The sequence below is a fragment of the Streptomyces sp. BR1 genome, assembly GCF_052373795.1.
Lineage (GTDB): Bacteria > Actinomycetota > Actinomycetes > Streptomycetales > Streptomycetaceae > Streptomyces.
The window spans coordinates 1,594,998-1,710,340 of the sequence record NZ_CM126252.1 but is presented as its reverse complement, the minus strand read 5'-3'; the positions used below and the strand labels follow the sequence as shown (position 1 = coordinate 1,710,340).

Sequence of the window (115,343 nt, the reverse complement as noted above, 5' to 3'; positions counted from 1 at the left end):
CGCCGAGATGTGCGGCAACGGGGTGCGGGTCTTCGCCGGCTACCTCCAGCGCGCCGGGCTCGTCGAGCAGGGCGACCTGGCCATCGCCACCCGGGGCGGGGTCAAGAAGGCGCACATCGCCAAGAACGGCGACGTCACCGTCTCCATGGGCAAGGCCGTGCTGCCGGCGGACGGCGTCACCGTCACGGTCGACGGCCGCAGCTGGCCCGCGCGCAACGTCAACATGGGCAACCCGCACGCGGTCGCCTTCGTGGCGGACCTGGCCCACGCGGGCGAGCTGCGCTCGGTGCCCCCCTTCAGCCCCGCCGAGGTCTATCCCGACGGCGTGAACGTCGAGTTCGTCGTCGACCGGGGCCCCGGCCATGTGGCGATGCGGGTGCATGAGCGGGGCTCGGGCGAGACGTTCTCGTGCGGCACGGGCGCGTGCGCGGTCGCGGTCGCCGCGGCACGCAGGGACGGCGTGGACCCCGGCGTCACCGGCGCCCCCGTGACGTACACGGTGGACCTGCCGGGCGGCACGCTGGTGATCACCGAGTACCCGGACGGGGAGATCGAGATGACCGGGCCCGCCGTGATCGTCGCCGAGGGCGTGATCGACCCGGCGCTCATTGAAACGGCTGTGGCCTGAACCTTCGCTCGAATGGGTGATCCGGTTCACGCTGAGCGAGAGCCGGACTGCGCCACGTGGTGGGGTCGGTAGCATCAAGCACCGGCCCGGAGGGCACGCCTGCCTTTCCACCGCCGGTCGATGCTGCCGGAGGTGCCCCATGAGTGCAGAGGCCACGAATCCTGACGCGCAGAGTCGCCGACGCGGCCTTCCCAGGATCGACCTCCGCAGGCTGGGCCGGGCCGCGCTGCTCGGCCCCACTTCCCGCGACCGGCTGCCCGACGCCATCGGCCATGTCGCCGAGGCGCACCGGGCCCACCACCCCGACGCCGACCTGGCGGTGCTGCGCCGGGCCTACGTCCTCGCGGAAACGTCCCACCGGGGCCAGTTCCGCAAGAGCGGCGAGCCGTTCATCACGCATCCCCTGGCGGTCACGCTGATCCTCGCCGAACTGGGCGCCGAGACCACCACGTTGACCGCCTCGCTGCTGCACGACACCGTCGAGGACACCGAGGTGACGCTCGATCAGGTACGGGTGGAGTTCGGCGAGGAAGTCACCTATCTGGTGGACGGCGTCACCAAGTTGGAGAAGGTCGACTACGGCGCGGCGGCCGAGCCCGAGACCTTCCGCAAGATGCTGGTGGCCACCGGCAACGACGTACGCGTGATGTCGATCAAACTGGCCGACCGGCTGCACAACATGCGCACCCTGGGCGTGATGCGCCCGGAGAAACAGGCGAGGATCGCCAAAGTCACCCGTGATGTGCTCATTCCCCTCGCGGAACGGCTGGGGGTGCAGGCGATCAAGACCGAGCTGGAGGATCTGGTTTTCGCCATCCTGCACCCGGAGGAGTACGAGCACACCCGCGCCCTCATCGCGGCCAACTCGGGCACCGAGGACCCGCTCACGGCCATCGCCGACGGGGTGCGGGGCGTGCTGCGCGAGGCGGGCATCAGCGCCGAAGTCCTCATCAGGCCACGGCACTTCGTCTCCGTCCACCGCGTCCAGCTCAAACGCGGCGAGCTGCGCGGCACCGACTTCGGGCGCCTGCTCGTCCTGGTCGCCGAGGACGCCGACTGCTACGCGGTCCTGGGCGAGCTGCACACCTGCTTCACGCCGGTGATCTCCGAGTTCAAGGACTTCATCGCCGCCCCCAAGTTCAACCTCTACCAGTCGCTGCACACAGCCGTGGCGAGCCCCGACGGCGCGGTCGCCGAAGTCCTCATCCGCACCCACCAGATGCACAACGTCGCCGAGGCCGGGGTCGTCGCGCTGGGCAACCCGTACGCGGGGGGCGGCCCCGGCGACGGCGCCGACGCACCGGCCGGCGAGCGCGAGGACCCCACCCGGCCCGGCTGGCTCTCGCGCCTGTTGGACTGGCAGCAGAGCGCGCCCGACCCCGACACCTTCTGGTCCTCCCTACGGGAGGAGTTGGCGCAGGACCGCGAGATCACCGTGTTCCGCGCCGACGGCCGCACCCTGGGTCTGCCGGCCGGCGCCAGCTGTGTGGACGCCGCGTACGCGCAGTACGGCGAGGACGCCCACCGCTGCATCGGCGCCCGCGTCAACGGCCGTCTGGCGACGCTCAGTACGGTCCTGGGCGACGGCGACACCGTGCAGCTGCTGCTCGCCCAGGACGCGGCGTCCGGGCCCTCGCCGGAGTGGCTGGAGCACGCCAGGACCCCGGCCGCGCGGATCGCCATCACCGGCTGGCTCGCCGAGCACCCCGAAGGCGTCAAGGTCCCGGCGGCCGCGCCCCGGCCGCAGATCTCGGTGGCCACCGACCGGCGCAGCGCCGCCAACGCGGTCACCGATCTGCCGGAGGCGACCGTCCGGCTCGCGGGCTGTTGTACGCCGGTGCCGCCGGACGCGGTCACCGGCTTCGCGGTACGCGGCGGCGCGGTCACCGTGCACCGCGAGGAGTGCCCGGCGGTGGCCCGGATGACGGCGCTTGGACGGGCCCGGATCGGGGTGCGCTGGGGCGACACCGCCGCCTGCCGGGTCACCCTGGTCGCCGAGGCGTTCGGGCGGCCGAGGCTCCTGGCCGACCTCACCGAGGCCATCGCCACGGCGGGCGCCGCGATCGTGTCGGCCACTGTGGAGCCGCCCAGCGAGCAGCGGGTGCGGCACACGTACACCCTGCAACTGGCGGACGCCGCCGAACTGCCCGCTCTGATGCGGGTGATGCGCGATGTGCCGGGCGTCTACGACGTGACCCGCGCCCAGCACCCGGCCGCCGCGGGCTGAACCGACGGGCCGACGCTCGTTCGGGTGGGAGTGACGCGCGTCGGAGCCGCGGCCGTGGTCCGTGCTGGTAGCGGTAGGGCATGCTGCTCTCCTCCCGTCCGCCGTCCTCCCGTCCGCGCCCGTCCCGTCGGCTGCGTGCCGCCCTGCTGGCCACCGCCGCGGCCTGTGTCCTCGCCGCGGCCCCGCCTCCCGCGGTCCCGCTGGGCATCGGCGATCCGCTCTTCCCGCATCTGGGCAACCCGGGCTACGACGTCCTCTCGTACGACATCGGATTCACCTATCAGGGCGACAACAGAAAGCCGATGGAGGCCGTCACCACCATCGACGCGCTGGCCACCGACTGGCTGGAGCGGATCAACCTCGACTTCGCGCGCGGCACCGTCCACAGCGTCGAGGTGAACGGGCGGCCGGCGGAGTTCGCGAGCGCCGACGAGGACCTGGTGATCACTCCCGGGCACGCGGTGTACGCGGGTCAGCAGATGAGGATCACCGTCCGGCACACCAGCGACCCCGGCACCCAGGACGGCGGCTGGGTGCGCACCTCCGACGGTCTGGTGATGGCCAATCAGGCCGACGCCGCGCACCGGGTGTTCCCGTGCAACGACCACCCCTCCGACAAGGCCATGTTCACCTTCCACGTGGACGCGCCGAAGGACTACACGGTCGTCGCCAACGGGCTGCCGGTCGGCCGCGAGCGGGCCGGCAACCGCGTCCTGTCCACCTACCGCACCGAACACCCCATGGCGACCGAGCTCGCCCAGGTGTCCATCGGCCACTCGGCGGTGCTGCACCGCGAGGGGCCGCACGGGCTGCCGGTGCGCGATGTGGTCCCGGCGGCGGACAAGGCGAGGCTGGAGCCCTGGCTGAAGAAGACGCCGGATGAGATCGCGTGGATGGAGCGGCTCGTCGGGCCCTACCCCTTCGAGACGTACGGCGTCCTCATCGCGGGCGCGGACACCGGCTTCGAGCTGGAGACGCAGACCCTGTCGCTCTTCGAGCGCTCGCTGTTCGTCCGGCCCGGCTTCCCCGAGTGGTACGTCGACTCGGTGATGGTGCACGAGCTGGCGCACCACTGGTTCGGCGACAGCGTCTCCCCGCGCGCGTGGTCCGACCTCTGGCTCAACGAGGGGCACGCGACCTGGTACGAGGCGCTGTACGCGCAGGAGCACGGCAAGCACCCCATGGAGGCGCGGATGCGCGCGGCGTACCGCCAGTCCGACGCGTGGCGCGCGCAGGGCGGCCCGCCCGCCGCTCCCAAGCCGCCCGCCCCCGGCCAGAAGATCAGCATCTTCCGGCCGGTCGTCTACGACGGCAGCGCGCTGGCGCTGTACGCGCTGCGGCAGGAGATCGGGGCGCCGAAGTTCGAGGAGCTGGAGCGGCGCTGGGTGAGCGAGCACCGGGACGGGACGGCCACCACCGCCGACTTCGTGCAGCTCGCGTCCGACGTCGCCGGACGCGATCTCTCGACGTTCCTGAAGGCCTGGCTGTACGGGGCGAAGACACCGCCGATGCCGGGGCACCCGGACTGGCGCGCCGCCGCGCCCGTGGCGGGACGCGTCGCCGCACCCCGCCACGCCTGACCGATACCGTCGGTCATCCCGTACGACCCGGGAAAACCGGGGTGACGGCCCCGGCGGCACCGTGCGACCATCGAGCGGTCGGCGGCGCTGCCGGGGCCGGATTCCGTACGGGAATCTTTCGGAGCCATTACGCGTTGTGACCGACGTAACCCGAAATTCCAACGACGTAAGGATCCAATGACCTCCTCTTCATCCCCTTCCCAGGACGAGCAGAGCTTCGCGGAGAAGAACCGCACCGAGAGCCTTCGGGCCGATGCCCTGATGGAAGAGGACGTCGCCTGGAGCCACGAGATCGACGGCGCGCGGGACGGCGCCCAGCTCGACCGCTCCGAGCGCGCGGCCCTGCGGCGCGTGGCGGGCCTCTCCACCGAGCTGGAAGACGTCACCGAGGTCGAGTACCGGCAGCTGCGCCTGGAGCGCGTGGTGCTGGTCGGCGTCTGGACCACGGGCACGCTGCAGGACGCGGAGAACTCACTGGCGGAGCTGGCGGCGCTGGCCGAGACGGCAGGCGCCATGGTGCTCGACGGCGTCTACCAGCGCCGTGACAAGCCCGACCCGGCCACCTACATCGGCTCCGGCAAGGCGCAGGAGCTGCGGGACATCGTCCTGGAGTCCGGCGCCGACACCGTGGTCTGCGACGGTGAGCTCAGCCCGGGCCAGCTCATCCACCTCGAAGACGTCGTCAAGGTGAAGGTGGTCGACCGGACCGCGCTGATCCTCGACATCTTCGCCCAGCACGCCAAGTCCCGAGAGGGCAAGGCGCAGGTCTCGCTCGCGCAGATGCAGTACATGCTGCCGAGGCTGCGCGGCTGGGGCCAGTCGCTGTCGCGACAGATGGGTGGTGGTGGCTCCGGCTCGTCCGGCGGCGGCATGGCCACCCGTGGTCCCGGTGAGACCAAGATCGAGACGGACCGGCGGCGGATCCGCGAGAAGATGGCGAAGATGCGCCGGGAGATCGCGGAGATGAAGACCGGCCGCGAGATCAAGCGCCAGGAGCGCCGTCGGAACAAGGTTCCGTCGGTCGCCATCGCGGGCTACACCAACGCCGGCAAGTCCTCGCTGCTCAACCGCCTCACGGGCGCGGGCGTGCTGGTGGAGAACGCGCTGTTCGCCACCCTCGACCCGACCGTGCGCCGGGCCGAGACGCCCAGCGGGCGGCTCTACACGCTGGCCGACACCGTCGGGTTCGTCCGGCATCTGCCGCACCACCTGGTCGAGGCGTTCCGCTCCACCATGGAGGAGGTCGGCGACTCCGACCTGATCCTGCACGTGGTGGACGGCTCGCACCCGGCTCCGGAGGAGCAGCTGGCCGCCGTGCGCGAGGTGATCCGCGAGGTGGGCGCCGTCGACGTGCCCGAGATCGTGGTGATCAACAAGGCGGACGCGGCGGACCCGCTGGTCCTCCAGCGCCTGCTGCGGATCGAGAAGCACTCCATCGCGGTCTCTGCCCGTACGGGCATGGGCATCGAGCAGCTGCTCGGCATCATCGACGCCGAGCTGCCGCGCCCCCAGGTCGAGATCGAGGCGCTCGTGCCGTACACGCACGGACAGCTGGTCTCGCGCGCGCACGCCGAGGGCGAGGTGATCTCCGAGGAGCACACCCCGGAGGGCACGCTGCTCAAGGCGCGGGTGCACGAGGTGCTGGCGGCGGAGCTCGCTCCGTACGTACCGGCCAAGCACTGACCGTACGCGGTACATAAGCGACGAGGCCCGCCCTCTCCATCCGGAGGGGGCGGGCCTCGTCGCTCGCGTTTTGACCAACGGCCTTACTGGCCGCCGTACTTCTGGCTCATCTGGGTGAGGAGCTGCTCGGCTCCGGCGCCCAGCTGCGGGCCGGCCAGCCAGCCCGAGGTGACCGGGCCGATCGAGGTGTTGGAGACGAGCTCCGCCTTGCCGTCGGCGCCGGTGATGAACCAGCCGCCGCCGGAGGAGCCGCCCGTCATCGTGCAGCCGATGCGGTACATCGGGGCCGTGCCCGGGGCGACCGTGAGCCGGCCGGGACGGTCGATGCACTTGAACATCTTCACGCCGTCGTACGGCGGGGCCGCCGGGTAACCCCAGGCGCCCATCGCCGAGATGGAGCTCACGGGGGGCGTCGAGAAGTTGACAGTCAGGGCGTTGCCGACCGTCTCCTCAAGGGACTTGGTGCCGTTCTCCGGCTTCACGTGCAGCACGGCGTAGTCGTTCGCGGCGCCGGCGCCACCGGTCGGACCGCCGCCGGAGATCCACTCGTTGGAGGTGGAGACCCAGTCGGCCCAGTACGCGCCGTACGGGGCGACTTCCTGCGGCTGCGCGTTCTGCAGCTGCGCCGGCGACTTGCCCTGGTCGTTGTAGGCCGGGACGAAGGCGATGTTGCGGTACCAGCCGCCCTGGGCGCCCTGGTGGACGCAGTGGCCGGCGGTCCACACGAGGTTGGACTTGCCGGGGTGCGCCGGGTCCTTCACGACGGTGCCCGAGCAGACCATGGGGCCCTTGGGGGAGTCGAAGAAGACCTTGCCGACCGGGGCCGCGTAGTTGTGGTACGGCAGGCTCTCGGCCTTGGCCTGCACCGGGCGCGGCTCCGGGTCGGTGACGCCCTGGCCGCCGCTGATGTCACTGGCGTCCATGGTCTTCTGCGGGTCCTTGGCGGACTTCATCCGCTCGGGCTTCCACAGACCGGCGATGACCGGGTTGACGAAGTCCTTGGCGTCGCGCAGCCACTTGGACTTGTCCCAGTTCTTCCAGTCGCCGTTCTTCCACTTGTCGAGGTCGACACCGTGCTTCTTGAGGGTGTCGGCGACGTCGGCGGGAAGACCCGAACCGCCCTTGCCCTGGGCCGTACTGGACGCGGACGGCTTGCTGTCCGCGTTGTCGCCGCCGGGGCCGCACGCGGTGGCCGTCAGCGCGAGAGCCGCGGCGAGGCCGGTGGAGGCCAGCAGCGGACGTATGGATCGCATGGAAACGATTCCCCCTGAGGATTTGCTCTTACCTTGATCACTCGCCAGGCGGTACGGCCGTTGTCGCTCCGCCGTACCGGCGTGCCGTGACAGCGAGTATTGCCATGGGCACGTCATGTTGAGAGACGGGGTCTTCCGGGACCGCCGTGTCGCAGCCCCCCACTATGCCGGTAGTTCGTGAGGGTTTCGGACAGGGGTCCCGGAGCTCTCGTGGAGAGTGCCGGGACCCCTGGCTTCGCCTACTGACCCGCGTACTTGCCGCTCACCGAGTCGTACACGCCCTTGGCCTCCTTGCCCAGGCGCGGACCCGCCAGCCAGCCGGACGTGACCGGGCCGATGGAGGTGTTGGAGACCAGCGCGGGCTTGCCGTCGGCGCCCGCCGCGAACCAGCCGCCGCCGGAGGAACCGCCGGTCATCGTGCACCCCAGGCGGTACATCGTCGGCAGGCTCGCGTCCAGCGAGAGCCGGCCCGGCTTGTCCTTGCACTGGTACAGCTTCTGGCCGTCGTACGGCGGCGCGGCCGGGTAGCCGTTCGCCGTCATGCTCGCGATCTTCGGCACAGCGGGAGCGTTGAAGTCGACCGGCATCGCCGAACCGACCGTCTCCTCAAGGGACTTGCCGCCCTTGCCCTTCTCGGGCGTGACGTGCAGCACCGCGAAGTCGTACGGGGCGCCCTGGCCGCCGGTCGGGCCGCCGCCCTCGATCCACTGCTGCGAGGTCTGCGCCCAGTCGGCCCAGAAGACGCCGTAGGGGGCGATCTGCTCCCGGGTGGCCTTCTTCAGCTGCGCGAGCGGCAGGTCGGCGTTGTTGTACGAGGGGACGAAGGCGATGTTGCGGTACCAGCCGCCCTTGGCGCCCGCGTGCACACAGTGGCCCGCCGTCCAGACCATGTTGGACTTGCCGGGGTGCGCCGGGTCCTTCACGACGGTCGCGGAGCAGACCATCGAGCCCTCGGGGCCGTCGAAGAAGAGCTTGCCGAGCTCCGGCAGGCTCTGGTGGTACGGGGCCTGCTGCGCCCGCGCCTTCACCGGCGCCGGGGTCGGGTCCGTGACGCCCTTGTCGCCGGAGATGTCGTTGGGGACGGGCGTCTGCGGGGGCTTGTCGGCCTTACGCATCCGGTCCGGGTCCCACAGTCCGGCGATGATCGGGTTGACGAAGTCCTTCGCCTCACGCAGCCACTTGGCCTTGTCCCAGTTCTTCCACTCGCCGTTCTTCCACTTGTCCGGGTCGATCCCGTGCTTCTTGAGCTGGTCCGCGATGTCGCTCGGGATCTGCAGGCTGTCGCCGCCCGCCGTCGCCGACGAGGTCGGCTTGGCGTCGGCCTTGTCGTCGCCGCCCGGGCCGCAGGCGGTGGCGGTCATGGCCAGCGCGGCGGTGAGGCCGAGCGCGGCCAGCGCGGGGGCGGTCCGGCGAGCTGCGCGCCGCTCACCCCGTGCGGCGAAGGTCGGACGTGTCGGTCGCATGTTCTTGATCCCCCTGGGACTTCGGTGTGACGCTGCTTCGGTACTGCTCGGGTACTGCTTCGGTACTGCCTCGCACGGACGCTGCTGATGCGCGGCGCAGCCACAGTTGCTGCACCGCTCATTGGTTACTGAAGCGAACTCCCGGCCCGTGCGAAGCCGGTGGCCCACTCGACCCGGCCGAAAAGTACCGGCCGAAGTGCGGCCCCCACTATGCCGGTGCCGATGGGGACGGTACGCGGCAGGGCCCTGGTTCCGCTCCCCAAGGATCTTGACGCTTGCCCGTGATCCTCCGGCCCCGGCGTCGTTGGTACGTACGGGGGACAACACATCAGCGTTCAGCCCCACCGTTCGCACCGGGCAACGGGTGTGCCACGGAACCGTCACAGCGGACCTGGCGCGACGGGCACAGCGGACACATGGCGACACAACAGGCACAGCACAGCGGGGCGCACACCGTGGGAGGACCAACAGCCGTGGCCGTGACCGAATCCGCTCCGGCGCCGTCGAGGGACGCGACCGCGACCGCGACCGTACCGCCGCAGGCGGCGCCCGCCGCGCACGAGGGCATCCTGCGGCGGCAGTCGCTGCGCGAGTCGGCGGCGCGGACATACGCGCGGTCGCTGCCCATCGTGCCCGTGCGGGCGCGCGGGCTGACGATCGAGGGGGCCGACGGGCGGCGCTACCTCGACTGCCTCGCGGGCGCGGGCACCCTGGCGCTCGGCCACAACCACCCGGTGGTCCTTGAGGCGATCAGAAAGGTCATCGACTCGGGTGCGCCGCTGCACGCGCTGGATCTCGCCACCCCGGTCAAGGACGCCTTCACCACGGAGCTGTTCGCGACCCTGCCGCGCCGACTCGTCGAGCGCGCCCGGATCCAGTTCTGCAGCCCGGCCGGTACGGACGCGGTCGAGGCGGCCCTGAAGCTGGTCCGCACGGCCACCGGCCGCAACGGTCTGCTCGCCTTCACCGGGGCGTACCACGGTATGACGGCGGGCGCCCTGGAAGCCTCCGGCGGCGCCCGCGACGCGCGCGTGACCCGGCTGCCCTACCCGCTGAACTACCGCTGTCCGTACGGGGTCGGCGGCGAGCGGGGCGCCGAGCTCGCGGCCCGCTGGACCGAGAGCCTGCTCGACGACCCCAAGGGCGGGGTGCCCGAACCGGGCGCGATGATCCTCGAACCGGTGCAGGGCGAGGGCGGGGTGAACCCGGCGCCCGACTCCTGGATGCGCCGGATGCGCGAGATCACGGCGGCCCGGTCGATCCCGCTGATCGCCGACGAGGTGCAGACCGGCGTCGGGCGCACCGGGGTCTTCTGGGCAGTCGAGCACAGCGGAATCGTCCCGGACGTGATGGTCCTGTCGAAGGCCATCGGCGGCTCGCTGCCGCTTGCCGTGATCGTCTACCGCGACGACCTCGACGTCTGGCAGCCCGGCGCCCACGCCGGCACCTTCCGGGGCAACCAGCTCGCGATGGCGGCGGGCGCGGCCACCCTCGCGTACGTCCGCGAGAACCGGCTCGCCGAACGCGCCGCGCTGCTCGGCGCGCGGATCCTCGCCCGGCTCCAGGACCTCGCGGTGGACCACCCCTGCGTCGGCGACGTACGGGGCCGGGGGCTGATGATCGGCGTCGAACTCGTGGACCCCGAGCGGCTGGACGCGGCCAGCGGGGTGCCGGTGGCCGCGCCCGCGCTCGCCACCGCCGTCCAGCAGGAGTGCCTGCGGCGCGGTCTCATCGTCGAGATCGGCGGCCGCCACTCCAGCGTCGTGAGGCTGCTGCCGCCGCTCACCCTCACCGACGAACAGGCCGACGCCGTCCTCGACCGGCTGGCCGACGCGCTGGCCGCCGCCGAGCGCGCCCCGCACCACCGGACCGATCCCGGGCCGTCCCGCTGACCCGGACCACCACACAAGGAAGCCCACCGTGAACCGCATCCCCGCGCCCGAAGCGCCCGACGGCTCCGGCCGTCCCACCGCCCCCTGCGGTCCCCTTGTGGCAGAGGCGGCGACGGTGCCGCGCCAGAAGGCGGGGATCCACGGCGAACGGCTCACGCCTCCCGACGAACCGCGCAGCCCCGACCTCCTGGACGACCCGGACCCGGCGCTGGCCGCCGAAGCCGCCGCCGTGGAGAACCTGCTGCGCTGCTGGGTACGGGAGAACGACCTGGCCGCGCCCGCCGGGGCCGTGCTGCGCATCCCGCTCGACGCCAGCGGCACCGCGCTGCTCGTCCCCGTCCGGTACTGGTCGGCCACCGGATGGCACCGGTTCGGGATGCCGGAGCTGGAGGGCGCCCCGGCGGACGCCCCGGCCGTCGACGCCGTCACCGTCGCCGCCCTCATCGGGCGCGAGGCCGGACTGCGCGAGAGCGCCGACCTGGTGGGCCGGGTCGCCGACTCGGTCCGCCGCACCGCCCACTTCATCGCCGAGCGGCGCCGCCACCCCGGCCCCGCCGACGCGGCCGACCTCTTCCTCTCCGCCGAGCAGTCCCTCCTCCTCGGCCACCCCCTGCACCCGACCCCGAAGAGCCGCGAGGGACTTTCCGAGGCCGAAGTGCGCTGCTACTCACCGGAGTTGCACGGCGCGTTCCCGCTGCACTGGATGGCCGTCGACCGTTCCGTCCTCGCCGCCGACTCGGCCTGGACCGACGGCGGCCGCGAGGTCGCCGCCGACGACATCGCCACCCGGCTCGCCGACGGGCTCAGCGTCCCGGCGGGCACCGTCCCGCTGCCGCTGCACCCCTGGCAGGCCCGGGAGCTCGCCCATCAGCCGGCCGTCGCCGAGCTCCTGGACGCCGGTTTCCTGCGCGACCTCGGCCCGCACGGCAGCCCCTGGTACCCCACCTCCTCCGTGCGTACGGTGCACCGGCCCGGCACCGACATGATGCTCAAGCTCTCCCTCGGCCTGCGCATCACCAACTCCCGCCGGGAGAACCTGCGCAAGGAGCTCCACCGGGGCGTGGAGGTGCACCGGCTGCTGCGCGCCGGGCTCGCCGAGCGGTGGCAGGCCGCGCACCCCGGCTTCGACATCGTCCGCGACCCCGCCTGGCTCGCCGTCGACGCCCTGGACGGCCGGCCGGTGCGCGGGCTCGACGTGATGATCCGGCACAACCCGTTCGGCCCCAGCGACGACGCCGTCTGCATCGCGGCGCTCACCGCACCGCGCCCCCTGCCCGGCCGCCCGGGGCCCGCGATGCACTCGCGCCTCGCCGACATCGTGGCCCGGCTCGCCGCCCGCACCGGCCGCCCGACCCCGGCCGTGGCCGCCGAGTGGTTCCTGCGCTACCTCGACCACGTCGTACGCCCCGTGCTCTGGCTCGACGCCACGGCGGGCATCGCGCTCGAAGCCCACCAGCAGAACACCCTGGTGCTGCTCGACCCCGACGGCTGGCCGGTCGGCGGCCGCTACCGCGACAACCAGGGCTACTACTTCCGCGAGTCCCACCGCACCGCCCTGGAACGCCTGTTGCCCACAGTCGGCGCCGACAGCGACACGTTCGTCTCCGACGCCGTCACCGACGAGCGCTTCGCGTACTACCTCGGCATCAACAACGTCCTCGGCCTGGTCGGCGCGTTCGGCGCCCAGCGCCTGGCCGACGAGCGCGTACTCCTCGCCGCCCTGCGGCAGTTCCTCACCCGGGCGACGGCGCTCGGCTCGCCGCTGCCCGCCCAGCTCCTGGAGAGCCCGACCCTGCGCTGCAAGGCGAACCTCATGACCCGGCTGCACGGCCTCGACGAACTCGTCGGCCCGGTCGACACCCAGTCCGTGTACGTCACGATCGCCAACCCCCTGCACACCAGCGGAACGTGACCTCACGGCCCACAGACGAGAGGAGCGTCGGCGTGCCTTCCACCGATGCCAGCACCGAGGCCGGAACCGGTCCCGTCCCGGAGACCGACGGCGCCGAGGACACCCTGGACCTGCATCTGCCCGATGAACTCGTCTGCGCGCCCGAGCCCGTACGGGCGGCGGGGAGCGCCGCGCAGCCGTTGTCGGACGCGTACGGAGCGATCGGCGAGGACTTGCTGGATTCCCCCGGCGCCTGGGATCAAGTGGCCACCTCTGCGGGTGACTTCAGGCTCGTGCCCGTACGTGTGGAGCGCGACCTGACTCTGCTGAGCGGCTGGATGAACGATCCCGCCGTCGCCGCCTTCTGGGAGCTGGCCGGGCCCGACGCGGTCACCGCGGCCCATCTGCGCCCCCAGCTCGACGGCGACGGGCGCAGCGTCCCCTGCCTCGGCCTCCTGAACGGCGTCCCGATGAGCTACTGGGAGATCTACCGCGCCGACCTCGACCCGCTGGCCCGCCACTATCCGGCCCGCCCGCACGACACCGGGATCCACCTCCTCATCGGCGCCGTCGCCGACCGGGGGCGCGGCGTCGGCACCACGCTGCTGAGGGCCGTCGCCGATCTGGTCCTCGACAACCGGCCGCTGTGCTCCCGGGTCGTCGCCGAGCCCGATCTGCGCAACACCCCTTCCGTATCCGCCTTCTTGAGCGCCGGGTTCCGGTTCGCCGCGGAAGTCGAACTCCCCGACAAGCGGGCCGCCTTGATGGTCCGCGACCGCGCGCTCAGGAACCTGCTGTGAACACACCGCCGCTCTCGATGCACCGCGTACACCGCATACACCGCCCGAACCGCTTCGGTTCCACCCCGAGGAGTCGCCTTGCCGAATCCGCTTGTCCCCGATGATCTCGACGAACGGGAGGAACAGGCTCCGCTGCTCGCGCCGCCCGAGCTGAACCGCGAGACGTGGGAGCGCGCCGCCCGCCGACTGCTGGCCAAGATGCTCGCGTCCTTCGCGTACGAGGGAATCATCGAGCCGGTCGCGCGGCCGGACGTCGACGGTGAGGACCAGCTCTACACCCAGCCCCTCGACGACGGCTCCGCGCTCACCTTCCGCGCCCGGCGCGGCGCGTACGACGACTGGCGCGTCGACGAGGAATCGATCGGCCACCACGGACAGCCCTTCGACGATCCCCTCCGCTTCCTCGTCCTCGCCCGCCGCACGCTCGGGCTCGACGGCGCCACCTTCGGCCACCTGGTGCGCGAACTGTCCGCCACCCTCGCCGCCGACACCCGCCTCGACCACACCGCGCTGTCCGCCGCCCGCCTCGCCGACGTGGGGTACGAGGAGCTGGAGGGCCACCAGACCGGGCACCCCTGGCTGGTGCTGAACAAGGGCCGGCTCGGGTTCTCGGCCGCCGAGACCGAGCAGTGGGCCCCCGAGGCGCGCCGGGCCGCCCCGCTGCCGTGGCTCGCGGTCCGCTCCGACCTCGCCAGCTACCGGGGCGTGCCGGGACTCGCCGCCCCCGAGCAGCTCTACCGCCGCGAGCTCGACCCGGCGGTCCGCGAGAGCTTCGCCGCCACGCTCCAGGGCCGTGGCCTGGACCCGGACGACTATCTCTATCTGCCCGTCCACCCCTGGCAGTGGGACGAGGTGGTGCTTCCGCTGTTCGCCCCGGCCGTGGCCGACGAGGCGATCGTGCCGCTGCCCGGCGACACGGATCTGCGCCTTCCCCAGCAGTCCATCCGGACCTTCGTGAACACCTCGCGGCCCGAGCGGCACACGGTGAAGCTCCCGCTGTCGATCCTCAACACGCTCGTCTGGCGCGGTCTGCCCACCGAGCGCACCCTCGCCGCCCCCGCCGTCACCGCCTGGGTGCACTCCCTGCGCGACCGGGACCCCTTCCTGCGCGACGAGTGCGGGGTGATCCTGCTCGGCGAGGTCGCCTCGGTGGCGGTCGAGCACCCGGTGTACGACCACGTTGCCGAGGTTCCGTACCAGTACAAAGAGCTTCTCGGGGCGATCTGGCGGGAGCCGCTGCAGAGCCGGCTCGCGCCCGGGGAGCGCGCGCGTACGCTCGCCTCGCTGCTCCACACCGATCCGCGCGGGCGCGCCTTCACCGCCGAGCTCGTCGCCCGCTCGGGCCTGACCCCGCACGTCTGGCTGCGCCGGCTGTTCGGCGCGCTGCTGCCGCCGCTGCTGCGCTTCCTCTACCGCTACGGGACCGTCTTCTCCCCGCACGGCGAGAACGCCATCGTCGTCTTCGACGACCGGGACGTCCCCGTACGGCTGGCGATCAAGGACTTCGTCGACGACGTGAACATCAGCGCGGAGCCGCTGCCCGAGCACGACGCGATGCCCGGTGACGTACGGGAGGTGCTGCTCACCGAGCCGCCCTCCTTCCTCACCCAGTTCATCCATTCCGGGCTCTTCGTCGGCGTCTTCCGCTTCCTGGCGCCGCTGTGCGAGGCGCAACTGGACGTCGCGGAGGACGAGTTCTGGGCATTGGTACGGGACGAGATCGTGCGCCACCAGGCCAGGTTCCCCGAGCTCAAGGACCGCTACGAGACGTTCGACCTGCTCACCCCGCGTATCGAGCGGCTGTGCCTGAACCGGAACCGGCTGCACCTGGACGGCTACCGGGACCGCTCCGAGCGCCCGCACGCGGCCGTCGAGGGCACCGTCCCGAACCCGCTCGCACCTCCGGCGTGATCGGATTGTCAGTGGCGCGCCATAGAGTGGACGGGCTATGACGAAGCCATCTCTCCCCGAGCTCCTGCACGCCGCCGTATCCGCCGTCGGCGGTGTGGAGCGGCCCGGCCAGGTCACGATGGCCACGGCCGTCGCCGACGCCATCGACGACAGCTCCCACCTGCTCGTCCAGGCCGGCACCGGCACCGGAAAGTCCCTGGGCTATCTGGTGCCCGCGCTCGCGCACGGCGAGCGCGTGGTGGTGGCCACGGCGACGCTCGCGCTCCAGCGCCAGCTCGTGGAGCGTGACCTTCCGCGTACGGTCGAGGCGCTGCACCCGCAGCTGCGCCGGCGCCCGCAGTTCGCCATGCTCAAGGGCCGCTCCAACTACCTCTGTCTGCACCGCCTGCACGAAGGTGTGCCGCAGGAAGAGGAGGAGGGTCTCTTCGACCAGTTCGAGGCGGCCGCGCCCAGCAGCAAGCTCGGCCAGGACCTGCTGCGGATGCGGGACTGGGCGGACGAGACCGAGACCGGGGACCGCGACGACCTGACGCCGGGCGTCTCCGACAAGGCCTGGGCCCAGGTGTCCGTGTCGTCCCGAGAGTGCCTGGGCGCCACTAAGTGCGCGTACGGGGCGGAGTGCTTCGCGGAGTCGGCCCGTGAGCGCGCCAAGCTCGCCGACGTCGTGGTCACCAACCACGCGCTGCTCGCGATCGACGCCATCGAGGGCGCCCCGGTCCTGCCGCAGCACGAGGTGCTGATCGTCGACGAGGCCCATGAGCTGGTCTCCCGGGTCACCGGCGTCGCCACCGGCGAGCTCACTCCCGGGCAGGTCAACCGGGCCGTGCGGCGCGCCGCCAAGCTCGTCAACGAGAAGGCGGCCGACCAGCTCCAGACGGCCGCCGAGGGCTTCGAGCGGCTGATGGAGCTCGCGCTGCCCGGCCGTCTGGAGGAGATCCCGGAGGATCTCGGGTACGCGCTGATGGCTCTGCGTGACGCGGCCCGCACGGTGATCTCGGCGATCGGCTCGACCCGCGACAAGTCGGTCCAGGACGAGGACGCCGTACGCAAGCAGGCGCTCGCGGCGGTCGAGACGGTCCATGATGTCGCCGAGCGGATCACCAACGGCTCCGAGTGGGACGTCGTCTGGTACGAGCGGCACGACCGGTTCGGCGCGTCCCTGCGGGTCGCTCCGCTCTCGGTCTCCGGGCTGCTGCGCGAGAAGCTGTTCGCCGAGCGCTCGGTGGTGCTCACCTCGGCCACGCTCAAGCTCGGCGGCGACTTCAACGGGGTGGGCGCATCGCTCGGCCTGGCCCCGGAGGGCACCGAGGGGGAGGACGTCCCGCAGTGGAAGGGCCTGGATGTCGGCTCGCCCTTCGACTACCCGAAGCAGGGCATTCTCTATGTCGCGCGCCATCTGGCCACGCCGGGCCGGGAGGGCTCGCGGGGCGACATGATGGACGAGCTGGCGGAGCTGGTCGAGGCGGCCGGGGGCCGGACGCTCGGCCTCTTCTCCTCGATGCGGGCGGCCCAGGCGGCGGCCGAGGAGCTGCGCGGGCGGCTCGACAAGCCGATCCTGCTCCAGGGCGAGGACACGCTCGGCGAGCTGATCAAGACGTTCGCGGGCGATCCGGAGACCTGTCTGTTCGGCACGCTGTCGCTGTGGCAGGGCGTGGACGTGCCGGGCGCCAGCTGCCAGCTGGTGGTCATGGACCGGATTCCGTTCCCGCGCCCGGACGACCCGCTGATGAGCGCACGGCAGAAGGCGGTGGAGGAGGGCGGCGGCAATGGCTTCATGGCGGTCGCCGCGACCCATGCCGCGCTGCTGATGGCGCAGGGCGCGGGCCGTCTGGTGCGGGCGACCGGGGACCGGGGCGTCGTCGCCGTCCTCGACCCGAGGCTGGCCAACGCGCGCTACGGCAGCTATCTGCGGGCCTCGCTGCCCGACTTCTGGTACACCACGGACCGCAACCAGGTACGCCGCTCGCTGGCGGCGATCGACGCGGTGGCGAAGGCGGACGGGAAGTAGCCCCCCGGACACAACGGACACAACAGGGCCCCGGGACCGGCGCAGTGGGTCCCGGGGCCGGTCCTTGGCGGCCGGTCGGTCAGACCCGCCGCAGCACCGCCACCACCTTGCCGAGGATCGTCGCCTCGTCGCCGGGGATCGGCTGGTAGGCGGCGTTGTGCGGGAGCAGCCAGATGTGGTTGTCCTCGCGCTTGAAGCGCTTCACGGTGGCCTCGCCGTCGAGCATGGCGGCCACGATGTCACCGTTCTCGGCGACCGGCTGGCGGCGCACCGTGACCCAGTCGCCGTCGCAGATCGCGGCCTCGATCATCGAGTCGCCGACGACCTTCAGGACGAAGAGCTCGCCGTCGCCGACCAGCTGGCGGGGGAGCGGGAACACGTCCTCCACCGACTCCTCGGCGAGGATCGGGCCACCGGCGGCGATACGGCCGACCAGCGGGACATAGGACGCGGCCGGTTTGCCGGTGGTGTCCGTCGGCTGGGTGCTGGGCTGGTCCGAGCCGCGCACCTCGTACGCGCGCGGCCGGTGCGGGTCGCGGCGCAGGAAGCCCTTGCGCTCCAGGGCCATCAGCTGGTGGGCGACGGAGGACGTGCTGGAGAGACCCACCGCCTGACCGATCTCCCGCATCGACGGCGGGTAGCCCCGGCGCTGGACGGAGTCGCGGATGACCTCGATGACCCGCCGCTGGCGGTCCGTGAGACCGGAGCTGTCGGCCCTGATGCCTGGAGGTCGGCCGGGCAGCGAGCGCGCGGGCCGCGCGGGGTCGCCGCCCTCCTGGTTCGTGACTACGTCATTCATGGCATGCACCGGCTCAAGTCGGGTCTGGGAGCGGTTCTGGGCAGTGATGGTGGCACTGTCTGCGGTGGTGGTCACGTCGGCCCCTCTCGAAATGGTCTCCCTAGCTGGACAACGGTAGTTGCTTTCGAAAGGTTGCGCCAAACACACGTTCGAGTGAAAAATCGCAGAAAGCGTGACGCGATTATGGGGCGGGGTGTATGCGAGCCCCCTTTACGGGGGTCGACCGGCAGGCAATTCGGTCGATTAGGTACCCTTCACCACGGGAACCACATCCGGAGCCGAACGCCGGGGCGACGCCCCCGAAGGCTCCGCCGACGACCGCCGCACCCTGCGTACGTACGACGTACGTACGACGTACGTACGACGGCGGCGCGGTGGTCGATACCGGTCACCCAGTTTGCCATCCGGACTGGAGGAAACCCCGGCGGGGCGCGCCCGTTCCTCATTCGCGTCGCCCTGCGGCGACATTTCGTCGCCCTGTGGCGGCGGCGGGCGAACACGGCCCGGAATCAAGCCGGTACGAGGTGTTCCGTATGCGGCCGCGCCGCGACACGCGGTAGTGGGGTGATGACGGCGAAACCCCAGATGTAGTGGTTGGATGGACGCAGTCACCCAGAAGTTGTGGTCTTGGTCCTTCGGGGTCGCGGCCATCGCCTATGCTTGTGGCTGCTTCGCGGGGCCCAACGGGCCTGGCGGGGCTATTCAGTCGTGCTGTGAAGGAGGGTTGGGATTTATGCACTGCCCCTTCTGCAGGCACCCCGACAGCCGTGTCGTCGACAGCCGGACCACCGACGACGGCACGTCGATCCGCAGGCGCCGTCAGTGCCCCGACTGCTCCCGTCGCTTCACGACGGTGGAGACGGCCTCGCTGATGGTGATCAAGAGGTCGGGCGTCACTGAACCCTTCTCGCGCACCAAGGTCATCTCTGGCGTCCGCAAGGCGTGCCAGGGGCGGCCGGTCACCGAGGACGCCCTCGCCAAGCTCGGCCAGCGGGTCGAGGAGGCGGTGCGCGCCACCGGCAGCGCCGAGCTGACCACCCACGACGTGGGGCTGGCCATACTCGGCCCGTTGCAGGAGCTCGACCTCGTCGCGTACCTGCGCTTCGCGTCCGTGTACCGGGCATTCGACACCCTTGAAGACTTCGAGGCCGCCATCGCGGAACTCCGCGAACAACGGCCTCCCGCGAACCTCGCGGACGCGCGCGTGGCCGGAGTGACCCCCGAGGTCCCCGTGCCCGCCACCGCCGCCGACTGACCGGCGGCCCGGCCGCCCACCGGCGGCAATCCAGGACCTGCAACGGGCGCTCTGCGCGGCGCCCGGGGCACAAGACAGACACCGTGCCACGGGAACATTCGGGCACTTCTGGGCGTTTTCGCCCGCGTATGGGAGGCGGCATGACAGAGACGGCGAGCGGCCCGGCACGAGGATCCCGCACCAAGGGATCCAAGGCGAGCAAGGGTCTGCGCATCGAGCGCATCCACACCACTCCGGGCGTGCATCCGTACGACGAGGTGGCCTGGGAGCGCCGTGACGTCGTCATGACCAACTGGCGCGACGGCTCGATCAACTTCGAGCAGCGTGGCGTCGAGTTCCCCGACTTCTGGTCGGTGAACGCGGTCAACATCGTCACCAGCAAGTACTTCCGCGGAGCCGTCGGCACCCCGCAGCGCGAGACCGGTCTCAAGCAGCTCATCGACCGGATCGTGAAGACGTACCGCAAGGCCGGTGAGGACCACGGCTACTTCTCCTCGCCCGCCGACGCGGAGATCTTCGAGCACGAGCTGGCGTACGCCCTCCTGCACCAGATCTTCAGCTTCAACTCGCCGGTGTGGTTCAACGTCGGCACGCCCCAGCCGCAGCAGGTCTCGGCCTGCTTCATCCTGTCCGTCGACGACTCCATGGAGTCGATCCTCGACTGGTACAAGGAAGAGGGCATGATCTTCAAGGGCGGCTCCGGCGCCGGCCTGAACCTCTCCCGTATCCGCTCCTCCAAGGAACTGCTGTCCTCCGGCGGCAACGCCTCGGGTCCGGTCTCCTTCATGCGCGGCGCGGACGCCTCCGCCGGCACCATCAAGTCCGGTGGTGCCACCCGCCGCGCGGCCAAGATGGTCATCCTCGACGTCGACCACCCCGACATCGAGAACTTCATCGAGACCAAGGTGAAGGAGGAGGAGAAGATCCGCGCGCTGCGCGACGCGGGCTTCGACATGGACCTGGGCGGCGACGACATCACGTCCGTCCAGTACCAGAACGCCAACAACTCGGTCCGCGTGAACGACGAGTTCATGAAGGCGGTCGAGACCGGCGGCAAGTTCGGGCTGCGCGCCCGGATGACCGGTGACGTCATCGAAGAGGTCGACGCCAAGTCCCTCTTCCGCAAGATGGCCGAGGCGGCCTGGGCCTGCGCCGACCCGGGCATCCAGTACGACGACACCATCAACCACTGGCACACCTGCCCGGAGTCCGGCCGGATCAACGGCTCGAACCCGTGCAGCGAGTACATGCACCTGGACAACACGTCCTGCAACCTCGCCTCGCTGAACCTCATGAAGTTCCTCAAGGACGACGGCGAGGGCCACCAGTCCTTCGAGGTCGAGCGGTTCGCCAAGGTCGTCGAGCTGGTCATCACCGCGATGGACATCTCCATCTGCTTCGCGGACTTCCCGACCCAGAAGATCGGCGAGAACACCCGCGCCTTCCGCCAGCTCGGCATCGGCTACGCCAACCTCGGCGCCCTGCTGATGGCGACCGGCCACGCGTACGACTCGGACGGCGGCCGCGCGCTCGCCGGCGCCATCACCTCGCTGATGACCGGCACCTCGTACAAGCGCTCCGCGGAGCTCGCCGCGGTCGTCGGCCCGTACGACGGCTACGCCCGCAACGCCGCGCCGCACCAGCGCGTCATGAAGCAGCACGCCGACGAGAACACCAAGGCCGTCCGCATGGACGACCTGGACTCGCCGATCTGGGCCGCCGCCACGGAGGCCTGGCAGGACGTCGTCCGCCTCGGCGAGAAGAACGGCTTCCGCAACGCCCAGGCGTCGGTCATCGCCCCGACCGGCACCATCGGTCTGGCGATGTCCTGCGACACCACCGGCCTTGAGCCCGACCTCGCGCTGGTCAAGTTCAAGAAGCTGGTCGGCGGCGGCTCGATGCAGATCGTCAACGGCACGGTCCCGCAGGCGCTGCGCCGCCTGGGCTACCAGCCGGAGCAGATCGAGGCGATCGTCGCCCACATCGCCGAGCACGGCAATGTGATCGACGCCCCCGGTCTCAGGACCGAGCACTACGAGGTCTTCGACTGCGCGATGGGCGAGCGCTCCATCTCCGCGATGGGCCACGTCCGCATGATGGCGGCCATCCAGCCGTGGATCTCGGGCGCGCTCTCCAAGACGGTCAACCTGCCGGAGACGGCGACCGTCGAGGACGTCGAGGAGGTCTACTTCGAGGCGTGGAAGATGGGCGTCAAGGCGCTCGCGATCTACCGCGACAACTGCAAGGTCGGCCAGCCCCTCTCCGCCAAGACCAAGGAGAAGGAGAAGGCGGAGGTCACCGAGAAGGCCGAGGCGGAGATCCGCAAGGCCGTCGAGAAGGTCGTCGAGTACCGCCCGGTCCGCAAGCGTCTGCCCAAGGGCCGCCCGGGCATCACCACCTCCTTCACGGTCGGTGGCGCCGAGGGCTACATGACGGCCAACTCCTACCCGGACGACGGTCTGGGCGAGGTCTTCCTGAAGATGTCCAAGCAGGGCTCGACCCTCGCGGGCATGATGGACGCCTTCTCGATCGCCGTCTCGGTCGGTCTGCAGTACGGCGTGCCGCTGGAGACGTACGTCTCGAAGTTCACCAACATGCGCTTCGAGCCGGCCGGTATGACGGACGACCCGGACGTGCGGATGGCGCAGTCGATCGTCGACTACATCTTCCGCCGCCTGGCGCTGGACTTCCTGCCGTTCGAGACGCGCTCCGCCCTCGGTATCCACTCCGCCGAGGAGCGCCAGCGTCACCTGGACACCGGTTCGTACGAGCCGGCCCTGGAGGACGAGGAGGTGGACGTCGAGGGCCTGGCCCAGTCCGCCCCGCGTCACACCGAGACGCTGAAGGCCGTGGCCGCGCCCAAGCCGGCGGTCGTCGAGGCCCCCAAGGTCGTGCACAACTCGGCCGAGCTCGTCGAGATGCAGCTCGGTGTCAGCGCCGACGCGCCGCTCTGCTTCTCCTGCGGTACGAAGATGCAGCGGGCCGGTTCCTGCTACATCTGCGAGGGCTGCGGCTCGACCAGTGGTTGCAGCTGACACGGCGAGTGTCATTGAGGGCTGAAAGGCCCTGAAGGAGCGGGGACCGGTCAACTGCCGGTCCCCGCTTCGGCGTTACGCGGCCGAGCCCATCGCGACCGTGAACGCGTCCGGGTCCAGGTCGAAGCCCCGCAGGCACGGGTGGAACTCCCAGGCGCCGGACTCGGCGCGCACGAACTCGGCCACCACCGCTGCCGTACTTCCCGCCACCGCCGAGAAGTCGTGCTCGGCGAGCAGGGTGTAGCCCTCGCGGATCCGTACGCCCGGGGCGGCGATGTCGGCGAAGACGAGTCTGCCCGCGTGCTGCTGGATCACCACGCCCACCACCACGCGCGCGTGGGCCTCGGGCTGGCGGGCGAACTCGATGGTCATGACCTCGTCGTCGCCGAAGCCCTGGCCGGTCGTGCTGTCGCGGCTGAGATACACCGTTCCGTCCGGGGAGCGGCTGTCGAAGTGCACCAGATAGGCGGGCGGCCCGTACGGCGCCCCGGCCGGGTAGACGGCGGCGATCACATCGAGGTCGTGGTCCGGCGCCCCCACGGGACTGGGGTCCCAGCGCAGTGCCACCTCGACCTTGTCGAGCCCCTTGCTGATGCTCATCTCCCCATGCTGCCACGCTCTTCGCGCGCGTGGCACGATCATTGTGGTGGGCGGGGGCCACGAAGGCCCCTGGATATCCAGGAGGTTGGAGATGTGGAACGGTGAAGAGATCGACCTGGACGCGTACTTCGCGCGGACCGGGTACGAGGGCGGTACGGCGCCGACGCTGAGCACGCTGCGTGCCCTGCACCGGGCGCACACGGTCGGCATACCCTTCGAGAACCTCGACGTGGCGCTCGGCAGACCCGTGCCGCTGGACGTCAAGAGCATCCAGCGCAAGCTGGTGGAGCAGTCGCGCGGGGGCTACTGCTATGAGCACAACACGCTCTTCGCCGCCGTCGTGGAGCGCCTCGGCTTCGAGGTGGTGGCGCGCGGGGCGCGCAACCGGACGCGCGGTGCCGTACTGCCGCCGGTCACGCACGCGTTGCTGGTCGTCACCGTCGACGGAGAGCAGTGGCTGTGCGACACCGGCTTCGGCAGCCAGGGCCCGCTGGAGCCGGTGCCGCTGCGCGACGGCGCGGTGGTCGAGCAGGGCGGCTGGACGTTCGGGATCACCGCCGAGGACGACGGCATCCATGTGCTGAGCTCGCTGCGGCCCGAGGGGTGGGTGGGGCTGTACGCCTTCGCCCCGCAGCGGCTCTACCCCGCCGACTTCGCGGTCATGAACCACTACAGCTCCTCGCATCCGGCGTCCAAGTTCGTCGGCCAGGTGGTGGCGCAGCGCAGGGCGCCCGACGTTCGTCGCGCGCTGGTGCGTGATGAGCTCACCACCACCCGTACGGACGGTTCGGTCGAGCAAGTGACCGTGCCCGCCGGTGAGTTGGGGCGGGTCCTGACCGACGTGTTCGGGATCGTGCTGACGGACGACGAGGTCGTACGTCTCGCCGAGCTCGGGCCGGGCGGGTCCGCCGGAGCGTGACCGGGGCCGGGCTCCGCGCCGTACGATGGCGCGGTGCTGGTCAAGTGGATTCGCTGCACCGTCGTCGACCGTCCCGGTTTCGACCGGGGCCAGCGGAAGTGGGCGGGGCTGCTGGGGGAGCCGGGGTTCCGGGGCCAGGGCGGCGGGTGGAGCCGGGGGCGGCCGGATGTCGCCCATGTGTTCACGTTCTGGGAGAGCCGGCCGTTCTACGACTCGTTCATGGCGCGGGCGCACGACCGGCTCGCGGCCGCCCAGTCCGGCACCTACCGGGACGCCCGGGCCGTGCTCTTCGCCCACCGCTTCGACGTGAAGACCGGCTTCGAGCCGCGCTTCACGGACGCCGACGTGGTGCGGGTCGCGCACTGCCGGGTGTACGAGGACCGGGTCGAGCACTTCGCGCTGGCGCAGGAGAAGATCTGGAACCCGGCGATGGCCGGGTCGCCGGGAATGCTGCGCGGGGTGTTCGCCGAGGCGCCGGGGAACGAGTTCCTGGTGCTCTCCATGTGGCAGTCCGCCGCCGAGCACGGAAAATACCGGGCCGACCGGGTCGAGCGGCTGTCGCTGCGCGCCCAGACGGAGGCCGATGTGGCGGCGCTCACGGGCGACGTCGTCGACCTCAATCCCACCTGGACGGTCTGACCGGACATGCACCGGAGGCCCCGGTACGCCGTACGGGCCCGGACGAGTGCTCGAACGCGCGCGCGGCGATCTAGGGTTTGTGCATGGCAAGACCGCGTCGCATCGTCCTCGTCCGGCACGGCGAGTCGGAGGGGAACACCGATGACACCGTGTACGAGCGCGAGCCGGACCACGCGCTGCGGCTCACCGAGACCGGGCGGCGCCAGGCCCGGGCGAGCGGGGAGCGGCTGCGCGAGATATTCGGGCGCGAGCGCGTCAGTGTGTACGTCTCGCCGTACCGCCGCACCCATGAGACGTTCCGGGAGTTCGGGCTCGACCCGGACCTGGTGCGCATCCGCGAGGAGCCGAGGCTGCGCGAGCAGGACTGGGGGAACTGGCAGGACCGCGACGACGTACGCCTGCAGAAGGCCTACCGGGACGCGTACGGGCACTTCTTCTACCGCTTCGCGCAAGGCGAGTCGGGGGCGGATGTGTACGACCGGGTGGGGTCGTTCCTGGAGAGTCTGTACCGCAGCTTCGAGGCGCCGGACCATCCGCCGAACGTCCTGCTCGTCACCCACGGGCTGACCATGCGGCTGTTCTGCATGCGCTGGTTCCACTGGACGGTGGCCGACTTCGAGTCGCTGTCCAACCCCGGGAACGCGGAGACGCGCACGCTCCTTCTCGGTACGGACGGGCGCTACACCCTGGACCGGCCGTTCGCCCGCTGGCGCGTCCCCGAGCCGTATGGGATCTCCGGTTAGAGTGGGTGTGCGATGACCGCTGACTCCACACTCGAAGTGCGCTTCGAACGCGCGCTGGCCAGCCTGCGCGGACTGGCCGTGGGAGACGCCCTGGGCTCCCAGTTCTTCGTTCCCGCCAACTATCCGCTGCTCAAGCGCCGCGAGCTGCCCGCCGGCCGCTGGCAGTGGACCGACGACACCGAGATGGCCTGCTCGGTCGTGGCCGTCCTGGCCGCGAGCGGCCGGATCGACCAGGACCTCCTGGCCCGCTCCTTCGCCGAGCACCATGACTTCGACCGGGGGTACGGCCCGGCCGTGAACCGGATGCTGCGGCTGATCCGGGAGGGCGGCGACTGGCGCGAGCTGGCCGCCGGGCTCTTCAACGGCCAGGGGTCCTGGGGCAACGGTTCCGCGATGCGGATCGCGCCGCTCGGTGCCTGGTACGCCGACGACCCGGAGCAGGCCACGCATCAGGCCGAGATCTCCTCGTACACCACCCACCAGCACCGCGAGGCCGTGGTGGGCGCGATGGCGGTGGCCGCGGCCGCCGCTCTCGTGGCCGCTCCGGCGGGCCCGCCGAGTCCGGGTGACCTCCTGGACGGCGTGGTCGCGCTGGTGCCGCGCAGTGCGGTCGGCGCGGGGCTGCGGCGGGCGCGGGACATGCTCGACTACGGGGACGCGACCACGGTCGCCGCCGTGCTCGGCTGCGGGCGGCGCACCAGCGCGCACGACACCGTGCCGTTCGCGCTGTGGTCCGCGGCGCGCGGGCTCGGGGCGTACGAGAAGGCGTTCTGGACGACCGCGCAGGCGGGCGGCGACATCGACACGACCTGCGCGATCGTCGGCGGTGTGGTCGCCGCGGCCTCCGCCGGGGCGCCCCCGGCCGCGTGGCTGGAGCGGACCGAGGAGCTGCCCGACTGGGTACCGGCGACCGCGCCGCGCTGAGCTCTACCCGGCCGGAGCCCCGGTCCGGCCGCTCAGGGCTTCGAGGTCGCTCTTGCGTACCTGGATGACGAACAGGGCGACCACGGCGGCGACCGCGACCAGCGCCACGGCGGCGATGAAGGCCGTGCCGATGCCATGGGCGAGGACCTCGTCGCTCCAAGGGGCGGGCAGCTGATGCGACTTGGCGAAGGCCGCCTTCTGCTCGGGTGAGCCGTGTGCGAGGAAGTCCTTGACCTGGGTCTTGCCCTCGTTGCGGCTCGCGGTGCCGAAGACCGTGGTCAGGATGGACAGGCCGAGCGCGCCGCCGACCTGCTGGGTGGTGTTGAGCAGCCCGGACGCGGCGCCCGACTCGTGCTCGGCGATGCCGGAGACCGCGGTCAGGGTGAGGGTGACGAAGTTGAGGCCCATGCCGAAGCCGAACAGGAGCAGCGGGCCGATGATCCCGCCCGCGTAGGTGCTGTCCGGCTTGATCAGCGTCAGCCAGGCCATCGCGCCCCCGGTGATCAGCGAGCCGCCGACCACGATCGGCTTGGGGCCGATGCGGGGCAGGAACGTCGTCGCGAGACCCGCCGCCAGGACGATGGCCAGCGTCGACGGGAAGAACGCGACACCCGCCTTGACCGGGCTGTAGTGCAGCACGTTCTGCACGAAGAGCACGATGAAGAAGAACATCCCGAACATGGCCGCCGCCAGGCTCAGCATGATCACGTACGTGCCGGAGCGGTTGCGGTCGGCGAACATCCGCAATGGCGTGATCGGCTGCGCCGAGCGGCGCTCCACGGCGACGAAGGCGAGCAGCAGGACCACGGCCGCGCCGAAGGAAGCGAGCGTTCCGCCGTCGCGCCAGCCGTCGTTCGCGGCGCGGATGAACCCGTACACCAGCGCGGCCATGCCACCCGTCGAGGTGAAGGCGCCGGCGAGGTCGAAGGAGCCGGAGTGGCGCTGCGACTCCCTGATGTAGCGGGGCGCGAGGGCGGCGATGACCAGGCCGATGGGGACGTTGACGAAGAGCACCCAGCGCCAGTTGAGCCAGTCCGTGAGCATGCCGCCCGCGATCAGGCCGATGGCGCCGCCGCCCGCCGAGACGGCGGAGAAGACGCCGAACGCCCGGTTGCGCTCGGGCCCTTCGGGGAACGTCGTCGCGATCAGGGCGAGCGAGGTGGGGGAGGCGATGGCGCCGCCGACGCCTTGGAGGGCGCGGGCGGCGAGCAGCTGCCAGGGCTCCTGGGCGAAGCCGCCGAGCAGCGAGGCGAGGGTGAAGAGCAGGATGCCGGTGATGAACATCCGGCGCCGGCCGAGCAGGTCGCCGGCCCGCCCGCCGAGCAGCAGCAGCCCGCCGAAGGTCAGCGCGTACGCGTTGATGACCCAGGTCAGGTCGCTGGTGGAGAAGCCGAGGGAGGTCTGGATGTGGGGGAGCGCGATGTTCACGATCGTCGCGTCGAGCACCACCATCAGCTGGCACATCGCGATGACGGCGAGGGCTATGCCTTTGTGGTCCGCGCGTGGGGGGCCGGGTTCGGGGGCCGGGGAGTGGGGCTGTGCGTCTATCTGTTCCGACGTCATATGTCGTCCCCTTGAGGGGTGTTAGGAAACGCCACCGTTCACTATCGACGACTGTAACGAGCGGAAAACAAGGAACGCAATCGTTCTCTAAGGGGAGTTGGGGCCGTCCTGGTCAAACGATCGGGAGACGACCACCATGAGGGCATACCGTCCCCCATGACGCCCGTCATGACGTCCCCCAACGGAGAGAAGACGATGGCTACTTCGCGACCGCCCGCGGCCGACGAGGCCCCGCCGGTCTCGCCGCGCCGCCGGGGGCCCGTCCTGGAGCGGGCGATCCTGGATGCGACCCTGGAGCAGCTGAGCACGGTCGGCTGGAACGCCCTGACGATGGAGGGTGTGGCGGCCCGTGCGCAGACCGGGAAGGCCGCCCTGTACCGGCGCTGGTCGTCCAAGGAGGAGCTGGTCGTCGACGCCCTGCGCTCCGGGCTGCCCGACCTGGATCACGCCGACGACCACGGATCGGTGCGCGAGGACCTCTACCGGCTCTGTCTGCGGCTGCGGGACGCGATGTACTCACGCTCCGGATTCGCGCTCCGCTCGGTGCTTTACGAATGCGACGCCGCCAGCGCCGAACGGTTCCACGGCATGGTGCTGCAACGTATGGTCGCGCCCGCTCAGCGGCTCTTCGCGCAGGCCATACGGCAGGGAACCGAGCGGGGCGACGTACGGCCCGACGCCATCGCCGAGGTGATCTTCGACGTGATTCCGGGGCTGATGATGTTCCGCTCGAAGGTGCGCGGCAGCGAATGGCCCGACGAGGCGGTCGCCGAGATGGTCGACCGGGTGCTGGTCCCGCTGCTGCGGCCGGTCACGCGCTGACCGGCCCGATCGCGCGGGGCGGGCGGGCCGGGGTGTCATCGGCGGCCGCGGCGGCGTAACCTTGCTGGCGCCATGCCGTACGAACCACCCACCCACAGCGTCGAGCGCTCGATCCGCGCCACCACCGGCTACAAGATCATCGCCGGTGTCGACGAAGTCGGACGCGGGGCGTGGGCCGGTCCCGTCACGGTGTGCGCCGCCATCACGGGGCTGCGCCGACCGCCCGAGGGCCTGACCGACTCCAAGCTGATCAGCCCCAAGCGCCGCCTCGAACTGGCCGGGGAGCTGGAATCCTGGGTGAGTGCGTACGCACTGGGGCACTCCTCGCCCGAGGAGATCGACGAGCTCGGAATGACCGCCGCGCTCCGTCTCGCCGCCGTACGCGCGCTCGATCAGCTTCCGGTACGGCCGGAGGCGGTGATCCTCGACGGCAAGCACGACTATCTCGGCGACCCGTGGTGGGTCCGTACCGTCATCAAGGGGGACCAGTCCTGCATCGCGGTCGCGGCCGCCTCGGTGATCGCCAAGGTGCGCCGGGACGCGATGATGGCCGAACTGGGGGGAGAAGCAGGGGAGTACGCGGCGTTCGGCTTCGCCGACAACGCGGGTTACCCCTCGCCCACGCACAAGACGGCCCTGGTGGAGTGGGGTCCCACCCCGTACCACCGGCTGTCCTGGTCGTATCTCGACGCGCTGCCCCAGTGGCGGCACTTGAAGAAGGTCCGGGTCTCCGCGGCGGCGGCCGCACTGGAAAGCGGGGGCCAGCTCGGCTTCGACTTCTGAAATCCCTGGACTTTCCCCGCCCTTTACGGGGAGACTCCGCCCCGATCGCACTTTTGTGCCCACCCGGTGGTGTTCCCTTCACCGGCGTTTGATAGACATTCACTCATGCCTCTCATCCCCGAGGAGCCTCAGATTCACGAGAGCGCCCAGGGTCCCCGCGTCACTCCGGCCGCCGGCCGCACCGCGCCGACCCCCCGTCCCGTTCCTGGTCCGCGTACCGCGGCCGCACCGCGTCCCGGACACCCGGGTCCCGGTCCCGCCCGGCCCACGCCCCCCGCGCAGCGCACCCACAGTGCCGCGCAGCCCCAGGCAACCCGCTCGGAGAACACCTCCGGCCCGCAGATCCAGCTGATCCCCGCCCCCGCCGACGGTGCGCTCGACGCCGCCGGTGAGGCCGTGGACCTGCTGCTCGACACCGGTCGCGCACCGGGCGACATCCTGGTCCTCACCACCGGTGAGCAGCACCCGTGGGCGGCGCACGAGCTGTCCTTCGGGGAGGCGTCGTACTGGGCCCAGCACGACGCCCGCGACGACGTGTTCTACGCGTCCGCTTCCTCGGTCGCCCGGGCCTCGGCCCGGCCCGTGGTGATCGTCGCCGTCAACGGCGGGGACGACGTGGCGGTCGCGCTGCCTCTCGCCCGCGAGCGGGCGGGCGCGCTGCTGATCGTCTGCGGCGACCCGCAGCGGATCAACTCGGCGTTGGGCTCGGGCGTATAGGGGTTGTCCGTCAACGGGCGCCCCACTTGTGGATGGTCGATGCGGTTCCGCGCTCGCTTTTAGGGGCGCGGGGAACTGCGCGACCAGCCACGCACGGTCCGCAGACGAATATCCGCACCACCACGCGGAGCGCTCAGCGTGCTGCCACCTTGCGCAGTGGCTCCGGTGCTCCGCCCGCCGTGCGCAGCGGGAACGGGGTCGGGTCCGTGACGGCTTCCGCCAGGGAGGTCGCGGGACTCGTGGAGCTGGGGCGGCGGCCGCCGCGGCCCTCGCCCAGTACCTGCCAGCCCGCGCGCGTCAGCGTGATGTACGCGCCGCAGCGCAGCCCGTGCAGAGTGCAGGCATCCCGCAGGCCCCACATCCACGCGCCGTCCTCCTCCGTCCAACGCTCGTCGCCGTCACGGCAGTAGAGCAGTACGGCGGTGCGTACGGGGGTGCGGCGGCGCAGGTCGTGCGGGATCACCCGGCGCAGATGCGCGAGCAGCGCGTTGCGCAGCTCCCAGCCGTCGGCGGGTATCGCGCGCCGCGCGAACGACGCGCTGGCGGCGAGCCGTTCCTCGTGGTCGAGGACGGCGACGACGGCGGTCGACGGGGTCGGATGGTGCCGGGCGTGCAGTCCGCTCACCACCTCGCGCGGGTTGCGCAGCAGCGGGATCCCTGCCGAGGCCCACTCGGCGGGTTCCAGGGTGCGGCCCAGGCGGTTGGCGGAGCCGGCGGAGGCGAGCGACGACGAGGCCGCCGAGGCTGCGGACGGAGCGAATCCGAAGGTCACGGTCCTCCCTTCCGGATACGCGCCCACAGTGCGGGCAGGGTCGGGTGAGGGCGCAGCACGGCAGGGCCCGTGAACACCGGGCGAAGCGTGAAGGCGCGGCTCCAATTCTCGCTGGCGCGCTGGCGCGCGGCAACGAGCAAATGGCGCCGCTGACTGGAATCGGAGGGTATGACGCTCATATCCCTGCCCAGCCGCACCCGCGGTCACGCCATCGGCGCCACACCTGTCCCCTCCGTACGGCAGGGACCAGCGGAAACACGCCCAGGCCCGATCCTCGCGGCGGGGGATTGGGCCGTTGTCAGTGGTGTGCGGTTGCATGGGGGGCATGAGCAACCAGGAGCTGCGTGCCGAAGCCGACGCCATCCTCGCCGAGCTGGTCGGCGACCCGGGGGGTTCCGCGCGGCTGCGCGAGGACCAGTGGCAGGCGGTGGCGGCTCTGGTCCAGGAGCGCCGGCGGGCCCTGGTGGTGCAGCGCACCGGCTGGGGCAAGTCGGCGGTGTACTTCGTGGCCACCGCTCTGCTGCGCCGGCGCGGCGCCGGACCGACGGTGATCATCTCCCCGCTGCTCGCGCTGATGCGCAACCAGGTCGAGTCGGCGGCGCGGGCCGGTATCCGCGCGCACACCATCAACTCGGCCAACCCCGAGGAGTGGGACGCCATTTACGGGGAGGTCGAGCGCGGCGAGACCGATGTTCTCCTGGTGAGTCCGGAACGGCTCAACTCCGTCGATTTCCGCGATCAGGTGCTGCCCAAGCTCGCGGCCACGACCGGTCTGCTCGTGGTGGACGAGGCGCACTGCATCTCCGACTGGGGGCACGACTTCCGGCCGGACTACCGGCGGCTGCGGGCGATGCTGACCGAGCTGCCCGTCGGTGTGCCGGTGCTCGCCACCACCGCGACCGCGAACGCCCGGGTCACCGCCGATGTGGCCGAGCAGCTGGGCACCGGTGCCGGTGAGGCGCTGGTGCTGCGCGGCCCGCTGGAGCGCGAAAGCCTGCGCCTGGGCGTGGTCCGGCTGCCGGACGCCCCGCACCGCCTGGCCTGGCTCGCCGAGCACCTCGACGAGCTCCAGGGCTCCGGGATCATCTACACCCTCACCGTCGCCGCGGCCGAGGAGGCGACCGCCTTCCTGCGCCAGCGCGGCTTCAAGGTGGCCTCGTACACGGGTCGTACGGAGAACGCCGACCGTCTTCAGGCCGAGGTCGACCTCCAGGAGAACCGTGTCAAGGCGCTGGTCGCGACCTCGGCGCTCGGCATGGGCTTCGACAAGCCGGACCTGGGCTTCGTGATCCACCTCGGCTCGCCGTCCTCGCCGATCGCGTACTACCAGCAGGTCGGACGTGCCGGTCGCGGCGTCGAGCACGCCGATGTCCTGCTGCTGCCGGGCAAGGAGGACGAAGCCATCTGGCGCTACTTCGCCGACACCGCCTTCCCGCCCGAGGTCCAGGTCCGCCAGACCCTGTCGGCGCTGGCGGGCGCGGGACGGCCGCTGTCCGTACCGGCCCTGGAGGCGGCGGTGGACCTCCGTCGCAGCCGGCTGGAGACGATGCTGAAGGTGCTGGACGTCGACGGCGCCGTGAAGCGGGTGAAGGGCGGCTGGACGGCCACGGGGGCGGACTGGGTGTACGACGCCGAGCGCTACGCCTGGGTGGCGCGGCAGCGGGCGGCCGAGCAGCAGGCCATGCGCGACTACGTGAGCACGACCGAGTGCCGGATGGAGTTCCTGCGCCGGCAGCTGGACGACGAGGGGGCGGCCCCGTGCGGCCGCTGCGACAACTGCGCCGGTGCCTGGGCCGATTCCGCCGTGTCGGTGGAGACGGTGACCGGGGCGGCGAAGGAGCTGGACCGGCCGGGCGTGGAGGTCGAGCCGCGCCGGATGTGGCCGACGGGGATGCCCGCGCTCGGCATCGAGCTCAAGGGGCGTATCCCGGCCAAGGAGCAGTGCTCCACCGGACGCGCCCTGGGGCGCCTCTCCGACATCGGCTGGGGCAACCGGCTGCGCCCGCTGCTGGCCGACAACGCGCCGGACGGGCCGGTCCCCGACGACGTCCTGCGGGCCGCGGTGGCGGTCCTCGCCGACTGGGCGCGCTCGGCGGGCGGCTGGGCACCTGACGTCCCGGACGCCATCGCCCGGCCGGTGGGAGTCGTCGCGATGCCGTCCCTGGCCCGCCCGCACCTGGTGAGCTCCCTCGCCCAGGGGATCGCGACGGTCGGCCGCCTGCCCTTCCTCGGCACCCTGACGTACACGGGCCCGGGCGATGCGGTGCACACGGCGCGCCGCAGCAACTCCGCGCAACGCCTGCGGGCGCTGTCGGGTGCCTTCACCGTCTCCGAGGAACTGGCCGCCGCGCTGGCCGCGTCCCCCGGCCCGGTCCTGCTGGTGGACGACTACACCGACTCCGGCTGGACCCTCGCGGTCGCCGCGCGGCTGCTGCGGCGTTCGGGCAGTGAGGAGGTTCTGCCGCTGGTGCTCGCGGCGGCGGGGTGAGCTTCCCCCTGAGCTTCACCGTTCCGGCGCGACCGTCGTCTAGGATCACGGAACTCGGCCCGCGGGCGGGCCACTTAGCAGAGGAACACGCGTGCCGAGCCACATACGCTCCTTCTGGGTCACCTCCCCGGGACAGGGTGAGATCGTGACCTCGGCCCGCCTGCCCGCCTGCCCGCCTGCCCGCCTGCCCGCCTGCTAATGACGAAGCCGTAGTCCGGACGCTGTATTCCGGCGTGAGCCGTGGCACGGAGTCGCTCGTTTTCCACGGCCGGGTGCCCGCGAGTCAGTACATGGCGATGCGTGCCCCGTTTCAGGAAGGCGACTTCCCCGGGCCCGTCAAGTACGGGTATCTCAATGTCGGCCTGGTGGAGCAGGGACCGGCTCGGCTCGTGGGCCGGGCCGTGTTCAGCCTGTATCCGCATCAGACCCGGTTCCGGGTCCCTGTCGACGCCCTGGCGCCGGTGCCCGACAGGGTGCCGCCGGAGCGGGCCGTGCTGGCCGGGACCGTCGAGACCGCGCTCAACGCGCTGTGGGACGCGCCGCCCCGGATCGGTGACCGCATCGCCGTGGTGGGTGCGGGCATGGTCGGCTGCTGTGTGGCCGCGCTGCTCGCCCGGTTCCCCGGGGTGCGGGTGCAGCTCGTCGACGTCGATCCGGCCCGCGCGGAGGTCGCCGAGGCGCTCGGTGTCGCCTTCGCCCATCCGGCACGCGCGACCGGCGACCGCGATCTCGTCTTCCACGCCAGCGCCACCGAGGCAGGGCTGCGGCGCTCCCTGGAACTGCTCGCTCCCGAGGGCTGCGTGGTCGACCTGAGCTGGTACGGCGATCAGCCGGTGACGCTGCCGCTGGGGGAGTTCTTCCACTCCCGGCGGCTGTCGCTGCGCAGCAGCCAGGTCGGCGCCATCGCGCCGGACCGGCGCGCACGCCGCACGACCGCCGACCGGCTCACCCTCGCGCTCGACCTCCTCCGGGACCCGGTCTTCGACTCACTGATCACCGGCGAGTCCCACTTCGACGACCTCCCGCAGGTCATGGCCGAGATCGCCAACGGCGCGCTGCCCGGCCTCTGCCACCGCATCCGCTACGGCCCCCGCTGACCCGCGCCCGCCGTCAGCCGCCGTCAACGCCCTTCCGGAGAGGTCATGTTCACCGTCACCGTCCGCGATCACCTCATGATCGCCCACAGCTTCAGCGGCGAGGTCTTCGGGCCCGCGCAGCGCCTGCACGGCGCGACGTATCTGGTCGACGCGACCTTCCAGCGACCGGAGCTGGACGACGACAACATCGTCATAGACATGGGCTTGGCGGCCAGGGAAGTGCGCGGGATCGTCGGCGCCCTGTCCTACCGCAACCTCGACGAGGACCCCGACTTCGCCGGAACCAACACCACCACCGAGTTCCTGGCCAAGGTCATCGCCGACCGGATCGCCACCCGCGTACACGACGGCTCCCTCGGCCCCGGCGCCCGTGGCCTGACCGGACTCACCGTCCGGCTCCATGAGTCGCACATCGCGTGGGCCGACTACCACCGCACGCTCTGACCCGCCCCGGTCATGGCCATACGCCCGTACGTACTGCTGTCAGCGGCCGTCTCCCTGGACGGCCGCCTGGACGACACCTCGCGTGACCGGCTCGTGCTCTCCAACCGGCGCGACCTCGACCGTGTCGACCAGGAACGCGCCGCGGCGGACGCCATCCTCGTCGGCGCCACCACCCTGCGCCGGGACAACCCGCGCCTGCTGGTGGCGAGCGCCGGGCGGCGCGCCCGGCGGATCGCGCTCGGCAAGCCGGAGCATCCGCTGAAGGTCACGGTCACCGGGTCCGCCGAGCTCGACGCGTCGTACGCGTTCTGGCACTGCGGCGGCGAGAAGCTGGTCTTCACGGTGGACAGCGCACTCGCCCGGGCCCGTCGTACCCTCGGCGCCTTCGCCGACGTCGTCAGTACCGGCCCGGCTCTCCACTGGCCCCGCCTCCTCGACGAACTCGGCCGACGTGGGGTGGAACGGCTTCTGGTCGAAGGCGGCGGTACCGTCCACACCCAGCTCCTGGCGCAGGACCTGGCCGATGAACTCCACCTCGTCGTCGCCCCGTTGCTGGTGGGCGAGGCCGCTGCACCGGCGTTCCTGGGCCCGGCACCGTACCCCGGTGGCCCCACGGCCCGTATGAAACTCCTTGAGGCGCGCCCCGTCGACGACGTCGTGCTGCTGCGCTACGCCCCGAAACTCCGCTCCTGAGCCGGTACGGGCGCGTAAGTCGGCCAGTGCCGGGGCCGAGTTGACGATCCGTCGGTATGCTCCTCGGGCGCGTGGCCGGACGGTGGCGGACGAGACGGGGACGACAGTGGACGACGCGGTGGAACTGGCGGAGATGATCGGCCAGTTGCGGAGCGAGCTGAGCCGGGCCATGGCGGACGGGGCGGGTGAAGGGCTGCGGTTCCAGGCGGAGAAGCTGGAGCTCGAACTCACGGTGGGAGTGGAGCGCAGTCGCGAGCCGGGAGCGAAGGTGCGGTTCTGGGTGCTCGACGTCCACGGCTCCGCCCGTTCCGCGCACACGGCCACCCAACGGATCAAGCTCACCCTTCAGCCGGTGCTCGGCGACGCACCCGACAGCCCCGCGCTGATCTCGGGCGCGGAGCTGCCCGATGAGAGCTGAACCTCCGTCCGACGGGCTCGACCCGCACCGGATCGCCGAGATCATCGTCGAGAGCGGCGACGGCAGACGGCGTGGTTCCGGCTACCGGATCTCCACCGGCAGGGTCCTCACCGCCGCCCATGTGGTCGCCGACGCGACCTCGACGCTCGTACGGTGCGACGCCGATCAGCCGGGCGAGTGGTCGGCTCCGGCGGTCGTGACCTGGGCGGATGCCGACAGTGATCTGGCCGTGCTCGCCATCGAGGCACCCGCGACCACCCCCGTGGTCACCGGACCTGCCCGCTTCGGGCGTATCGCCGACGACCGGCACAGCATGGTCGGTGTACACGCCGCCGGGTTTCCACTGTGGAAGCGGCGCCGCCGGGACGGTGCCTCCTTCCGTGAACTGCACGTGGCGGACGGGACGGTGGCGGCGCTCTCCAATCTGCGGACCGGCACGCTGGAGATGACCGTGGCACCGGCCGGTACCGATCCCGACCCGGCCGCGTCGCCGTGGGCGGGGATGTCGGGCGCGGCGGTGTGGGCCGGGAGCCGCATCATCGGCGTGGTCGCCGAACACCATCGCTTCGAGGGCCCGGGACGGCTCACCGCCGTCCGTCTCGACCACGCGCTGCGCGGGCTCGACGCCGTGGAGCGCGCTGAGTTGGCCCGGTTGCTCGCGCTCCCCGACACGGCGGCCCTGCCCCTCGCCGTCCCCGGGGAATCACCCGGCGTACGAGTGGTCGGTGTCCCCGTCGCGCACGGCATCGAGCTGTTCAAGAACCGCACCCGCGAAAGCGACGTCATCGCACGGCACTTGAGCGATCCGGCCATCCGTATGGTGACCGTCGTCGGGCGGCGCGGCATCGGCAAGAGCGCGCTCGCCGCCAAGGTCATGGACCTCCTCGACCGGGGCCAATGGCCGGGTACTGCCGCAGGACCCCTCCCGTCCGGCCTGGTCAACCTCTCCACCCGGACCTCGGGCATCTCCCTGGAGCGGCTCTACTTCGACTGCGCCCGGCTGCTCGGCCCCGAGCGGGAGGAGCAGCTGCGCGGGGTCTGGGCGGGCGGCGGCACCGCGCAGGACCGGCTCGCCGCGCTGTTCGACGCGATGGGCGAGCGGCTGATCGTCATCCTCATGGACAACGTGGAGGAACTGCTCGGCGACGACGGCAGCATCGAGGACGAGGAGCTGGCCCTCTTCCTGGACTGGCTGTTCCGGGCCCGCACCACCCCGCGTCTGCTGGTCACCAGCCAGGTGCCGGTGCGTCTGGCGCCCGAACTTCGCCGCTTCGCCGCCGAGGTGCCGCCCTCCGAGGGACTGCGCCCCGCCGAGGCCGCGGCCCTGCTGCGCGAACTCGACCGCGACGGCAGCCTCGGGATCGCCGACCTCTCCGACGACGAACTCCTCGACGCGGCGGTACGGGTCCACGGCGTCCCGCGCGCCCTTGAACTCCTCGTCGGCGCGGTGGCCGAGGAAACGGTGCTGCTGCCCAGCCTCAAAGACGTGTTGCAGGACTTCACCCGCCGCCACGACGTCGTCGCGGACCTCGCGCAGGACCGCTACCGTCGCCTCGACGAGCCGGCGCGTGCCGTCCTCGGTGTCCTCGCCGCGCTGCGCACCCCCGTGGAACAGAGCGCGGTGGCACACATCGTGGGCGGACTCGATCCGGAGCTGCGGGTGGTCCCGGTCCTCACGGCGCTCGTCCGGGTACGCCTGGTGTCCGTGGACCGGGCGAGCCGGACCGTCGCCCTGCACCCGTTGGACGCGGACATCGCCCGCGACCAGATGCCGTGGGACGGACCGTTCGGGAGGCAAGCGGTGGAACGGCAGATCGCATCCTGGTACGCGCTGCGGGCGAAGCCGCGCGGCGCCTGGCGGACGCTGGAGGACGTCGAGCCGCACCGTCGGCAGTTCGGCCACCTGGTCGGTGCGGGCGACCACGACGGCGCCGCGCGGGTGCTGGGCGAGATCAGCGAATGGCTCGTCTGGCACGGCTCGGTGCTCGCCGCGATCACGATGCACCTGGCCGTCGACGGACACATCGGCGACGAGCGGGTACGCCTCGCCCATACCGTCGCGTACGGGCACGCCCGGCTCAGCGCCGGTCCGATGGAGCAGGCGGTCGAGCTGTTCAGCGAAGCGGCGGCCCTCGCCGAACGCCTCGGGGACCGGCCCGCGTTGCAGAACGCGTTGTTCGGCCTGGGTGACGCCCACCGCCAGCTCGGGGATCAGGGCGCCACCGTCGAACCGCTCGCCCGCGCCGCAGAGTTGGCCCATGAACTCGGCGACGCCGAGCGCGAGGCGCACGCGCTGCTCTCGCTCAGCCTCGCCCACAGCTACCTCGGCGACGGCGAGCGCGCGCTGGACGGCGCCGACCGGCTGGCCGTGCTGGCCCGGGCGAGCGGCGACCTGCTCGCCATCGCCCGCGCGGGCAACGCGCGCACCATCGCCCTGCTCACCCTGGGCCGCTGGCAGGAGACGGCCGACGCGGGCGCCGAGACGGCCCGCGCCTACCGCGCCGCCGACAGCCAGGAAGCGGTCGCGTACGCGCTGAACGCGCGGGGCCTGGCCCTGTTGGCTCTCGACGACCCTGCGCCTGCGGCCATGGTCCTCGAAGAGGCCCGCCACGAGGGTTCGCTGATGGAGAGCCCCCGGGCCGAGGGCGTCTGTCTGCTCAACCTCTCCTGGGCGTACTGGTGCGACGGCCGCCCGGAGGAGTGTGCCGCCACGGCCGACCGCGCCTCGACCGCCCTCCAGATCGCCGGAGCGGCGCAGGAGGCGGCGGCCCGCTTCCTCGCCGAGGCCGCCCGCGCCCTGCCCGACGACCCCCGGGCCGCCGCCGACGCCCTGATCCGCGCGGCGGCGGCCCTCGACGGCAACGCCGAGGTCATCACCCCCGCCTGGCTCACCGCCGAGGCGCGCCGACTGACGGACTGAGCTTCTACGACGTGACGTGCGCCGAGCGCAGACCGTCGAGGACGATGTCGATATAGCGCCGCCAGTCGCCGCTGCGCCGATGCACGATCGAGGTGAGACCGCAGGTCAGCGCGAGGATGTCGGCGCCCGCGATATCGGTGCGGATGGAGCCCGCCGCCTGGCCCTTGCCGACCAGGTCCACCAGCTCGGCCTCCAGATCGGCGCGCATGGTGCTGGGCGGCCCCTCGGAGCCGAGCGTGCCGCCGACGACGCTGGCGAAACCCCGGTCGCGCGCCTCCACCTCGCCGACCCGGGTGAGCAGCATCTGCAGTGCTTCCAGCGGCTCCGCCGACTCGCGGCAGACCGTGCGGTAGTACGTGAGGATCTCGCCGAAGCGCTGCTGGGAGGCCGCCACGACCATGGCTTCCTTGGTGGGGAAGTGCCGGTAGAGCGTTCCCACGCCGACCTCGGCGCGGCGGGCCACCTCGTCCATGGACACGTTGGCGCCGCGTTCCGCGAAGAGTTCCCGGGCCGCGTTCAGCACCCTGGCCCGGTTGCGCTCCGCGTCGGCCCGGAGCCGGCGGGGACCGTTCTCGGTGACTGGCGTTGACGTTGGCATACGGAACCTCCCTCCGTTTGACTCTACTATGCCCTGCCGTTACCTACTGAACCAGCCCTGACTTTGCGCCAGTTGGGGTATGCGGTTCGCAGTTGCCCAGTCGGTTACGCAGTGCGGCCCGGGGTGTTGACAATGGCCTGGTCGCACAGTGAAACGGAAGGACGAACACGATGTCGTTGCCCCTGGGGCGTACGAGTGCGCCGGAGGTGTCGGCGTCGGTGGAGGCATTCCTGTCGGAGCCGCACATCGGCGTGCTGACCACGATCCGGCCCGACGGGTCCCCGCATGTGGCGCCGGTGCGGTTCACCTGGGACGCGCAGGCGGGTCTGGCCCGGGTGATGACGGTGTCCACCTCCCGCAAGGCGCGCAATCTGATCGCCGCGCCCGGCAGCCGGGTCGCGATATGCCAGGTGGCCGGGTTCGCCTGGGTCACCCTCGAAGGCTCGGCCGTGGTGGCCGACGACCCGGTGCGGGTCACCGAGGGCGCGCGCCGCTACACCCGGCGCTACCGGTCCGGCCCGCCCAACCCGCCCGGCCGCGTGGTCGTGGAGATCGCGGTCGACCGGGTCATGACCCTCAACGTCTGAGCCGGTTCCGTACACAGCAGAGCGCGGCGGTACGGGGAGCGTCTTCCCCGTACCGCCGCGCTCTTGTCGTCGGCGTCAGCCCTTGCGGGGCGGGGTGCCGGTCACCCAGATCATGCGCAGCGACAGCAGGCTGAGCCGCCAGCCGTCCGGGGTGCGGCGGGCCTCGGCGCTCACCAGGCTTCCGTTGGCGAATATCGGATCGCGGTCGGCGTCCTCCGGATGGTCGGACGGGTGGTGCACATGGGTCGAGACGATGTTGCACCGCAAAGAGGCCCGGTCACCGTCGATTTCCACGACGGCGGGCGAGTTGATGTGCTGGGTCAGTGCGAAGGCCGCGAGCGCCGTGCTGTGGTACTCGGCGAGTCCGGTGATCCCCTCGTGCCGGCTCATCGGGAACTCGACGACCGCGTCCTCGGTGAACAGGCCCTTGGCCCAGGCGTCATCGAGCTTGTCGTCGTCCAGATTGATCAGGTAGCGGTTCAGCAGTCCCGCGACATCGGCGGTGGATTGGCTTGAGGTCATGGTTGAGGATGGCTCCGGAACAAGCCTGTGACCAAGACTCCTTGTCGCAGACTTGACGTACTTGTCAGAGGTCTGTACTAGCGGCTATTTACGCCCGCCGGACCCCTCGGGATACTGGTGAAACGCCAGTCGGAAGAGGGTAGATGGATAACTTTGACGCGGACGTAATTATCGCGGGAGCCGGCCCCACTGGACTCATGCTCGCAGGCGAACTGCGCCTGAACGGCGTGTCCGTGATTGTCGTCGATCGCCTTGCCGAGCCCATTCAGCAGTCCCGTGCGCTGGGATTCTCGGCACGTACCATCGAGGAATTCGGCCAGCGTGGCCTGCTGTCCCGTTTCGGTGAAGTCGACGTCATTCCGGTCGGTCATTTCGGCGGAGTGTCCATCGATTACCGTTTGGTCGAGGGCGGTTCGTACGGAGCGCGGGGCATCCCCCAGTCGCGCACCGAGGGCGTCCTGGCCGGCTGGGCCGGACAGCTCGGCGCCGAGGTGCGGCGCGGGGTCGAGGTCACGGGCCTGGACAACGGTACCGACGGCGTGAGTGTGGAGGTCAGCACCCCGGAGGGTCCCGCCACGCTGCGCGGCCGCTACCTGGTGGGCGCGGACGGCGCCCGCAGCGCGGTGCGCAAGCTCGCGGGCATCGACTTCCCGGGCACCGACCCGGCCATCGAGCTCCGGTTCGCCGACATCAGCGGGGTGCCGCTGCGCCCGCGCTTCAGCGGCGAACGGGTGCCCGGCGGCATGGTCATGGTGCTGCCGCTCGGCCCGGAGCGCTGCCGGATCGTCTACTTCGACCGCAGCGAGCCGCTGCGCAAGAGCCCGGACCCGATCACCTTCGACGAGGTGGCCGAGGCGTTCAAGCGCCTGTCCGGCGAGGACATCAGCGGCGCCACCGTGCACTGGGTCTCCACCACCAGCGATGTGAGCCGGCAGGCCGCCGAGTACCGCAGGGGCCGGGTCTTCCTGGCCGGCGACGCGGCCCACATCCATCTGCCCATCGGCGCCCAGGGTATGAGCGCCGGCGTGCAGGACGCGGTGAACCTCGGCTGGAAGCTCGCCCTGGAGATCAAGGGTCAGGCTCCCGAGGGCCTGCTCGACACGTACCACTCCGAGCGGCACCCGGTCGGCGCGCGGGTCCTCACCAACACGCTCGCCCAGCGGATCCTCTACCTCGGCGGCGACGAGATCACCCCGCTGCTCGATGTGTTCACCGAGCTCACCGCCTTCGAGGACGTCCAGAAGACGCTGATCGGCATGGTCACCGGCCTGGACATCCGCCACGACGTCGGCGCGGGCGACCACCCGCTGCTCGGCCGTCGTCTCAAGGACGAGGAGCAGGTGGTCGACGGCAAGAAGACCACCAACTTCGAGCTCCTTGCGGCCGGCAAGGCCATTCTGTTCGACCTCACCGATGACTCCCACCTGCGGGAGCTCGCCGCAGGCTGGGCCGACCGTGTCACCACGGTCACCGCCGAGCAGCACGACTGCGACAACGGGCTGGACGCCTTCCTGGTCCGTCCCGATGGCTATGTCGCATGGGTCGCCCCTGCCGCGTCGCGCACGGAGGGGCTCGCCGAAGCGCTCAACCGATGGTTCGGCCGGCCCAACTGAGCTGGGCCTGACTCCCTTTCACATCCGTAGAGACCACGAAGGAAGCGAAGAACATGCCCAAGATTTCCTCCGATGACAAGCACCTGACCGTCCTCAACCTCTTCTCCACGGACGCCGCGGAGAAGCAGGAGGGTCTGCTCGGCGCGATGCGCGAGATCGTCGACGCGGCGGCCTACCCGGGCTGGATGTCCTCCACCGTGCACGCCGGTGTGGACAAGCCGGGCACGGCCAACTTCATCCAGTGGCGCAGCCGCGCGGACCTTGAGGACCGTTACGACGGCGAGGAGTTCAAGCACCGCACGCTGCCGCTCTTCGGCGAGCTGACCACCTCGATCCGCCTGCTGCAGAACGAGGTCGCGTACTCGCAGAGCAAGTCGGGCGACGGCGTCGAGATCTCCCCGGCCCGCACGGACTACACCGTCATCGCGGTCTTCGGTGTCGAGGAGAAGAACCAGGACGACCTGGTGGACGCGCTCGGCCCGTCGATGAAGTTCCTCAGCGACGTTCCCGGCTATGTCTCGCACACCATCCTCAAGGGCATCGCTGCCCGTGGCCTTGAGGGCTCCTTCGTGGTCTCCTACTCGCAGTGGGAGAGCAAGGAGGCCTTCGACGCGTACCAGGCCACCGCGCAGGGTGACAAGCCCGCCGCCCGCCAGGACGCGGAGAAGCGCACCGGTTCGCTCCTGACGTCGGTCGACTCCAACACCTACCGCGTGGTCCACACCCGCGCGGCCGGCGAGTAACGAAACACCTCGTTCCGCTAAGGCGGAATGCACACATCCGGACGCCCGACTCCCTTTGCGGAGCCGGGCGTTCCGGCGTTTTGGGGCCTGCCGGGCGGTTTTCCGGTGCCAAGACGGTCCGGTTCGCGACCTGACGGCACCTGACGCCGACGTGACAATTCCGCACGGGTCAGCTGCTGATTACTGCGGGTTCTCTGACATGGCTGCGGGACATTTGCGGAACCTGACCGAACCGGACGTAGACCTGAACCGGGGCGCCTTGAAAGGACATGCCCGCTCAGCGGACCCTTGAATGCATGATCCGGGGCGTGGTTCGCCACCGCTGATCCTCTCGCTCAACTCCCGTTCATGGCTCTCGCATTCGGGCGCGTCCGACGTCGTACGCGCTGGAAACGGGGCCAGTGCCGGATCAACCGCAACCGCTGAGGAGCGAATACGTATGCACAGCACGCTCATCGTCGCCCGCATGGAACCCGGTTCGAGCACCGACGTCGCCAAGCTCTTCGCCGAGTTCGACGCGACGGAGATGCCGCACCGGATGGGAACGCTGCGCCGCCAGCTGTTCTCCTACCGGGGCCTCTACTTCCACCTGCAGGACTTCGACGCGGACAACGGCGGTGAGCTGATCGAGGCCGCGAAGAACGACCCGCGGTTCATCGGGATCAGCAACGACCTCAAGCCGTTCATCCAGGCGTACGACCCGGCCACCTGGCGCTCGCCCGCCGACGCCATGGCCACGCGCTTCTACAACTGGGAGGGGCGCGCGTGAGTACGCCTCGCAGGGTCGTCATCACCGGGATGGAGGTTCTCGCTCCCGGTGGTATCGGCACCAAGAACTTCTGGAGCCTGCTGAGCGAGGGCCGCACGGCGACCCGGGGGATCACGTTCTTCGACCCCACGCCGTTCCGCTCGCGGGTGGCCGCGGAGATCGACTTCGACCCGTACGAGCACGGTCTGAGCCCGCAGGAGGTCCGGCGCATGGACCGCGCCGGCCAGTTCGCGGTCGTCGCCTCGCGGGGCGCGCTCGCGGACAGCGGTCTGGAGCTCGGCGCCCTCGACCCGTACCGGGTCGGTGTCACGGTCGGCAGCGCGGTCGGCGCCACCATGGGCCTGGACGAGGAGTACCGGGTCGTCAGCGACGGCGGCCGGCTCGACCTCGTGGACCACCAGTACGCGGCTCCGCACCTCTACAACCACCTGGTGCCGAGCTCGTTCGCGGCCGAGGTGGCCTGGGCGGTCGGCGCCGAGGGCCCCAGCACCGTGGTCTCCACGGGTTGCACCTCCGGCATCGACTCGGTCGGCTACGCCGTCGAGCTGATCCGCGAGGGCTCCGCCGACGTCATGATCGCCGGTTCCTCGGACGCGCCGATCTCGCCGATCACCATGGCGTGCTTCGACGCGATCAAGGCCACGACGAATCGTTACGACGAGCCGGAGACGGCCTCGCGGCCCTTCGACAACTCGCGCAACGGCTTCGTCCTCGGCGAGGGCACCGCGTTCTTCGTGCTCGAAGAGCTGGAGAGCGCGCAGAAGCGCGGCGCCCACATCTACGCCGAGATCGCGGGCTACGCCACGCGCTCCAACGCGTACCACATGACCGGACTGCGCCCCGACGGCGCGGAGATGGCCGAGGCGATCCGCGTGGCGCTCGACGAGGCGCGGATGAACGGCGACGAGATCGACTACATCAACGCCCACGGCTCCGGCACCAAGCAGAACGACCGCCACGAGACGGCGGCCGTCAAGCGGATCCTGGGCGACCACGCCTACCGGACGCCGATGAGCTCCATCAAGTCGATGGTGGGGCACTCGCTCGGCGCGATCGGCTCCATCGAGATCGCCGCGTCCGCGCTCGCCATGGAGTACAACGTCGTACCGCCCACGGCCAATCTGCACACGCCCGACCCCGAGTGCGACCTGGACTACGTCCCGCTGACCGCCCGCGACCGCAGGACCGACGCGGTCCTCTCGGTCGGCAGCGGCTTCGGTGGATTCCAGAGCGCCGTGGTGCTCGCCCGTCCCGAGAGGAAGCTCGCATGACGTCGTCCGTGGTGGTCACCGGTCTGGGGGTGGCGTCCCCCAACGGGCTCGGCATCGAGGACTTCTGGGCGGCGACCGTCGGTGGCAAGAGCGGCATCGGCCGTATCACCCGCTTCGACCCGTCGTCCTACCCGGCCAAGCTGGCCGGCGAGGTCCCCGGCTTCGTCGCCGAGGAGCTGCTGCCCAGCCGTCTGCTCCCGCAGACCGACCGGGTCACCCGGCTCGCGCTCGTCGCCGCCGACTGGGCGCTCGCCGACGCGGGCATCACCCCCTCCGAACTCGGCGAGTTCGACATGGGCGTGGTGACCGCGAGCGCGGCCGGCGGCTTCGAGTTCGGCCAGGGCGAGCTCCAGGCGCTGTGGTCCAAGGGCAGCCAGTACGTCTCGGCGTACCAGTCCTTCGCCTGGTTCTACGCGGTCAACAGCGGCCAGATCTCCATCCGCAACGGGATGAAGGGCCCCAGCGGCGTGGTCGTCAGCGACCAGGCCGGCGGGCTCGACGCGGTGGCGCAGGCCCGGCGGCAGATCCGCAAGGGCACCAGCGTGATCGTGTCCGGCGCCATCGACGCCTCGGTCTGCCCGTGGGGCTGGGTGGCGCAGCTGGCCAGCGACCGGCTCTCCACCAGCGAGGAGCCGACCCGCGCCTACCTCCCCTTCGACCGCGAGGCCGCGGGGTACGTGCCCGGCGAGGGCGGCGCGATCCTGATCATGGAGGACGCCGAGTCGGCGCGCGCCCGTGGCGCCCACGTCTATGGCGAGATCTCCGGCTACGGCTCGACCATCGACCCCAAGGCCGGCTCCGGCCGTCCGCCGGGGCTGCGCAAGGCCATCGAACTCGCCCTGGCGGACGCGGGGGTCGCCCCGGGTGACGTGGACGTGGTCTTCGCCGACGCGGCCGCCGACCCCGAGCTCGACCGGCAGGAGGCCGAGGCCATCAACGCCGTGTTCGGCGTGCGCGGCGTGCCGGTCACCGCTCCCAAGACGATGACCGGACGGCTCTACTCGGGCGCCGCCCCGCTGGACCTGGCCGCCGCGTTCCTCGCCATGAAGGACGGTCTGATCCCGCCGACCGTGCACATCGATCCGGCCGCCGAGTACGACCTGGATCTGGTCACCGGCCAGCCGCGCACCGCCGAGGTGCGCACCGCGCTGGTCCTGGCCCGCGGCTACGGGGGCTTCAACTCGGCCGTCGTCGTGCGCGCCGCGTAAGCGCTCCGCTGGGGAGCGCGGATGTTCGGCCGCAGACCGTGCGTGGCTGGTCGCGCCCACGCGGCGGAGCCGCATATGTCACAGCCCCGCGCCCCTTTGGGGCGCCGCACCACCCCAAGACAACTGGCAATGCCGTACCTATGAAAGGGAACTTCCCATGGCCACCACGTTCACCCTCGAAGACCTGAAGCGCATTCTGCTGGAGGCAGCGGGCGCCGACGAGGGCGTCGACCTGGACGGCGACATTCTGGACACCGAGTTCGAGGTCCTGGGATACGAGTCGCTCGCCCTGCTGGAGACCGGCGGCCGCATCGAGCGCGAGTACGGCATCTCGCTGGACGACGACGCGCTGACCGACGCGGTCACCCCGCGCGCCCTCATCGAGGTCGTCAACGCCCAGCTGTCCTCCGCGTCCGCCGCCTGAGCCGCTCGAAAAGGAAGAGGAATCATGACCGAGAACACCGCACGGGTCGCGCTGGTCACGGGTGCCACGAGCGGCATCGGGCTGTCCGTCGCCCGGCTGCTCGGCTCGCAGGGCCACAAGGTCTTCATCGGCGCGCGCAACGCCGACAACGTCACCGAGACGGTCAAGCAGCTCCAGGGCGAGGGCCTGGAGGCCGACGGCTCGGCGCTCGACGTCACCGACGCCGACAGCGTCAAGGCCTTCGTCCAGGCGGCCGTCGACCGCTTCGGCACCGTCGACGTGCTGGTGAACAACGCCGGCCGCTCCGGTGGCGGCGTCACCGCCGACATCGAGGACGAGCTGTGGGACGCCGTCATCGACACCAACCTGAACAGTGTCTTCCGGGTCACCCGCGAGGTCCTGAACACCGGCGGCATGCGCCACAAGGACCGGGGCCGGATCATCAACATCGCCTCCACCGCGGGCAAGCAGGGTGTCGTCCTCGGCGCCCCGTACTCGGCCTCCAAGCACGGCGTGGTCGGCTTCACCAAGGCGCTCGGCAACGAGCTCGCGCCCACCGGCATCACGGTCAACGCCGTCTGCCCCGGTTACGTCGAGACGCCGATGGCGCAGCGCGTGCGCCAGGGTTACGCGGCCGCGTACTCCACCTCCGAGGACGCGATCCTGGAGAAGTTCCAGTCGAAGATCCCGCTCGGCCGCTACTCCACCCCGGACGAGGTCGCGGGTCTGGTCGGCTACCTCGCCTCGGACACGGCCGCGTCCATCACCGCGCAGGCGCTCAACGTCTGCGGCGGCCTCGGCAACTTCTAGTCCCGCCAAGTACCCGAAGGAGCAGCGGATATGACGACCCGCGAGGTCGAGCACGAGATCACCATCGAAGCCCCCGCCGCCGCCGTGTACCGGCTGCTGGCGGAGGTTACCAACTGGCCGCGGATCTTCCCGCCGACGATCTACGTCGACCAGGTGGGCGAGCACAACAACCACGAGCGCATCCGGATCTGGGCCACCGCCAACGGCGAGGCCAAGAACTGGACCTCGCACCGTGAGCTCGACCCCGAGGGCCTGCGGATCACCTTCCGCCAGGAGGTCACCACGCCGCCGGTCGCCGCGATGGGCGGCACCTGGATCATCGAGACCCTGGGCGAGACCACCTCGCGGGTCCGGCTGCTCCACGACTACCGGGCGATCGACGACGACCCCGAGGGTCTGGCCTGGATCGACGAGGCCGTCGACAAGAACAGCCGCTCGGAGCTGGCCGCGCTGAAGCAGAACGTCGAACTGGCCCACGCGACCGAGGAGGTGACGTTCTCGTTCACCGACACCGTCATCGTCCAGGGCTCGCCCAAGGACCTGTACGACTTCATCAACGAGGCGAACCTCTGGTCCGAGCGGCTGCCGCACGTGGCCGTCGTCCGGCTCACCGAGGACACCCCGGGCCTGCAGACCCTGGAGATGGACACCCGCGCCAAGGACGGCTCGGTGCACACCACCAAGTCGTACCGGGTGACCTTCCCGCACCACAAGATCGCGTACAAGCAGATCACGCTGCCCGCGCTGATGACCCTGCACACCGGGATCTGGACGTTCGAGGAGACCCCGGAGGGCACGGCCGCCTCCTCGCAGCACACCGTCACGCTCAACACGGACAACATCGCGAAGATCCTCGGCCCCGAGGCCACCGTCGCGGACGCCCGTGAGTACGTCCACACCGCGCTGTCCACCAACAGCACGGCCACGCTCAACCACGCCAAGACGTACGCCGAGTCGAAGGGCTGAACCGGAGATGACCACCACGGACCGCCTCGACACCCAGGTCATCGTCGTCGGCGCCGGCCCCGTCGGGCTTCTGCTCGCCGGTGAGCTGCGTCTGGGCGGCGCCGATGTGGTCGTCCTGGAACAACGGGCCACGCCCACCACGGAGTCGAGGGCCTCCACGCTGCACGCCCGCACCATGGAGCTCCTCGACAGCCGCGGTCTCCTGGAGATGTTCGGGACGCCGCCGAACGAGCCGCGCGGCCACTTCGGCGGCATCCCGATGGACCTCACGCTGCCCAGCCCCTTCCCGGGGCAGTGGAAGATGCCCCAGACCCGGACCGAGGCGCTGCTCCAGGAGTGGGCGCTGTCGCTGGGCGCGGACATCCGGCGCGGCCACGAGCTGGTCGCCGTGTCCGACGAGGGCGACTTCGTCGAGGCCCGGGCGGCCGGGCCGGAGGGCACGGTCGTGGTGCGCGGGCGGTTCCTCGTCGGGTGCGACGGCGAGGAGTCGGCCGTGCGCCGCCTGACGGGCGCCGACTTCCCGGGCAACGACGCCGGCCGCGAGCTGCTGCGCGCGGACGTGGCCGGTGTCACCATCCCCAACCGCCGCTTCGAGCGGCTGCCCGCGGGCCTCGCCATCGCGGCGACCCGCGACGGGGTGACCCGGGTGATGGTGCACGAGTTCGGCTCGAAGGCCGAACCCCGCACCGGCGACCCGGAGTTCAGCGAGATCGCCGGGGTCTGGAAGCGGGTCACCGGCGAGGACATCAGCGGCGGAACCCCGCTGTGGGCGAACTCGTTCGGCGACGCCAACCGCCAGCTCACGCGGTACCGCGCCGGCCGGATCCTGTTCGCCGGCGACGCCGCCCACCGGCAGATGCCGATCGGCGGCCAGGCCCTCAACCTGGGCCTCCAGGACGCCTTCAACCTGGGCTGGAAGCTGGCCCTGCACCTGGGCGAGTCGGCCCCCGAGGGCCTGCTCGACACCTACCACGACGAGCGGCACGAGGTCGGGCGGCGGGTGCTGTCCAACATCAAGGCGCAGGCCATGCTGCTGCTCGGCGGGCAGGAGGTCGAGCCGCTGCGCTCGGTCCTCACCGAGCTCCTGCCGTACGACGACGTCCGGGCGCACCTCGCCGGGATGATCAGCGGCCTCGACATCCGTTACGACGTGGGCGGCCCCGAGCACCCGCTGCTCGGTGCGCGGCTGCCGGACGCCGGGCTCACCACCGGCGAAGGCCCGCTGAGCACCGCCCAGTTGCTGCGCACCGCGCGCGGTGTGCTCCTCGATCTGTCCGGTGGCAGTGCGGTGCTGCCGGACGCCTCCGGCTGGGCGGACCGGGTCACCGCTCTGCCCGCCGTGCCGGAGAAGGGCGGCGCCCTCGACTCGGTGGGCGCCGTCCTGGTCCGGCCCGACGGCCATGTGGCCTGGGCCGGCGGCCCGGACACCGACGGCACCGGGCTGCGGGAGGCCCTGGAGCGCTGGTTCGGCCCCTCGCACTGAGATCCCGTCAACCCCCCACCCCCGCGCACGACCGTATGACTCCACCTCACAGCACCACCGGGCACGGCCCAGGAAAGGGAACACTATGGAGGGGACAGCCGTGGACACCGATGTGATCATCGTCGGCGCGGGTCCGACCGGTCTCATGCTCGCCGGGGAACTGCGCCTCGGCGGGGCGAACGTCGTCGTCGTCGAACGGCTGACGAAGCCCACCGGCCAGTCCCGCGGCCTGGGCTTCACCGCCCGCGCCATGGAGATCTTCGACCAGCGCGGGCTGCTGCCCCGGTTCGGCCAGGGCGAGACCCTGGAGATCAGCCCGCTCGGCCACTTCGGCGGCGTGCAGTTCGACTACACCGTCCTTGAGGGTGCCCACTTCGGGGCGCGCGGCATCCCGCAGAACATCACCGAGACGGTGCTTGAGGAGTGGGCGACCGAGCTCGGCGTCGACATCCGGCGCGGCTGGGACTTCCTGGAGATAGCCGACGGCTACCTGGACGGCGACAGTGTCGAGATCAAGGTGCAGACGCCCAACTCCGTACGGAAGCTGCGCGCTTCGTACCTCGTGGGCGCCGACGGCGGCCGCAGTGTGGTGCGCGAGGCGGCCGGGTTCGACTTCCCGGGCACCTCGGCGACCCGGGCGATGTTCCTGGCCGATGTGACCGGCTGCAACCTCAAGCCGCGCTTCCTCGGTGAGCGGCTGAACAACGGCATGGTGATGGCGGCCCCGCTCGCCGAGGGCGTCGACCGCATCATCGTCTGCCCCGACGGCACGCCCGCGCGCGCCAGCGGCGACACGGTCAGCTTCGAAGAGGTCGCCGCCGCCTGGCAGTCGATCACCGGCGAGGACATCTCGCACGGCGGCGCCGAGTGGGTCAGCTTCTTCAGCGACGCCACCCGCCAGGCCTCCGAGTACCGGCGCGGCCGGGTGCTGCTGGTCGGCGACGCCGCCCACATCCACCTCCCGGCCGGCGGCCAGGGCCTGAGCACCGGCGTCCAGGACGCGGCCAACCTCGGCTGGAAGCTGGCCGCGTCGGTGGCCGGGACCGCGCCGGAGGGGCTGCTCGACACGTACCACGGCGAGCGGCACCCGGTCGGCGCGCGGCTGCTGATGAACACCCGTGCCCAGGGCATGGTGTTCCTCGGCGGGCCCGAGGCCGAGCCGCTGCGGCAGCTCTTCGGCGAGCTCATCCAGTACGACGACGTGAAGCGGCATCTCGCGGGCGTCGTCAGTGGTCTGGACATCCGGTACGAGAGCGGGGACGGGTCGCACCCGCTGGTCGGCCGCCGCATCGCGCCGCGCACGCTCGTGGGTGCGGCGGGGGAGACCAGCATCACCGCGCTGCTGCACGCTGCGCGCGGTGTGCTGCTCGATCTCGCCGATGACGCGGCGGTGCGGGACGCTGCCGCGGGTTGGCAGGGCCGGGTCGATGTCGTCACGGCGGCGCCGAAGCCGGTCGACGGTGGTACCGACCCGCTCGCGGGTGCGGCTGCCGTGCTCGTACGGCCCGATGGATACGTCGCCTGGGCCGGGGAGAACGCCTCGGGCCTCACGGAGGCCCTGGAGCAGTGGTTCGGTTCGGCCACTTCGTGACGCCCAACGGCTCGGTTCCCGTGGTCGTTTCGCGGCCGCGGACCGTGCTTGGTCGCTCGCGCAGTTCCCCGCGCCCCTTCGGGCGCGGGGGCAGCGTCCCACTCAACAGTCAACGCAAACGGGGGCATTGATGGAAAGCACGCTCGCACCGGGCGCGGTCTCCCAGGGCGTTCGCAGGATCACCCTGGACGCCGGGGGAGTCACGCTGTCCGCGCTGCTGTGCGAGCCGGAAGGGACGCCCCGCGCCGCCGTCGTCGCCGTGCACGGCGGCGGTATGAGCGCCGGGTACTTCGACGGTCAGGCGCACCCCGAGCTGTCCCTGCTCACCCTCGGCGCGCGGCTCGGCTACACCGTGCTCGCGGTGGACCGGCCCGGCTACGGCCACTCCGCCACGCAGCTCCCCGACGGGCTGACCGTCGCCGAGCAGACCGATGTGCTGCGGGCCGGGATCGACGACTTCACCTCCAAGTACGCGACCGGCGCCGGGGTGTTGCTGGTCGCCCACTCCTTCGGCGGCAAGCTCGCACTGTCGGCCGCCGCGCACTGCACCGGCGACGGTCTGCTCGGCATCGACATCTCCGGCTGCGGCCACCGCTACGCCGTCACCCCGGGCGTCCTGCGCAAGGGCCTCAAGCACATCGCCCGCCACTGGGGCCCGCTGCGGCTCTACCCGCCGGACACCTTCCGCAGCAGCGGCCACCTGGTGGCGCCGATGCCGGAGCGCGAGGCCAGTGAACTGAAGCGCTGGCCCGAGCTGTTCGCGGCCCTCGCGCCGCGCGTACGCATCCCGGTGCGGCTCACCTTCGCCGAGCACGAGGGCTGGTGGCTGCACGGCGAGCAGGACCTCGCGGACCTCGCCGCCCAGCTGACCGCCTCGCCCCGTATCGTCGTCGACCGCCAGCCGGACGCCGGCCACAACATCAGCCTCGGCTGGGCGGCCCGCTCCTACCACCTGCGCACCCTCGCCTTCCTGGAGGACTGCATCACGCGGGCGGGACGCAATGGGTGATCCGAGCCTATGACCAGCACTCTCGCAATCCCTTTCCGTTCCCTGTCCGTACGGAACTTCCGGCTCTTCGCGGCCGGGCAGGTGGTCTCCGTCGCGGGCACGTGGATGATGGTCGTGGCCCAGGACTGGATCGTCCTGAGCCTGGCCGACAACTCCGGCACCGCGCTCGGCGTGGTGACCGCGCTGCAGTTCACACCGCTGCTGCTGCTCACCCTGTACGGCGGGCGGCTCGCCGACCGCTACGACAAGCGCTTCCTGCTGACCTGCGCCAATCTGGCGTCCGGGGCGCTGGCCCTGGTCCTCGCGCTGCTCGCGTTCGCGGACGCGGTGCAGCTGTGGCACATCTGGCTGTGCGCGTTCGGCCTCGGGATCGTCAACGCCGTCGAGGTGCCGACCCGGATGTCGTTCGTCAGCGAGCTGGTCGGGCCCGAACTGCTGCCCAACGCATCGGCGTTGAGCGCCGCGTACTTCAACACCGCCCGGGTCGTCGGCCCGGCGCTCGCCGGACTGCTCATCACCGGCTTCGGCACCGGCTGGGTCATGCTGTTCAACTCCGTCAGCTATCTGGCCACCGTCGTCGGGCTGCGGATGATGAGGCCGGACGAGCTGCTGCGCGGTACACGGCCGGACACCCGGCCGCGGGTGATCGACGGGCTGCGGTACATCCGCAGCCGCCCCGATCTGAAGCTGCCGCTCGCCCTCATCGGGGTGATCTCGCTCTTCGGGCTCAACTTCCAGCTGACGCTGCCGCTGTTTGCCAAAACGGTTTTCCACGCCGACGCGGCCTCGTTCGGGCTGCTCACGACCGGCTTCGCGGCGGGCTCGCTGGTCGCCGCGTTCGTCACCACGGCGCGGCGCGGCCGCCCCTCCAGCCGTCTGGTGGTCGCCTCGGCGATCGTGTTCGCGGCCCTGGAGACGGTGGCGGGCTGGGCGCCCGACTTCGCCTCCGCGATCGTGCTGCTCTCGCTCACCGGCGGCGCGACCATCTACTTCGTCCAGGCGGCCAACCACCGCGTCCAGCTCGGCAGCGACCCGCAGTACCGGGGCCGGGTGATGGCGCTCTACACCCTCATCGTCCAGGGCTCCACGCCGCTCGGCTCGCTCCTCATCGGCGCTCTCGCCGAACACCTGGGCGCCCGCTCGGGGTTCTACGTGGGCGGCCTGGTCTCGCTCGCGGCGGCCCTGACGGCCCTGGTCCTCGACCGGCGTACGGACAAGGAGGCGTCCGAGGACGTGACGGTGACGACGAAGGACGTCGAGGCCGAATCCGACGGCGTGGCCACGGCAAGGGAAGCCGCGCCCGAACAGGACGGCTCCGAGCCCGAGGCGGTGCGCCGGTGAACGCGACCGTGACGCCGCTGAAGGCGCCGCCGGAGGCCGGGCAACTGCATCTGACCGTCTTCCGGCCGCCCGCCGAGGACGTGGCGGCGGTGTGCCCGCTGATGCAGGCCCTGGACGAGCTGGAGGCGGCCCGCGCGGCCACCTTCGTCCACGACAAGGACCGCCGCCAGTACGTGGCGGCGCACGCCACCCTGCGGCGCGTCCTGGCCGAGTACACCGGGCACCAGCCCAACCGGGTGCCGCTCGGCCGCGCCGAAGGGCCGTACGGGAAGCCACAGCTGATCGATCCGCCCGTGCCGCTCCACTTCAACCTCTCGCACAGCCACGGCCTGATCGCCATCGGGGTCGCGGCGGACCCGGTGGGCGTCGACGTCCAGCGCGTCCCGACGCCCGAGGCCGTCGAGGTGGTCCTGCCCAGACTGCATCCGCGCGAGCGCGAGGAACTGCGCGCTCTGCCCGCATCGGAGCGCCCCGAGGCGTTCGCGCGGCTGTGGACCCGCAAGGAGGCCTACCTCAAGGGCCTGGGCACCGGCCTCACCCGCTCGCCCGCGGCGGACTATCTGGGCGATCTGGAGGCCGCGGCCCGCCCGGCGGGCTGGACGGTGCGCAACGTGCCCGTACAGCCGGGCTACGCGGCCGCGGCCGCGCTCCGCCACCAACCGACCTGATCGAGAAGGCAGTCGATTCCGCACCAGGATTCCGCAACCAACAGGGGGAAACCGAACCATGCCGACCACGCCGACCACACAGTCCTCCGCCGAGGTCTCCGACCGGCTGGACGAACTCAGCGAACGCAAGGAACAGGCCGTACGCGGTCCCAGCGACAAGGCGACCGAGGCGCAGCACGCCAAGGGCAAGCTGACCGCACGCGAGCGGATCGAACTCCTCCTGGACAAGGGCAGCTTCACCGAGGTCGAGCAGCTGCGGCGGCACCGCGCCACCGGGTTCGGCCTGGAGGCCAAGAAGCCGTACACGGACGGTGTCATCACCGGCTGGGGCACGGTCGAGGGCCGTACGGTCTTCGTCTACGCGCATGACTTCCGCATCTTCGGCGGCGCCCTGGGCGAGGCCCACGCCGCCAAGATCCACAAGATCATGGACATGGCGCTGGCGGCGGGCGCGCCGCTGGTCTCGCTCAACGACGGCGCCGGCGCCCGTATCCAGGAGGGCGTCAGCGCCCTCGCGGGCTACGGCGGCATCTTCCAGCGCAACACCCGCGCCTCCGGCGTCATCCCGCAGATCTCCGTGATGCTCGGCCCGTGCGCCGGTGGCGCCGCGTACTCGCCGGCCCTGACGGACTTCGTGTTCATGGTCCGCGAGACCTCGCAGATGTTCATCACCGGTCCGGACGTCGTCCAGGCCGTGACCGGCGAGGAGATCAGCCAGAACGGGCTCGGTGGCGCCGATGTGCACGCCGGGACCTCGGGCGTGGCCCACTTCGCGTACGACGACGAGGAGAGCTGCCTCGCCGAGGTGCGCTATCTCCTTTCGCTGCTGCCGTCCAACAACCGGGAGATGCCGCCGCTGGCGCAGACCTCGGACCCGGTGGACCGCGAGGGCACGGCCCTGCTCGACCTGGTGCCGGCCGACGGCAACCGCTCGTACGACGTACGCGGGGTGATCGAGGAGCTCGTCGACGACGGCGAGTACATGGAGATCCACGCCAACTGGGCGCCCAACCTGGTGGTGGCGCTCGCCCGGCTGGACGGCCATGTCGTCGGCGTCGTCGCCAACCAGCCGTCCGCCATGGCCGGTGTCCTGGACATCAAGGCGAGCGAGAAGGGCGCCCGGTTCGTCCAGTTCTGCGACTCGTTCAGCATCCCGCTGATCACCCTCGTGGACGTCCCCGGGTTCCTGCCGGGCGTCGACCAGGAGCACGACGGCATCATCCGGCGCGGTGCCAAGCTGCTCTACGCCTACTGCAACGCGACTGTGCCTCGTATCTCGGTGGTGCTGCGCAAGGCGTACGGCGGTGCCTACATCGTGATGGACTCGCGTTCCATCGGAGCCGACCTGTCGTTCGCCTGGCCCACCAATGAGATCGCGGTGATGGGCGCCGAGGGCGCGGCCAACGTGGTGTTCCGCCGGGAGATCGCCGCGGCCGAGGACCCGGACGCGATGCGCAAGCAGAAGATCGACGAGTACAAGAACGAGCTGGTGCACCCCTACTTCGCGGCGGAGCGCGGTCTGGTCGACGACGTCATCGACCCGCGCGAGACCCGCTCGGTGCTGTGCCGCTCGGTGGCGATGCTCATCGCCAAGGACGCCGAGCTGCCCCGCCGCAAGCACGGCAACCCGCCCCAGTAGGCCCGACGACTACAGAAGAGGTGACCGACATGAGCGAGATGACCCAGCTCAGCGAGAGCGCCGAGACCGCCGCCGAGCCTGCGGAGATGACCCTGGAGGACTGCCGCGAGCTGTTGCGGATCGAACGGGGCAACCCCGATCCGGAGGAACTCGCGGCGCTCGCGGCGCTGTTCTTCGCCCACTTCTCCGCGATCGAGGCACGACGGGAGGCCGCCCGTGTCCTGATCCCGAGGCAGCGCCGCTCCGCCAGCTGGCGCCGCACCGAGCGGGCGCCGGGCTTCGACGGCCCGCGCACCTGGCGGGCGGGCGGCCCGGCACTCGTCTGACGTTTCGTCAATTGCCGGGCGACTAGAGCGCTTTCCCTTCCTCGCATACCGCGCGCGCACCCCGTGCGGGCCGTCCCACCAGGGCGGCACCGCCCGGGGTGCGCTCCTTTTCAGGCCACCAGGACTTCACTTGACACACGCTCGGCCGGACGACCATTCTGTGCGGTGAATGGGGGTCTTCGTCATGCAGGTGTTGCCGTACTGCAAGCTACTGCCCGATCACTGGGAGCGCCGAGGCGCTCCAGCGGCGCCCGGCTGAGGCGCGGGCAGTCTAGATCCAGCCAACGGCCATCATGACGCCACTTGGGCACCCGTTATTTAACTTGCTGTCAACAAACCCGCCGGAATTCTGCATACGGGCAGGCCGATGTGGCGAACGTCATGTCATGACTCTGTCAACGTCAGAGCCGCGCCAAGATGGCCGGTTTATGTGAGTCGCGGCGAGTTACGCTTGGTTGAATCGACAGCTGTACCGGTCTTCCGCTTCCGCATGGCGGGGACTGGTTGACGGGGGCTTCCGATCGTGATCACGTATGGAAACGAGCAGGCAGCCTGTCCGATCCCGCTCAATAACCGACACAGTTTATTTGTTATTTGCTCGAACCTCTTTGAATTCCGTAGCAGCGGTCTGTAGGTTCGTCGGTGAGATCTGGATCGGATCTCGTATTGGACTCACTCAGATGGGGGAGGGACATGACTCGCGGGGGAGGCATGACTCAGAGTTCGTCAGAGGCAGTGCTGGAGCCTCATATACCTGTCCAGCGTGGTCCCGGTGGACCACACCTGATCGAAGAGGGCGTGTCGGAAGCGGTGCGCAGGGTGGCCGGCCTCTCGCGGGGCCGGCGGATCCTCGTGGTCGACAGCGACGTCGACGGCGCGGAGTCCCTGGTGTGCAGGCTGCGCAGGCACGGCCACGAGGCCATCGGCGTAAAGAGCGGCAGCACCGCGCTGCAGGCGTACGAGGACGTGGACCTTGTCCTCCTCGACCTCGAACTCCCGGACCTGGACGGGCTGGAGGTGTGCCGGGCCATCCGCTCCGTGAGCGGCATCCCTGTGATCATCGTCACCGCCCGGGGCTCCGAGCTCGACTGTGTGCTCGGCCTACAGGCCGGCGCAGACGACTATGTGGTCAAGCCCTATGGCTTCCGGGAATTAATGGCACGGATCGAAGCCGTCATGCGCCGCGCTAGGTTCCAGCCGCCTGTTGCCAGAGAGATCTTGCACGGGCGGTTGCGCATTGACGTGAGCTCCCGCGAGGTGAGCCTGGACGGCCGCGAGGTCGGGCTGACCCGCAAGGAATTCGATCTGCTCTGCCTGCTCGCGTCCCACCCGGACACGGTCATTCCGCGAAAGCGCCTGCTCCAGCAGGTCTGGGGGGACTCCTGGTCCCGCCGAACCGTCGACACCCATGTCAGCAGTCTTCGTGGAAAACTCGGCGACAGCGGCTGGATCATTACTGTGCGCGGAGTCGGTTTCAAGCTGGGCAACGGGTGAATTCCCGCCTTTCCGCCCGGTGAGGGCAGCGGAAAAACAAGTTGAACAACCGTCTTGTATCCGAAGAATTCTTTGGTGTCGCAGCCGGTAATGATTGCCGAGTGTGAGACGGGTTTTCGGGCGGGGTCCCGGGGGTATTATTCCTCCCCCGGGACCCCGCCCGCATTAGCAGTAACTCCCGGAAATATCAATTCCGTGCAACATCGCGTCCTGCACACCTGGACAGACCTCCGTACACAGCAAAAGGCCCCCGCGGCCGGCCGGGAAGCCGGACCGCGGGGGCCTTTGCCGTACTGCCGTAGTCCGCCTACGGGTTGAGGACCCAGGCGGAGTTGTGCTGGGTGAAGCCGATGTGCGGGTAGTACTCCACCGCCGCAGGCGCCGACAGGAGAATGATCTTCGCCTGCGGGGCCTCCTTCTGCGTGGCGTCGATGAGCGCGCGGCCGATGCCCGAGCGCTGGTAGTCGCCGCTCACCGCGATGTCCGAGAGGTACGTCGCGTAGGAGAAGTCGGAGATGCTGCGGGCGATGCCGATGAGCCTGCCGTCCGCGTCACGGGCCACGACCACGAGGTTGGCGCCCCGCACCATGGCGGCGAACCGCTCCACGTCCTCGATGGGACGGCGCTCGCCGAGGCCCGAGGTGCGGTAGACGTCGAGGACCTCGTCCAGGTCCAGGTCGGCGCCCTCGACCCGCTCAGTCGTCCAGGTCACGAAGCTGCTCCAATCGCTTGAGAATCACACCGTGGTTGACGAGGAAACGCTCCGGGCGGAGCTGGCCGATGTCCATGCCCTCCTGCCGCAGCGTGTCCCCGAAGTGCTCGCCGGTCGTGATGGTGCGGTTCGCGGCGGCCTGGACGGCCCGGTAGGCCTTCTCCCGCTCCACCCCGTCCGCCAGCAGATCGGCGAGTACGGCAGAGCTGAACACAAGACCGTCGGTCTGGTCGATACCCGCCCGCATCCGCTCCGGGAACACCTTGAGGTTACGGACCAGGTCCGCGGCCATCGTGGCCTGGAAGTGCCCCACCGACAGCGCGTCCGGCAGGATCACCCGCTCCACCGACTGGTGGGCCAGATCGCGCTCGTGCCACAGCGCCACGTTCTCCAGGGCCGTGGTCGCGTAACCGCGCAGCAGCCGCGCGAGACCCGTCAGGCGCTCGCTGGTGGTCGGGTTGCGCTTGTGGGGCATGGCGCTGGAGCCCTGGTACGCGGAGGTGCGCTGCTCCTCCACTTCGCGGACCTCGGTGCGCTGGAGCAGCCGCAGCTCCAGGGCGATCTGTTCGACGCTCGCGCCGAGGACCGCGACGGCCTGGATCAGCTGCGCGTGTCGGTCGCGGGCGACGACCTGGCTCGGGGCAGGCTCCACCCCGAGGTCCAACTCCTCGCAGACGTACGCCTCGACGGAGGGGTCGATCAGCGCGTACGTGCCGACCGAGCCGGAGATCGTGCCCACCGCCACGGCCTTGCGCGCCGCGCGCAGCCGGGTGATCGAGCGGTCCACGGCGAACGCGAACTGCGCCAGCTTGTGGCCGAAGGACGTCGGCTCGGCGTGGATGCCGTGGGTGCGGCCGACGATGACCGTGTCCCAGTGTTCCAGTGCGCGCTCGACGAGGACCTTGCGCAGCTCGACCCCGGCCGCGATCACCAGGTCGGTGGCGCGGGCCAGGTTGTAGCCGAGCGAGGTGTCGACCAGGTCGTAGCTGGTCATGCCGAGGTGGACCCAGCGGGCCGACTCGTCGGGGATCTCCTCGCAGTAGGCGGCGAGGAACGAGAGCACTTCGTGGTCGCGCTCGCGCTCGATCTCCTGCACCCGCTCGGGCGTCGGGACCTTGGCCCGCCGCATGTCCTCGACCGCGTCCTCGGGCACCCGTCCCAGGCGCGCCTGCGCCTCGGAAGCCAGGATCTCCACCCGGACCCAGGTCGCGTACCGCGCCTGGTCCGAGAAGATGTCCGCCATCGCGGGCAGGGTATAGCGGGGAATCATTTGGGCCAGCACCCCCAGGGTGAGCTTGTCGACAAGTGGATCGGACGGACCGTCAGCGGTGCGCGGGCCGTCGGGAGGGGACGGGCCGTCATCAGAAGGCCTCGAAGTATTCGCGCTGCTCCCACTCGGTGACCTGGCCGTCGGCGGGCCGCTCGTTCGCGCGCCAGGCCTCGAAGCGGACGAGCTCGCTCTCCTTCAGCTTGGCCATCGTGGCGGCCAGCGGCTTGCCGAGAAGTTCGGCGGCCTGACCTGCCTTGAAGGCCTCAAGCGCCTCACCGAGGTCCTGCGGCAGCGTCTCGTACGACTCCTCGCCGCCCGCACGCGGGCCCGCGCCGACCTCGGCGGCCATGCCGTCGAACCCGGCGGAGAGCTGGGCGGCGATGTTGAGGTACGGGTTGGCTGTGGGCTCGCCCACCCGGTTCTCGATGTGGGTGCCGGCGCCGCCGCCGACCACGCGGATCATCGCGCTGCGGTCCTCGTAGCTCCAGCCGAGCCGGGTCGGCGACAGCGAGAAGTCCGCGCCCATGCGGCGGTAGCCGTTGACCGTGGGCACCGAGAGCAGACACAGGTCACGGGCGCGCGAGAGCAGCCCGTCGATGTACGCGACGCCCTGGTCCGAGATGCCGCCGCCCTCGGCCGCGAAGAGGTTGCGGCCGGACTTGGCGTCCATCACCGACTGGTGCAGATGCCAGCCGCACGGGTCGAAGCTGTCGACGCGGGGCAGCGCCATGAAGGAGGCGTGGTAGCCCTGGCGCGCGGCGGTCTGCTTGACCACGGTGCGGAACAGCAGCATCGCGTCGGCGGTGTCCAGCGCGTGCATCGGGTTGAAGGTCGTCTCGATCTGGCCCGGGCCCGACTCGTGCTCGATCGAGCGCAGCGGCAGGCCGAGTTCGAGCAGCCTCATCGCCAGCGGGCTGGTGAAGTGGGCCACCGAGTCGTAGTTGGCGTCCAGGTTGAACTGGTAGCCCGAGTTCATCGCCTCGACCTGCGGGGCCGCGCCCTGGAGGCCGAAGCCGTTGCCCGCGTTTCCGGGCGGACCCGCCAGCCTGCGGGTCAGGTACCACTCGACCTCCAGGCCGAGCACCGGCGTGAGGTCGCGGGCCGCGTACCGGGCGACGACCTGGCGCAGCACGTTCCGCGCGGAGAGCGGGTGCGGAGAGCCGTCGCGCAGATACTCGTCGCCGAGCACCCACGCGGTGCGCGGGCCCTCGTGGGGGAGCACCTGGAACGTCAGCGGGTCCGGGACCAGGACGAAGCTGCCCGCGCCCGCGATCTCGTCGACGCCGACGCCCGGGTCGGCCAGGAAGTCCAGCGCGGCCGCGTGCCCGGTGTCGAAGATGAACGGGCCCGAGCTGAAGTCCATGCCGTTGCGCAGCACCGAGCGGAACGCGTCGACGGTCAGGGTCTTGGAGCGGGCCAGGCCGTGCGGGTCGGCGAAGGCGAGCCGGACGAGGTCGATCTCGTCGAGCGACGCCTCGATCTGCTCGGCCGCAGCGGCCTGTTCGTCGGTCCACAGGCCGAACTCGGTGACGAACGCGGGACGTCCTGTGCCGCCCGCCTCGGAGAAGGGGCTGGACCACGACCGGGAGTACATGGGTTACAGGATCCTTTCGGTTACTCGGTCCGGTGCGGCCGGCAGCGGCCCGAGGTCCGCCTCCAGACGGCGTGCGGCGGACAGGACCAGATCGTCCGCGCCGAAGGGGCCCACGAGTTGGAGCCCCACCGGGAGACCGGCGCGGGTGAGTCCGGCCGGGAGCGAAACGGCCGGCTGGCCAGTCATATTGAACGGATACGCGGCGGGTGTCCACGCCAGCCAGAGCAGGTCCTCCGGACGGTTCGCCCACTCCGGGCCGATCATGTGGGGGTCGATCGGCTCGATGGGCACGGTGGCCATCGCGAGCAGGTCGTACCGGTCGAAGATCTGGTGCAGGGTGGTGCGCAGCGCGAGCCGCACCTCCTCGGCCCGCATCACTGTGGCCGCGCTGAGCGTGCGGCCGTGGCGCACGATCGCGAGGCGGCCCGGGTCGCACCACTCCTCGTCGGCGGGCGAGGTGCCCGCCGCGTCGCTCGCGGCGAGGATGTCGACGAGCGCCGGATACGGGTCGCGGAACGGCACCTCGATGCGCTCCACGCGGTGCCCCTGCGAGGCCAGCGCCTCCAGACCCTGCTCGCTGACCCGGCGGACCTCCGGGGACGTGCCCGGGAACTCGATCCAGCCGACGCGCAACTTCCGCCTCTGGCGCGGCATTTCGTGCACACCGAGCAGCGAGTCCGGGTCGTCCGGGTGCCCGCCGGTGATCACCGAGGCGAGCTCGACGACGTCCGGCACGGTCCGCGCGATCGGCCCCTGGTGGGAGAGCCGGTCGGCGCAGGCGGGCACATAGGGCACCTTGGCGAACGACGGCTTGTAGCCGACGACACCGCAGAACGCCGACGGGATACGGATCGAGCCCGCGCCGTCGGTGCCCAGCGCCCCCGACCCGAGCCCCGCCGCGACGGCCGCGGCGGCGCCGCCGCTGGAACCGCCCGCGGAGAGCTCCAGGTCCCACGGGTTGCGGGTGGGCGGCGCCACCCGGCTCACCGTGGAGGCGCTCCATCCGTACTCCGACGTCGTGGTCTTGCCGATGACGATGGCGCCGGCGGCCCGCAGCCGCGCGACCGAGGGCGCGTCGGCCCGCGGACGGCGGTTCTCCAGCAGGGACCCACGGGCAGTGGGCAGGTCCCCGGTCTGGATGAGGTCCTTCACCGAGACCGTGATCCCGAGCAGCGGCTGCCGGTCGAAGACGGCCGGGCCCTCCTCGCGGATCCGGGCGTCGGCCAGTTCGGCCTCCCGCACGGCCTCGTCGCCCGCGACCGAGACGAAGGCGCCGAGCTCGATGTCGGTCTTCTGGATCGCGGTGAGGACCGACTGCACATGGTCGGCGGCGGACAGCTCTCCCCGGGCGAGGAGGTCGCGTATCTCGCCGATGGACGCTGAGGTCAACGGAGCTCCTCGTCAGGACGGGGCGGGCCGCCGGTCACGACACCTGCAGCGGCTGCTTGGCGCGCACCGCCGCGGCCTGGACCGACTTGAGGTGCCACTCGGAGTCGAAGGCGGTGACCTCGATGTCCTCGCCCTCGGCCACCAGGGCCGCCGCCGCGCTCATGGCGCCGGCGATGAACCCGGAGGTGCGGTGCGCGGCGAGCAGGTCGCCCTCGTCGAACGGCGTGCCGTCGCAGCGCAGCAGCCGCAGGTCCATGAACCCGTTGAACGTGCGGTCGAGTACCTCGACGGCCTGCGGGCTGCGGATGCTGAAGCGCACCTTGGAGGCGACATGGCCGTGGTGGTGCTGGTCGGAGTAGAAGGCGATGTCCGGGATGGTCGGCGGGATGAAGTGGTCCCGCTCCACCACGGCGGCGACCTTGGGCAGGTTGCCGGCGATGAAGTGCCAGGAGTTGTACTGCATCCGCGAGGACATCGCCCACGCGTTGTCGGCGAGTTGGAGCACCGAGTCCTCGTAGTGGCGCTTGGCCGACGGGGCCGGCACCACACAGCAGAAGAAGTCGGTGATGTCCCACTTGGTGATCTCGGCGTAGGCCTGCTCCCGCAGCGCGCGCATGAGTTCGGGGATCGAACGCATGCCACGGCTCATGGCGAAGTCGGCCTCGAAGACCTTCGTCGCCCCGGCCACCGTCTCGTACACCAGCGCCTCAAGTCCGGTACCGAACTCGCCGTACGGCCGGGCGAGCCAGGAGGGGGACGCGGCGAGGCTCGCGCGGAGCTCGGCGAAGGTGGTGCCGGTGACCGGGAGGCGTTCGCTGAGCAGCGCGACGAGCTCCGCCTCGCGCTGCTGCGACTTCTCCCCGTACGGACCGGCCAGGCGCTCGATCTTGTGCATCAGCGCGCCGTGGATCTCGCGGTAGAGCTGGGCGTTGGGGATGACATGGCCCATACGGCGCTCGCGCAGCGCCGTGGCGAGGGCGTTCAGCGCCTCGACGCGGTGCGTGGGAGCGGCCGGGACCAGCTCGCCGCCGGGGACCGCGTTGTAGTTGCCGCGCGTGCGCTCCAGCATGTACGCGATGTGATCCAGCGTCAGCTGGGTGCCGTTGGCCTCCTCGATGCGCCCGGCGCCCGCGGAGCGCACCAGCAGCGTGAGGCAGACGACCATCACCGCGTCGTGGTCCGACCACTGCTCCATGGAGACGCCCATGAGACGGCTGAACGTCTCGTTCGGGTGGCCCGCCCACAGCGTCTTGCCGATGACGTTGTTGGTCTCGCGGAAGTTGGTGTAGAGCTTCCCCTCCTGGTGCAGCACGAAGGGGGCGGTCCGCAGCGCGGACTCCCGCACCATCTCCAGGAGTTCGTCACGGGCCTGGGTGCCGAGGGCCGCCAGCCACTGGCGGCAGTCGACGACCTGGTCGGCGAAGCGGGCGGCGGCGCGGTCGACCTCGGACTCGTAGTCGAGCAGGTCCTGTGCCGACCACGGCACGCTCATGACGCCCTCGACCAGCTTCTCCTCGTCCTCCAGCGGACCCTGGGAGGGGACGCGGATGACGATGCGGCCGGTCGTGGTCAGGCCCAGCTCGCCGAGGAACGCCGGGCGCTCCTTGACGTCGCGGACGGGCGTCGGCAGGTTCTCCTCGCGCCACGAGATGCCGCAGAGCACCTTGAGCGCGGCCTCGTCGGCGGTGCGCAGGGCGCGCAGCTGGACCTCGGCGGGGACATGGCCGTCGAGCGTGAGCAGGGCGTTCACCGCGCTCCGCAGGTCCGGGGCCTCGGTGGCGCGCTCCCAGGCGCGCTTGAGCAGAGTGGGGAAACCGGCCTCCTCGTCCTTGAGGCGGTCCGGCTTGGGCGTTGCCCCGGCCACCGCGCCCTGGCGGCTCGGCCGGCGGCTCTGCCGCTTCTTGGCGTTGATGGCCCGGCGGGAGGTGCCGTTGCGCTCGGCGGAACTTGTCATGACACACCCTCAGCGGTAAGCCCGATGTGCTTCCACATCTCGTCGGTCGTGGGCGTCCAGTCCTCGTCGACGTAGATGCAGTCGACCGGGCACTCCAGGACGCACTTGGGGCAGCCGGAGCACAGTTCGGGGATGATGACGACGTCGAGTCCGTTGTCGAAGATCGCGTTGAACTCGGGCGGGCAGGCGCGCAGGCAGGTGTCGCAGGTGATGCACTCCGCGCGCTCGATGCGGCGTGGCGGCTTCTTCCACGTTTCGCTGCGGGTCCGCTCGGCGATCAGCTTGTCGCGCCCGGCCGCCGAGCCTTCCACTGTCTCGTCCAGCGAGTCGTCCGAAGTGTTCGTGGGCATTCGGCCCCCCTCTTGTCCTGTTTCGCTCGTGCCACGGTAAGAGAGCATTAATAACTGCGCCGCAGTGCGGCGACGACGGCCAGAATTACACGCGGCCCTGCTCCATGGGAACGGCGGGCGAGCGGTGTGCAGGCGCGGATTTCGTAGGTGCGGTGGATTCCTGCTAGAGGGAATCTCGAACCCGCGGGCTTCTGATAATCCCCCGTTCCGCAAGGGGACGCAATATGCTCAAGTCGGCGCGCGGACATCCGCCGGCCGACGGCGTGGGGGATCTCCGTCGGGTTCACTGAGAACCGCTCTGACCTGCTTGAACGGGGCGACCTGTGCTTCGGAGGCGCTGGTGCGGGCCGGTCCGGGGCGAGCTGGGGCGTACGACGGTATACGCGAACGGAGCCCGTGCAACCGCGGAACTCACGCAGTCGAACACCGCGACCTGTGCACTCCGGTTTGTCAACTCCGTGCACGGAAACCCGCTGGTCTCACCCTACCGTTTTAGCGGTCTTCTGTCCGTCTTCGGATACGCGTGTATATCGCACGCGGCAAATCGTTCATAAATGGGGGAAGAGGCTGGGGAGAGATCCCGTGCCGCGTTATGGCCGGGTGAAAAGGAATCCATTGTCCGGGAACAGCAGCAGTGCGCCGCCGGGTCAAATGCCCGGCGGCGCACTGGTGTTGGAGCCGCGTCACCTCAAGTTCCGTCGCCGTACGCCCAGTTCATGAGGGGGACTGGGGGAAGACGTGGCACGGGAGGGGTCGCGGGGGAGCCGCTCACTCGTTCAGGATCGTGAGGTCGAGCCGGCTCAGCCGGTCGGGCGCGGCCCGCATGTCGATGCCGGTGATCTTCTCGTCCACGACGGTGAACCCGAAGACGACCCTCGGCCGCCCGCGCGGCGCCCACACCGCCCCGACCACGCCGTCGATGAGAGCGAGCTGGGCGTACTTGGCCCGCCCCGAGAACGCGTTCGCCACCGAGCTCGCGCCCCGCACCTCCGTCGGCGCCCCCACCGCCACCGCCTCCGGGTCGGCGAGGAGCACCACGTCCGGGGCGAGCATCGCGGTCAGGGTGTCGAAGTCGCCGCCGCGCGAGGCGGTCAGGAACGCGTCGACGATCCGGCGCAGCTGCGTCGTCCCCTCGTCCGGCACCGGATCGACGCGCTGCACCCGCACCCGCGCCCGGTCCGCCAGTTCGCACGCCTCCTCGGCGCTGGCCCCCACGATCGGCGCCACCTCGTCATAGGGGAGGCCGAAGAGATCGTGCAGCACGAACGCCATCCGCTCGGCCGGGTCCAGCGTCTCCAAAACAACAAGGAGGGCGAGGCCGACCGAGTCCGCCAGCAGCTCCTCGTGCGCGGGGCCCATCTGCCCTAGCCGGGCGACCAGTTCGGCCGGTACCGGGACGGCCAGATCGTCCGGCGCCCGGCGCGCGGCCGGTACCCGGGGCAGCGTGGCATCGGGGGAAACCGTTCTGCGCGAGCGCAGCCGGTCCAGGGAGACGTTCGCGACCACCGTCATCAGCCAGGCGGGCAGCCCCCGGACACCCTCGTCCTCCGGGTCGCCCCCGTCACTGATCCTTAACCAGGCCTCCTCGACGGCTTCGTCGGCCTCGTTCAGCGTCCCCAGCATGCGGTACGCCACGGCCCGCAGATGCGGGCGGTTCTCCTCGAAACGCCGCGCCAGCCATTCGCCGTCGTCCATCGGTCACATTCCTCCGTCGCGCTCCGTCAGTGAGTGACGAACGCGTCACGGTCACACCCTCTGGCCACGTTCCGTCATAGCAGTGACGAACAAAACCCAGCTCATGTGACAGGAAGAGGTACCCCGATCGAGTCGAGGCGATCGGGTCGTACAGGGGAGGCCCCTCGAACCGACCGAGTTCGACCGAGCCCTGAGCGCAGGACTCCCAACCCTTAGCGAGCAGTCATGACGACGCATCCTCCATCACCTGGGCTGGCCACCGAGGAGCCGCCGCCCCCGTCCACGTTCACCCACAAGTACGCGAAGACCGTCGCCGGTCACCGTTCCAAGTGGGCCGTCCTCGTGCTCTGGGTCCTGCTCATCGCGGTGGGCGGATCCCTGGCGACCAAGCTCGGCGACGTACAGAACAACGAAGCCCAGACGTGGTTGCCGAACAACGCGCAGTCCACGAAGGCGGTGAAGATCGCCGAGGACTACTTCCAGGACAAGGGCCGCATCGGCGCCGTCGTCGTCTACGCCCGGGAAAGCGGCCTGACCGCCGCCGACTTGGCGAAGATCGACAGCGACCGCAGCGCGTTCGTGGCCGACAAGCTCGCGGCGGGGCCGGTCCCCTCGGTCACGATCTCCGGTGACAAGCAGGCCGCGTTCCTCAGCGTGCCCGTCAAGTCCGACAAGGCCGACAACAGCGTCCTGGGCGACGGCGTCAAGGCTCTGCGCAAGGCCGGGCAGAAGAACGCGCCCGACGGTCTCGAAGTGAAGATCGCGGGCCAGGCCGGCAATATCGCCGACTTCATCGATGTCTACTCCGGCATGGACGGCGCCCTGCTCGGCGCGACCCTCGGACTTGTCGCCATCTTCCTGCTGTTCACCTACCGCAGCCCCATCCTGTGGCTGATCCCGCTGCTCTCGGTGGGCCTGGCCAGCGAGGTCGCCAGCGCCGTGGTCTATCTGCTCGCCAAACACGCGGGCCTCACGGTCAACGGCCAAAGCGCTTACGTACTGACGGTGTTGGTGCTCGGCGTCGGTACCGACTACGCACTGCTGCTCATCGCCCGCTATCGAGAAGAGCTGCACCGCCACGAGGACCGGCACGAGGCGATGGTGTACGCGCTGCGCCGCTGCCTGCCCGCGATCACCGCCTCGGCGGCAACCGTCGGCATCGCCACCATCTGCCTGGTGTTCGGCTCCATGAACTCCACCCGGGGCCTGGGCCCGGTGGTGGCGATCGGCGTCGTGGTCGTCTATCTGGCGATGGCCTCGCTGCTGCCCGCCTTCCTGGTCATCCTCGGCCGCTGGGCGTTCTGGCCGTTCATCCCGCGCTTCTCGCACGAGTTCGACCACACCAGCGTCGAGAAGGAGCACGGCTTCTGGGCGAAGATCTCCGGCTTCGTGGGCCGCTCGCCGCGCCCGATCTGGATCGGTACGGTCCTGGTCCTCGCGGCGCTCGCGTTCGGGGCGATGTCGCTGTCGACCGGGCAGACCCAGGCCGAGCAGTTCACCAAGACGGTGGACTCGGTGTCGGGCCAGAACCTGATGGCCAAGCACTTCCCGGCCGGCTCGTCGGCGCCCGCCGATGTGTACGTCAAGGACGCGGGCACCCAGAGCGCGCTCGCCGCGCTCCACAACGTCCCAGGCGTATCCCTGGCCACGCCCGTCGCGTCCAGGAACGGCTACACCCATATCGAGGCGGTGCTGAAGGACGCGCCCGACACCACGGCCGCCCGGACCACCGTCGACCGGATCCGCTCCGCGCTCGACAAGACCTCGGGTGAGGCCAAGGACGCGAAGGTCGGCGGCCAGAGCGCCGTCGCACTCGATACGTCCAACGCCCAGGGCAAGGAGGAGAAGGTACTGATCCCGCTCATCCTCGCGGTGGTGCTGATCATGCTGATCATCCTGCTGCGGGCGCTGGTGGCACCGATCGTCCTGCTGCTGTCCGTGGTGCTCTCGTACACGGCGGCCGTGGGCACGGCGGCGCTGATCTTCCACGCCGTCGGCTACCCGAGGATCGACCGCGGACTGCTGCTCTTCGGCTTCCTGTTCCTGGTCGCCCTCGGTGTCGACTACACCATCTTCCTGATGACCCGGGCCCGGGAGGAGGTCGGCAAACGCGGCCACCGCGGCGGTGTGCTCACCAGCCTCACCGTCACCGGCGGCGTGATCACCTCGGCGGGACTCGTGCTGGCCGCCACCTTCAGCGTGCTGGCCGCGATCCCGACGGTGGCCTCGCTCCAGCAGGGACTGCTCGTCGCGGTCGGCATCCTGCTCGACACGTTCATCGTCCGCAGCCTGCTGATCCCGGCGCTCGCCCTCCAGATCGGCCCGAGGTTCTGGCGCCCGGGCCATCCGGAGCGCGACGAAGCGGACATCCCGGTCCAGCTCAGCCCCGAATCGGCCCGTCTGAGCTGAGTCCGTACGTACGCCACTCGCACCGGCGCGTACGTACGGTTCCTTGATCACGGGCGTGCCGCTTCCTTCCGGGAGCGGCACGCCCGTGATCGTCTTCCGGGGCGGTTTCGCAGCCGTTTCAGAGGCCGTCCGGAACCGGGAGTCACACTTCTGCGGGGCGACTCGTCAGTGTGGCGACACTTCAACGGAGGAGGAGCCATGACGTCGCCCATCCTGGTGACCGGCGGCACGGGCACGCTGGGACGACTGGTCGTCGCGCGGCTGCGGGACGCGGGCCGTGACGTACGGGTGCTCAGCAGGAAGAGCCACCCGGACGCGAACGGTCTCACCTACGCCACCGGTGACCTGGCCAAGAACGAGGGCATCGGCCCGGCCGTGGAGGGCGTCTCGGCGATCGTCCACTGCGCCAGTGACAAGAAGGGCGACGCCGACGCCACCCGCAACCTGGTCCGGGCGGCGGAGCAGGCCGACGTCCCGCATCTCGTCTACATCTCGATCGTCGGCGTCGACGACGTCACCTTCGGCTACTTCAAGTCGAAGCTGGAGTCCGAGCAGGTGATCAAGGAGTCCGGGGTGCCGTGGACGATGCTGCGGGTCACCCAGTTCTACGACTTCATCCTCAACGGGGCCCAGAAGGCGAAGAAGCTGCCGCTGGTCCCGGTGCCCGCCGGGTTCAAGGTGCAGCCGATCGACCCGGAGGAGGTGGCGGTCAAGCTCGCCGAGCTGGCGGTGGGCGAGCCGGCCGGGCGGGTGCCCGACCTGGTGGGACCCGAGGCCACCGACGCGGCGGACATGATCCGCGCCTATCTCAAGGCCATCCACAAGGGCGCGCCCGTGCTGCCGGTGTGGATGCCGGGCATCGGCAAGATCCGCTCCGGCGGCCTGCTGCCGAAGGGGACCGAGGGCGAGTACGCCACGGCCCGGGTGACCTGGGAGGAGTTCCTGGCCGCCAAGCTCGCCTGACAGCTCTGTCCCGGGCGCCGGGTGGCGTCCGGGACGGACGGGGACCGCAGCTCTCCTGCGAGCAGCTTTCCCGTGAATTGCCCGAACTGGATACCGAACATCCAAGATTCTGAGTTTGATGTGACTTGTCCCATAGGCTGGGTTCCGCTTCACGGCGATGACGGACCCGGCGGAGGAATGTGACCGATGGACGACAGTGAACGGCTGGCTGAGCGCTTCGAGGAGCACCGCACCCATCTGCGGGCGGTCGCCTACCGGATGCTGGGCTCGCTGAGCGAGGCCGAGGACGCCGTGCAGGAGTCCTGGTTCCGGCTCAGCCGCTCGGACGTCAGCGCCGTGGAGAACCTGGGCGGCTGGCTGACGACGGTCGTCGGGCGCGTCTGCCTGGACATGCTGCGGGCCCGCGAGTCGCGCCGCGAGGACCTGCTCGGCGAGCGCCCGCCGCCCGCCCCGGACGCCCATGAGGGCGCGGACCCCGAACAGCAAGCGGTCCTGGTCGACACGGTCGGCCCGGCGCTGCTCGTCGTGCTCGACACGCTCTCCCCGGCGGAACGCCTCGCGTTCGTGCTGCACGACATGTTCGCGGTGCCGTTCGACGACATCGCCCCCGTCGTCGGGCGCTCCACCATCGCGACCCGGCAGCTGGCGAGCCGGGCGCGCCGCCGCGTCCAGGGCGCCGAGGCCCCGGCCGCCGACCGGGGACGGCAGCGCCAGATCGTCGACGCCTTCCTCGCCGCCTCGCGCGGCGGCCGCTTCGACGATCTGCTCGCGCTGCTCGACCCGGAGGTCGTGGTACGCGTCGACGGCGCGGCCCTGGCGATGGGCGCGAGCGGCGCGCTCGGTGCGCAGGCCGTCGCGAAGACCTTCTCGGGCCGGGCCCAGGTCGCCCAGCTCGCGCTGGTGGACGGGGCCCCGGGCCTGGTCTGGGCGCCGAACGGCAGCGTGCGCGTCGTCTTCGACTTCATCGTCGTGGACGGCCAGGTCGTCGCCATCGACATGCTCGCCGACACCGAGCAACTGTCCGCCATGGACGTCACGGTGCTGGAGGGCTGAGCCGGACGCGGTCACTGCAACAGCAAACACGCAGAGGCGCAGCGCGGCCAGCGGGCCGTGCTGCGCCTCTGCCGTTCCTTGAGCGGTTCTGAAGTCGCCGCTCTTTCCCGGGTGTTCGGGTCAGCGGCCGCGGACCGACATCCGCTGGCGGGCCGCCTCGGCGAGCGCGATGAACGGGCTGTCGTCGTCGGACTCCTCGGCGTGCCACTGCACCCCGACCGCGAACGGGTGGTCGTTCACCTCGATGGCCTCGACCGTCCCGTCCTCGGACCACGCCGTCACCGTCAGACCCTCGCCGACCTGGTCGATGACCTGGTGGTGATGGCACGGCACGACATCCTTGGCCAGGAACTTGGCGAGATGGCTGCCCGGCTCCAGGCGCACCTTCTGCTGCCCGTACTCCTTTCCGCCCGGCGAGTGGTTGTCGTGCCCGACGATGTCCGGCAGATGCTGCTGGAGCGTGCCGCCGCGCAGGATGTTGATCAGCTGCTCACCCCGGCAGATGCCGAGGGTGGGCAGATCGGCGTCCAACGCGGCCTCGATCAGGGCGAGTTCGGCCGTGTCGCGCACCGTGTCGCTCCAGCCGGTCTTCTCGTGCTTCTCCTGCCCGTAAAGGACCGGATTGGCATCGGGACCCGCCAGCAGCAGCAGACCGTCCAGACCGCTGACGGTCTGTTCGACGCCGGGCTGCGGAGCCAGGAGTACCGGTATGCAGCCGGCGTCGGCGACCTTCTGGACGAACGTCTGGGGTACGAACGTCGCGTCCATCTCGAAGATCGCGAATTTGATCTGGGTCACGACGGCGGTGATCCCGATGATCGGCCGGCGTGTGCGGTCCAGCGAGCTCAAGGTCTCATTGACGGCGGAATGCACAGTGCACCTCACAAAGTGTCAGAGCTGGAGTACGGGGCGGAACTCCGCCTCGTGGTGGGCGATCCACTCGGCGTACGTGTAGGGCGGCCGGCCGGTGACGATCTCGACGGTGGGAAGCGCTTCGCCGACGACGCCCCGCATCGATGCCCGCACGGCCAGGACCTGGTCGGCCACGGACTCGGATAAGTACAGGAGCATTTGCGCGCGGACGCGCTCGCGGGGCACCTCTTCGAACCGGGTCTCGATTCCGAGGGCCTCGCCGAGCATGCGCACCCTTTCCGCCTGGCTCAGCGACTGGGGTCCGGTGATGGAGTGGATTGCCCCGGAGGTCACCGAGAGCAGTGACTTCACGGCGACGGCCGCGATGTCGCGCTCATGGATCGGGATCATCGAGGCACTTCCGTACACGCCGTGCACCACCCCGTCCTTGGCGATCTGGGGTATCCAGAGGAGATCGTTGGACATGAACGCACTGGGACGCAGGAACGTCCAGGACATTCCCGACTCGGCGACTGCCTTCTCGCACGCGATATGCGGCTCTCCGGCAGCATAGGTGACGGCTTCCGAGGACAGCAGGACGACATGTTGCACCCCTGCCCGCACGGCGGCGTCGACGGCTCCCTGGAGTTCCCCGAACGCGGGCCAGAGATAGAGGCGTTCGACCCCGCGCAGCGCGCGCTGCAGGGTCTCGGGCCGGCTGAGGTCGGCGGCGACGACCTCGACTTCCCCCGGCAGGTTGCACTTCTGGGGGTCGCGGGCGATGGCCCGCACCCGCTCACCCGCTGCTAGCAGTTCGTCGACGATGTTCCTGCCGACGTTTCCGGACGCGCCGGTTACCAAGATCATGTGCTCTCCCGTGGTCAAGGGGATTCCATTGGATCTTTGCGAAGGTAACGCGATACGTGGAGCCGGGACCCTGGTGGCGGCCAATGGTGCCGTGGGCACACGTCGGCCATGAGGCGGTACCACCTCATGGCCGACGGTGTGCTGCTGTGAAAATTGGTGTTACTTGACCTTGCTCTCGGAAAGGTTGATGCGCCAGGAGACGCCGAAGCGGTCGTTGACCCAGGCGAACTTGGCGCTGAAGCCGTAGGTGCCGACCGGCATGATCACCTCACCCTTCTCGGAGAGGCCCTCGAAGACCCGGTCGAACTCCTCGTCGTCGTCGCACTGGATGTACACCGCCATCGCGGGCGAGAAGGAATACGTGTCCCAAGGGGCGTGATCGGAACCGCGGGCTCCGTCCGGTGGGATGTTGATGCACATGAACTGCTGCCCCGCGATCGTGAAGACCGCGTGCTGCAGGGTTCCCTCCGTCCAGCCCGGCTCACCGGCCCGGGCGCGAATGGTGTTGATCACCTCGGAGTTGTCGAAAAGCGACGTATAGAACGTCACCGCTTCCTCTGCGTCCTGCGGGAACGCCAGAAAAACCGTCAGCTTCTGGGTGACTGCGGAGGACATCGTGGCTCTCCTTATTAAGTCCGGTGTGCTGCGCGCAGCAGCCTTCCAACAGGGAAATCGCGAAGTCAAGAGGGCAACCGCGGAATCACCGCTGTCGCGCGGCCGGCATTTCCAAGATCAACAATTGTTGATCTTGAGGGTGGCGGTTATCCGGAAGCGGATCTTTCGCATAGTTGAACGATCAATTCCTATTACCGGCGCGTAATGAAGGGGACCCTATTAAGGATCACGGAAACGATCGCAAAAAGGATCACGGAAAACCGTAAGGTGTATTCCCCTTGACGCTTCTGATCGACGAGTTGCAGACTTCTTCGGCGGCCCGAAAGGTCTGTTCATGCGCCGCTGGGCGCCATCGAATTCAACGCTCCGTTTCCGATCCCGAAGGCCGTTTGAGCGGCACTGCGAGGCGTTGCGATCCGATTCCCGATGCGCGGAATCACCTCTCGCATTTCTGATCCAGGAGGGCGAAAAAATGGGTACTGGCGTGATCATTGCCGGGGCCGGTCCGGTAGGACTGATGCTGGCCGGAGAGCTCCGGCTGAACGGTGTCGATGTGGTTGTCTACGAGCAGCGCGCCACCCCGAGCGGCGAGTCGCGCGGGGTCGGTTTCACCCGGCGTGCCGCCGAGGTCTTCCACCAGCGCGGACTGCTGGCCCGCTTCGGCGACATCGAGATCGGCAACGAGGGCCACTTCGGCGGCGTGCGCATCGACTTCACGGCCCTGGAGGACAACCACTTCGGCATCCGGGGCGTACCGCAGTACCGCATCGAGGAGATCCTGGAGTCCTGGATCACCGAGCTCGGCGCGGACGTACGCCGTGGATACGAGGTGGTCGACTACCGGGAGGGCCCGGACGACATCACCGTGGTGGTCGAGGGACCCGACGGCCGTCAGGAGCACACGGCCCAGTACCTGGTGGGCTGTGACGGCGGGCGGTCCGCCGTCCGCAGACTGGCCGGCATCGAGTTCCCGGGCCGCGAGGCCACGCGCGGTATGTACGTGGCCGACGTCGTCGACCGCGACGACATCAAGCCGAGGGTGATCGGCGAACGCGTCGAGGGCGGGATGGTGATGGCGATCCGTCTTGAGGAAGGGGTGACCCGGATCATCATCCACCCGGCGAAGCTGACACCCCGGGACAGCAGCAAGCTGACGTTCACCGAGATCGCCGACTCCTGGCAGGAGCTCACCGGGCAGTCGCTGCACGGCGCCGAGACGAAGTGGGTGAGCGCGTTCACCAACGCCACCCGCCAGGCGGCCGAGTACCGGCGCGGCCGGGTCCTGCTCTCCGGCGACTCCACCCACATCCACATCCCGGCCGGGGCGCAGGGGCTGAGCGTCGGTGTCCAGGACGCGGTGAACCTCGGCTGGAAGCTGGCCGCCACCGTCAAGGGCTGGGCGCCCGAGGGACTGCTCGACACGTACCAGGCCGAGCGGCACCCGGTGGGCGAGAAGCTGCTGCGCAACACCCTCGCCCAGGCGTCCCTCTATCTCACCGGTGACGAGATGGAGCCGATGCGGCAGGTGATGCGCGAGCTGGTGCAGTCGCCGGACGCGGCCCGGCGCCTGGCCGGACACGTCAGCGGGCTCGGCATCCGCTACGACATGGGCGGCGCCACCGGCCACCCGCTGCTCGGACTGCGCATGCCCGACCGCGAGTTGAAGCTGTCGGACGGCTCGACCACGCGCGTCTCCGAGCTGCTGCACCCGGCGCGCGGCGTGCTCATCACCGCGGACGGCAGCACCGAGGCGGCCAAGCTCGCGGCCGGCTGGTCGGACCGGATCGATCTCGTCGGGGGCGGCTGGTCGGACCGGGTGGACATCGTCCCGGACGGCTGGGTCCCGGCGGACACCGCCGAGGGGACGACGCCGGACGCCGTCCTGCTCCGTCCCGACGGACATGTCGCCTGGGCGGCGCCCGACGGCGGTGAGCTGCTCGACGCGCTGATCCGCTGGTTCGGCTCTCCCCGCTGACCCGAAGAGGAACACAGACTGGGAGGAACCCCGAGGAACAGAGAGGAGGCCTTGTGATCGAGTTCGTGGAGGTCGACGAGTCCACTCCCTATATAAGGCAGTTGGAGGAGGAGACCGGGCCGGTGGTCCTCATCAACACCTTCACCGTGCCCGAGGGCAGGACCGAGGAGTTCCTGGCGCTCTGGCGGCGCGACGCCGCATACTTCACCGGGCAGCCCGGCTTCATCTCCACCCAGATGCACCGGGGCGTCGGCGGCAGCCGCGTGCTGGTGAACGTCGCCGTCTGGCAGTCCGCCGCCCATCTGGCGGCCGCCCACGCCAAGCCCGGATTCCGCGCGGCCGGTGAGGGCTACCCGGAGGGCTGCACCGTCTCCCCCCATCTGTACGAGAAGGTCGCCGTCGACGGCATCTGCGTCGACTGACCCGGCGAACGGCCCGGGACCCGTCACAGCCGGTGTGACAGGTTCCGGGTCAATTCTCGGCCAAAAAACCAGCCAACTTCATTCGGACGCAGGCAAGTTGGCCGACCAGTTTCGGCCCGGGGGGCAACCGGTGGTTACCCCCGGGCCGGGCGGCCGCCCGACGAGCATCACGAGTGCGAAGCCGATCAGCCGGGCGGAATGTGAAATTCCAACCGCACTTCTGACGGTCCCTGACGTCCGGGCCATCCCCGCGCGCCGATTCCATCGACGCTTCACCGCGCGCGCTACAGGAAGTTGTCCGGACTTGACGGAACCTGAACTTCCGCTCTGGCCGACCGATGTTTGCCCCCGTACAGCTGTGCGGAAAGCGCGGCTCCGGGGGCGCTCAGGCATGCCCCGACGACGATCGCCGAAGGTATGAACCACCCTTGTCCCGTACGGGAATCGGAGCCGTCCCAGCCCGCCGCAGGGTGGTTGACAAGGCTTCGCCCGTCGCCTTTCATTTCGCACACCGGAAGTGGATTCCGGTTCCGATTCATTGCGAGGGGGCGCAAAGTGAGTCTGGCCGAGCAATCAATTGACGAGTCGTTACTGAAACTCCATGCGGCCGACCTGGACGAGGTCGTGACCTCCATGGTCTGGATCGAGTCGCATCCCGCCGGTGAAGTGCGCATCGACTCCCTGGTCTTCGAGGACTCGCCCCGTCTCGGCGGAGCGGACGAGGACCACGTGCGCGTCCTCGCCGAAGCGGGGGACTCGCTGCCGCCCATCACCGTCCACCGCCCGTCGATGCGCGTCATCGACGGCACCCACCGGGTGCGCGCCGCCCTGTTGAACGGGCGCACCACGATCCAGGCCCGGATGGTCGACTGCGACGAGGGCGCCGCGTACGTCCTCGCGGTGAAGGCCAACGTCACCCACGGTCTGCCGCTGTCGCGGTCCGACCGCTCGGTGGCCGCGGCGCGCATCATCATGACCCATCCGCAGTGGTCGGACCGGGCTGTGGCAGCCGCCGTGGGCCTGTCCGACAAGACCATCTCCCGCATCCGGTCCCGCTCGTCCGCCGATGCTCCGCAGTCGAACGCGCGCCTGGGGCGCGACGGCCGGCTGCGCCCGCTGGACAGCGGATACCGCCGCCAGCAGGCCGCCGCGATGATCCACGAGCGGCCCAACGCGGGGCTGCGCGAGGTGGCCCGGGCCACCGGCCTCTCGCCGGCGACGGTACGGGACGTACGGCAGCGCATCGACCGGGGCGAGGACCCCGTGCCGGGTCGCTACCGTGCGGCGGCGGGCCAGAACCCGGCGCCGGGCGTGCCCGTGGTGCCGCGTCAGACGCAGCGCGCGGTGAGCGCGCGCAGCGAGCGGCGGGAGGTGTCCGTCGACCGGCAGAAGCTCCTCGCCAAGCTGAGCGAGGACCCCTCGCTGCGGCTCAACGAGGCGGGCCGGCGCACCCTGCGCTGGCTCCACCACTACACGGTGGACGGCGAGGGCATGGAGTCGCTGGGCCGCGGTCTGCCCGGCCACTGGGCGCCCGAGGTCGCCGACCTCGCGCGCAGCTGCGCCGCCGCCTGGCAGACGCTCGCCGAGCAGCTCCAGCAGAGGGCCGAGTAGAGCGGTCCACGGAACCGGCCACAACTGAACACCGTGGGCCGGGACGGACACCGGAGTGCTGGTTCGCGGACATGTGCCGCGACCAGCACTCCGTCCGTTCGCCTGTGCAACTGCGGCGCCCGTCCAACGATACGAATGAACAGCTGCCCAACCAGCCGCCACTACCGTCAGGTTGGAAAGGCTTCAACGCGCTGACGTCACCAGGAGGCTGCCCGTGTCCCCTTCCGCAGATATCCGCGAGAACGGCTCCAGGACGGGGGTCTGGTTCATCGGAGCCCGGGGCTCCGTCGCCACCACGGCCATCGCCGGCTGCGCCGCCGTCGCCGCCGGGCTCAAGGCCGCGACCGGCATGGTCACCGAGACCCTCGCGTTCGCCGACAGCGGTCTGCCCGATCTCACGTCCTTCGTCTTCGGCGGCCATGACGTCGCCAGTGGCCCGCTGCCCAAGCGGGCCGAGGAGCTGGCCGACGGGGGAGTGCTGCCGCACGGCCTGCCCGCCGCCGTGCGCGCCGAACTCGCCGCCGCCGACGCGGAGATACGCATGGGCGGCCCGCTGCCCGGCGACACCCGCGACGACGAGGAGCTGATCGCCGCGTTCGCCGCGGACATCGCCTCCTTCGCCGAGCGCACGGGGGTCGCCCGTACCGTCGTCGTCAATGTCTCCTCGACCGAGCCCGCGCCCGCCGAGGGTGCCAGTCGGCTGCCCGCGTCCTCGCTGTACGCGGCGGCCGCGCTGCGCGCGGGATGCGCGTATGTGAACTTCACTCCGTCTACCGGGGTGCACCACCCGGACCTCGCCCCGCTCGCCGAGGCGGCCGGTGTGCCGTACGCGGGCCGGGACGGCAAGACCGGCCAGACCCTGCTGCGGGCCGTGCTGGCGCCGATGTTCCACCAGCGGGCCCTGGCCGTACGGGCCTGGTCCGGCAGCAATCTGCTCGGCGGCGGCGACGGCGCCTCGCTCGCCGACCCGGCGGCGGCCGCCGCCAAGAACGCCGGGAAGAACCGGGTCCTTGAGGACAACCTCGGGGCGCTGCCCGAGGGCGAGGTGCACATCGACGACGTGCCCGCGCTCGGCGACTGGAAGACGGCCTGGGACCACATCGTCTTCGAGGGCTTCCTCGGCTCCCGGATGGTGCTCCAGACGATCTGGCAGGGCTGCGACTCGGCGCTCGCCGCCCCCCTCGTCCTGGACCTCGCCCGGCTCACCGCCCGCGCCCATGAGCTCCAACTGACAGGCCCACGGCCTGAGTTGGGCTTCTACTTCAAGGACCCGGACGGCGGCTCGTCCGCGCTGGCCGAGCAGTACGCGGCCCTGCTGGCGTTCGGTGAGCGGCTGCGGGAGGCCCGGTGAAGCCGGTGCTGCGCGACTGGGCCGAACTGCTGCGGATCTCCGCCCTGTTCAGTGTTCCCGGCGACGCCCTCGCGGGGGCGGCGGCCGCCGGGCTGCGCCCCAACCGGCACACCGCGCTCGCCGTGGGCGCCTCGCTCTGTCTCTACGAGGCCGGAATGGCGCTCAACGACTGGGCCGACCGCGAGGAGGACGCGCGCGAACGTCCGCACCGCCCGATTCCGTCCGGCCGTATCAAGCCGGGCGCGGCTCTGGCGGCGGCGGCCGGACTGACCGGTGCGGGCCTGGCCCTGGCCTATCGCGCGGGCCGCCCGGCGGGAGTGGTCGCGACCGCGCTCGCGGGCACGGTCTGGGCGTACGACCTGCGGCTGAAGCACACTCCGGCGGGCCCGGCGGCCATGGCGGCCGCGCGCTCCCTGGATCTGCTGCTCGGCGCGACGGCCACCTCCGGCGAGCCGTCCCCGGCCGCGCTCCTTCCGGCCACGGCCCTGGGCGCGCACACCTACGCGGTCACCACCGTCTCCCGCCACGAGACGCAGGGCGGTTCGGTCCGGGCGCCGATGGCGGCGCTCGCCTCCACCGCGGCTCTGGGCGCGCTCACCAGCCGCCGTCGCGGCACCACGGGAGCGCTCCAACTTCCCACCCGGCCACGGGACATCGCGCAGAGCGCCCTTGCCGCCACCTATGTGGGCACCGCCGGAAAGCCCCTCTTCCACGCCGTGCTCAACCCCTCGCCCCCGCTCACCCAGCGCGCCGTCGGCGGCGGCATCCGGGCGATGATCCCGCTCCAGGCGGCGCTCGCCGCACGCGCGGGCGCGGTGCGCAGCGCGGCCGCCCTGGTCGCACTCGTCCCCGTCGCCCGCACCCTCGCACGGAAGGTGAGCCCCACATGAGCGTCCGCCTCGGCTACGGCACCAACGGGCTGACCGACCTCCGGCTCGACGACGCCCTGTCCCTGCTCGCCGACCTCGGATACGAGGGTGTCGGGCTGACCCTCGACCATATGCACCTCGACCCGATGGCCCCCGAACTGGCCGCCCGTGCAAGCAAGGTGGCCAAGCGGCTCGATGAACTCGGGCTCGGCGTGACCGTCGAGACCGGCGCCCGGTACGTACTCGACCCCCGGCGCAAACACGGGCCGACGCTGCTGGACGCCGACCCGGACGCGCGCGCCCGGCGTACGGACCTGCTGGTCACGGCCGTGCGGGTCGCCGCCGACCTCGGCGCGCACGCCGTGCACTGCTTCAGCGGCATCACCCCCGAGGGCACCGACGACGACATCGCGTGGAAGCGGCTCGGCGAATCGCTGGCGCCGGTGCTCGACGCGGCGGAGCGGGCCGGGGTGCCGCTCGCGATCGAGCCCGAGCCCGGCCATCTCCTCGCCACGATCGCCGACTTCCACCGGCTGCGGGAGCAGTTGGGCGATCCGGAACTCCTCGGGCTCACGCTCGACATCGGGCACTGCCAGTGCCTGGAGTCCGCCTCGCCGGTGGAGTGCGTCCGCGCCGCCGCGCCCTGGCTGCGGCACGTCCAGATCGAGGACATGCGGCGCGGGGTGCACGAGCATCTGCCGTTCGGGGACGGGGAGATCGACTTCCCGCCCGTGCTGGAGGCGCTGAGCGCCACCGGCTACCAGGGGCTGACCGTCGTCGAACTGCCCCGCCACTCGCACGCGGGACCCGAACAGGCCCGCAGATCCATCGAGTTCCTGCGGACGGCCCTCGCCGACACCGCCGCCCGGCCCGCGAAGGGAGTATGACCGTGACACCTCGTGCGGAACTCGACGCCCGGTTGAGCGGCGCCGCCCGCGCCTGGCTCGACGAGGCGCTGGACGAGGCGGCGCACACCGCAGCCAGGCCCTCCAAGGGGTACGGCGTCGCGCCCTGGGAGCTGCGGTTCGCCTCGGCGGGACGCCGGCTCGGCGCCGACGCCGTGGACGACGCCCGTGTGCTGCTGCTGTGCACCGCCCGGGTGGACGCGCCCACCGCGACCCGGATCTACCAGCAGGGCAACGCGGCCGAGCGCCGCGCGGTGCTGCTCGCGCTGCCGGAGCTCGGCCTGGACGCGGCGGCCGGGGTGCCGCTCGTCGAGGACGCGCTGCGCGCCAACGACACGCGTCTGGTGGCGGCGGCCCTCGGCCCGTATGCGGCGGCACACCTGGACCCGCACGCCTGGCGGCACGCCGTGCTGAAGTGCCTGTTCACCGGCGTGCCCGTGAGCGCCGTCGCCTCGCTCGCCGAACGCGCCCACGGGGACGCGGAGTTGGCCCGGATGCTCGGCGACTTCGCGAAGGAACGTATCGCCGCCGGCCGCCCCGTACCCGAAGACCTGCACCATGTACTGGCCCTCACCGGGGCCGAGGAGCACTACTGCATTTTCCCGGGGGACGACCCCCGGACCCCCAGCAGTACAAACAGGCCGTACAGGGCGTCCGGCACGTCTTTGCCACGTAATACGGAGTAACCATGCGTATCTTCGACCCGCACATCCATATGACGTCCCGCACCACCGACGACTACGAGGCCATGTACGCGGCGGGCGTGCGCGCGGTCGTCGAGCCCGCCTTCTGGCTGGGCCAGCCCCGCACCTCGCCCGAGAGCTTCTTCGACTACTTCGACGCGCTGCTCGGCTGGGAGCCGTTCCGGGCCGCCCAGTACGGCATAGCCCACCACTGCACGATCGCCCTCAACCCCAAGGAGGCGAACGACCCGCGCTGTACGCCCGTCATCGACGAGCTGCCGCGCTATCTCGTCAAGGACGGGGTCGTGGCGGTCGGCGAGATCGGCTACGACTCGATGACCCCCGCCGAGGACACCGCGCTCGCGGCCCAGCTCCAGCTCGCCGCCGAGCACGGGCTGCCCGCCATGGTCCACACCCCGCACCGCGACAAGCTCACCGGCCTGCGCCGTACCATCGACGTCGTACAGGAGTCGGCGCTCGCCACCGACCGGGTGCTGCTCGACCACCTGAACGAGACGACGGTGCGCGAGGCCAAGGACAGCGGCGCCTGGCTCGGCTTCTCGGTCTACCCCGACACCAAGATGGACGAGGACCGGATGGTCGCGATCCTCGACGAGTACGGCCCGGAGAAGGTGCTGGTCAACTCGGCGGCGGACTGGGGCAAGAGCGATCCGCTCAAGACCCGCAAGGTCGCCGACGCCATGCTGAAGGCGGGCTTCGACGAGGACGCCGTGGACCTGGTGCTGTGGCGCAACCCCGTCGCGTTCTACGGGCTCAGCGGCCGTCTCGACCTCTCGGTGACCGCGCCGGAGTCCCTGCACGAGGGCAACTCCATTCTGCGCGGCGGAGAGTGACCTGATGCGTCTGCGCCACCCCGACGGCTCCACGGTCCACCTCGCGTACTGCACCAACGTCCACCCCGCCGAAACCCTCGACGGCGTCCTCGCCCAGCTGCGCGACCACTGCGAGCCGGTCCGCCGGCGCCTGGGCACCGACCGGCTCGGCATCGGTCTGTGGCTGGCCCGGGGCGCGGCCGAGGAGCTGAGCGCCGATCCGGCCGCGCTGCGCGGGCTGCGCGCCGAACTCGACGGGCGCGGCCTGGAGGTCGTCACCCTCAACGGCTTCCCGTACGACGGTTTCGGCGCCGAGGAGGTCAAGTACCGCGTCTACAAGCCGGACTGGACCGATCCGGAACGCCTGGAGTACACCGCCGACCTGGCTCGGCTGCTCGCCGCGCTGCTCCCCGACGGCGTCACCGAAGGCACCATCTCCACCCTGCCGCTCGCCTGGCGGACCGGTTTCGACGCGACGGCGGCCGAGGCGGCGCACTCCGCGCTGCGCACGCTGGCGGCGCGCCTCGATGCGCTGGAGGAGGAGACCGGCAAGTCCATCCGGATCGGCCTGGAGCCTGAGCCGGGCTGCACGGTGGAGACCACCGCCGACGCCATCGCGCCGCTCACCGCGATCGGCTCGCCGCGCATCGGCATCTGCGTCGACACCTGCCACCTCGCCACCTCCTTCGAGGATCCGGCGACCGCGCTGGAGGCGCTGCACACGGCCGGGATCGCGATCCCGAAGGTGCAACTGTCGGCCGCGCTGCACGCCGAGGACCCGAGCAGGCCCGAAGTACGCTCCGCGCTGGCCGAGTTCGCCGAGCCGCGCTTCCTGCATCAGACCCGTACGCGGGCGGGCGCCGAACTGCTCGGTACCGACGACCTCGACGAGGCGCTGACCGGGGCCGCCCTGCCGGACTCCGCGCCCTGGCGCGCGCACTTCCACGTACCGCTTCATGCGACGCCCGAGGCGCCGCTGACCTCCACGCTGCCGGTGCTGCGCGAGACCCTGGCCGGTCTGGTCGGCGGTCCCGTCGCGCACACGCACCACCTGGAGGTGGAGACGTATACCTGGCAGGCCCTGCCGGCCGGGCTGCGTCCGCGCGACCGGGACCAGCTCGCCGACGGCATCGCCGCCGAACTCTCCCTCGCCCGGGACCTGTTGACCGACCTCGGCCTCAAGGAACTGTCATGACGGACGACCGCACCCCGACCCCCTTGCTGGTCCTGGACGTCGTCGGGCTCACCCCCCGGCTGCTCGACCACATGCCCCGCCTCAAGCAGCTCGCCCGATCGGGCTCGAAGGCGCAGCTCGGCACGGTGCTGCCCGCCGTGACGTGCGCCGCCCAGTCCACGTTCCTGACGGGCACGCTCCCCGCCGAGCACGGCATCGTCGGCAACGGGTGGTACTTCCGCGACCTCGGCGAGGTCCTGCTGTGGCGCCAGCACAACGGCCTGGTCGAGGGCGACAAGCTGTGGGACGCGGCCCGCCGTGCGCACCCCGGCTACACCGTCGCCAACATCTGCTGGTGGTACGCGATGGGCGCGGACACCGACATCACGGTCACCCCGCGCCCGGTCTACTACGCGGACGGCCGCAAGGAACCCGACTGCTACACCCGCCCCCCGGCGCTCCACGACGAACTGCACGACAAGTTCGGCACGTTCCCCCTCTTCAACTTCTGGGGACCGACCGCCGACATCGTCTCCTCCCAGTGGATCGTCGACGCGACCCGCCACATCCTGGCGACCCGCAACCCGGACCTGGCGCTCTGCTATCTCCCGCACCTGGACTACGACCTCCAGCGGTACGGTCCGGACGACCCGCGCTCGTACCAGGCGGCCCGGGACCTGGACGCGGCGATGGCGCCGCTGTTGGACGACGCGGAGGCTGCGGGCCGCACCGTCGTCGCGCTCTCCGAGTACGGGATCACCAAGGTCAGCCGCCCGGTCGACATCAACCGGGCGCTGCGCCGCGCGGGGCTCCTCGAAGTCCACACTCAGGACGGCATGGAGTACCTGGACCCGATGGCCTCGCGCGCGTTCGCGGTCGCCGACCACCAGCTCGCGCACATCTACGTACGTACGCCGCAGGACCTGGAGGCGACCCGGGAAGCCCTCGCGGATCTGCCGGGCATCGACCAACTCCTGGACGACGACGGCAAGAAGAGCTTCGGCCTGGACCACCCGCGCTCGGGCGAACTGGTCGCGGTCGCCGAGCCGGACGCCTGGTTCACGTACTACTACTGGCTCGACGACGACCGCGCCCCGGACTTCGCGCAGCTCGTCGAGATCCACCGCAAGCCCGGATACGACCCGGTCGAGCTGTTCATGGACCCGCTCGACCCGTATGTGAAGGTGAAGGCCGCCAAGGCGCTGGCCCGCAAGAAGCTCGGGATGCGCTACCGGATGGCGGTCGTGCCGCTCGACCCCTCGCCGATCCGCGGCAGCCACGGGCGCCTGCCCGACGACCCGCAGGACGGGCCGGTGCTGCTGTGCTCGACGCCTGACGCGGTCGGGGACGCGGTGGAGGCAACCGAGGTGAAGGGGCTGCTGCTCGGGCTCGCGGGCCTGGCGTAATACACCCCTCGTACATGCAGAAGCTCCTGGCGGAATCGTTCCGCCAGGAGCTTCTGTGCAGGGGGTGAAGCGCTGGATCAGATCGGGCGGGCCTCGACGATCGACACGCCCGCGGCCGTCTGCACGATGCGGTCGAGCTCGAAGCCGGTCGCGCGCAGGATCTCCGAGTACTGGCGCGCCGTACGCTCCTTGCCGCCGACCAGAATCATCAGCCACAGGTCGACCAGCTTGGCCGGGTGGGGCTTGTTGCCCTCCGGAGGAACGAATTCCATGACAAGAAGGCGGCCGTCGGGGCTGATTGCCTCACGCGTGTTCTTGAGGATCTCAAGCGCCTTGGGCTCGGGCCATTCGTGCAGAATGTGCTTGAGCATGTAGGCGTCCCCGCCGGCGGGCAGCGGACCGAAGAGATCGCCCTTGTCGATCGCCACCCGGTCGACCACGCCCTCTTCGGTGAGAAACGCGTCGGCGCCGAGCTCGTCCGCACGGGAATCGAAGAGGATTCCCTGCGCGGTGGGTGTCTTCTTGAGGATCGCCGACAGCAGACCGCCACGGCCGCCGAAGACGTCCACCAGCGTCTTGTACTTGGAGAAGTCGTACGCCGCGAGAATGGGCTCGGTCTCCATATTCGAGAGCGTGCCCATGCCGTTGAGGAAGATCTCGGCGAATTCCGGGTTCTGGCCCAGATACTCGTACGCGTGCATGCCGCGGTTCTTCTCAAGGCTCGGCTGTCCCGTGCGCACCGTGTGGATGAGCGCGCCCCAGTCCTCCCAGCTCGCGGGGGTACCGGTCAACAGGGCCATGTCGCGCATCGAGTTCGGTGTGCCGGTGCGGAGCGCGTCGGCCATCGGGGTCAGCTTGAAGCGGCCGTCGCTCTCCTCGCTGAATATCCGGTAACTGGCCAGCGCGCGCAGCAGCCGGTGCACGGCGTCCGGGTCGGCCTCGATCCGCCGGGCGATCTCGTCCGAGGTCAGCGGGCCGTCGGCGAGCTGGTCGGCGATCTTCAGCTCGGCCGCCACATAGATCGCCTGGGACACCCAGGCGCCCTGGGCGAGTTCGAGCACGGCGATCGGCGCGGGCACCATCAGCTGGGCGAGCCGTTGCACCCGCGCGCGCACACCTTCGACGATGCGGACGACTCGGGCGGGCGGAATGGGGGGCATGCGTATCCTCCATGGGCGGTTGCGCAGCGGTATCAAGAGTCTTAATTACCGGGGATACCGGAAACTATGGGCGTCGCCCGCCAGACTCTAGAGCCGTACATCGGCGCGGAACAACCACTCGACACGCGGAAACCGGCCCCGAGTTGGCCGATTGCGTACGGAAGATCCAGCACGGGATCCGGCACGACATCCGCACCAGATCAGCACCAGTGAATTCCGAGTGCGAATCAAGTGTTCAACTGCGGAGGCGCCGCAGTCGGCCACCCACTTACAAGTGGCCTATAAGTACGGGACGGTTGAGGTAGAAGCGTCTATCGTGGCGCCCGGTTGAGACGGCTCCCAATGACGGGGGCTCGCCATGATGAGGGAGAGACATGTCGAGAATACGCAGGTCTTGGAGTGGGGCCTTCGTGGCGGCGGCGGCCGTGGGAACCTTGACGGCCACGCTGGTCCCGGGTCCCGCACAGGCCTCGCCGAAGGAGGCGAAGGCCGCTGACACTGCAAACATCCAGGTTATTGCGAGCAAGCTCAACAACCCGCGCGGTATATCCGTGCAGGACGACGGCACGATCCTGGTCGCCGAGTCCGGCGTGGGCAAGCCGGGCTGCGCGCCCGGCACCAAGTGCGTCGGTCTGACCGGTTCCATCTACCGCGTCAAGGGCTCGGAGCAGGGCCGCGTCGTCACCGGTCTGCCGTCCTCGGCGGTCGCCCCGACCAACCCGTACGAGCCGATCTCGGCCGCCGGCCCCAACGACGTCGAGGCCAACGGCTCGGGTTACCTCGTGCTCAACGGCTTCGGCGGCGGCACGGACGACCGTGACAAGCTCGGCAAGGACGCGGCCAAGCTCGGCACGCTCCAGACCGCGAGCGGCTGGGTCCTCGGCGACCTGGCGAAGCACGAGACGCTGCTCGACCCCGACTGGATCCTCGGCCACGTGCCGAACCCGGAAGAGGCCTCGATCCACAGCAACCCGTGGCGCTTCGCGCGCAACGGCCGCGGCTTCCTGGTCGCGGACGCGGGCGGCAACGACCTGGTCGGCATCGGCTTCGGCGGCAAGACCACCACCGAGGCGATCTTCCCCGACAACGAGATCCCGGCACCGGGCGGTGCCGCAGCGGCTCCGTCGGCCAAGGAGAAGAAAGCCCTGTCCGCGCTCGTCCCGCAGGCCACGACGACCGCGGCCAACGGCACGGTCAAGGTCCAGTCGGTGCCCAGCGGCATCCTCAAGGGCAAGGACGGCGCGTTCTACATGGCCGACATGGGCGGTCTGCGTCCGGGCGGCTCGCGCATCTGGCGGATCGTGCCGGGCCACCGCGCCGAGGTCTTCGCCAGCGGCCTGACCGCCGTCAGCGACCTGGCGCAGGACAGCGACGGCAACCTGATCGCCCTGACGCTCACCGGCGGCTTCCAGCAGCAGGGCCCGCCGCTGCCGGGCAAGCTGAACCGGATCGACATCAAGACCAAGGCGGTCACCGAGATCCCGACCGACGGCAAGCTGTCGATGGCCACCGGCCTGGCGGTCGGCCCGGACGACGAGATCTACGTGACCAACAACTCGGTCGGCACCGAGGGTCAGCTGATCAAGATCACCGAGTAGTACGGGTGTAGTCGCGGTCCGGTCCGCGGGTCGGGCCGGCGTGTGACGTGCGGCCCCGCCAGGCTTCCGAGCCCGGCGGGGCCGCTTCGTCGTGCCGCCGGAAGATCGCCTGGAAATTTCTTCCTCTCCTCCGGTCACACTCTCGCGCCGGGACCCGTCAGACGGGTGACGCGGGATCCCGACCGATGGGATCGAGCCAGCGTCACCGCTGAAAGATCGCATAGATCTCTGAAGGAGAGCAGTCATGGAAGCACGGATGCAGAACCCGGCGATGGTCCTCCCCGACGCGATGCAGGCCATCCAGGGTCTGTACAAGGCCACGTACGCGGGTGGCGTCCCGGCGGGCCTGCTCGCCCTGAGCCACCTGCGCGCGAGCCAGATCAATGGCTGCAGCCCCTGTGTGGAGTCGGCGTCCGGCCAGGCGCGCAAGGCGGGCGAGAGCGACGAGAAGATCTTCTCCGTCGGCGCCTGGCGCGAGACCCCCTTCTACACCGACTCCGAGCGCGCGGCCCTCGCCCTCACCGAGCACGTCACGCGCCTGGCCGACCGCGAGGACCCGGTCCCGGACGCGGTGTGGAACGAGGCCGCCAAGCACTTCAACGAGCAGGAGCTCGCGGCCCTGGTGCTGCACATCGCGGTCAGCAACCTGTTCAACCGCCTGAACGCCACGACGAAGCAGCAGGCCGGGCAGAAGTGGTAGGTGCGGCTCGCGCCTGACAGCAGGTCCAACCGGGCGGGCGGCGTGGCCGTCGCGGCGATACGCGAGGGCCGCGCCGTGACCGGGTCGACCTGATGCGCGAGGCGACGGCTGCCACCTCAGTATGCCCGGCAGGGGCGTGGCTTGTTCTGGCCTGTGGACAACGTTTTCCACAGGGGTGGTGACGGGTGCCCGGAGACGGGACCGTCGAGACATGAACAAGCACCACGAATCTCATGAACTGTTCGATGACGACCCGCAGATCACGCTGCGCGACCCGGCCGATCTCGCGGACGCGCTGCCGTATCTGATGGGCTTCCATCCGACGGACTCCGTCGTGATGGTCGCCCTCCATGGTCGCCGGGGCCGCTTCGGCGGGCGGCTCCGGCTCGGCATCCCGCGTTCGCCCGGGGAGTGGCCGCATGTCGCGGAGCAACTGGCCGAGTGCCTGGTCACGGGAAGCGAGCGGCGCGGGCCGCGCCCGGACGGGATCATCGTGTTCCTCTGCCAGGACCCCGACCCGGTCGGCGATATGACGGGCAGTCAAGTCATGGAAAAGCTGAGGCCGTTGGCGCAGCATCTGCGTACGGCCTGCGGCGGCCTGGATGTGCCGGTCCTGGAGGCGCTGTGCATCTCGGACGGGCGGTACTGGTCGTACTGCTGCCCGGACGCGCGCTGCTGCCCGCCGGAGGGGAGCGCCTTGGTCCTGCCCGGTACGTCGGCGCTGGCGGCGGCCGCGACGTACGCCGGGCTCCAAGTGCGCGGCACGTTACGGGAGATGGAGGCCAGGCTCGCCCCGTGGCGGCGCCCGGCGGCGGCCGCCGAGCAGGAACGGGTGCTGGCGGCGACGGAGGAACGGCTGCTGCCCCGCATCCTGGACGAGGAGGAGCGGGCGCTGGTCGGGCGCGAGACGCTGGATCTGGCGGGTCTGCTGATGCGGCGCCTGTCCTGCGCGCCCCCGGCGTCGGGCCGCTCCGACGGGGACGCGCTCGACGACGGCCTGATCGCCCACGGCGAGGCGGCGGCACTGGTTCTCGGCCTCCAGGACCGCACCACACGGGACCGCGCGGCGGAGTGGATGGAGGGCCCGGACGCGGCTCCGGCCCTGCGTCTGTGGCGCGCCCTGTCCCGCCGCTGCGTCGGCCGTTATACGGAACACGCGGCCGCGCCCCTGACGCTGGCGGGCTGGGTGGCCTGGTCGACCGGCGACGAGCCCGCCGCCCGTGTGGCCCTGGGCCTGGCCCTGCGCGTCGACCCCGGCTGCACCTTCGCCCAACTCCTCCACCAGGCCTGCAACGAGGGCCTGAATCCGGAGGCCCTGCGGAAGTGTTTGCGGGAGGAGCGGGTGGAACGGGAGCGGGTGGAAGGGGATGTGCGCGAGTCGCGGGCGGAGCGAGAGGTGTGCGAGGAGCGGGTGGCTCGGGAGGAGCGCGAGGAGCGGGCCGAGTTGGAACGGCTGGGGTCGGGCCCGCAGATGACCTCGCCTCATCGGCCGAAGTCACGCCGAAAGGCCCCGCTGAGTCGGAAGGAAACCGCGGACCGGCCTGCGAGGCCTGACGGGGGCACGCCGGGCGCCCGGCTCGCCCCGCGCGGGATCCGGCGCGCGGGCAGGGCGGGTCAGCGTGACGGGACGGGCCGATGAAACCGGGTCCATGCCACGGCGTGTCGCTCCGTGACCCGTGTACGGCCCGCCGCGTTCACCGGTGGGACGGCGCACCAGGGCCGTCCGCTCGACGGACGGATGTGGCCCGAGTGCCCGGAAGGCAGCGTATGGCGTTCAATGTTCCGCCCCGGGCCCCCGCCCCGGGCGGCCCGGTGTCCACGGCGCCGGGACCGGCGCGACGGCAGGCGCCCGCGCCCGGCCTGCCCGACGCACGACGGATCGGCGGCGCCCCGGGCGGTGGCCCCGGCCACGGCGAACTTCCGCCGGTGCACTCGGCCCTGATCTCGGTCGCCCTGCCCGGCCTTGTCGTCTCGGCCGAGCACGGTCAGCTCACCGGGCACGGCCTGGAGGGCTTCTATCAGAACGGCCGACGGCTCCTTGCGCGCTGCCAGTTGAAGGTGGCGGGGCGCGAGCCGATCGCGCTCCAGGGCAGACCGATATCGGCCGACCGTGCCCGCTTCAGCGCGGTGGTCCGCACCCCCTCCGACAGCGGCCCCGACCCGGAGATCGCGATCGAACGGGTGCGCCGGGCCGACGGCAGCGAGCGGATCACCCTGCGCAGCGCGTCGCCCCGCCCGCTCCGGCTGCCCGTGGAGATCGCACTCGGCACCGACCTCGCCGAGCTGGGCGCGGTCGCGGCGGGCCGGGCCGGACCCGAACTGCCGGGCAGCGTCCATGACTCGGGGATGCGCTGGACGGGCCCCGGCGCGCACGCCGTGGTGAGCGCGCAGCCGCCCCCGGCCGACGCGCTGGCCTCGGCGGGCGTGCTGCGCTGGGACGTGGAGCTGCCTCCCGGTGGCTCGTACACGATCGAGCTGCACATCCGGAGTGACCGCGCGGATCGCCTGGCCAGGTCGCCGGGGCAGGCCGTCGGCCAGGCGCTGCCGCACGCCGAGGCGGAGGGCGACGACCCCAGGGTCGCGCCGCTGCTCCAGAGCGGCCTCGACGACCTGCGGGCGCTCCTGGTGCGCGACCCGGCGCACCCGGCCGATGTGTACGCGGCGGCGGGAGTGCCCTGGCGGACCGGACCGGCCCCGGCGGAGGCGTTGTGGGCCGCGCGGATGGCGCTGCCGCTCACCACCCGGCTCGCGGCGGCGACCCTGCGCGCGGTGGCCCGTACGCAACTTCCGGACACCGGGCGGGAGTTGGGTCCGCTGCCCGGTCCGGTCCGGGACGCGGGACCGCATCTGCCGCCCAGCTGTACCGGGGTGGAGGCGACGCTGGCGTTTCCCGTGGTGCTCGCGGAGGCGCGGCGCTGGGGGCTGCCCGAGTCCGAGGTGGCGGAGCTGCTGCCGGTGGCGGAGCGGTGTCTGCGCTGGCTGCGTACGAGTGCGGGCGGCGGATATCTCGTCGAGCCGGGCCCGGCGGTGGGTCTGGTGCGCGCCGAGACCCAGGCCCATGCGCACCGCGCCGCCGTACTGGGGGCGGAGCTGCTGCGCGAGTGCGGCCGTCCCGGGGCCGAGGAGTGCGCCGGGTGGGCGGCGGCGTTGCGGGAGCGGTTCCGGGAGGAGTTCTGGATCGAGGACCTCGCGGGCGGGCGCCCCGCCGCCGCCCGTACCGCCGACGGCCGCCCGGTCCCGCCGCTTGGCGCGGGCGCCGCCCACCTCCTGGACACCGGCCTCCTCGGCGCGGGCCGGCTCGCCCCCGGGCTGCTCGACAAGGTGCAGACGGAACAGCTGGCGAGACTGCTCGGCAGCCCGGTCATGGACTCGGGGTGGGGCCTGCGCGGGCTCGGCGCCAAGGAGGCGGGGTACAACCCGTTCGGCCACCGGGCGGGCGCGGTGCGGGTGTACGACACGGCCGTCGCGGTCACGGGCCTGGCGGCCGCGGGGTACGAGAAGGAGGCGAGCGCGCTGCTGCGCGGAGTCCTGGACGCGGCCGAGGCGTTCGGCTACCGGCTTCCCGAGATGTACGCGGGGGAGCAGCGCACCGCCGACAGCGCCCCGCTGCCGCACCCCGCCGCCTGCCGCCCGGCCGCCGTCGCCGCGGCCTCGGTGGTCCAGCTGCTCAGCGCGCTCGCCGGGATCCGCCCGGACGCCCCGGCGGGCACGGTCGCGCTGGCTCCCGTGCGGTCCGCCCCGCTCGGCGCGGTGCGCCTTTCGGGGCTGAGCGTCGCGGGGGAGCCCTTCGCCGTACGGGTCAGCAGGCTCGGCGTCGGCATGGTCGAGCAGGCCGCCGACCGGCTCCAGTTGGGAGGCTGAACGCAGTGCTGAGTGAATCCGGTGCCGAGGCCGAGGAGGACGTCCTGGTGAGCGACGCGGCGGGCGACGGCAGGACCTTCGTACGAGGCGCCATGGGTGGGAGGCGTGGGATGACCGGTGAGGGCGTTACGGCCAGAGGCGTCCGGGGGCGTGTTTATCGTCAGGGAGACGACTATGATCGCTTCATGTCTCCCTACGACCCGTCGGCCTTCCCGCCCTTCGCCGTGACCGTCGACCTGGTCGTGCTCACCGTGCGCCGCCACGCGCTGTGCGCGCTGGTCGTCCGCCGGGGTGAGCCGCCGTTCCAGGGGCGGTGGGCGCTGCCCGGCGGATTCGTCCGGGGCGACGAGGATCTGTCGGCGGCTGCGGCCCGCGAGCTGAGCGAGGAGACCGGGCTGTGCGCCCAGGACCCGGCGGGCCCGGCCCCGGCGCCGGGCAACGGCGCCCACCTGGAGCAGCTGGCCACGTACGGAGATCCCCGGCGCGACCCCCGCATGCGAGTGGTGAGCGTGGCGCATCTGGCGCTCGCGCCCGATCTGCCGGCACCCCGCGCGGGCGGCGACGCGCACAGCGCCCGCTGGGCACCCGTCGAGGATCTGCTCAGCCAGGACGGCGGTTTCGGCCGCGAGGACGAACAGCCCGCGCCGCTCGCCTTCGACCACGCCCAGATCCTCGCGGACGGCGTGGAGCGGGCCCGGTCCAAGATCGAGTACTCGTCGCTGGCCACGGCGTTCTGCCCGGCCGAGTTCACCGTGGGGGAGCTGCGCCGGGTGTACGAGGCGGTGTGGGGTGTGGCCCTCGACCCGCGCAACTTCCACCGCAAGGTGACCGGCACCCCGGGCTTCCTGGTGCCGGCGGGCGGCACCACCACCCGCCAGGGCGGCCGCCCCGCCCAGCTCTTCCGCGCGGGCGGAGCGACGCTCCTCAACCCGCCGATGCTGCGGCCGGAGGTCTGAGCGGGGCGCTGCGGGCGCGGGTTCGTGGTGCTGCCGGACCGGTGCGGGTGGGGTGGCGCGGGCTGCCTGGTGCCGCCAGGTCGGACGCCGCTGTGCATCCGGTGTGTACACCAAGGCGTGCTGACACCCGCTCACCACGGTCCCGTATTGCACGAAAAGTCTTAAATGTCGAGTTATGTTACTCCGGTACCCGCCCTCCCGCCGTGCCGTCGAGCGGTCTCATCCCCGCGAGAGAAGCGATGCTCCAGGCCATCGGACTCACCAGTGCCCCCCGCCGCGACCGTCCGCCCGAGGTGGACGACCTGACCTTCGAGGCCCGGCCGGGCCTGATCACCGCCCTGCTCGGCGCCCCCGGCTCGGGCAAGACGATGGCCCTGCGCCTGATGCTGGAGCTCGAACCGGGCCGGGGCGTCACCTACTTCCGGGGCCGACCGCTGCACCGGGTCGCCCACCCGGCCCGCGAGGTCGGCACCCTGCTCGGCGATGTGCCGGGCCACCCGGCCCGTACGGTCCGGGGCCAGCTGCGCCTCATGTGCGCGGTCGCCGGGGTCCCGGTGACCAGGGCCGAGGAGATGCTGCACGTCGTCGGCCTCGACGGCCTCGGCGACCAGCGGCTCGGCGCCCTCTCACTCGGCATGGACCGCAGACTCGGACTGGCCGCAGCCCTCCTCGGCGACCCGCACACCCTCGTCCTCGACGAGCCCGCCGAGGACCTCTCGCCGCGCGACAACAGCTGGCTGTACGGACTGCTGCGCGGCCACGCCGACCACGGCGGCACCGTGCTGTGCACCTTCGCCGACCCCAAGGAGGCGGCCCGGGTGGCCGACCGCGTGGTCACCGTCGACGGGGGCCGCCTGGTCGCGGACCAGGACGCCGTCGCGTTCGCCCGCACCCGGCTGCGCCCGCGCGTGGCCGTCGCCACCCCGCACGCGGCCCGCCTCGGCGCCCTCGTCAGCCGCGAGGCCCGGGCCGCCCGCCGCTCGGTCGAGGTGGTCGCCGAGGACGGCGCCCATCTGTCCGTCTACGGCACCACCTGCGCCGAGGTGGGCGAGACGGCCTTCCGAAACGGCGTCCTCGTCCACCGCCTGACCGAGGAGTTCGGCGACACGAACCCGCCCCCGGCGCCCCGCCCGGCCGAGCCCCCGAGCCCGCCGGGCGGAGCGGCCGGCGCCCTCCCCGTGACAGATACGGCCAACGGTTACAGCGCCCCCACCAACCCCCCGGCACCCTCGCGCTCTTCACGCCCCCACATCACCCCCACCCGCCCCCGCACCCCCCTGCGTCCCCTCCGCTATGAACTCCGCAGGCTTCTCGGCGTCCGCACCACGTATCTGCTGGGCGCCGCCGTGCTCGTCGGGTCGGTCGTGCTCGCCGTGCTGCTCGGGCGAGGCGGGCGCACCCCGCTGCCGCACCTGGCCGCCGCCTGGCCGGGACTGCTGCCGCTGCCGCCGGCGGCGTTCGGCGCGGGTGTCCTCGGCGCGCTCGCCTTCGGCGAGGAGTACCGCTACCCCGCGCTCGCTGCCGACCGCGGCACCGTGCCGCGCAGGCTCGGGCTGCTGCTCGCCAAGCTCGCCGTGTCGGCCGCCGCCGCGCTGCTGCTCGCCGCGCTCACGGTCGTACTGGACGGGCAGGCCCTGCGGCTGGTGTACGGGCACGACTTGGCGCGGATTCCGCCGGACTGGCCCTCGCTCGCGGCGAGTTGGGCCGGGCTTACCGTCGGCTGCGCCTGGGCCGGGCTGCTCGCGGCCGGCATCTTCCGGGCCACCACGGCGGGGCTCGCGGCGGTCCTGGCGGTGCCCGTACTCGTCGTACCGCTCGTACAGAAGGCGTTGTCGAGTCCGCACGCGCGCTCCGTCGCCGGGCTGCCCGTGCGGCTGCGGGAGGTGGCCTGGCTGCGCTGGCCGCGCGAGCTGGACGGCTGGCTCACGGTCGCGCTGCACCTGCTCGCGCGGCCCCAGGGCGCGGCGCTCGCGCTGTCGCTGGCGGTGCTGCTCTGCGCCTATGTGTTCACCGGCCTTCGCGGCAGGGCCCGTTGGTGACCGTGCTGCGACCCCGGCGCACGGGCCCGGCCACAACTCCCCTGGGAATGCCCGCTTCTTTCCGATAAAGCGTCAATTGCGAGGGGTCCGGAGATCACCCTTTCGTGTGCTTTTCACCAAAGACCTCAAGGGCCGTGGGAGTCCCGCCGACAAAGGATGCGTGAGTACCCTTGCGCACACCATGATGACCACCGCCCGCGCCGCCGACAACGGCCTCGCAGGACCGGGCGAACTCGACCGCTACCCCTACGCGGAGGCGCGTGGCGCCGACCGCGTGGCCCTCCCCGCGTGGGACGGGCCCGAGGCCGACCTCGGCCGGGTGGGCCGCCGCGCGGCGGGCAGCCGCGGGAGAGGACTGCACGGCCAACTCGTCCAGCAGCTCGGCCAGATGATCGTCTCCGGCGACCTCGGCGCCGACCGCCCGCTGGTTCCCGAGGAGATCGGCCAGCGCTTCGAGGTCTCCCGGACCGTCGTCCGCGAGTCGCTGCGCGTCCTGGAGGCCAAGGGCCTGGTCAGCGCCCGCCCCAATGTCGGCACCCGGGTCCGCCCGGTCAGCGACTGGAACCTGCTGGACCCCGACATCATCGAGTGGCGGGCGTTCGGGCCGCAGCGCGACGACCAGCGCCGTGAGCTCAGCGAGCTGCGCTGGACGATCGAGCCGCTGGCCGCCCGGCTCGCGGCGGGCCACGGCCGGGACGACATCCAGCAGCGCCTCGGCGACATGGTGGAGATCATGGGCCACTCGCTCGGCCAGGGCGATGTGATCACCTTCTCGCGGGCCGACGCCGAGTTCCACTCCCTGCTGATCCAGGCCGCGGGCAACCGCATGCTGGAGCACCTCTCCGGCATCGTCGGCGCCGCCCTCCAGGTCTCCGGCGGCCCGGTCACCGGCTGCGACCGCCCCTCGGAGGCCGCGCTCACCCACCACGCCCGGATCGTGGACGCGCTGGCGAGCGGCGACGGCGTGGCGGCCGAGACGGCCATGCGGCAGCTGCTCACCGTCCACCCCGAGGTGGAGCGCGTCGTCCCCGCCCCGCGCGAGCACTGACGGCGGAGCGTGGGCGGGGTATGGGTTCGCACCACCAGGTCCCGTACCGCCGTGAAGGAAGGAAGCGCGTGTCGCCGGGCCTCGGGGGGTCCGGCGACGCGATTGCGGGCACTTTGCCCTTCTGTGGTCTGCTATGTCGCGAATGGGGTGTGACTCGGGCCACGTAGATTGGGCGTAACACTCTTCGAAACCGTGCGATGACCTAAGAGGTAACAGCCGAGGAAGGAATACAGCGGCCGCTCGCGGCGCTGTGCAGCTCCGAGGTTCAGCCCGCGCCGTCGGCACAATCCCCAGCCGACGGTCGTCGGCTCCGGCCCGATCATGGGCGGGGCCGGAAGCCGTTTTCCATCGTTCCGAGAGGTTGTTCGTGTCGGCCAGCACATCCCGTACGCTCCCGCCGGAGATCGCCGAGTCAGAGTCTGTGATGGCGCTCATCGAGCGGGGAAAGGCTGATGGGCAGATCGCCGGCGATGACGTGCGTCGGGCCTTCGAAGCCGACCAGATTCCGCCAACCCAGTGGAAGAATGTTCTGCGCAGCCTCAACCAGATCCTCGAGGAAGAGGGTGTGACGCTGATGGTCAGTGCCGCGGAATCTCCCAAGCGCACCCGGAAGAGCGTCGCAGCGAAGAGCCCGGCGAAGCGCACCGCCACCAAGACTGTCGCGGCCAAGACGACCGTGACCAAGACCGTCGCGGCCAGCGCCGCCCCGGCGACCGAGACCGTGGACATGTCGGCCGACGACGCCGACGCGCCCCGCAAGGCCGCCGCCAAGAAGACGGTCGCGAAGAAGACCGTCGCCAAGAAGGCCGTGGCCAAGAAGACGGCCGCGAAGAAGACCGCCGGCAAGAAGGGCGACGAAGAGGCCCTTGAGGGCGAGGAGCTCCTTGAGGACGTCGCGCCCGGCAAGGGTGAGGAAGAGGAGGCCGAGGGCGAGAACAAGGGCTTCGTCCTCTCCGACGACGACGAGGACGACGCTCCCGCTCAGCAGGTCGCCGTCGCCGGTGCCACCGCCGACCCGGTCAAGGACTACCTGAAGCAGATCGGCAAGGTCCCGCTGCTCAACGCCGAGCAGGAGGTCGAGCTCGCCAAGCGCATCGAGGCCGGCCTGTTCGCCGAGGACAAGCTGTCGGCCGCCGACAAGCTCGCCCCCAAGCTCAAGCGCGAGCTGGAGATCATCGCCGAGGACGGCCGCCGCGCCAAGAACCACCTCCTGGAGGCCAACCTCCGTCTGGTGGTCTCGCTGGCCAAGCGCTACACCGGCCGCGGCATGCTCTTCCTGGACCTGATCCAGGAGGGCAACCTCGGTCTGATCCGCGCGGTCGAGAAGTTCGACTACACCAAGGGCTACAAGTTCTCCACGTACGCCACCTGGTGGATCCGTCAGGCGATCACCCGCGCCATGGCCGACCAGGCCCGCACCATCCGTATCCCGGTGCACATGGTCGAGGTCATCAACAAGCTCGCGCGCGTGCAGCGCCAGATGCTCCAGGACCTGGGCCGTGAGCCCACCCCGGAGGAGCTGGCCAAGGAGCTCGACATGACCCCGGAGAAGGTCATCGAGGTCCAGAAGTACGGCCGCGAGCCCATCTCGCTGCACACCCCCCTGGGTGAGGACGGCGACAGCGAGTTCGGTGACCTCATCGAGGACTCCGAGGCCGTCGTGCCGGCCGACGCGGTCAGCTTCACGCTCCTCCAGGAGCAGCTGCACTCAGTCCTGGACACCCTGTCCGAGCGTGAGGCGGGCGTGGTCTCCATGCGCTTCGGTCTCACCGACGGCCAGCCGAAGACGCTGGACGAGATCGGCAAGGTCTACGGGGTGACGCGTGAGCGCATCCGTCAGATCGAGTCGAAGACCATGTCGAAGCTGCGCCACCCGTCGCGTTCGCAGGTGCTGCGCGACTACCTCGACTAGGTCGTACGCCGCGTCATCTCTGCGCCACTGGGGCCCGGTTCCGTCAGGAGCCGGGCCCTCGCGCGTGTCTGAGCGGGTGCGGGGCGTCATCAGCTCGTTGACTCTGAGGTGTGCCCGTCTCACCCGGAGTCAGGAGAGCGTATGCGACGTCCCACCGCCCGAGCGCTGCGAGGAGCGCTGGCCCTGACGGCGGCCGCGACCGCCGTACCACTGGCCGCGCCCGTCCCGGCGGCCGCCGACAGCATCGTCATCGGGGGCATGTCCGTACGCGTCGAGGACAGTCCGTACGTCGTCGCGCTCTCCAGCCGTGACCGGTTCGGACGTACGCGCGCGGGTCAGTTCTGCGGGGGAGCGGTGGTGACGACCACGAAGGTGGTCACCGCCGCGCACTGCCTCAGCCGGGAGGTGCTCGGCGCGAACGGGGTGCGGGACCTCACGGTGATCGCGGGCCGCACCCAGCTGCGGACCAAGGGCGGCAAGGAGATCGCCGTGCGGGACACCTGGGTCAACCCGAAGTACGACCCGGTCACCAACGCCGGTGACCTGGCGGTGCTCACGCTGGCGGCCGCGCTGCCCGAGTCGTACGTGATCGGGCTCGCCGGACCGGGGGACGGGGCGTACGCGGTGGGCACGCCGGCCACCGTCTACGGCTGGGGGGACACCTCGGGGCGGGGCAGCTATGCCTCCGGGCTGCGGGCGGCCCGGGTCCAGGTGCTCTCCGACGGGGTCTGTGAGCGCGCCTACCCGGGGAACTCGGAGGGTGAGTACCTGGGGGCCACCATGCTCTGCGCAGGCGATCCAGCGGGCGGCCATGACGCCTGCCAGGGCGACAGCGGAGGGCCGCTGATCTCCCGGGGGCGGCTCATCGGGCTCGTCTCCTGGGGCAGCGGCTGCGGTCAGGCCGAGAGCCCCGGCGTCTACACCCGGATCTCGGCGTTCACGCCCTCGTCCCGCAACGCCGCGCCCCTGTAGTCGGCGTACGGGCATGAGAACGGGCGGCCGCCCCCGCACGCGGGGGCGGCCGCCCGTCGCCGGTCCTGGACCGGCCCTGGCTCGTCGTCAGTGCGAGGTTCAGCGATCCTCTTCACCTGCGGATTCGGGCACCGCCGTGAGGCGGTCCGTCTCGTCCTGTATCTCAGCGGCGATCTTCTTCAGTTCCGGCTCGAACTTGCGTCCGTGGTGAGCACAGAAGAGCAGTTCGCCGCCGCTGGTCAGAAGGACGCGCAGGTATGCCTGTGCGCCGCAGCGGTCGCAACGGTCGGCGGCCGTCAGGGGGCTCGCGGGGGTCAGAACAGTAGTCACGTCGCCTCTTCTCTAGCTCGACGAGCTGTCGTACCAGGGTCAACATCCAACCAGGCCGAAAACGTTCCCGCTCGTGCCTTTTCCTCGAAACTTCTTGGTCAAGGTGGCTGTCTGCTGCCGGTTGGCGGCGAATGAGCCGTATTGCGTTGCTTTACGGTTTCGCGTTGCTTGTCTCGTTTGGCCCTCCCGGCGGGGTTGCCGGTTGTTCATGAGGACGTGCCCGGAGCCTAAATGGTTCATGCCTGGATGGGAACGTGATATCCGCATCACTCCAACGAGGGATCGAACGCGTATACGACCCTGGACTAGCATGAGTAATCGCGAGGGTGGCGTGACAACGGCTCTACCAGGCCTCGGTACCCTCTGACCGGCGACCGACGCCGGCCCCCTGCCCATCGGGGGCGAAGTGAAATTCAGCGAGGAGCGAACTGCGTGACCGCCGAGACGTCCGTTCCGTCCACTGCGCTGCTGTCCGGCGCCGACCGGGACGGCTCCAACTACACCGCGCGGCACCTGCTCGTCCTTGAAGGCCTCGAAGCGGTCCGCAAGCGCCCCGGCATGTACATCGGCTCGACCGACAGCCGCGGCCTGATGCACTGCCTCTGGGAGATCATCGACAACTCCGTCGACGAGGCCCTGGGCGGGTTCTGCGACTTCATCGAGGTGATCCTGCACGACGACGGGTCCGTCGAGGTGCGGGACAACGGCCGGGGCATCCCGGTCGACGTCGAGCCCAAGACCGGCCTTTCCGGCGTCGAGGTCGTCATGACCAAGCTGCACGCCGGCGGCAAGTTCGGCGGCGGCTCCTACGCCGCCTCCGGCGGTCTGCACGGCGTGGGCGCGTCCGTGGTGAACGCGCTCTCGGCCCGCCTCGACGTCGAGGTCGACCGCAACAGCGCGACGCACGCGATCAGCTTCCGCCGCGGCACGCCGGGCATGTTCACCGAGCAGGGCCCCGACGCGCCCTTCGACCCCTCCAGCGGCCTCCTCAAGGGCAAGCGGGTGCCCAAGACCCGCACCGGTACGCGCATCCGCTACTGGGCCGACCGCCAGATCTTCCTCAAGGACGCCAAGCTCTCCCTGGACACGCTGCACCAGCGCGCGCGTCAGACCGCCTTCCTGGTGCCCGGCCTGACCATCGTCGTACGGGACGAGCGCGGCCTGGACGGCGAGGGCAAGACGGAAGAGACGTTCCGCTTCGACGGCGGGATCAGCGAGTTCTGCGAGTACCTGGCCCAGGACAAGGGCGTCTGCGACGTGCTGCGGCTCACCGGCCAGGGCACCTTCAAGGAGACCGTCCCCGTCCTCGACGAGCGCGGCCACATGACGCCCACCGAGGTCACCCGCGAGCTGGCCGTCGACGTCGCGCTGCGCTGGGGCACGGGCTACGACACCAACCTGAAGTCGTTCGTGAACATCATCGCCACCCCCAAGGGCGGCACCCACGTCACGGGCTTCGAGCGCTCGGTCACCAAGACCGTCAACGAGGTGCTGCGCTCCGCGAAGCTGCTGCGCGTCGCCGAGGACGACGTCGTCAAGGACGACGCCCTGGAGGGCCTGACGGCGGTGGTGACCGTCCGGCTCGCCGAGCCGCAGTTCGAGGGCCAGACCAAGGAGGTCCTCGGCACCTCGGCGGCCAACCGGATCGTCGCCAACGTCATCGCCAGGGAGCTCAAGGAGTTCCTGACCTCCACGAAGCGCGACGCCAAGGCGCAGGCGCGCGCGGTGCTCGACAAGATCGTGGCCGCCGCCCGGACCCGGATCGCGGCCCGCCAGCACAAGGAGGCCCAGCGGCGGAAGACCGCTCTGGAGTCCTCCTCGCTGCCGGCCAAGCTCGCCGACTGCCGCAGCGACGACGTGGAGCGCAGCGAGCTCTTCATCGTCGAGGGGGACTCCGCTCTCGGCACCGCCAAGCTCGCCAGGAACTCGGAGTTCCAGGCCCTGCTGCCGATCCGCGGCAAGATCCTCAACGTTCAGAAGGCGTCCGTCTCGGACATGCTCAAGAACGCCGAGTGCGGCGCGATCATCCAGGTCATAGGAGCCGGCTCGGGCCGCACCTTCGACATCGACGCCGCGCGGTACGGCAAGATCGTGCTGCTCGTCGACGCCGACGTCGACGGCGCGCACATCCGCATCCTGCTGCTGACCCTCTTCCAGCGCTATATGCGCCCGATGGTCGAGGCGGGCCGGGTCTTCGCCGCCGTGCCGCCGCTGCACCGCATCGAGCTGGTCCAGCCCAAGAAGGGCCAGGACAAGTACGTGTACACGTACTCGGACAGCGAGCTGCGCCAGACGCTCCTGGAGTTCCAGCGCAAGGGCGTGCGGTACAAGGACGCCATCCAGCGCTACAAGGGCCTCGGCGAGATGGACGCGGACCAGCTGGCGGAGACCACGATGGACCCGCGGTTCCGCACCCTGCGCCGGATCAACATCGGCGACCTGGAGGCCTCGGAGCAGGTCTTCGACCTGCTGATGGGCAACGAGGTGGCGCCGCGCAAGGAGTTCATCACCAGCTCGGCGGCGACGCTGGACCGCTCGCGGATCGACGCGTAGTCGCCCCGTCCGGGCGAGGGGTCGGGGGTCCGCCCGACCCGCTGACCGTGGGTTGTCCACCCGTGGGTGGAGCTGCTGGCTCCACCCACGTTCAACCCCAGCTCCGATGTGTCTGACCAGGCCGTTTCCGTAACTTCGATGGCGTAGGGATTTCCTCGCAGTCCTCGTTGTGGAGGCCCAGATGTCCGCGCTCGTGAGTGTGCTGGTGGCGGTAGCCGTCGTCGTGCTGATCGTCTCGCGTCAGGTGAGGCCCCAGCGGCTGGAAGACGCCAAGCGCTGGTGGCTCGTCCCGGCGGTGCTGGTGTACCTGTCGGTACGGGAGAAGGGCCTGGTCGACCCGGACCATCACGCCCTGTCGGTGGTGCTGCTCGGCGCCGAGCTGGTCACCGGGCTGCTGATGGGCGCGGCCTGGGCCTGGACCACCAAGGTGTGGACCGAGTCGGACGGCTCGGTGTGGAGCAAGGGGACCAGGGCGACCGCGCTCGTCTGGGTCGTGGGCATAGCAGTCCGGGTCGGGCTCGCCGGCCTCGGCGCCCTGGCCGGGGTCCACATGGGCACGGGTGCGCTGCTGCTCGGGCTCGCGGCCGCGCTCCTGGTCCGCAGCGGCATCCTGGTATGGCGGGCCCGGTCGGCGCCCGCGTCGTACGGTGTTGCCGACGACAGCATGGCCACCCCGCTGTGGAAGGACCGCGTGTGACCCAGGACGTCTGGTTCGCCTGGCCCTCGCGGGAAGCGCTCACCCACGAGGGCCTGAGCCGCGTCCGGCGCGGCATCGCCTGGACCGTGCGCGCGGTGCTGCTCGGCGCGCTGCTGTGGACGGCGGTCAACGAGCGGGGTCCGCACGGCTGGTCCTGGGTCGCCGGGGTCGCCATCGTCGCGGCGACGGTGGCGCTGGCCCGCGGGTTCTGGCACCAGACGCTCGCGCACCGGCTGTGGCCCTCGCTCGCTCTGCTGGCGTCGCTGATGACGGTGGCGGTGGTGGCCCAGCAGACCGGCTGGCACATCCTCGCGGTCATCGTGTGGTGCGGCACCGCCGTCTCCGCGCTCGAACGGCTCCCGCTCGGCGCCGCCGTGCCCTGCACGCTGGTGGCCCTCGGGGCGTACGCGGCGGTGAACACCGACAGCTGGATGACCACCGCCATCAGCACCGTCGGGCTCGGGCTCGCCGGGTATGTGCTGCGGCTCGACGCCGAGGCGCGCGGCAACGCGCAGCGGCTGCTCGCCCAGGAACGGGCCGCGCGGGCCGCCGAGTCCGAGTCCGCCGCGCTCGCCGAGCGGGCCAGGATCGCCCGGGAGATCCACGATGTGCTGGCGCACAGCCTCTCGGCGCAGCTGGTGCATCTGGAGGCGGCCCGGCTGATGATCGAGCGCGAGCCCGCCGGGGAGTTCCGGGACAGGATCCTGGAGCGGGTGGTGGCGGCGCGGTCGATGGCGCGCGACGGGCTGGCCGAGACCCGGCAGGCGCTCTCGGCGCTGCGCGGCGAGATGACCCCGGTCGAGGACTATCTGCGCACGCTCGTCGAAGGCGGCGGCCCCGTCGGGCCGGCGGGCGTCGAGGTGTCGGGGGAGCGGCGGCCGATCGCGGCGGAGGCGTCGCAGGCGGTGCGGCGCGTGGCGCAGGAGGCCCTGACGAACGTACGCAAGCACGCGCCGGGTGCCACCGTCGCCATGCGGCTCGAATACCTGCCGGACGAAGTGGCGCTGGAGGTGCGGGACTTCGGCGGTGGGGTGGCGGATGAGCTGGCAGTCAGTGGTTCCGGATACGGTCTGCTGGGGATGAGAGAGCGCGCCGAACTGCTCGGCGGGACTCTGGAGGCGGGACCGGACGAGGAGGGCTTCGTGGTGCGGCTGAGGGTGCCGGCATGACCGGCGTCGGGGGCGGTGCGACCGGCGGGGGCGCCGGAGCGGGGGACGGGCACGCGGGAGCCCGGGCGATACGGGTGGTCGTGGCGGACGACCAGTCGGTGGTGCGCGAGGGGATCGTGATGCTGCTGGGGCTGCTGCCCGGCGTGGAGGTGGTCGGCGCGGCCAAGGACGGGGAGGAGGCGGTGGCGCTGGTGGCCGAACTGGCCCCGGACGTGGTCCTGATGGACCTGCGGATGCCGCGCTGCGACGGGGCGGAGGCGACCCGCCGTATCCGCTCGCAGTACCCGGGAACGCAGGTGGTGATCCTGACGACCTATGCGGACGACGACTCGCTCTTCCCGGCGCTGCAGGCCGGGGCGCGCGGATATCTGACCAAGGACGCGGGCGGCGACGAGATCGTGAAGGCCATACAGGACGTGCTGGCCGGGCAGGCCGGGCTCGCGCCCTCGGTGCAGCGGCGGTTGCTCGAAAGGGTGACGTCGCCGCCGCCGGCGCCCACTTTGGTGGTGCTGCCGGACGGGCTCACCGGACGCGAGGGCGAAGTACTCGGCCTGGTCGCCGAGGGCCTGTCCAACCCCGAGATCTCCCGGGCGCTGCACATCTCGACCGCGACGGTGAAGACCCACATCAACAACATCTTCGCCAAGACGGGGGCCAGGGACCGTGCGCAGGCCGTGCGGTACGCATACCAGCACGGCCTCGCGCGGCCACCGGGTTCTCCTGCGACCTAGGTTCCGCCATCACCTAATGGGGTGAAGAGGGGGCGTTGAAGAGTGCGGGGGCGTCCCCTCTGCCCATCCTTGGGCACGCGGCCGAACGGGGCCGTGGACAAGGAGAGTTGTTCGGTGGACAGACAGGAAGGGCACGAACCGGCGGCGGCGCGGATCGACGACCCCTGGTACGACGCGCTCGCCTCCGGGTGGGGCGAGCTGGACGGTACGACGGCGCCGGTGCCCGTCCCGCAGCAACAGCAGACCGCCGGTGCGGACCGCGGCCGCAGCGCCGCCGACATCTATCTGGAGGTGCAGCGCAGCGCCGCCTTCCAGGAGGTCCGCGGCCGCTACCGCCGCTTCGTCGTCCCGGCCGCGTTCGCCTTTCTCGCCTGGTACGTCGCGTATGTCGTCGCGGCCACCACCGCCCCGGACTTGATGGCGCGTCAGGTGTTCGGGGCGGTCAATGTCGCGATGCTCGCCGGGCTCGGGCAGTTCCTCTCCACCTTCCTGCTGACCTGGGCGTACGCCCGGCATGCCCGGCTGCGGCGGGACCGGGCGGCGCTTGAGCTGCGCTGGGTCGTGTTCGAGCAGAGGCGGGAGCAGGACATGACCGGGGGGATCGCCAGGTGAGCGTCGGCAGGGACCATCAGGCGCTGGCGCTACTGCTGTTCAGCGCGTTCGTCGCGGCGACGCTCGCGATCACCACGTGGGTGAGCCGGGACCGGCACGGTTCGGCGGAGGAGTTCTACGCGGGCGGGCGGCTGTTCTCCCCCATGGAGAACGGTTTCGCCATCGCGGGCGACTATATGTCGGCCGCCTCCTTCCTCGGCATCTCCGGGCTCATCGCCCTCTTCGGCTACGACGGGATGCTCTACTCCGTCGGGTTCCTGGTGGCGTGGCTGGTGGTGCTGCTGCTCGTGGCCGAACTGGTGCGCAACTGCGGGCGGTTCACGCTCGCCGATGTGGTCGCGGCCCGGATGCGCGAGCGGCCGGTGCGGATCGCGGCGGGAACTTCTTCGGTGACCGTGTCCGTTCTCTATCTGGTGGCGCAGATGGTCGGCGCGGGCAGCCTGGTGGCGCTGCTGCTCGGCGGGGCCAGCTCGGCCGCCCGCTCGTGGACCGTCATCGGTGTGGGCGCGCTGATGGTGATCTATGTGTCGCTGGGTGGGATGCGGGCCACCACCTGGATCCAGATCGTGAAGGCCGTCCTGCTCATGGCCGGTGCGATCACGCTGACCGTGCTGGTGCTGATGCGCTTCCACGGGAACATCAACCTGCTGCTCAACACGGCGGCCGAACGGAGCGGCCATGGAAAGGAGTTCCTCTCCCCGGGGCTGAGATACGGCGGCGGCTGGACCGCGCGGCTCGACTTCATCAGCCTGGGCCTCGCGCTGGTCCTCGGTACGGCGGGGCTGCCGCACATCCTGTCCCGCTTCTACACGGTGCCCACCGCACGGGCCGCCCGGCGTTCGGTGGTCTGGGCGATCGGACTCATCGGCGGCTTCTATCTGATGACCATCGTGCTCGGCTTCGGCGCCGCCGCCGTGGTCGGCCCCGCCGAGGTCAAGTCGGTGAACGCCGCCGGAAACACGGCAGTTCCGCTGCTCGCGCTCAATCTGGGGGGCGGCGCGGCTTCCACAGGCGGAACGGTTCTCTTCGCGGTCGTGGCCGCCGTCGCCTTCGCCACCATCCTGGCCGTCGTCGCCGGTATCACCCTCGCCTCCTCCGCCTCCGTCGCCCATGACCTGTACGCGTCGCTGCGGCGTCGGCACGCCAAACAGCGCAGCGAGGTCGCGGTGGCCCGGGTCGCCGCCGTCGGGATCGGGGCCGTCGCCATCGCCCTTGGGCTGCTCGCCCGGGATCTGAACGTGGCGTTCCTGGTCGGTCTTGCCTTCGCGGTGGCCGCCTCGGCCAATCTGCCGGTGCTGCTCTACTCGTTGTTCTGGCGGAACTTCACCACCCGGGGCGCGGTGTGGTCGGTGTACGGCGGACTGGTTCCGGCGCTCGTCCTGGTGGTGCTCTCGCCGGTGGTCTCCGGCGGCCCGCACGCGCTCTTCCCTGGCATGGACTTCCAGTTCTTCCCGCTGGAGAACCCGGGCCTCGTCTCCATCCCGCTCGGCTTCCTCGCGGGCTGGCTGGGCACGCTGACCTCGCACGAGCCCGCGGATGCGGCTCGCCACGCGGAGACGGAGGTGCGGTCGCTGACGGGGGCGGGGGCCGTGTAGCCGGTGTGCAGGATCGATCCGCCCCGGGCGCGCCGCTTCTCAGCGCGGATGGTCGGCTGCGGACCGTATGTGGCTGGTCGCGCCCACGCGGCGGAGCCGCATGATGTCACAGCCCCGCGCCCCTTGTAGGTACCCGGTGCCCGGAACCGCACCGGCCCTCCACGCCCGCCCCTCACACCGCCCACGCGTACCGGTGTTCCGGGCGGCCCGTCTCCCCGTAGCGCAGGGTGAGGCGTAGGCGGCCGGACTGTTCCAGGAGGCGTAGGTAGCGCTGGGCGGTGGAGCGGCTCAGGCCTGTGCGGCCGGCCACCTCGTGGGCGGAGAGCGGGTGGTCCGCGTGGTGGAGGACCTCGCGGATCAGCTCCGCCGTCGGCAGGGAGTGGCCGCTGGGCAGGCCGGGGGCGGTGGCGGCGGTGCGCAGCGCCCCGAAGATCCGGTCCACCTGGTCCTGTCCGGCGCCCTCGGCCCCGTCCTCGCCCGCGCGGTCGACGGTGCGGCGCAGGCTCGCGTACGCGTCGAGCTTGGCCCGCAGGGTCGCGAAGGTGAACGGTTTGACCAGGTAGTGCAGCGCGCCATGGCGCATCGCGGCCTGCACGGTGGCCACGTCGCTTGCCGAGGTCACCATGATCACATCGGTGTGATGGCCGAGTTGGCGCATCCGGCGGACCAGCGCGAGACCGGTCTCGTCCGGCAGGAAGTGGTCGAGCAGCACCAGATCGACCCGGTGCCGCTCCAGCGTCGCCAGCGCCTGGGCAGCACTGTGCGCACGGGCGACGACCCGGAACCCGGGAACCTTCCCGACGTATGCGGCGTTGATCTCGACGACACGGAAGTCGTCGTCCACGACCAGGACGTCAATCAACGTGTTTCCTTCCCGTTGAATCCCCGCAGTTGTAGCGCGAGCAAAACGAGCACAACAGGGGTTTGCGAGCAGAAGTGCGTCTTGCGCCCACAAGGCTGCCGCTGTGCCGTGAGCCACCTCTACGGTCCCGCTCCATGAGTACTGAGCAGAGGGGCCCCAGCACGTGCCCCGCCATCGAGCTGCGGAGCGCGGGCAAGTCGTTCCGTACGCCGTCCGGCGCGCTGCACACGGCCGTACGGGACCTGGACCTCACCGTGGAGCGCGGTGAGTTCGTCGCCGTGGTCGGCCCGACCGGCTGCGGGAAGTCCACCACGCTGACGCTGGTCAGCGGCCTGGAGGAGCCCACCGAGGGCGAGGTCCTGGTCGGCGGCGAGCCGGTCGACGGCATCGGCGACAAGGTCGGCTTCGTCTTCCAGCAGGACGCCGTCTTCCCCTGGCGGACCGTTCTGTCGAATGTGATGGCCGGGCCGCGCTTCCGGGGCGTACCGAAGGCGGAGGCGAAGGAGCGGGCGCGTGCGTGGCTGGCCCGCGTCGGTCTCGCCGCCTTCGAGGACCGCTATCCGCACCAGCTCTCCGGCGGTCAGCGCAAGCGCGTCGCGCTCGCCGCGACCTTCGTCAACGACCCCGAGATCCTGCTGATGGACGAGCCGTTCTCGGCGCTCGACGTGCAGACCAGGGCGCTGATGTCGGACGAACTCCTCGACCTGTGGTCCGGCACCGGATCCTCCGTCGTCTTCGTCACCCATGACCTGGAGGAGTCCATCGCGCTTGCCGACCGCGTCGTCGTGATGACGGCGGGTCCCGCCACGGTCAAGAAGATCTTCTCCATCGACCTGCCGCGCCCGCGCAAGGTCGAGTCGATCCGTCTGGAGCCCCGGTTCATCGAGATCTACCGGGAGATCTGGGAGTCGCTCGGCGAAGAGGTACGCATCACCCGTGAGCGGGGTGCCGCCAATGTCGCCTGAGACCATCGCCGCCGTCCCGGTCCGGGTCACCGAGCGCACCAAGGCCCGGGCGCGCGCCGCCCGCAACCGTCGCCTCCTCGTCCACGGCAGCCGCATCCTGCTGCTCGTCACGGTGCTCGCGCTCTGGGAGATCCTGGCCCGGACCAAGGCCATCGACCCGTTCAACTTCTCGATGCCGTCGAAGATCTGGGACCAGATACGCGACTGGGCCGTCAACGGCACCGCCCAGGGCTCCCTCTGGGAGCAGATCTGGTACACGCTCTACGAGGCGCTGCTCGGCTGGGTCATCGGCGTCGCGGGCGGTGTCGTCCTCGGCATCACGCTCGGCCGGATCCGCTTCCTCGCCGATGTGCTCGGCCCGTACATCAAGGTCCTCAACGCGATCCCGCGCATCGTTCTCGCGCCGATCTTCCTCATCTGGTTCGGGCTCGGCCCGGCGTCGAAGGTCGCCTCGGCGGTCGTCCTCGTCTTCTTCCCGGTGTTCTTCAACGCCTTCCAGGGCGCCCGCGAGGTCGACCGCAATCTGGTGCACAACGCCCGCATCCTGGGCGCCAGCAACCGCCGGGTCACCTTCCAGGTCGTCATCCCCTCCGCCACGTCCTGGATCTTCACCAGCCTCCACGTCAGCTTCGGCTTCGCCCTGATCGGCGCGATCGTCGGCGAGTACATCGGCGCGACCAAGGGCCTCGGCCTGCTCGTCGCCTCCTCGCAGGGGACGTTCAACGCCGCCGGTGTGTACGCGGCGATGGTCATCCTCGCGGTCGTCGCGCTGCTCACCGAGGGCCTGCTCACCTTCGCCGAACGGCGGCTGTTCCGCTGGCGCCCCGCCGAGCCGGGCACCGACCGCTGACCGCCCCACCCTCTCCGCACCTACCCCCTCCTCACCGGGACGTGACGACATGCGCAGCCACCACCACCTCAGCAGAATCCCCGCAGCAGTTCTGGCCGGAGCCCTGGCCGCCACCACCCTCACGGCCTGCGGCTCGGACGACTCCGGCGGCTCCTCGAACAAGGTCAAGATCATGGTCGGCGGTCTCGACAAGGTCATCTATCTGCCCGCGATGCTCACCGAGCGGCTCGGCTACTTCAAGGCCGAGGGCCTGGACGTCCAACTGCTGAGCGAGCCCGCCGGAGTGCAGGCGGAGACCGCGCTGATATCCGGCGACGTCCAGGGCGCGGTCGGTTTCTACGACCACACGCTCGACCTCCAGGCCAAGGGCAAGCAGGTGGAGTCCGTGGTGCAGTTCTCGCACGCGCCCGGCGAGGTCGAGGTCGTCTCCACCAAGGCCGCCGGCGACATCGCGAGCCCCAAGGACTTCAAGGGCAAGAAGCTCGGCGTCACCGGCCTCGGCTCGTCCACCGACTTCCTCACCAAGTACCTGGCGGTCCGCGACGGCGTGAAGACCAGCGACTTCACTCCGGTCGCCGTCGGCGCAGGCCAGACGTTCATCGCGGCGCTGAAGCAGGGCGCGATCCAGGGCGGGATGACGACCGACCCGACGGTCGCCAACATCCTCGACCAGAAGCTCGGCAAGGTCCTGATCGACATGCGTACGCCGGAGGGCTCGCAGCAGGCGCTGGGCGGCCCGTACCCCTCGTCCAGCCTCTATATGAACGCCAGTTGGGTGAACGGGCACAAGGAGACCGTCCAGAAGCTCGCCAACGCGCTGGTCAAGACGTTGCGTTGGATGTCCTCGCACAGCGCGGAGGAGATCGCCGCGAAGATGCCGGCCGACTACGCGAAGGGCGGCAAGGGGCTGTACGCGGAGTCGATCAAGGCCACGCTGCCCATGTTCACCAAGGACGGGGTGATGCCCGCCAATGGGCCCGAGACGGTCGAGAAGGTCCTCAAGGCGTTCAGCCCCAATCTCAAGAACGCCGATGTCGATCTCGCCAAGACGTTCACCAGCGAGTTCGTGAACAAGGTCCCCAAGGGCTGAGGCGCTCGCGTCAGCGGCCGGCCGCCCACTCGTAGCGGTGCTCGGGGCGGCCGGTCTCCCCGTATCGCAGGCCGAGCCGCACCCGGCCCGCGCGCTCCAGGAGTTTCAGATAGCGCTGGGCCGTCTGCCGGCTCACCCCCGCCCGGTCCGCGATCTCCTGCGCCGAGAGCGGGCCCTCGGCCGCGAGCAGCACCTGGCGCAGCAGTTCGGCGGTGGTGGGGGAGTGGCCCTTGGGCAGGCCGGGCTCGGTGGGGACGGAGAGGGCGCCGAAGATCCGGTCCACCTGCGCCTGTTCGGCCTCGCCGCCGCCGTCGAGGGTGCGGCGCAGGGCCGCGTACGCCTCCAACTTGGTGCGCAGCCCCGCGAAGCCGAACGGCTTGACGAGGTACTGGAGCGCGCCCTGGCGCATCGCGGCCTGGACGGTGGCCACGTCGCGGGCCGCCGTCACCATGATCACGTCGGTGTGGTGGCCCAGCCGGCGCAGCTCCCGTACGACGGCGAGGCCGTTCTCGTCCGGCAGATGGTGGTCGAGCAGGATCAGATCCACGGGGCGCTCGGCGAGCAGCGCGAGCGCCTCGGCGGCCGAATGCGCCGTCGCGACCACCCGGAAACCGGGAACTTTTCCGGTGTACGCGGCATTGATGCCGGCGACTCGGTGGTCGTCGTCCACGACGAGGACGTCGATCACCGTGCCTCCTCGTGCAGCGGGGTCGTGCCGGAGTCGTCCATCGCGATGCCCTCGGCCTCGTCCAGCGCCTCGCTCAGTGCCTCCGGGAGGACGACGGTGAACTCGGCGCCGCCGTCCGGAGCGGCCGCCACGCGTGCGTGGCCGCCCTGCCGCTCGGCGAAGCGCCGTACCAGCGCGAGTCCGAGGCCCCGCTTGCCGTGGGCGGGCAGCGCCTTGGTCGACCAGCCCTCGGTGAAGATCTGTTCGCGCCGCTCGGCCGCGACGCCGGGCCCGCTGTCCCGTACGCGCAGGACGACCGTACGTCCCTCGGCGCGCAGCATGATCTCGACCGAGGCATCAGGGGATCCGGCCGCCGCGTCCAGCGCGTTGTCGACGAGGTTGCCGACGACTGTGACCAGGCCGCGCGGGTCGACGAGCCGGTCGGGCAGCAGGCTGTCCGCCGAGATCCGCAGCGCGACGGCCCGTTCGGCCGCGACCGTGGCCTTGCCGACCAGCATCGCCGCGAGCAGCGGATCGCGGACCTTCTCGGTGAACTGCTCGGCGGTGGTGCGGTGCACCCCGACGACCTCGGTCACGAACTCGACCGCCTCGTCGTGCATCTCCAGCTCAAGGAGGCCGAGCAGGGTGTGCAGCCGGTTGGCGTGCTCGTGGTCCTGGGCGCGCAGGGCGTCGATGAGGCCGTGGGTGGAGTCCAGTTCGCGGCCCAGGCGCTCCAGTTCGGTGCGGTCGCGCAGGGTGGCCACGGCGCCGCCGTCGTCGGTCGGCATCCGGTTGGCGACCAGGACGCGATGGCCGCGTACGGTCAACAGATCGGTTCCGGAGACGCGGCCCGCGAGCACATCGGTCGTCCGCCCGGCGCCCAGCACTTCTTCCAGGGAGCGGCCGCTCGCCTCGGGGCCGACGCCGAGCAGCCGCTGGGCCTCGTCGTTGAGCAGCCGGATCCGGCCGGTCCGGTCCAGCGCGACCACGCCCTCGCGGATCGAGTGCAGCATCGCCTCGCGCTCCGCGAGCAGCGCCGAGATATCGGAGAACGCCAGGTCACGGGTCTGCTTATGGATCCTGCGGGAGATCAGATAGGCGGCCAGGGCGCCCGCCGCCAGCGCGCCGCCCGCGTATGCGAGGAGTCCCGGGATCGCGGCGAGCAGCCGGGCGCGCACGCTGTCGTACTCGATGCCGACGGACACCGCGCCCACGATCGCGCCGCCGGAGTCCCGCAGCGGCACTTTGCCGCGTGCTGAGCGGCCGAGCGTGCCGCTGTCGATCTCCATGACGTTCCGGCCCGCCAGCGCGTCGCTGGGGTCGGTGGAGACGACCTTGCCGACCTGCCGGACGTCCGGGTGCGACCAGCGCACTCCGCGCCGGTCCATGACCACCACGTACTCGGCGCCGGTGGCCCGCCGCACCCGCTCGGCCTCCCGCTGCACCGGGCCGTCGGGGCTGGGGCGAGAGGCCAGCAGGTCGGCCGTGATCTGCGGCTGGGCGGCGGTCGACTGGGCGATGGCGAGGGCGCGGCGCATCGCCTGGTCGTCGAGCTGATGGCTGAGCGGCGCGAGGAAGAGGCCGGTCGCGACCACGGCGACACCGGCGGCGATGGCCAGCTGCATCAGCAGCACCTGGGAGAAGACGCGCTGCGGCCAGCCGAACCGCCGCCGTCTCGGCGCGGGCGGGCTGGGAACGGCGCTCATGCCCATGCACGGTAGACCGCCGCGCGGTGCTTTCCGAAATCTGTGCGCCCCCGCCCGCACCGATTTGCCCTTTCCCGCCCCCGTCAGGGAAGCGGCTGCGGCGGCTTCGGTCCCGTGTAGTGGCCGCTCGGGCGCATCCGCAGGGGGCGCTCCTCGTACTCCTCCAGGGCGTGCGCCAGCCACCCCGCCGTGCGCGCCACCGCGAACACCGTCTCGCCCGCCTCGGCGGGCATGTCCGCCGCGACCGTCAGGACCGCGAGGGCCAGATCGACATTGGCGTGCAGTGCGGTGTGGCGGGCGGTGGTGGCGACCACGTCGCGGGCCGCGTCCAGTGCGCCGGCGGCGTACGGAAGCTCCTCCAGGAGCGCGAGGAGTGCCTGCGCGCGGGGGTCCTCGGCCGGGTAGAGCCGGTGGCCGAGGCCCGGGACCCGGCGACCGGAGCGCAGGTGGTCGGCGACGACGGGGGCCGCGCCGCCGCGCTCCAGGACCTCGGCGAGCATCCGGTGGGCGAGCCCGCTGGCGGCCCCGTGCAGCGGCCCCTCCAGCACCCCGAGCCCGGCCGAGACCACGGCGTACGGATGCGCCCGCGCGGAGGCGGCGACCCGCGCGGCGAGCGTGGAGGCGGCCAGGTCGTGATCGATGAGCAGGGCAAGTGCCGTGTTGAGCAGGTTGATTGACGCTGTATCAGCTGTACGGGAGGTCAAGCGCGGCCACAGCTGCGCGGCCAGGCTGCGGTCGCCCGGGCGGTCCGGACGCTCGGAGCCACCGGCCTTCGGCAGGGCCCGGACCAGGGTCGGGATGAGGGCGCGTCCGCAGCCGAGCACGGCCTCGGGGGAGAGGTCGAACCGGAGCGGGTCGGCGGCCGAGGCGGCGATCGCCGCGACCCGCAGCCGGTCCATGGCGCTGGCGTGCGCGGGCAGCGCGCCGACCGCGAGCCGGGCCGCGTCCAGCGACTCCCGGGGCGCGGTGAAGCGCACACCGGGCCGCAGTTCGCCGGTCCACAGCCACTCGACGACCTCCTCGTACCCGTACGTCCGGGACAGCTCGACCGCGTCGACGCCCCGGTAGTAGTACCGGTCGCGGTCGATGAAGGTGATGCCGGTGCGGAAGCCCGGCTCGGCGCCCGCGCCCGTGGCGGGTTCGCGGCGGCCGCCGCGCCGGGCCAGCGCCTCGATCTCCTCGGCGTCGAAGGTCGAGCCCCTGCCGCCGGGTGCCCGCTCGCTGCTCAGCTGGCCCCGGCTGACATACGCGTACACCGTCTCCGGCTTCACGCCGAGCCGGTCCGCCGCCTCGCGGGTGGTGAGTCGCGCCTGATCCGTCATCGCACCTGATCCGTCATGGGGTCACCGTATCCAAAGTGGATCACATTGATTCAATCAATATTGACAGCTGTCTCGTCAATCATAGACAGTCGAATCAAGATTGAGGGAGGAACAGACATGCCGACCACCACCACGGCAGTACCCCGCGGACTCGCGGGCGTCGTCGTCACGGACACCGCACTCGGAGACGTCCGCGGCCTCGAAGGCTTCTACCACTACCGCCAGTACTCGGCCGTCGAGCTCGCGCAGACCCGCAGCTTCGAGGACGTCTGGCAGCTGATGTTCCACGGCGAGCTGCCCGGCGCCGCCGCCCGCGCCGAGTTCACCGCCCGCACCGCGGCCCTGCGCCATCTGCCGCCGGAGGTCAGCGCCGCGCTCCCCGGCATCGCCGCCGCGGGCAGGGCCTCCGGGCCGCTCGCCGGACTGCGCACCGCGCTCTCGCTGCTCGGCGCCGCCCAGGGCTTCCGGCCGGTCTACGACCTCGACGCCGACCGGCGCCGCGAGGACGCGCTCGCCGCCTGCGCGGCCGTCCCCACCCTGCTCACCGCGCTGTACCGGCTGGGTCAGGGGCTCGCGCCCGTCGAGCCGCGCGACGACCTGTCGTACGCGGCCAACTACCTCTACATGATGACCGGTTCACAGCCCTCGCCCGAGCGGGTGCGGGCGATCGAGCGGTATCTCATCTCCACCGTGGACCACGGCTTCAACGCCTCCACCTTCACCGCCCGCGTCGTCGCGTCCACCGGCGCCGACGTGGCGGCGTCCCTGGTCGCGGCCGTCGGCGCGCTCTCCGGGCCGCTGCACGGCGGCGCCCCCAGCCGCGCCCTGGACACCCTCGACGCCATCGGCGGCCCGGACCGCATCGACGCCTGGGTGCGCGAGCGCGTGCTCGCCGGTGACCGGATCATGGGCTTCGGCCACCCCGTCTACCGCACCGAGGACCCGCGCTCGCGGATGCTGCGCGGTA

The 115,343-nt window shown here is 71.0% G+C and carries 96 protein-coding genes and 1 pseudogene (2 of these 97 cut by a window edge); 73 read left to right on the top strand and 24 right to left on the bottom strand.

Translation table 11 applies throughout. The features are described 5' to 3' along the window. The 4 genes from dapF to hflX all read left to right on the top strand — a co-directional run. On the top strand, positions 1-628 hold the 3' portion of the coding sequence (dapF, locus tag ACT1U9_RS07015; RefSeq protein WP_444537508.1) for a diaminopimelate epimerase. The gene continues 248 nt to the left of window position 1, outside the view; only the last 628 of its 876 coding nucleotides appear in the window; its start codon lies beyond the left edge, outside the window; the stop codon is at positions 626-628. Positions 629-767: 139 nt separating this feature from the next. Next, complete coding sequence (locus ACT1U9_RS07010) at positions 768-2,855, top strand: RelA/SpoT family protein (protein ID WP_444537507.1); 2,088 nt, start codon at positions 768-770, stop codon at positions 2,853-2,855. A gap of 80 nt (positions 2,856-2,935) precedes the next feature. Further along, a complete protein-coding gene (locus ACT1U9_RS07005) occupies positions 2,936-4,435 on the top strand; it encodes a M1 family metallopeptidase (protein ID WP_444537506.1) in 1,500 nt (499 codons plus the stop codon). A gap of 177 nt (positions 4,436-4,612) precedes the next feature. After that, complete coding sequence (gene hflX / locus ACT1U9_RS07000; protein WP_444537505.1) at positions 4,613-6,118, top strand: GTPase HflX; 1,506 nt, start codon at positions 4,613-4,615, stop codon at positions 6,116-6,118. Between the two features lie 83 nt (positions 6,119-6,201). On the opposite strand, the gene ACT1U9_RS06995 is transcribed toward hflX, so the two are convergent. Next, positions 6,202-7,371 carry a trypsin-like serine peptidase gene (locus ACT1U9_RS06995; RefSeq protein ID WP_444537504.1) on the bottom strand — a complete coding sequence of 390 codons (1,170 nt, stop codon included), beginning with the start codon at positions 7,369-7,371 and terminating at the stop codon, positions 6,202-6,204. A 239-nt stretch (positions 7,372-7,610) separates the two neighbouring features. Further along, the gene (locus ACT1U9_RS06990; protein WP_444537503.1) at positions 7,611-8,834 is read right to left on the bottom strand and encodes a trypsin-like serine peptidase; all 1,224 of its coding nucleotides are present in this window, start codon (positions 8,832-8,834) and stop codon (positions 7,611-7,613) included. A gap of 473 nt (positions 8,835-9,307) precedes the next feature. On the opposite strand from ACT1U9_RS06990, the gene ACT1U9_RS06985 reads away from it, so the two are divergent. From ACT1U9_RS06985 to ACT1U9_RS06965, 5 genes are all read left to right on the top strand, one after another. Next, the gene (locus ACT1U9_RS06985; protein WP_444537502.1) at positions 9,308-10,726 is read left to right on the top strand and encodes a diaminobutyrate--2-oxoglutarate transaminase family protein; all 1,419 of its coding nucleotides are present in this window, start codon (positions 9,308-9,310) and stop codon (positions 10,724-10,726) included. Positions 10,727-10,754: 28 nt separating this feature from the next. Then, a complete protein-coding gene (locus ACT1U9_RS06980; protein WP_444537501.1) occupies positions 10,755-12,638 on the top strand; it encodes an IucA/IucC family protein in 1,884 nt (627 codons plus the stop codon). A gap of 32 nt (positions 12,639-12,670) precedes the next feature. Continuing rightward, on the top strand, positions 12,671-13,417 hold the full coding sequence (locus ACT1U9_RS06975) for a GNAT family N-acetyltransferase (RefSeq protein WP_444537500.1): 747 nt from the start codon (positions 12,671-12,673) through the stop codon (positions 13,415-13,417). A gap of 78 nt (positions 13,418-13,495) precedes the next feature. Beyond that, positions 13,496-15,328, top strand: coding sequence for an IucA/IucC family protein (locus tag ACT1U9_RS06970; protein ID WP_444537499.1), 1,833 nt, complete (start codon positions 13,496-13,498; stop codon positions 15,326-15,328). Positions 15,329-15,365: 37 nt separating this feature from the next. Continuing rightward, positions 15,366-17,336, top strand: a complete 1,971-nt coding sequence (locus ACT1U9_RS06965) for an ATP-dependent DNA helicase (protein ID WP_444537498.1) — start codon at positions 15,366-15,368, stop codon at positions 17,334-17,336. A 79-nt stretch (positions 17,337-17,415) separates the two neighbouring features. Here the strand turns inward: ACT1U9_RS06965 and lexA are convergent, their stop codons facing one another. Continuing rightward, positions 17,416-18,210 carry a transcriptional repressor LexA gene (gene lexA / locus ACT1U9_RS06960; RefSeq protein WP_444537497.1) on the bottom strand — a complete coding sequence of 265 codons (795 nt, stop codon included), beginning with the start codon at positions 18,208-18,210 and terminating at the stop codon, positions 17,416-17,418. A 658-nt stretch (positions 18,211-18,868) separates the two neighbouring features. Here lexA and nrdR point away from each other — a divergent pair. Together nrdR and ACT1U9_RS06950 are read left to right on the top strand one after the other, a co-directional pair. Beyond that, positions 18,869-19,390: a transcriptional regulator NrdR gene (gene nrdR / locus ACT1U9_RS06955; protein ID WP_188275511.1), complete on the top strand. Its 522-nt coding sequence runs from the start codon at positions 18,869-18,871 to the stop codon at positions 19,388-19,390. A 140-nt stretch (positions 19,391-19,530) separates the two neighbouring features. Next, a complete protein-coding gene (locus ACT1U9_RS06950; RefSeq protein WP_444537496.1) occupies positions 19,531-22,425 on the top strand; it encodes a vitamin B12-dependent ribonucleotide reductase in 2,895 nt (964 codons plus the stop codon). Positions 22,426-22,500: 75 nt separating this feature from the next. Here the strand turns inward: ACT1U9_RS06950 and ACT1U9_RS06945 are convergent, their stop codons facing one another. Continuing rightward, a complete protein-coding gene (locus ACT1U9_RS06945; RefSeq protein WP_444537495.1) occupies positions 22,501-23,025 on the bottom strand; it encodes a TerD family protein in 525 nt (174 codons plus the stop codon). Between the two features lie 91 nt (positions 23,026-23,116). On the opposite strand from ACT1U9_RS06945, the gene ACT1U9_RS06940 reads away from it, so the two are divergent. The 4 genes from ACT1U9_RS06940 (at position 23,117) to ACT1U9_RS06925 (ending at position 26,250) form a co-directional block, all read left to right on the top strand. After that, positions 23,117-23,944: an arylamine N-acetyltransferase family protein gene (locus ACT1U9_RS06940; RefSeq protein WP_444537494.1), complete on the top strand. Its 828-nt coding sequence runs from the start codon at positions 23,117-23,119 to the stop codon at positions 23,942-23,944. Between the two features lie 33 nt (positions 23,945-23,977). After that, on the top strand, positions 23,978-24,583 hold the full coding sequence (locus tag ACT1U9_RS06935; RefSeq protein ID WP_444537493.1) for a YdbC family protein: 606 nt from the start codon (positions 23,978-23,980) through the stop codon (positions 24,581-24,583). Between the two features lie 83 nt (positions 24,584-24,666). Beyond that, a complete protein-coding gene (locus tag ACT1U9_RS06930; RefSeq protein WP_444537492.1) occupies positions 24,667-25,326 on the top strand; it encodes a histidine phosphatase family protein in 660 nt (219 codons plus the stop codon). 12 nt (positions 25,327-25,338) lie between these two features. Continuing rightward, positions 25,339-26,250: an ADP-ribosylglycohydrolase family protein gene (locus tag ACT1U9_RS06925; RefSeq protein ID WP_444537491.1), complete on the top strand. Its 912-nt coding sequence runs from the start codon at positions 25,339-25,341 to the stop codon at positions 26,248-26,250. A 3-nt stretch (positions 26,251-26,253) separates the two neighbouring features. On the opposite strand, the gene ACT1U9_RS06920 is transcribed toward ACT1U9_RS06925, so the two are convergent. Beyond that, on the bottom strand, positions 26,254-27,813 hold the full coding sequence (locus ACT1U9_RS06920) for an MFS transporter (RefSeq protein WP_444537490.1): 1,560 nt from the start codon (positions 27,811-27,813) through the stop codon (positions 26,254-26,256). A 195-nt stretch (positions 27,814-28,008) separates the two neighbouring features. Here ACT1U9_RS06920 and ACT1U9_RS06915 point away from each other — a divergent pair, with 195 nt between their 5' ends. The 3 genes from ACT1U9_RS06915 (at position 28,009) to ACT1U9_RS06905 (ending at position 30,135) form a co-directional block, all read left to right on the top strand. Continuing rightward, the gene (locus ACT1U9_RS06915; RefSeq protein WP_444537489.1) at positions 28,009-28,635 is read left to right on the top strand and encodes a TetR/AcrR family transcriptional regulator; all 627 of its coding nucleotides are present in this window, start codon (positions 28,009-28,011) and stop codon (positions 28,633-28,635) included. A gap of 72 nt (positions 28,636-28,707) precedes the next feature. Next, entirely contained in the window at positions 28,708-29,418 is a 711-nt protein-coding gene (locus ACT1U9_RS06910) for a ribonuclease HII (RefSeq protein ID WP_444537488.1), read from the top strand. A gap of 105 nt (positions 29,419-29,523) precedes the next feature. Continuing rightward, entirely contained in the window at positions 29,524-30,135 is a 612-nt protein-coding gene (locus tag ACT1U9_RS06905) for a hypothetical protein (protein WP_444537487.1), read from the top strand. Between the two features lie 133 nt (positions 30,136-30,268). Here the strand turns inward: ACT1U9_RS06905 and ACT1U9_RS06900 are convergent, their stop codons facing one another. After that, entirely contained in the window at positions 30,269-30,907 is a 639-nt protein-coding gene (locus tag ACT1U9_RS06900; RefSeq protein WP_444537486.1) for a hypothetical protein, read from the bottom strand. Positions 30,908-31,232: 325 nt separating this feature from the next. Between ACT1U9_RS06900 and ACT1U9_RS06895 the strand changes: the two genes are divergently transcribed. From ACT1U9_RS06895 to ACT1U9_RS06870, 6 genes and pseudogenes are all read left to right on the top strand, one after another. After that, on the top strand, positions 31,233-33,395 hold the full coding sequence (locus ACT1U9_RS06895) for a RecQ family ATP-dependent DNA helicase (protein WP_444537485.1): 2,163 nt from the start codon (positions 31,233-31,235) through the stop codon (positions 33,393-33,395). Positions 33,396-33,486: 91 nt separating this feature from the next. Next, positions 33,487-34,492: pseudogene (locus ACT1U9_RS06890) on the top strand (zinc-dependent alcohol dehydrogenase). 45 nt (positions 34,493-34,537) lie between these two features. Next, complete coding sequence (locus ACT1U9_RS06885; protein ID WP_444537484.1) at positions 34,538-34,936, top strand: 6-pyruvoyl trahydropterin synthase family protein; 399 nt, start codon at positions 34,538-34,540, stop codon at positions 34,934-34,936. 12 nt (positions 34,937-34,948) lie between these two features. Beyond that, on the top strand, positions 34,949-35,629 hold the full coding sequence (locus tag ACT1U9_RS06880; protein WP_444537483.1) for a RibD family protein: 681 nt from the start codon (positions 34,949-34,951) through the stop codon (positions 35,627-35,629). Positions 35,630-35,711: 82 nt separating this feature from the next. Further along, the gene (locus ACT1U9_RS06875; RefSeq protein WP_444537482.1) at positions 35,712-36,047 is read left to right on the top strand and encodes a trypco2 family protein; all 336 of its coding nucleotides are present in this window, start codon (positions 35,712-35,714) and stop codon (positions 36,045-36,047) included. Then, positions 36,037-38,967, top strand: coding sequence for a trypsin-like peptidase domain-containing protein (locus tag ACT1U9_RS06870; protein ID WP_444537481.1), 2,931 nt, complete (start codon positions 36,037-36,039; stop codon positions 38,965-38,967). Before ACT1U9_RS06875 ends, ACT1U9_RS06870 begins: the two co-directional genes overlap by 11 nt. Before the next feature lie 4 nt (positions 38,968-38,971). Here ACT1U9_RS06870 and ACT1U9_RS06865 read toward each other — a convergent pair whose 3' ends face one another. Next, positions 38,972-39,565 (bottom strand): TetR/AcrR family transcriptional regulator, encoded by a 594-nt coding sequence (locus ACT1U9_RS06865; RefSeq protein WP_188275495.1) that lies wholly within the window; start codon positions 39,563-39,565, stop codon positions 38,972-38,974. 170 nt (positions 39,566-39,735) lie between these two features. Between ACT1U9_RS06865 and ACT1U9_RS06860 the strand changes: the two genes are divergently transcribed. Continuing rightward, positions 39,736-40,152: a pyridoxamine 5'-phosphate oxidase family protein gene (locus ACT1U9_RS06860; RefSeq protein ID WP_188275494.1), complete on the top strand. Its 417-nt coding sequence runs from the start codon at positions 39,736-39,738 to the stop codon at positions 40,150-40,152. A 75-nt stretch (positions 40,153-40,227) separates the two neighbouring features. Here the strand turns inward: ACT1U9_RS06860 and ACT1U9_RS06855 are convergent, their stop codons facing one another. After that, positions 40,228-40,674, bottom strand: coding sequence for a nuclear transport factor 2 family protein (locus ACT1U9_RS06855; RefSeq protein ID WP_444537480.1), 447 nt, complete (start codon positions 40,672-40,674; stop codon positions 40,228-40,230). Between the two features lie 143 nt (positions 40,675-40,817). Between ACT1U9_RS06855 and ACT1U9_RS06850 the strand changes: the two genes are divergently transcribed. The 16 genes from ACT1U9_RS06850 (at position 40,818) to ACT1U9_RS06775 (ending at position 58,029) form a co-directional block, all read left to right on the top strand. Continuing rightward, positions 40,818-42,287, top strand: coding sequence for an FAD-dependent monooxygenase (locus ACT1U9_RS06850; RefSeq protein WP_444537479.1), 1,470 nt, complete (start codon positions 40,818-40,820; stop codon positions 42,285-42,287). A gap of 53 nt (positions 42,288-42,340) precedes the next feature. After that, positions 42,341-43,030 (top strand): antibiotic biosynthesis monooxygenase family protein, encoded by a 690-nt coding sequence (locus tag ACT1U9_RS06845; RefSeq protein ID WP_444537478.1) that lies wholly within the window; start codon positions 42,341-42,343, stop codon positions 43,028-43,030. A gap of 439 nt (positions 43,031-43,469) precedes the next feature. Next, entirely contained in the window at positions 43,470-43,799 is a 330-nt protein-coding gene (locus ACT1U9_RS06840; RefSeq protein ID WP_188275490.1) for a TcmI family type II polyketide cyclase, read from the top strand. Beyond that, complete coding sequence (locus ACT1U9_RS06835) at positions 43,796-45,070, top strand: beta-ketoacyl-[acyl-carrier-protein] synthase family protein (protein ID WP_444537477.1); 1,275 nt, start codon at positions 43,796-43,798, stop codon at positions 45,068-45,070. Before ACT1U9_RS06840 ends, ACT1U9_RS06835 begins: the two co-directional genes overlap by 4 nt. Beyond that, positions 45,067-46,278: a ketosynthase chain-length factor gene (locus tag ACT1U9_RS06830; protein WP_444537476.1), complete on the top strand. Its 1,212-nt coding sequence runs from the start codon at positions 45,067-45,069 to the stop codon at positions 46,276-46,278. The genes ACT1U9_RS06835 and ACT1U9_RS06830 overlap by 4 nt, the downstream gene beginning before the upstream one ends. A 157-nt stretch (positions 46,279-46,435) precedes the next feature. Next, positions 46,436-46,702: an acyl carrier protein gene (locus ACT1U9_RS06825; RefSeq protein WP_188275487.1), complete on the top strand. Its 267-nt coding sequence runs from the start codon at positions 46,436-46,438 to the stop codon at positions 46,700-46,702. A 24-nt stretch (positions 46,703-46,726) separates the two neighbouring features. Continuing rightward, on the top strand, positions 46,727-47,512 hold the full coding sequence (gene fabG, locus ACT1U9_RS06820; RefSeq protein WP_444537475.1) for a 3-oxoacyl-ACP reductase FabG: 786 nt from the start codon (positions 46,727-46,729) through the stop codon (positions 47,510-47,512). A 30-nt stretch (positions 47,513-47,542) separates the two neighbouring features. Next, positions 47,543-48,478 carry an aromatase/cyclase gene (locus ACT1U9_RS06815; RefSeq protein ID WP_444537474.1) on the top strand — a complete coding sequence of 312 codons (936 nt, stop codon included), beginning with the start codon at positions 47,543-47,545 and terminating at the stop codon, positions 48,476-48,478. Positions 48,479-48,485: 7 nt separating this feature from the next. After that, positions 48,486-49,961 carry an FAD-dependent monooxygenase gene (locus ACT1U9_RS06810; RefSeq protein WP_444537473.1) on the top strand — a complete coding sequence of 492 codons (1,476 nt, stop codon included), beginning with the start codon at positions 48,486-48,488 and terminating at the stop codon, positions 49,959-49,961. Between the two features lie 100 nt (positions 49,962-50,061). Next, positions 50,062-51,552, top strand: coding sequence for an FAD-dependent monooxygenase (locus ACT1U9_RS06805; protein WP_444537472.1), 1,491 nt, complete (start codon positions 50,062-50,064; stop codon positions 51,550-51,552). 130 nt (positions 51,553-51,682) lie between these two features. Then, positions 51,683-52,561, top strand: a complete 879-nt coding sequence (locus tag ACT1U9_RS06800) for an alpha/beta hydrolase (protein ID WP_444537471.1) — start codon at positions 51,683-51,685, stop codon at positions 52,559-52,561. Positions 52,562-52,570: 9 nt separating this feature from the next. Next, the gene (locus ACT1U9_RS06795; protein ID WP_444537470.1) at positions 52,571-53,902 is read left to right on the top strand and encodes an MFS transporter; all 1,332 of its coding nucleotides are present in this window, start codon (positions 52,571-52,573) and stop codon (positions 53,900-53,902) included. Then, a complete protein-coding gene (locus tag ACT1U9_RS06790) occupies positions 53,899-54,570 on the top strand; it encodes a 4'-phosphopantetheinyl transferase family protein (RefSeq protein ID WP_444537469.1) in 672 nt (223 codons plus the stop codon). The genes ACT1U9_RS06795 and ACT1U9_RS06790 overlap by 4 nt, the downstream gene beginning before the upstream one ends. A 58-nt stretch (positions 54,571-54,628) precedes the next feature. Further along, entirely contained in the window at positions 54,629-56,209 is a 1,581-nt protein-coding gene (locus ACT1U9_RS06785) for an acyl-CoA carboxylase subunit beta (RefSeq protein WP_444537468.1), read from the top strand. Between the two features lie 29 nt (positions 56,210-56,238). Next, a complete protein-coding gene (locus ACT1U9_RS06780; protein WP_444537467.1) occupies positions 56,239-56,535 on the top strand; it encodes an acyl-CoA carboxylase epsilon subunit in 297 nt (98 codons plus the stop codon). A 693-nt stretch (positions 56,536-57,228) separates the two neighbouring features. Further along, positions 57,229-58,029, top strand: a complete 801-nt coding sequence (locus ACT1U9_RS06775) for a response regulator transcription factor (RefSeq protein WP_371655131.1) — start codon at positions 57,229-57,231, stop codon at positions 58,027-58,029. 307 nt (positions 58,030-58,336) lie between these two features. Here ACT1U9_RS06775 and ACT1U9_RS06770 read toward each other — a convergent pair whose 3' ends face one another. The 7 genes from ACT1U9_RS06770 to ACT1U9_RS06740 all read right to left on the bottom strand — a co-directional run bounded on the left by ACT1U9_RS06770 (position 58,337) and on the right by ACT1U9_RS06740 (position 66,993). Continuing rightward, positions 58,337-58,741: a GNAT family N-acetyltransferase gene (locus ACT1U9_RS06770; RefSeq protein ID WP_444537466.1), complete on the bottom strand. Its 405-nt coding sequence runs from the start codon at positions 58,739-58,741 to the stop codon at positions 58,337-58,339. After that, a complete protein-coding gene (purB, locus tag ACT1U9_RS06765) occupies positions 58,725-60,011 on the bottom strand; it encodes an adenylosuccinate lyase (RefSeq protein WP_444537465.1) in 1,287 nt (428 codons plus the stop codon). The genes ACT1U9_RS06770 and purB overlap by 17 nt, the downstream gene beginning before the upstream one ends. A gap of 91 nt (positions 60,012-60,102) precedes the next feature. Then, complete coding sequence (locus tag ACT1U9_RS06760; protein ID WP_444537464.1) at positions 60,103-61,605, bottom strand: glutamine synthetase family protein; 1,503 nt, start codon at positions 61,603-61,605, stop codon at positions 60,103-60,105. A 3-nt stretch (positions 61,606-61,608) separates the two neighbouring features. Further along, complete coding sequence (locus ACT1U9_RS06755; protein ID WP_444537463.1) at positions 61,609-62,994, bottom strand: amidase; 1,386 nt, start codon at positions 62,992-62,994, stop codon at positions 61,609-61,611. A gap of 34 nt (positions 62,995-63,028) precedes the next feature. Next, positions 63,029-64,948, bottom strand: a complete 1,920-nt coding sequence (locus tag ACT1U9_RS06750) for a hypothetical protein (RefSeq protein ID WP_444537462.1) — start codon at positions 64,946-64,948, stop codon at positions 63,029-63,031. Continuing rightward, entirely contained in the window at positions 64,945-65,298 is a 354-nt protein-coding gene (locus ACT1U9_RS06745; protein ID WP_223185182.1) for a 4Fe-4S dicluster-binding protein, read from the bottom strand. Before ACT1U9_RS06745 ends, ACT1U9_RS06750 begins: the two co-directional genes overlap by 4 nt. Before the next feature lie 768 nt (positions 65,299-66,066). Then, the gene (locus ACT1U9_RS06740) at positions 66,067-66,993 is read right to left on the bottom strand and encodes a sigma-70 family RNA polymerase sigma factor (RefSeq protein WP_444537461.1); all 927 of its coding nucleotides are present in this window, start codon (positions 66,991-66,993) and stop codon (positions 66,067-66,069) included. Between the two features lie 225 nt (positions 66,994-67,218). On the opposite strand from ACT1U9_RS06740, the gene ACT1U9_RS06735 reads away from it, so the two are divergent. The 3 genes from ACT1U9_RS06735 to ACT1U9_RS06725 all read left to right on the top strand — a co-directional run bounded on the left by ACT1U9_RS06735 (position 67,219) and on the right by ACT1U9_RS06725 (position 71,418). After that, positions 67,219-69,402, top strand: coding sequence for an MMPL family transporter (locus tag ACT1U9_RS06735; RefSeq protein ID WP_444537460.1), 2,184 nt, complete (start codon positions 67,219-67,221; stop codon positions 69,400-69,402). Between the two features lie 198 nt (positions 69,403-69,600). After that, entirely contained in the window at positions 69,601-70,365 is a 765-nt protein-coding gene (locus ACT1U9_RS06730; protein ID WP_444537459.1) for an SDR family oxidoreductase, read from the top strand. A gap of 186 nt (positions 70,366-70,551) precedes the next feature. Beyond that, positions 70,552-71,418, top strand: coding sequence for a sigma-70 family RNA polymerase sigma factor (locus tag ACT1U9_RS06725; protein WP_444537458.1), 867 nt, complete (start codon positions 70,552-70,554; stop codon positions 71,416-71,418). A gap of 120 nt (positions 71,419-71,538) precedes the next feature. Here the strand turns inward: ACT1U9_RS06725 and ACT1U9_RS06720 are convergent, their stop codons facing one another. The 3 genes from ACT1U9_RS06720 to ACT1U9_RS06710 form a co-directional block, all read right to left on the bottom strand. Beyond that, positions 71,539-72,267, bottom strand: a complete 729-nt coding sequence (locus ACT1U9_RS06720) for a gamma-glutamyl-gamma-aminobutyrate hydrolase family protein (protein WP_444537457.1) — start codon at positions 72,265-72,267, stop codon at positions 71,539-71,541. Positions 72,268-72,309: 42 nt separating this feature from the next. Then, on the bottom strand, positions 72,310-73,137 hold the full coding sequence (locus tag ACT1U9_RS06715; protein WP_444537456.1) for an NAD(P)H-binding protein: 828 nt from the start codon (positions 73,135-73,137) through the stop codon (positions 72,310-72,312). A 159-nt stretch (positions 73,138-73,296) separates the two neighbouring features. Beyond that, the gene (locus ACT1U9_RS06710; protein WP_188275468.1) at positions 73,297-73,752 is read right to left on the bottom strand and encodes a VOC family protein; all 456 of its coding nucleotides are present in this window, start codon (positions 73,750-73,752) and stop codon (positions 73,297-73,299) included. Positions 73,753-74,224: 472 nt separating this feature from the next. Between ACT1U9_RS06710 and ACT1U9_RS06705 the strand changes: the two genes are divergently transcribed. The 10 genes from ACT1U9_RS06705 to ACT1U9_RS06660 all read left to right on the top strand — a co-directional run bounded on the left by ACT1U9_RS06705 (position 74,225) and on the right by ACT1U9_RS06660 (position 84,981). Continuing rightward, a complete protein-coding gene (locus ACT1U9_RS06705) occupies positions 74,225-75,727 on the top strand; it encodes an FAD-dependent monooxygenase (protein ID WP_444537455.1) in 1,503 nt (500 codons plus the stop codon). A 53-nt stretch (positions 75,728-75,780) separates the two neighbouring features. Next, positions 75,781-76,149 carry an antibiotic biosynthesis monooxygenase family protein gene (locus ACT1U9_RS06700; RefSeq protein WP_444537454.1) on the top strand — a complete coding sequence of 123 codons (369 nt, stop codon included), beginning with the start codon at positions 75,781-75,783 and terminating at the stop codon, positions 76,147-76,149. Between the two features lie 555 nt (positions 76,150-76,704). Next, entirely contained in the window at positions 76,705-77,760 is a 1,056-nt protein-coding gene (locus tag ACT1U9_RS06695) for a hypothetical protein (RefSeq protein WP_444537453.1), read from the top strand. Between the two features lie 208 nt (positions 77,761-77,968). Next, the gene (locus ACT1U9_RS06690; protein WP_444539026.1) at positions 77,969-79,111 is read left to right on the top strand and encodes an inositol-3-phosphate synthase; all 1,143 of its coding nucleotides are present in this window, start codon (positions 77,969-77,971) and stop codon (positions 79,109-79,111) included. Then, positions 79,108-80,001: an SCO3242 family prenyltransferase gene (locus tag ACT1U9_RS06685; protein ID WP_444537452.1), complete on the top strand. Its 894-nt coding sequence runs from the start codon at positions 79,108-79,110 to the stop codon at positions 79,999-80,001. Before ACT1U9_RS06690 ends, ACT1U9_RS06685 begins: the two co-directional genes overlap by 4 nt. After that, positions 79,998-80,867 (top strand): sugar phosphate isomerase/epimerase family protein, encoded by an 870-nt coding sequence (locus tag ACT1U9_RS06680; protein WP_444537451.1) that lies wholly within the window; start codon positions 79,998-80,000, stop codon positions 80,865-80,867. The genes ACT1U9_RS06685 and ACT1U9_RS06680 overlap by 4 nt, the downstream gene beginning before the upstream one ends. After that, complete coding sequence (locus tag ACT1U9_RS06675; protein ID WP_444537450.1) at positions 80,864-81,571, top strand: EboA domain-containing protein; 708 nt, start codon at positions 80,864-80,866, stop codon at positions 81,569-81,571. Before ACT1U9_RS06680 ends, ACT1U9_RS06675 begins: the two co-directional genes overlap by 4 nt. A gap of 2 nt (positions 81,572-81,573) precedes the next feature. After that, complete coding sequence (locus tag ACT1U9_RS06670) at positions 81,574-82,422, top strand: TatD family hydrolase (protein ID WP_444537449.1); 849 nt, start codon at positions 81,574-81,576, stop codon at positions 82,420-82,422. Between the two features lie 4 nt (positions 82,423-82,426). Then, a complete protein-coding gene (gene eboE / locus ACT1U9_RS06665) occupies positions 82,427-83,596 on the top strand; it encodes a metabolite traffic protein EboE (protein ID WP_444537448.1) in 1,170 nt (389 codons plus the stop codon). Further along, entirely contained in the window at positions 83,593-84,981 is a 1,389-nt protein-coding gene (locus ACT1U9_RS06660) for a nucleotide pyrophosphatase/phosphodiesterase family protein (protein WP_444537447.1), read from the top strand. The genes eboE and ACT1U9_RS06660 overlap by 4 nt, the downstream gene beginning before the upstream one ends. 77 nt (positions 84,982-85,058) lie before the next feature. Here ACT1U9_RS06660 and ACT1U9_RS06655 read toward each other — a convergent pair whose 3' ends face one another. After that, positions 85,059-86,141, bottom strand: coding sequence for a methyltransferase (locus ACT1U9_RS06655; protein ID WP_444537446.1), 1,083 nt, complete (start codon positions 86,139-86,141; stop codon positions 85,059-85,061). Between the two features lie 434 nt (positions 86,142-86,575). Between ACT1U9_RS06655 and ACT1U9_RS06650 the strand changes: the two genes are divergently transcribed. The 9 genes from ACT1U9_RS06650 (at position 86,576) to ACT1U9_RS06610 (ending at position 99,227) form a co-directional block, all read left to right on the top strand. Beyond that, positions 86,576-87,739: a ScyD/ScyE family protein gene (locus tag ACT1U9_RS06650; RefSeq protein WP_444537445.1), complete on the top strand. Its 1,164-nt coding sequence runs from the start codon at positions 86,576-86,578 to the stop codon at positions 87,737-87,739. A 244-nt stretch (positions 87,740-87,983) separates the two neighbouring features. Beyond that, positions 87,984-88,439 carry a carboxymuconolactone decarboxylase family protein gene (locus ACT1U9_RS06645; RefSeq protein ID WP_444537444.1) on the top strand — a complete coding sequence of 152 codons (456 nt, stop codon included), beginning with the start codon at positions 87,984-87,986 and terminating at the stop codon, positions 88,437-88,439. Positions 88,440-88,650: 211 nt separating this feature from the next. Continuing rightward, positions 88,651-90,078, top strand: coding sequence for a DUF4192 domain-containing protein (locus ACT1U9_RS06640; protein WP_444537443.1), 1,428 nt, complete (start codon positions 88,651-88,653; stop codon positions 90,076-90,078). Positions 90,079-90,206: 128 nt separating this feature from the next. Next, complete coding sequence (locus ACT1U9_RS06635) at positions 90,207-92,300, top strand: glycogen debranching N-terminal domain-containing protein (RefSeq protein ID WP_444537442.1); 2,094 nt, start codon at positions 90,207-90,209, stop codon at positions 92,298-92,300. 185 nt (positions 92,301-92,485) lie between these two features. Then, entirely contained in the window at positions 92,486-93,256 is a 771-nt protein-coding gene (locus ACT1U9_RS06630) for an NUDIX hydrolase (RefSeq protein ID WP_188275454.1), read from the top strand. Positions 93,257-93,495: 239 nt separating this feature from the next. Next, entirely contained in the window at positions 93,496-95,295 is a 1,800-nt protein-coding gene (locus ACT1U9_RS06625; RefSeq protein WP_444537441.1) for an ATP-binding cassette domain-containing protein, read from the top strand. A 160-nt stretch (positions 95,296-95,455) separates the two neighbouring features. Further along, positions 95,456-96,343, top strand: a complete 888-nt coding sequence (locus tag ACT1U9_RS06620; protein WP_444537440.1) for a FadR/GntR family transcriptional regulator — start codon at positions 95,456-95,458, stop codon at positions 96,341-96,343. A 367-nt stretch (positions 96,344-96,710) separates the two neighbouring features. Continuing rightward, entirely contained in the window at positions 96,711-98,255 is a 1,545-nt protein-coding gene (locus ACT1U9_RS06615; protein WP_444537439.1) for an RNA polymerase sigma factor, read from the top strand. Between the two features lie 141 nt (positions 98,256-98,396). Next, a complete protein-coding gene (locus ACT1U9_RS06610; protein WP_444537438.1) occupies positions 98,397-99,227 on the top strand; it encodes a serine protease in 831 nt (276 codons plus the stop codon). A 99-nt stretch (positions 99,228-99,326) separates the two neighbouring features. On the opposite strand, the gene ACT1U9_RS06605 is transcribed toward ACT1U9_RS06610, so the two are convergent. Then, the gene (locus ACT1U9_RS06605; protein WP_067165114.1) at positions 99,327-99,557 is read right to left on the bottom strand and encodes a DUF7455 domain-containing protein; all 231 of its coding nucleotides are present in this window, start codon (positions 99,555-99,557) and stop codon (positions 99,327-99,329) included. A gap of 432 nt (positions 99,558-99,989) precedes the next feature. On the opposite strand from ACT1U9_RS06605, the gene ACT1U9_RS06600 reads away from it, so the two are divergent. The 6 genes from ACT1U9_RS06600 (at position 99,990) to ACT1U9_RS06575 (ending at position 106,914) form a co-directional block, all read left to right on the top strand. Continuing rightward, on the top strand, positions 99,990-102,110 hold the full coding sequence (locus ACT1U9_RS06600; protein ID WP_444537437.1) for a DNA gyrase/topoisomerase IV subunit B: 2,121 nt from the start codon (positions 99,990-99,992) through the stop codon (positions 102,108-102,110). A gap of 181 nt (positions 102,111-102,291) precedes the next feature. After that, positions 102,292-102,807 carry a DUF1453 domain-containing protein gene (locus ACT1U9_RS06595; RefSeq protein ID WP_444537436.1) on the top strand — a complete coding sequence of 172 codons (516 nt, stop codon included), beginning with the start codon at positions 102,292-102,294 and terminating at the stop codon, positions 102,805-102,807. Further along, complete coding sequence (locus ACT1U9_RS06590; protein WP_444537435.1) at positions 102,804-103,976, top strand: sensor histidine kinase; 1,173 nt, start codon at positions 102,804-102,806, stop codon at positions 103,974-103,976. The genes ACT1U9_RS06595 and ACT1U9_RS06590 overlap by 4 nt, the downstream gene beginning before the upstream one ends. Then, complete coding sequence (locus ACT1U9_RS06585) at positions 103,973-104,707, top strand: response regulator transcription factor (RefSeq protein ID WP_444537434.1); 735 nt, start codon at positions 103,973-103,975, stop codon at positions 104,705-104,707. Before ACT1U9_RS06590 ends, ACT1U9_RS06585 begins: the two co-directional genes overlap by 4 nt. A gap of 114 nt (positions 104,708-104,821) precedes the next feature. Beyond that, positions 104,822-105,319 carry a DUF485 domain-containing protein gene (locus tag ACT1U9_RS06580; protein ID WP_444537433.1) on the top strand — a complete coding sequence of 166 codons (498 nt, stop codon included), beginning with the start codon at positions 104,822-104,824 and terminating at the stop codon, positions 105,317-105,319. Next, positions 105,316-106,914: a solute symporter family protein gene (locus ACT1U9_RS06575; protein WP_444537432.1), complete on the top strand. Its 1,599-nt coding sequence runs from the start codon at positions 105,316-105,318 to the stop codon at positions 106,912-106,914. The genes ACT1U9_RS06580 and ACT1U9_RS06575 overlap by 4 nt, the downstream gene beginning before the upstream one ends. Before the next feature lie 172 nt (positions 106,915-107,086). Here ACT1U9_RS06575 and ACT1U9_RS06570 read toward each other — a convergent pair whose 3' ends face one another. After that, positions 107,087-107,776, bottom strand: a complete 690-nt coding sequence (locus ACT1U9_RS06570; protein WP_444537431.1) for a response regulator — start codon at positions 107,774-107,776, stop codon at positions 107,087-107,089. A 134-nt stretch (positions 107,777-107,910) separates the two neighbouring features. Between ACT1U9_RS06570 and ACT1U9_RS06565 the strand changes: the two genes are divergently transcribed. The 3 genes from ACT1U9_RS06565 to ACT1U9_RS06555 are packed head-to-tail and all read left to right on the top strand — an operon-like array spanning position 107,911 to position 110,681. Beyond that, the gene (locus ACT1U9_RS06565) at positions 107,911-108,741 is read left to right on the top strand and encodes an ABC transporter ATP-binding protein (protein ID WP_444537430.1); all 831 of its coding nucleotides are present in this window, start codon (positions 107,911-107,913) and stop codon (positions 108,739-108,741) included. Further along, positions 108,731-109,591 carry an ABC transporter permease gene (locus tag ACT1U9_RS06560; RefSeq protein ID WP_444537429.1) on the top strand — a complete coding sequence of 287 codons (861 nt, stop codon included), beginning with the start codon at positions 108,731-108,733 and terminating at the stop codon, positions 109,589-109,591. Before ACT1U9_RS06565 ends, ACT1U9_RS06560 begins: the two co-directional genes overlap by 11 nt. Positions 109,592-109,640: 49 nt before the next feature. Then, positions 109,641-110,681 carry an ABC transporter substrate-binding protein gene (locus ACT1U9_RS06555; RefSeq protein ID WP_444537428.1) on the top strand — a complete coding sequence of 347 codons (1,041 nt, stop codon included), beginning with the start codon at positions 109,641-109,643 and terminating at the stop codon, positions 110,679-110,681. Between the two features lie 10 nt (positions 110,682-110,691). On the opposite strand, the gene ACT1U9_RS06550 is transcribed toward ACT1U9_RS06555, so the two are convergent. The 3 genes from ACT1U9_RS06550 to ACT1U9_RS06540 all read right to left on the bottom strand — a co-directional run bounded on the left by ACT1U9_RS06550 (position 110,692) and on the right by ACT1U9_RS06540 (position 114,376). Further along, a complete protein-coding gene (locus ACT1U9_RS06550) occupies positions 110,692-111,369 on the bottom strand; it encodes a DUF7342 family protein (RefSeq protein WP_444537427.1) in 678 nt (225 codons plus the stop codon). Then, entirely contained in the window at positions 111,366-113,054 is a 1,689-nt protein-coding gene (locus ACT1U9_RS06545; protein ID WP_444537426.1) for a sensor histidine kinase, read from the bottom strand. The genes ACT1U9_RS06550 and ACT1U9_RS06545 overlap by 4 nt, the downstream gene beginning before the upstream one ends. Before the next feature lie 83 nt (positions 113,055-113,137). Further along, positions 113,138-114,376: a citrate/2-methylcitrate synthase gene (locus ACT1U9_RS06540; protein ID WP_444537425.1), complete on the bottom strand. Its 1,239-nt coding sequence runs from the start codon at positions 114,374-114,376 to the stop codon at positions 113,138-113,140. Positions 114,377-114,493: 117 nt separating this feature from the next. On the opposite strand from ACT1U9_RS06540, the gene ACT1U9_RS06535 reads away from it, so the two are divergent. Next, positions 114,494-115,343, top strand: partial view of a citrate synthase gene (locus ACT1U9_RS06535; RefSeq protein ID WP_444537424.1) — the 5' portion only. It continues 299 nt past the right edge of the window; only the first 850 of its 1,149 coding nucleotides appear in the window; the start codon lies at positions 114,494-114,496; its stop codon lies beyond the right edge, outside the window.

Coding starts and splice junctions, on each gene's coding strand:
- ACT1U9_RS06595 (WP_444537436.1), top strand. CDS start 102,292: ATGTCCGCGCTCGTGAGTGTGCTGGTGGCGGTAGCCGTCGTCGTGCTG.
- ACT1U9_RS06680 (WP_444537451.1), top strand. CDS start 79,998: ATGAGCGTCCGCCTCGGCTACGGCACCAACGGGCTGACCGACCTCCGG.
- ACT1U9_RS06630 (WP_188275454.1), top strand. CDS start 92,486: ATGTCTCCCTACGACCCGTCGGCCTTCCCGCCCTTCGCCGTGACCGTC.
- ACT1U9_RS06855 (WP_444537480.1), bottom strand. CDS start 40,674: ATGACCTCAAGCCAATCCACCGCCGATGTCGCGGGACTGCTGAACCGC.
- ACT1U9_RS06625 (WP_444537441.1), top strand. CDS start 93,496: ATGCTCCAGGCCATCGGACTCACCAGTGCCCCCCGCCGCGACCGTCCG.
- ACT1U9_RS06925 (WP_444537491.1), top strand. CDS start 25,339: ATGACCGCTGACTCCACACTCGAAGTGCGCTTCGAACGCGCGCTGGCC.
- ACT1U9_RS06915 (WP_444537489.1), top strand. CDS start 28,009: ATGGCTACTTCGCGACCGCCCGCGGCCGACGAGGCCCCGCCGGTCTCG.
- ACT1U9_RS06740 (WP_444537461.1), bottom strand. CDS start 66,993: ATGGACGACGGCGAATGGCTGGCGCGGCGTTTCGAGGAGAACCGCCCG.
- ACT1U9_RS06920 (WP_444537490.1), bottom strand. CDS start 27,813: ATGACGTCGGAACAGATAGACGCACAGCCCCACTCCCCGGCCCCCGAA.
- ACT1U9_RS06655 (WP_444537446.1), bottom strand. CDS start 86,141: ATGCCCCCCATTCCGCCCGCCCGAGTCGTCCGCATCGTCGAAGGTGTG.
- ACT1U9_RS06800 (WP_444537471.1), top strand. CDS start 51,683: ATGGAAAGCACGCTCGCACCGGGCGCGGTCTCCCAGGGCGTTCGCAGG.
- ACT1U9_RS06840 (WP_188275490.1), top strand. CDS start 43,470: ATGCACAGCACGCTCATCGTCGCCCGCATGGAACCCGGTTCGAGCACC.
- ACT1U9_RS06585 (WP_444537434.1), top strand. CDS start 103,973: ATGACCGGCGTCGGGGGCGGTGCGACCGGCGGGGGCGCCGGAGCGGGG.
- ACT1U9_RS06760 (WP_444537464.1), bottom strand. CDS start 61,605: ATGTACTCCCGGTCGTGGTCCAGCCCCTTCTCCGAGGCGGGCGGCACA.
- ACT1U9_RS06640 (WP_444537443.1), top strand. CDS start 88,651: ATGAACAAGCACCACGAATCTCATGAACTGTTCGATGACGACCCGCAG.
- ACT1U9_RS06945 (WP_444537495.1), bottom strand. CDS start 23,025: ATGAGCATCAGCAAGGGGCTCGACAAGGTCGAGGTGGCACTGCGCTGG.
- ACT1U9_RS06950 (WP_444537496.1), top strand. CDS start 19,531: ATGACAGAGACGGCGAGCGGCCCGGCACGAGGATCCCGCACCAAGGGA.
- ACT1U9_RS06710 (WP_188275468.1), bottom strand. CDS start 73,752: ATGTCCTCCGCAGTCACCCAGAAGCTGACGGTTTTTCTGGCGTTCCCG.
- ACT1U9_RS06730 (WP_444537459.1), top strand. CDS start 69,601: ATGACGTCGCCCATCCTGGTGACCGGCGGCACGGGCACGCTGGGACGA.
- ACT1U9_RS06990 (WP_444537503.1), bottom strand. CDS start 8,834: ATGCGACCGACACGTCCGACCTTCGCCGCACGGGGTGAGCGGCGCGCA.
- ACT1U9_RS06610 (WP_444537438.1), top strand. CDS start 98,397: ATGCGACGTCCCACCGCCCGAGCGCTGCGAGGAGCGCTGGCCCTGACG.
- ACT1U9_RS06775 (WP_371655131.1), top strand. CDS start 57,229: ATGACTCGCGGGGGAGGCATGACTCAGAGTTCGTCAGAGGCAGTGCTG.
- ACT1U9_RS06635 (WP_444537442.1), top strand. CDS start 90,207: ATGGCGTTCAATGTTCCGCCCCGGGCCCCCGCCCCGGGCGGCCCGGTG.
- ACT1U9_RS06870 (WP_444537481.1), top strand. CDS start 36,037: ATGAGAGCTGAACCTCCGTCCGACGGGCTCGACCCGCACCGGATCGCC.
- ACT1U9_RS06865 (WP_188275495.1), bottom strand. CDS start 39,565: ATGCCAACGTCAACGCCAGTCACCGAGAACGGTCCCCGCCGGCTCCGG.
- ACT1U9_RS06715 (WP_444537456.1), bottom strand. CDS start 73,137: ATGATCTTGGTAACCGGCGCGTCCGGAAACGTCGGCAGGAACATCGTC.
- ACT1U9_RS06895 (WP_444537485.1), top strand. CDS start 31,233: ATGAGCAACCAGGAGCTGCGTGCCGAAGCCGACGCCATCCTCGCCGAG.
- ACT1U9_RS06540 (WP_444537425.1), bottom strand. CDS start 114,376: ATGACGGATCAGGCGCGACTCACCACCCGCGAGGCGGCGGACCGGCTC.
- ACT1U9_RS06780 (WP_444537467.1), top strand. CDS start 56,239: ATGAGCGAGATGACCCAGCTCAGCGAGAGCGCCGAGACCGCCGCCGAG.
- ACT1U9_RS06735 (WP_444537460.1), top strand. CDS start 67,219: ATGACGACGCATCCTCCATCACCTGGGCTGGCCACCGAGGAGCCGCCG.
- ACT1U9_RS06885 (WP_444537484.1), top strand. CDS start 34,538: ATGTTCACCGTCACCGTCCGCGATCACCTCATGATCGCCCACAGCTTC.
- ACT1U9_RS06725 (WP_444537458.1), top strand. CDS start 70,552: ATGGACGACAGTGAACGGCTGGCTGAGCGCTTCGAGGAGCACCGCACC.
- ACT1U9_RS06850 (WP_444537479.1), top strand. CDS start 40,818: ATGGATAACTTTGACGCGGACGTAATTATCGCGGGAGCCGGCCCCACT.
- ACT1U9_RS06860 (WP_188275494.1), top strand. CDS start 39,736: ATGTCGTTGCCCCTGGGGCGTACGAGTGCGCCGGAGGTGTCGGCGTCG.
- ACT1U9_RS06810 (WP_444537473.1), top strand. CDS start 48,486: ATGACCACCACGGACCGCCTCGACACCCAGGTCATCGTCGTCGGCGCC.
- nrdR (WP_188275511.1), top strand. CDS start 18,869: ATGCACTGCCCCTTCTGCAGGCACCCCGACAGCCGTGTCGTCGACAGC.
- ACT1U9_RS07010 (WP_444537507.1), top strand. CDS start 768: ATGAGTGCAGAGGCCACGAATCCTGACGCGCAGAGTCGCCGACGCGGC.
- ACT1U9_RS06830 (WP_444537476.1), top strand. CDS start 45,067: ATGACGTCGTCCGTGGTGGTCACCGGTCTGGGGGTGGCGTCCCCCAAC.
- ACT1U9_RS06965 (WP_444537498.1), top strand. CDS start 15,366: ATGACGAAGCCATCTCTCCCCGAGCTCCTGCACGCCGCCGTATCCGCC.
- ACT1U9_RS06815 (WP_444537474.1), top strand. CDS start 47,543: ATGACGACCCGCGAGGTCGAGCACGAGATCACCATCGAAGCCCCCGCC.
- ACT1U9_RS07005 (WP_444537506.1), top strand. CDS start 2,936: ATGCTGCTCTCCTCCCGTCCGCCGTCCTCCCGTCCGCGCCCGTCCCGT.
- ACT1U9_RS06905 (WP_444537487.1), top strand. CDS start 29,524: ATGCCTCTCATCCCCGAGGAGCCTCAGATTCACGAGAGCGCCCAGGGT.
- ACT1U9_RS06930 (WP_444537492.1), top strand. CDS start 24,667: ATGGCAAGACCGCGTCGCATCGTCCTCGTCCGGCACGGCGAGTCGGAG.
- ACT1U9_RS06670 (WP_444537449.1), top strand. CDS start 81,574: ATGCGTATCTTCGACCCGCACATCCATATGACGTCCCGCACCACCGAC.
- ACT1U9_RS06745 (WP_223185182.1), bottom strand. CDS start 65,298: ATGCCCACGAACACTTCGGACGACTCGCTGGACGAGACAGTGGAAGGC.
- ACT1U9_RS06940 (WP_444537494.1), top strand. CDS start 23,117: ATGTGGAACGGTGAAGAGATCGACCTGGACGCGTACTTCGCGCGGACC.
- ACT1U9_RS06560 (WP_444537429.1), top strand. CDS start 108,731: ATGTCGCCTGAGACCATCGCCGCCGTCCCGGTCCGGGTCACCGAGCGC.
- ACT1U9_RS06565 (WP_444537430.1), top strand. CDS start 107,911: ATGAGTACTGAGCAGAGGGGCCCCAGCACGTGCCCCGCCATCGAGCTG.
- eboE (WP_444537448.1), top strand. CDS start 82,427: ATGCGTCTGCGCCACCCCGACGGCTCCACGGTCCACCTCGCGTACTGC.
- ACT1U9_RS06795 (WP_444537470.1), top strand. CDS start 52,571: ATGACCAGCACTCTCGCAATCCCTTTCCGTTCCCTGTCCGTACGGAAC.
- ACT1U9_RS06880 (WP_444537483.1), top strand. CDS start 34,949: ATGGCCATACGCCCGTACGTACTGCTGTCAGCGGCCGTCTCCCTGGAC.
- ACT1U9_RS06845 (WP_444537478.1), top strand. CDS start 42,341: ATGCCCAAGATTTCCTCCGATGACAAGCACCTGACCGTCCTCAACCTC.
- ACT1U9_RS06545 (WP_444537426.1), bottom strand. CDS start 113,054: ATGAGCGCCGTTCCCAGCCCGCCCGCGCCGAGACGGCGGCGGTTCGGC.
- ACT1U9_RS06645 (WP_444537444.1), top strand. CDS start 87,984: ATGGAAGCACGGATGCAGAACCCGGCGATGGTCCTCCCCGACGCGATG.
- ACT1U9_RS06785 (WP_444537468.1), top strand. CDS start 54,629: ATGCCGACCACGCCGACCACACAGTCCTCCGCCGAGGTCTCCGACCGG.
- fabG (WP_444537475.1), top strand. CDS start 46,727: ATGACCGAGAACACCGCACGGGTCGCGCTGGTCACGGGTGCCACGAGC.
- ACT1U9_RS06555 (WP_444537428.1), top strand. CDS start 109,641: ATGCGCAGCCACCACCACCTCAGCAGAATCCCCGCAGCAGTTCTGGCC.
- ACT1U9_RS06705 (WP_444537455.1), top strand. CDS start 74,225: ATGGGTACTGGCGTGATCATTGCCGGGGCCGGTCCGGTAGGACTGATG.
- ACT1U9_RS06825 (WP_188275487.1), top strand. CDS start 46,436: ATGGCCACCACGTTCACCCTCGAAGACCTGAAGCGCATTCTGCTGGAG.
- hflX (WP_444537505.1), top strand. CDS start 4,613: ATGACCTCCTCTTCATCCCCTTCCCAGGACGAGCAGAGCTTCGCGGAG.
- ACT1U9_RS06910 (WP_444537488.1), top strand. CDS start 28,708: ATGCCGTACGAACCACCCACCCACAGCGTCGAGCGCTCGATCCGCGCC.
- ACT1U9_RS06675 (WP_444537450.1), top strand. CDS start 80,864: ATGACCGTGACACCTCGTGCGGAACTCGACGCCCGGTTGAGCGGCGCC.
- ACT1U9_RS06750 (WP_444537462.1), bottom strand. CDS start 64,948: ATGACAAGTTCCGCCGAGCGCAACGGCACCTCCCGCCGGGCCATCAAC.
- purB (WP_444537465.1), bottom strand. CDS start 60,011: ATGATTCCCCGCTATACCCTGCCCGCGATGGCGGACATCTTCTCGGAC.
- ACT1U9_RS06995 (WP_444537504.1), bottom strand. CDS start 7,371: ATGCGATCCATACGTCCGCTGCTGGCCTCCACCGGCCTCGCCGCGGCT.
- ACT1U9_RS06660 (WP_444537447.1), top strand. CDS start 83,593: ATGACGGACGACCGCACCCCGACCCCCTTGCTGGTCCTGGACGTCGTC.